Source organism: Wenyingzhuangia aestuarii, assembly GCF_011927765.1.
Taxonomy (GTDB): Bacteria; Bacteroidota; Bacteroidia; order Flavobacteriales; family Flavobacteriaceae; genus Wenyingzhuangia; species Wenyingzhuangia aestuarii.
In genome coordinates this window covers 1-115,343 of the sequence record NZ_JAATJG010000007.1, presented here as the reverse complement: position 1 = coordinate 115,343, position 115,343 = coordinate 1, and the positions used below count along the sequence as shown (strand labels likewise).

Annotated in this window: 107 protein-coding genes and 1 tRNA gene (1 of these 108 running past the window's edge); 60 read left to right on the top strand and 48 right to left on the bottom strand. The window is 30.8% G+C overall.

The window, feature by feature from the left end:
* Nucleotides 1-738, top strand: the 3' portion of a protein-coding gene (gene carA / locus GGR97_RS08400) for a glutamine-hydrolyzing carbamoyl-phosphate synthase small subunit (protein WP_167898081.1). It extends 360 nt beyond the left edge of the window; 738 of the gene's 1,098 nt are visible here — the last part of the coding sequence; its start codon lies beyond the left edge, outside the window; the stop codon is at nucleotides 736-738.
* Between the two features lie 56 nt (nucleotides 739-794).
* On the opposite strand, the gene GGR97_RS08395 is transcribed toward carA, so the two are convergent.
* Nucleotides 795-1,352 (bottom strand): acyl-CoA thioesterase, encoded by a 558-nt coding sequence (locus GGR97_RS08395; RefSeq protein ID WP_167898080.1) that lies wholly within the window; start codon nucleotides 1,350-1,352, stop codon nucleotides 795-797.
* Nucleotides 1,353-1,477: 125 nt separating this feature from the next.
* Here GGR97_RS08395 and GGR97_RS08390 point away from each other — a divergent pair, with 125 nt between their 5' ends.
* Nucleotides 1,478-2,383, top strand: coding sequence for a glycosyl transferase family 90 (locus GGR97_RS08390; RefSeq protein WP_167898079.1), 906 nt, complete (start codon nucleotides 1,478-1,480; stop codon nucleotides 2,381-2,383).
* A gap of 1 nt (nucleotide 2,384) precedes the next feature.
* Here the strand turns inward: GGR97_RS08390 and mazG are convergent, their stop codons facing one another.
* From mazG to ruvX, 9 genes are all read right to left on the bottom strand, one after another.
* Nucleotides 2,385-3,164 (bottom strand): nucleoside triphosphate pyrophosphohydrolase, encoded by a 780-nt coding sequence (gene mazG / locus GGR97_RS08385; protein ID WP_167898078.1) that lies wholly within the window; start codon nucleotides 3,162-3,164, stop codon nucleotides 2,385-2,387.
* Between the two features lie 144 nt (nucleotides 3,165-3,308).
* Nucleotides 3,309-3,743 carry a DUF5606 family protein gene (locus tag GGR97_RS08380; RefSeq protein WP_167898077.1) on the bottom strand — a complete coding sequence of 145 codons (435 nt, stop codon included), beginning with the start codon at nucleotides 3,741-3,743 and terminating at the stop codon, nucleotides 3,309-3,311.
* Nucleotides 3,744-3,760: 17 nt separating this feature from the next.
* A complete protein-coding gene (def, locus tag GGR97_RS08375; RefSeq protein ID WP_167898076.1) occupies nucleotides 3,761-4,348 on the bottom strand; it encodes a peptide deformylase in 588 nt (195 codons plus the stop codon).
* A 108-nt stretch (nucleotides 4,349-4,456) separates the two neighbouring features.
* Nucleotides 4,457-5,470, bottom strand: coding sequence for a dTDP-glucose 4,6-dehydratase (gene rfbB / locus GGR97_RS08370; protein WP_167898075.1), 1,014 nt, complete (start codon nucleotides 5,468-5,470; stop codon nucleotides 4,457-4,459).
* Entirely contained in the window at nucleotides 5,471-6,328 is an 858-nt protein-coding gene (gene rfbD / locus GGR97_RS08365; protein WP_167898074.1) for a dTDP-4-dehydrorhamnose reductase, read from the bottom strand.
* Entirely contained in the window at nucleotides 6,321-6,893 is a 573-nt protein-coding gene (rfbC, locus tag GGR97_RS08360) for a dTDP-4-dehydrorhamnose 3,5-epimerase (protein WP_167898073.1), read from the bottom strand. The genes rfbD and rfbC overlap by 8 nt, the downstream gene beginning before the upstream one ends.
* A 1-nt stretch (nucleotide 6,894) precedes the next feature.
* Nucleotides 6,895-7,770, bottom strand: coding sequence for a glucose-1-phosphate thymidylyltransferase RfbA (gene rfbA / locus GGR97_RS08355; protein WP_167898072.1), 876 nt, complete (start codon nucleotides 7,768-7,770; stop codon nucleotides 6,895-6,897).
* Nucleotides 7,767-8,834 (bottom strand): hypothetical protein, encoded by a 1,068-nt coding sequence (locus GGR97_RS08350; protein ID WP_167898071.1) that lies wholly within the window; start codon nucleotides 8,832-8,834, stop codon nucleotides 7,767-7,769. Before GGR97_RS08350 ends, rfbA begins: the two co-directional genes overlap by 4 nt.
* Nucleotides 8,835-8,844: 10 nt before the next feature.
* Nucleotides 8,845-9,252 (bottom strand): Holliday junction resolvase RuvX, encoded by a 408-nt coding sequence (gene ruvX, locus GGR97_RS08345; RefSeq protein WP_167898070.1) that lies wholly within the window; start codon nucleotides 9,250-9,252, stop codon nucleotides 8,845-8,847.
* Between the two features lie 194 nt (nucleotides 9,253-9,446).
* Between ruvX and GGR97_RS08340 the strand changes: the two genes are divergently transcribed.
* The 5 genes from GGR97_RS08340 to GGR97_RS08320 all read left to right on the top strand — a co-directional run bounded on the left by GGR97_RS08340 (nucleotide 9,447) and on the right by GGR97_RS08320 (nucleotide 15,396).
* A complete protein-coding gene (locus GGR97_RS08340) occupies nucleotides 9,447-10,478 on the top strand; it encodes a hypothetical protein (RefSeq protein ID WP_167898069.1) in 1,032 nt (343 codons plus the stop codon).
* Nucleotides 10,479-10,651: 173 nt separating this feature from the next.
* Nucleotides 10,652-11,761, top strand: coding sequence for a glycosyltransferase family 4 protein (locus GGR97_RS08335; RefSeq protein WP_167898068.1), 1,110 nt, complete (start codon nucleotides 10,652-10,654; stop codon nucleotides 11,759-11,761).
* Nucleotide 11,762: 1 nt separating this feature from the next.
* The gene (locus GGR97_RS08330; RefSeq protein ID WP_167898067.1) at nucleotides 11,763-12,839 is read left to right on the top strand and encodes a glycosyltransferase; all 1,077 of its coding nucleotides are present in this window, start codon (nucleotides 11,763-11,765) and stop codon (nucleotides 12,837-12,839) included.
* Nucleotides 12,840-13,023: 184 nt separating this feature from the next.
* Entirely contained in the window at nucleotides 13,024-14,157 is a 1,134-nt protein-coding gene (locus GGR97_RS08325; protein WP_167898066.1) for a glycosyltransferase family 4 protein, read from the top strand.
* Nucleotides 14,158-14,241: 84 nt separating this feature from the next.
* Entirely contained in the window at nucleotides 14,242-15,396 is a 1,155-nt protein-coding gene (locus GGR97_RS08320) for a glycosyltransferase (RefSeq protein ID WP_167898065.1), read from the top strand.
* Between the two features lie 18 nt (nucleotides 15,397-15,414).
* On the opposite strand, the gene GGR97_RS08315 is transcribed toward GGR97_RS08320, so the two are convergent.
* The gene (locus GGR97_RS08315; RefSeq protein WP_167898064.1) at nucleotides 15,415-16,578 is read right to left on the bottom strand and encodes a hypothetical protein; all 1,164 of its coding nucleotides are present in this window, start codon (nucleotides 16,576-16,578) and stop codon (nucleotides 15,415-15,417) included.
* 224 nt (nucleotides 16,579-16,802) lie between these two features.
* Between GGR97_RS08315 and GGR97_RS08310 the strand changes: the two genes are divergently transcribed.
* The 15 genes from GGR97_RS08310 (at nucleotide 16,803) to GGR97_RS08240 (ending at nucleotide 37,404) form a co-directional block, all read left to right on the top strand.
* Entirely contained in the window at nucleotides 16,803-18,641 is a 1,839-nt protein-coding gene (locus GGR97_RS08310) for an ABC transporter ATP-binding protein (protein WP_167898063.1), read from the top strand.
* 37 nt (nucleotides 18,642-18,678) lie between these two features.
* A complete protein-coding gene (locus GGR97_RS08305; RefSeq protein WP_167898062.1) occupies nucleotides 18,679-19,212 on the top strand; it encodes an L-threonylcarbamoyladenylate synthase in 534 nt (177 codons plus the stop codon).
* Nucleotides 19,212-20,639 (top strand): CCA tRNA nucleotidyltransferase, encoded by a 1,428-nt coding sequence (locus GGR97_RS08300; RefSeq protein WP_167898061.1) that lies wholly within the window; start codon nucleotides 19,212-19,214, stop codon nucleotides 20,637-20,639. The genes GGR97_RS08305 and GGR97_RS08300 overlap by 1 nt, the downstream gene beginning before the upstream one ends.
* Before the next feature lie 182 nt (nucleotides 20,640-20,821).
* On the top strand, nucleotides 20,822-23,146 hold the full coding sequence (locus tag GGR97_RS08295) for a polysaccharide lyase 6 family protein (protein ID WP_167898060.1): 2,325 nt from the start codon (nucleotides 20,822-20,824) through the stop codon (nucleotides 23,144-23,146).
* Between the two features lie 21 nt (nucleotides 23,147-23,167).
* The gene (locus GGR97_RS08290; RefSeq protein WP_167898059.1) at nucleotides 23,168-25,417 is read left to right on the top strand and encodes a heparinase II/III domain-containing protein; all 2,250 of its coding nucleotides are present in this window, start codon (nucleotides 23,168-23,170) and stop codon (nucleotides 25,415-25,417) included.
* 10 nt (nucleotides 25,418-25,427) lie between these two features.
* Nucleotides 25,428-25,805: a cupin domain-containing protein gene (locus tag GGR97_RS08285; protein ID WP_167898058.1), complete on the top strand. Its 378-nt coding sequence runs from the start codon at nucleotides 25,428-25,430 to the stop codon at nucleotides 25,803-25,805.
* Between the two features lie 491 nt (nucleotides 25,806-26,296).
* Nucleotides 26,297-29,350 carry a SusC/RagA family TonB-linked outer membrane protein gene (locus tag GGR97_RS08280; RefSeq protein WP_167898057.1) on the top strand — a complete coding sequence of 1,018 codons (3,054 nt, stop codon included), beginning with the start codon at nucleotides 26,297-26,299 and terminating at the stop codon, nucleotides 29,348-29,350.
* 22 nt (nucleotides 29,351-29,372) lie between these two features.
* Nucleotides 29,373-30,788, top strand: a complete 1,416-nt coding sequence (locus GGR97_RS08275; RefSeq protein WP_167898056.1) for a RagB/SusD family nutrient uptake outer membrane protein — start codon at nucleotides 29,373-29,375, stop codon at nucleotides 30,786-30,788.
* A gap of 31 nt (nucleotides 30,789-30,819) precedes the next feature.
* On the top strand, nucleotides 30,820-31,710 hold the full coding sequence (locus GGR97_RS08270; protein WP_209272344.1) for a PKD domain-containing protein: 891 nt from the start codon (nucleotides 30,820-30,822) through the stop codon (nucleotides 31,708-31,710).
* 1 nt (nucleotide 31,711) lies between these two features.
* Nucleotides 31,712-32,635 (top strand): polysaccharide lyase family 7 protein, encoded by a 924-nt coding sequence (locus GGR97_RS08265; protein WP_167898055.1) that lies wholly within the window; start codon nucleotides 31,712-31,714, stop codon nucleotides 32,633-32,635.
* A gap of 68 nt (nucleotides 32,636-32,703) precedes the next feature.
* Nucleotides 32,704-33,585 carry a polysaccharide lyase family 7 protein gene (locus GGR97_RS08260; protein ID WP_167898054.1) on the top strand — a complete coding sequence of 294 codons (882 nt, stop codon included), beginning with the start codon at nucleotides 32,704-32,706 and terminating at the stop codon, nucleotides 33,583-33,585.
* Between the two features lie 77 nt (nucleotides 33,586-33,662).
* Nucleotides 33,663-34,370 carry a FadR/GntR family transcriptional regulator gene (locus GGR97_RS08255; RefSeq protein WP_167898053.1) on the top strand — a complete coding sequence of 236 codons (708 nt, stop codon included), beginning with the start codon at nucleotides 33,663-33,665 and terminating at the stop codon, nucleotides 34,368-34,370.
* Nucleotides 34,371-34,586: 216 nt separating this feature from the next.
* The gene (locus tag GGR97_RS08250) at nucleotides 34,587-35,861 is read left to right on the top strand and encodes an MFS transporter (protein ID WP_167898052.1); all 1,275 of its coding nucleotides are present in this window, start codon (nucleotides 34,587-34,589) and stop codon (nucleotides 35,859-35,861) included.
* A 12-nt stretch (nucleotides 35,862-35,873) separates the two neighbouring features.
* A complete protein-coding gene (locus tag GGR97_RS08245; protein WP_167898051.1) occupies nucleotides 35,874-36,635 on the top strand; it encodes an SDR family NAD(P)-dependent oxidoreductase in 762 nt (253 codons plus the stop codon).
* A 16-nt stretch (nucleotides 36,636-36,651) separates the two neighbouring features.
* On the top strand, nucleotides 36,652-37,404 hold the full coding sequence (locus GGR97_RS08240) for an SDR family NAD(P)-dependent oxidoreductase (protein WP_167898050.1): 753 nt from the start codon (nucleotides 36,652-36,654) through the stop codon (nucleotides 37,402-37,404).
* Nucleotides 37,405-37,488: 84 nt separating this feature from the next.
* Here GGR97_RS08240 and fbp read toward each other — a convergent pair whose 3' ends face one another.
* Both fbp and GGR97_RS08230 read right to left on the bottom strand, forming a co-directional pair.
* Nucleotides 37,489-38,496 carry a class 1 fructose-bisphosphatase gene (gene fbp / locus GGR97_RS08235; RefSeq protein WP_167898049.1) on the bottom strand — a complete coding sequence of 336 codons (1,008 nt, stop codon included), beginning with the start codon at nucleotides 38,494-38,496 and terminating at the stop codon, nucleotides 37,489-37,491.
* 167 nt (nucleotides 38,497-38,663) lie between these two features.
* Nucleotides 38,664-39,773, bottom strand: coding sequence for a M42 family metallopeptidase (locus GGR97_RS08230; protein WP_167898048.1), 1,110 nt, complete (start codon nucleotides 39,771-39,773; stop codon nucleotides 38,664-38,666).
* Nucleotides 39,774-39,883: 110 nt separating this feature from the next.
* On the opposite strand from GGR97_RS08230, the gene GGR97_RS08225 reads away from it, so the two are divergent.
* From GGR97_RS08225 to GGR97_RS08215, 3 genes are all read left to right on the top strand, one after another.
* Complete coding sequence (locus GGR97_RS08225; RefSeq protein ID WP_167898047.1) at nucleotides 39,884-40,561, top strand: DUF4294 domain-containing protein; 678 nt, start codon at nucleotides 39,884-39,886, stop codon at nucleotides 40,559-40,561.
* Between the two features lie 71 nt (nucleotides 40,562-40,632).
* A complete protein-coding gene (locus GGR97_RS08220; RefSeq protein WP_209272343.1) occupies nucleotides 40,633-41,013 on the top strand; it encodes an START-like domain-containing protein in 381 nt (126 codons plus the stop codon).
* Nucleotides 41,014-41,095: 82 nt separating this feature from the next.
* Entirely contained in the window at nucleotides 41,096-41,914 is an 819-nt protein-coding gene (locus GGR97_RS08215) for an aminotransferase class IV (RefSeq protein ID WP_167898146.1), read from the top strand.
* Here GGR97_RS08215 and GGR97_RS08210 read toward each other — a convergent pair.
* From GGR97_RS08210 to GGR97_RS08190, 5 genes are all read right to left on the bottom strand, one after another.
* Entirely contained in the window at nucleotides 41,901-42,458 is a 558-nt protein-coding gene (locus tag GGR97_RS08210) for a YqgE/AlgH family protein (RefSeq protein ID WP_167898046.1), read from the bottom strand. The genes GGR97_RS08215 and GGR97_RS08210 overlap by 14 nt on opposite strands.
* Before the next feature lie 91 nt (nucleotides 42,459-42,549).
* Nucleotides 42,550-42,822 (bottom strand): HU family DNA-binding protein, encoded by a 273-nt coding sequence (locus GGR97_RS08205; RefSeq protein ID WP_167188437.1) that lies wholly within the window; start codon nucleotides 42,820-42,822, stop codon nucleotides 42,550-42,552.
* 163 nt (nucleotides 42,823-42,985) lie between these two features.
* The gene (fmt, locus tag GGR97_RS08200; RefSeq protein WP_167898045.1) at nucleotides 42,986-43,930 is read right to left on the bottom strand and encodes a methionyl-tRNA formyltransferase; all 945 of its coding nucleotides are present in this window, start codon (nucleotides 43,928-43,930) and stop codon (nucleotides 42,986-42,988) included.
* On the bottom strand, nucleotides 43,927-45,819 hold the full coding sequence (locus GGR97_RS08195) for a RecQ family ATP-dependent DNA helicase (RefSeq protein ID WP_167898044.1): 1,893 nt from the start codon (nucleotides 45,817-45,819) through the stop codon (nucleotides 43,927-43,929). Before GGR97_RS08195 ends, fmt begins: the two co-directional genes overlap by 4 nt.
* Nucleotides 45,812-46,348, bottom strand: a complete 537-nt coding sequence (locus GGR97_RS08190; RefSeq protein WP_167898043.1) for an AAA family ATPase — start codon at nucleotides 46,346-46,348, stop codon at nucleotides 45,812-45,814. The genes GGR97_RS08195 and GGR97_RS08190 overlap by 8 nt, the downstream gene beginning before the upstream one ends.
* Before the next feature lie 86 nt (nucleotides 46,349-46,434).
* On the opposite strand from GGR97_RS08190, the gene GGR97_RS08185 reads away from it, so the two are divergent.
* Genes GGR97_RS08185 through GGR97_RS08165 form a run of 5 tightly spaced genes read left to right on the top strand, consistent with a single transcriptional unit; the run spans nucleotide 46,435 to nucleotide 51,472 of the window.
* Nucleotides 46,435-46,716: a DUF493 family protein gene (locus GGR97_RS08185; protein WP_167898042.1), complete on the top strand. Its 282-nt coding sequence runs from the start codon at nucleotides 46,435-46,437 to the stop codon at nucleotides 46,714-46,716.
* 13 nt (nucleotides 46,717-46,729) lie between these two features.
* Nucleotides 46,730-48,322 (top strand): peptidylprolyl isomerase, encoded by a 1,593-nt coding sequence (locus GGR97_RS08180; RefSeq protein ID WP_167898041.1) that lies wholly within the window; start codon nucleotides 46,730-46,732, stop codon nucleotides 48,320-48,322.
* Between the two features lies 1 nt (nucleotide 48,323).
* Nucleotides 48,324-49,166, top strand: coding sequence for a hypothetical protein (locus tag GGR97_RS08175; RefSeq protein ID WP_167898040.1), 843 nt, complete (start codon nucleotides 48,324-48,326; stop codon nucleotides 49,164-49,166).
* Nucleotides 49,153-50,505, top strand: a complete 1,353-nt coding sequence (locus tag GGR97_RS08170) for a peptidylprolyl isomerase (protein WP_167898039.1) — start codon at nucleotides 49,153-49,155, stop codon at nucleotides 50,503-50,505. Before GGR97_RS08175 ends, GGR97_RS08170 begins: the two co-directional genes overlap by 14 nt.
* Before the next feature lie 52 nt (nucleotides 50,506-50,557).
* Nucleotides 50,558-51,472 (top strand): ion channel, encoded by a 915-nt coding sequence (locus GGR97_RS08165; RefSeq protein ID WP_167898038.1) that lies wholly within the window; start codon nucleotides 50,558-50,560, stop codon nucleotides 51,470-51,472.
* Here GGR97_RS08165 and GGR97_RS08160 read toward each other — a convergent pair whose 3' ends face one another.
* Complete coding sequence (locus GGR97_RS08160) at nucleotides 51,473-51,661, bottom strand: hypothetical protein (RefSeq protein ID WP_167898037.1); 189 nt, start codon at nucleotides 51,659-51,661, stop codon at nucleotides 51,473-51,475.
* Between the two features lie 32 nt (nucleotides 51,662-51,693).
* Between GGR97_RS08160 and GGR97_RS08155 the strand changes: the two genes are divergently transcribed.
* The 5 genes from GGR97_RS08155 to GGR97_RS08135 are packed head-to-tail and all read left to right on the top strand — an operon-like array spanning nucleotide 51,694 to nucleotide 55,960.
* Nucleotides 51,694-52,080: a pyrophosphohydrolase domain-containing protein gene (locus GGR97_RS08155; protein ID WP_167898036.1), complete on the top strand. Its 387-nt coding sequence runs from the start codon at nucleotides 51,694-51,696 to the stop codon at nucleotides 52,078-52,080.
* A gap of 34 nt (nucleotides 52,081-52,114) precedes the next feature.
* Complete coding sequence (locus tag GGR97_RS08150) at nucleotides 52,115-53,428, top strand: D-arabinono-1,4-lactone oxidase (protein ID WP_245229480.1); 1,314 nt, start codon at nucleotides 52,115-52,117, stop codon at nucleotides 53,426-53,428.
* A gap of 48 nt (nucleotides 53,429-53,476) precedes the next feature.
* Nucleotides 53,477-54,142 carry an HAD family hydrolase gene (locus GGR97_RS08145; protein WP_167898035.1) on the top strand — a complete coding sequence of 222 codons (666 nt, stop codon included), beginning with the start codon at nucleotides 53,477-53,479 and terminating at the stop codon, nucleotides 54,140-54,142.
* Nucleotides 54,143-54,145: 3 nt separating this feature from the next.
* On the top strand, nucleotides 54,146-55,378 hold the full coding sequence (locus GGR97_RS08140) for a BaiN/RdsA family NAD(P)/FAD-dependent oxidoreductase (protein WP_167898034.1): 1,233 nt from the start codon (nucleotides 54,146-54,148) through the stop codon (nucleotides 55,376-55,378).
* Nucleotides 55,379-55,381: 3 nt separating this feature from the next.
* The gene (locus tag GGR97_RS08135; protein ID WP_167898033.1) at nucleotides 55,382-55,960 is read left to right on the top strand and encodes a pentapeptide repeat-containing protein; all 579 of its coding nucleotides are present in this window, start codon (nucleotides 55,382-55,384) and stop codon (nucleotides 55,958-55,960) included.
* A 37-nt stretch (nucleotides 55,961-55,997) separates the two neighbouring features.
* Here GGR97_RS08135 and GGR97_RS08130 read toward each other — a convergent pair whose 3' ends face one another.
* The 4 genes from GGR97_RS08130 to GGR97_RS08115 all read right to left on the bottom strand — a co-directional run bounded on the left by GGR97_RS08130 (nucleotide 55,998) and on the right by GGR97_RS08115 (nucleotide 57,955).
* Nucleotides 55,998-56,972: a permease gene (locus GGR97_RS08130; protein ID WP_167898032.1), complete on the bottom strand. Its 975-nt coding sequence runs from the start codon at nucleotides 56,970-56,972 to the stop codon at nucleotides 55,998-56,000.
* Nucleotides 56,965-57,372, bottom strand: a complete 408-nt coding sequence (locus GGR97_RS08125) for an OsmC family protein (protein ID WP_167898031.1) — start codon at nucleotides 57,370-57,372, stop codon at nucleotides 56,965-56,967. The genes GGR97_RS08130 and GGR97_RS08125 overlap by 8 nt, the downstream gene beginning before the upstream one ends.
* Before the next feature lie 13 nt (nucleotides 57,373-57,385).
* A complete protein-coding gene (locus tag GGR97_RS08120; protein WP_167898030.1) occupies nucleotides 57,386-57,622 on the bottom strand; it encodes a thioredoxin family protein in 237 nt (78 codons plus the stop codon).
* A gap of 99 nt (nucleotides 57,623-57,721) precedes the next feature.
* Nucleotides 57,722-57,955, bottom strand: coding sequence for a hypothetical protein (locus tag GGR97_RS08115; RefSeq protein ID WP_167898029.1), 234 nt, complete (start codon nucleotides 57,953-57,955; stop codon nucleotides 57,722-57,724).
* A 105-nt stretch (nucleotides 57,956-58,060) separates the two neighbouring features.
* Between GGR97_RS08115 and GGR97_RS08110 the strand changes: the two genes are divergently transcribed.
* From GGR97_RS08110 to GGR97_RS08095, 4 genes are read left to right on the top strand one after another with little or no spacing between them, the layout of a single operon-like run.
* Nucleotides 58,061-59,143 (top strand): diphosphomevalonate/mevalonate 3,5-bisphosphate decarboxylase family protein, encoded by a 1,083-nt coding sequence (locus tag GGR97_RS08110; protein ID WP_167898028.1) that lies wholly within the window; start codon nucleotides 58,061-58,063, stop codon nucleotides 59,141-59,143.
* A gap of 42 nt (nucleotides 59,144-59,185) precedes the next feature.
* Nucleotides 59,186-60,112, top strand: coding sequence for a mevalonate kinase family protein (locus GGR97_RS08105; protein WP_167898027.1), 927 nt, complete (start codon nucleotides 59,186-59,188; stop codon nucleotides 60,110-60,112).
* Between the two features lie 14 nt (nucleotides 60,113-60,126).
* Complete coding sequence (locus GGR97_RS08100; protein ID WP_167898026.1) at nucleotides 60,127-61,041, top strand: geranylgeranylglycerol-phosphate geranylgeranyltransferase; 915 nt, start codon at nucleotides 60,127-60,129, stop codon at nucleotides 61,039-61,041.
* Nucleotides 61,042-61,093: 52 nt separating this feature from the next.
* Nucleotides 61,094-62,029, top strand: coding sequence for a pseudouridine synthase (locus GGR97_RS08095; RefSeq protein WP_167898025.1), 936 nt, complete (start codon nucleotides 61,094-61,096; stop codon nucleotides 62,027-62,029).
* A 40-nt stretch (nucleotides 62,030-62,069) separates the two neighbouring features.
* Here GGR97_RS08095 and GGR97_RS08090 read toward each other — a convergent pair whose 3' ends face one another.
* On the bottom strand, nucleotides 62,070-62,837 hold the full coding sequence (locus GGR97_RS08090; RefSeq protein WP_245229479.1) for a tyrosine-protein phosphatase: 768 nt from the start codon (nucleotides 62,835-62,837) through the stop codon (nucleotides 62,070-62,072).
* A 122-nt stretch (nucleotides 62,838-62,959) separates the two neighbouring features.
* Between GGR97_RS08090 and GGR97_RS08085 the strand changes: the two genes are divergently transcribed.
* Nucleotides 62,960-63,916: an acetyl-CoA carboxylase carboxyltransferase subunit alpha gene (locus tag GGR97_RS08085; protein WP_167898024.1), complete on the top strand. Its 957-nt coding sequence runs from the start codon at nucleotides 62,960-62,962 to the stop codon at nucleotides 63,914-63,916.
* Nucleotides 63,917-63,953: 37 nt separating this feature from the next.
* On the opposite strand, the gene GGR97_RS08080 is transcribed toward GGR97_RS08085, so the two are convergent.
* Both GGR97_RS08080 and GGR97_RS08075 read right to left on the bottom strand, forming a co-directional pair.
* Nucleotides 63,954-64,364 carry a DoxX family membrane protein gene (locus tag GGR97_RS08080; RefSeq protein WP_167898023.1) on the bottom strand — a complete coding sequence of 137 codons (411 nt, stop codon included), beginning with the start codon at nucleotides 64,362-64,364 and terminating at the stop codon, nucleotides 63,954-63,956.
* Nucleotides 64,365-64,411: 47 nt separating this feature from the next.
* Nucleotides 64,412-64,975 carry a uracil-DNA glycosylase family protein gene (locus GGR97_RS08075; RefSeq protein WP_167898022.1) on the bottom strand — a complete coding sequence of 188 codons (564 nt, stop codon included), beginning with the start codon at nucleotides 64,973-64,975 and terminating at the stop codon, nucleotides 64,412-64,414.
* Between the two features lie 277 nt (nucleotides 64,976-65,252).
* On the opposite strand from GGR97_RS08075, the gene GGR97_RS08070 reads away from it, so the two are divergent.
* A complete protein-coding gene (locus GGR97_RS08070; protein WP_167898021.1) occupies nucleotides 65,253-67,736 on the top strand; it encodes a T9SS type A sorting domain-containing protein in 2,484 nt (827 codons plus the stop codon).
* Between the two features lie 167 nt (nucleotides 67,737-67,903).
* Nucleotides 67,904-68,944 (top strand): GMP reductase, encoded by a 1,041-nt coding sequence (locus GGR97_RS08065; RefSeq protein ID WP_167898020.1) that lies wholly within the window; start codon nucleotides 67,904-67,906, stop codon nucleotides 68,942-68,944.
* 35 nt (nucleotides 68,945-68,979) lie between these two features.
* Here the strand turns inward: GGR97_RS08065 and GGR97_RS08060 are convergent, their stop codons facing one another.
* The 7 genes from GGR97_RS08060 to GGR97_RS08030 all read right to left on the bottom strand — a co-directional run bounded on the left by GGR97_RS08060 (nucleotide 68,980) and on the right by GGR97_RS08030 (nucleotide 79,389).
* Nucleotides 68,980-69,606, bottom strand: a complete 627-nt coding sequence (locus GGR97_RS08060) for a 2OG-Fe(II) oxygenase (protein WP_167898019.1) — start codon at nucleotides 69,604-69,606, stop codon at nucleotides 68,980-68,982.
* Nucleotides 69,607-69,747: 141 nt separating this feature from the next.
* Entirely contained in the window at nucleotides 69,748-70,935 is a 1,188-nt protein-coding gene (locus GGR97_RS08055) for an efflux RND transporter periplasmic adaptor subunit (protein WP_167898018.1), read from the bottom strand.
* 4 nt (nucleotides 70,936-70,939) lie between these two features.
* On the bottom strand, nucleotides 70,940-75,247 hold the full coding sequence (locus GGR97_RS08050) for a CusA/CzcA family heavy metal efflux RND transporter (RefSeq protein WP_167898017.1): 4,308 nt from the start codon (nucleotides 75,245-75,247) through the stop codon (nucleotides 70,940-70,942).
* A gap of 60 nt (nucleotides 75,248-75,307) precedes the next feature.
* Nucleotides 75,308-75,628: a DUF6660 family protein gene (locus GGR97_RS08045; protein ID WP_167898016.1), complete on the bottom strand. Its 321-nt coding sequence runs from the start codon at nucleotides 75,626-75,628 to the stop codon at nucleotides 75,308-75,310.
* A 25-nt stretch (nucleotides 75,629-75,653) separates the two neighbouring features.
* Nucleotides 75,654-77,237 carry an L-aspartate oxidase gene (gene nadB / locus GGR97_RS08040; RefSeq protein WP_167898015.1) on the bottom strand — a complete coding sequence of 528 codons (1,584 nt, stop codon included), beginning with the start codon at nucleotides 77,235-77,237 and terminating at the stop codon, nucleotides 75,654-75,656.
* A gap of 4 nt (nucleotides 77,238-77,241) precedes the next feature.
* A complete protein-coding gene (gene nadA, locus GGR97_RS08035; protein ID WP_167898014.1) occupies nucleotides 77,242-78,240 on the bottom strand; it encodes a quinolinate synthase NadA in 999 nt (332 codons plus the stop codon).
* A 75-nt stretch (nucleotides 78,241-78,315) separates the two neighbouring features.
* Entirely contained in the window at nucleotides 78,316-79,389 is a 1,074-nt protein-coding gene (locus GGR97_RS08030) for a branched-chain amino acid aminotransferase (RefSeq protein WP_167898013.1), read from the bottom strand.
* Between the two features lie 127 nt (nucleotides 79,390-79,516).
* Between GGR97_RS08030 and mnmD the strand changes: the two genes are divergently transcribed.
* The gene (mnmD, locus tag GGR97_RS08025; RefSeq protein ID WP_167898012.1) at nucleotides 79,517-80,182 is read left to right on the top strand and encodes a tRNA (5-methylaminomethyl-2-thiouridine)(34)-methyltransferase MnmD; all 666 of its coding nucleotides are present in this window, start codon (nucleotides 79,517-79,519) and stop codon (nucleotides 80,180-80,182) included.
* A 152-nt stretch (nucleotides 80,183-80,334) separates the two neighbouring features.
* Here the strand turns inward: mnmD and GGR97_RS08020 are convergent, their stop codons facing one another.
* Genes GGR97_RS08020 through GGR97_RS08010 form a run of 3 tightly spaced genes read right to left on the bottom strand, consistent with a single transcriptional unit; the run spans nucleotide 80,335 to nucleotide 82,697 of the window.
* A complete protein-coding gene (locus tag GGR97_RS08020) occupies nucleotides 80,335-80,685 on the bottom strand; it encodes an SdpI family protein (protein ID WP_167898011.1) in 351 nt (116 codons plus the stop codon).
* Between the two features lie 36 nt (nucleotides 80,686-80,721).
* Nucleotides 80,722-81,807 (bottom strand): glycosyltransferase, encoded by a 1,086-nt coding sequence (locus GGR97_RS08015; RefSeq protein ID WP_167898010.1) that lies wholly within the window; start codon nucleotides 81,805-81,807, stop codon nucleotides 80,722-80,724.
* A complete protein-coding gene (locus GGR97_RS08010) occupies nucleotides 81,807-82,697 on the bottom strand; it encodes a hypothetical protein (RefSeq protein ID WP_167898009.1) in 891 nt (296 codons plus the stop codon). The genes GGR97_RS08015 and GGR97_RS08010 overlap by 1 nt, the downstream gene beginning before the upstream one ends.
* A 56-nt stretch (nucleotides 82,698-82,753) precedes the next feature.
* On the opposite strand from GGR97_RS08010, the gene ruvC reads away from it, so the two are divergent.
* Complete coding sequence (gene ruvC, locus GGR97_RS08005; protein ID WP_167898008.1) at nucleotides 82,754-83,308, top strand: crossover junction endodeoxyribonuclease RuvC; 555 nt, start codon at nucleotides 82,754-82,756, stop codon at nucleotides 83,306-83,308.
* Between the two features lies 1 nt (nucleotide 83,309).
* Complete coding sequence (gene hemW / locus GGR97_RS08000; RefSeq protein WP_167898007.1) at nucleotides 83,310-84,434, top strand: radical SAM family heme chaperone HemW; 1,125 nt, start codon at nucleotides 83,310-83,312, stop codon at nucleotides 84,432-84,434.
* Here hemW and GGR97_RS07995 read toward each other — a convergent pair.
* Nucleotides 84,431-85,771, bottom strand: coding sequence for an aldehyde dehydrogenase family protein (locus GGR97_RS07995; RefSeq protein ID WP_167898006.1), 1,341 nt, complete (start codon nucleotides 85,769-85,771; stop codon nucleotides 84,431-84,433). The genes hemW and GGR97_RS07995 overlap by 4 nt on opposite strands.
* 84 nt (nucleotides 85,772-85,855) lie before the next feature.
* Here GGR97_RS07995 and GGR97_RS07990 point away from each other — a divergent pair, with 84 nt between their 5' ends.
* The 3 genes from GGR97_RS07990 (at nucleotide 85,856) to GGR97_RS07980 (ending at nucleotide 87,644) form a co-directional block, all read left to right on the top strand.
* Entirely contained in the window at nucleotides 85,856-86,215 is a 360-nt protein-coding gene (locus GGR97_RS07990) for an MmcQ/YjbR family DNA-binding protein (protein WP_167898005.1), read from the top strand.
* A 73-nt stretch (nucleotides 86,216-86,288) separates the two neighbouring features.
* The gene (locus tag GGR97_RS07985) at nucleotides 86,289-86,897 is read left to right on the top strand and encodes a GDSL-type esterase/lipase family protein (protein WP_167898004.1); all 609 of its coding nucleotides are present in this window, start codon (nucleotides 86,289-86,291) and stop codon (nucleotides 86,895-86,897) included.
* Between the two features lie 18 nt (nucleotides 86,898-86,915).
* Nucleotides 86,916-87,644 (top strand): esterase family protein, encoded by a 729-nt coding sequence (locus GGR97_RS07980; RefSeq protein ID WP_167898003.1) that lies wholly within the window; start codon nucleotides 86,916-86,918, stop codon nucleotides 87,642-87,644.
* On the opposite strand, the gene GGR97_RS07975 is transcribed toward GGR97_RS07980, so the two are convergent.
* Nucleotides 87,641-88,096 (bottom strand): OsmC family protein, encoded by a 456-nt coding sequence (locus tag GGR97_RS07975; RefSeq protein WP_167898002.1) that lies wholly within the window; start codon nucleotides 88,094-88,096, stop codon nucleotides 87,641-87,643. The two genes, GGR97_RS07980 and GGR97_RS07975, sit on opposite strands and share 4 nt — an antisense overlap.
* Complete coding sequence (locus GGR97_RS07970) at nucleotides 88,089-89,486, bottom strand: dipeptidase (protein ID WP_167898001.1); 1,398 nt, start codon at nucleotides 89,484-89,486, stop codon at nucleotides 88,089-88,091. The genes GGR97_RS07975 and GGR97_RS07970 overlap by 8 nt, the downstream gene beginning before the upstream one ends.
* Before the next feature lie 90 nt (nucleotides 89,487-89,576).
* Here GGR97_RS07970 and GGR97_RS07965 point away from each other — a divergent pair.
* The 11 genes from GGR97_RS07965 to GGR97_RS07915 all read left to right on the top strand — a co-directional run bounded on the left by GGR97_RS07965 (nucleotide 89,577) and on the right by GGR97_RS07915 (nucleotide 106,706).
* Nucleotides 89,577-89,658: transfer RNA gene (locus GGR97_RS07965), tRNA-Leu, on the top strand.
* A gap of 455 nt (nucleotides 89,659-90,113) precedes the next feature.
* Entirely contained in the window at nucleotides 90,114-91,676 is a 1,563-nt protein-coding gene (locus GGR97_RS07960; protein ID WP_167898000.1) for a type I restriction-modification system subunit M, read from the top strand.
* 1 nt (nucleotide 91,677) lies between these two features.
* Complete coding sequence (locus GGR97_RS07955; protein ID WP_167897999.1) at nucleotides 91,678-92,817, top strand: restriction endonuclease subunit S; 1,140 nt, start codon at nucleotides 91,678-91,680, stop codon at nucleotides 92,815-92,817.
* Nucleotides 92,818-92,826: 9 nt separating this feature from the next.
* A complete protein-coding gene (locus GGR97_RS07950) occupies nucleotides 92,827-94,089 on the top strand; it encodes a hypothetical protein (RefSeq protein WP_167897998.1) in 1,263 nt (420 codons plus the stop codon).
* Nucleotides 94,090-94,299: 210 nt separating this feature from the next.
* Nucleotides 94,300-95,211: an Abi family protein gene (locus GGR97_RS07945; RefSeq protein ID WP_167897997.1), complete on the top strand. Its 912-nt coding sequence runs from the start codon at nucleotides 94,300-94,302 to the stop codon at nucleotides 95,209-95,211.
* Between the two features lie 60 nt (nucleotides 95,212-95,271).
* Nucleotides 95,272-98,118, top strand: coding sequence for a type I restriction endonuclease subunit R (locus GGR97_RS07940; RefSeq protein WP_167897996.1), 2,847 nt, complete (start codon nucleotides 95,272-95,274; stop codon nucleotides 98,116-98,118).
* A gap of 266 nt (nucleotides 98,119-98,384) precedes the next feature.
* Complete coding sequence (locus tag GGR97_RS07935) at nucleotides 98,385-98,678, top strand: hypothetical protein (RefSeq protein WP_167897995.1); 294 nt, start codon at nucleotides 98,385-98,387, stop codon at nucleotides 98,676-98,678.
* 6 nt (nucleotides 98,679-98,684) lie between these two features.
* A complete protein-coding gene (locus tag GGR97_RS07930) occupies nucleotides 98,685-99,155 on the top strand; it encodes a beta-barrel fold lipoprotein (protein WP_167897994.1) in 471 nt (156 codons plus the stop codon).
* 18 nt (nucleotides 99,156-99,173) lie between these two features.
* On the top strand, nucleotides 99,174-99,725 hold the full coding sequence (locus GGR97_RS07925) for a hypothetical protein (protein WP_167897993.1): 552 nt from the start codon (nucleotides 99,174-99,176) through the stop codon (nucleotides 99,723-99,725).
* A 224-nt stretch (nucleotides 99,726-99,949) separates the two neighbouring features.
* The gene (locus GGR97_RS07920) at nucleotides 99,950-100,177 is read left to right on the top strand and encodes a hypothetical protein (RefSeq protein ID WP_167897992.1); all 228 of its coding nucleotides are present in this window, start codon (nucleotides 99,950-99,952) and stop codon (nucleotides 100,175-100,177) included.
* Nucleotides 100,178-100,628: 451 nt separating this feature from the next.
* The gene (locus GGR97_RS07915) at nucleotides 100,629-106,706 is read left to right on the top strand and encodes an NACHT domain-containing protein (protein WP_167897991.1); all 6,078 of its coding nucleotides are present in this window, start codon (nucleotides 100,629-100,631) and stop codon (nucleotides 106,704-106,706) included.
* Nucleotides 106,707-106,831: 125 nt separating this feature from the next.
* Here the strand turns inward: GGR97_RS07915 and GGR97_RS07910 are convergent, their stop codons facing one another.
* The 9 genes from GGR97_RS07910 to GGR97_RS07870 all read right to left on the bottom strand — a co-directional run bounded on the left by GGR97_RS07910 (nucleotide 106,832) and on the right by GGR97_RS07870 (nucleotide 114,600).
* The gene (locus GGR97_RS07910; RefSeq protein ID WP_167897990.1) at nucleotides 106,832-107,584 is read right to left on the bottom strand and encodes a relaxase/mobilization nuclease domain-containing protein; all 753 of its coding nucleotides are present in this window, start codon (nucleotides 107,582-107,584) and stop codon (nucleotides 106,832-106,834) included.
* Nucleotides 107,574-108,188: a hypothetical protein gene (locus tag GGR97_RS07905; RefSeq protein WP_167897989.1), complete on the bottom strand. Its 615-nt coding sequence runs from the start codon at nucleotides 108,186-108,188 to the stop codon at nucleotides 107,574-107,576. Before GGR97_RS07905 ends, GGR97_RS07910 begins: the two co-directional genes overlap by 11 nt.
* 9 nt (nucleotides 108,189-108,197) lie before the next feature.
* Entirely contained in the window at nucleotides 108,198-108,539 is a 342-nt protein-coding gene (locus GGR97_RS07900) for a plasmid mobilization protein (protein WP_167897988.1), read from the bottom strand.
* A 124-nt stretch (nucleotides 108,540-108,663) separates the two neighbouring features.
* The gene (locus GGR97_RS07895; protein WP_167897987.1) at nucleotides 108,664-109,518 is read right to left on the bottom strand and encodes a toprim domain-containing protein; all 855 of its coding nucleotides are present in this window, start codon (nucleotides 109,516-109,518) and stop codon (nucleotides 108,664-108,666) included.
* 88 nt (nucleotides 109,519-109,606) lie between these two features.
* The gene (locus tag GGR97_RS07890; protein WP_167897986.1) at nucleotides 109,607-110,767 is read right to left on the bottom strand and encodes a VapE domain-containing protein; all 1,161 of its coding nucleotides are present in this window, start codon (nucleotides 110,765-110,767) and stop codon (nucleotides 109,607-109,609) included.
* A gap of 108 nt (nucleotides 110,768-110,875) precedes the next feature.
* Nucleotides 110,876-111,166, bottom strand: coding sequence for a DUF3853 family protein (locus tag GGR97_RS07885; protein ID WP_209272342.1), 291 nt, complete (start codon nucleotides 111,164-111,166; stop codon nucleotides 110,876-110,878).
* A 250-nt stretch (nucleotides 111,167-111,416) separates the two neighbouring features.
* Complete coding sequence (locus GGR97_RS07880; RefSeq protein WP_167897985.1) at nucleotides 111,417-112,406, bottom strand: hypothetical protein; 990 nt, start codon at nucleotides 112,404-112,406, stop codon at nucleotides 111,417-111,419.
* A 26-nt stretch (nucleotides 112,407-112,432) separates the two neighbouring features.
* Nucleotides 112,433-113,689 (bottom strand): site-specific integrase, encoded by a 1,257-nt coding sequence (locus GGR97_RS07875; protein WP_167897984.1) that lies wholly within the window; start codon nucleotides 113,687-113,689, stop codon nucleotides 112,433-112,435.
* Nucleotides 113,690-113,964: 275 nt separating this feature from the next.
* Nucleotides 113,965-114,600 (bottom strand): low molecular weight phosphatase family protein, encoded by a 636-nt coding sequence (locus GGR97_RS07870; RefSeq protein WP_167897983.1) that lies wholly within the window; start codon nucleotides 114,598-114,600, stop codon nucleotides 113,965-113,967.
* Between the two features lie 77 nt (nucleotides 114,601-114,677).
* Here GGR97_RS07870 and GGR97_RS07865 point away from each other — a divergent pair, with 77 nt between their 5' ends.
* Complete coding sequence (locus tag GGR97_RS07865) at nucleotides 114,678-115,217, top strand: Smr/MutS family protein (protein ID WP_167897982.1); 540 nt, start codon at nucleotides 114,678-114,680, stop codon at nucleotides 115,215-115,217.
* The last annotated feature ends 126 nt before the right edge of the window (nucleotides 115,218-115,343 follow it).

The following is a 115,343-nucleotide window of genomic DNA, read 5'->3' as shown; positions in this document are numbered from 1 at the left end:
GCTGTTGTAAGCTACATTAGAAAGCACGGAGCAATGAATGCCGTTGTATCTACAGAAGTAGATAATATTGAAGGATTAAAAGCCAAATTAGCTGAAGCTCCTAGTATGGTTGGATTAGATTTAGCATCTGTAGTATCTACTAAAGAACCTTATTTTTATGGTGATGAAAATGCTACTTATAAAGTTTCTGCTTTAGATTTAGGTATTAAAAAGAACATTTTAAGAAACTTAGCTCAAAGAGATTGTTATGTAAAGGTTTTTCCTTGTACTGCTACTTTTGAGGAAATGGCTGCATTTAATCCTGATGGATACTTTTTATCTAACGGACCTGGAGATCCAGAACCATTAGAATCTGCTCAGCAAGTTGCTAAGACTATTATAGAAAAAGATTTACCATTATTTGGAATTTGTTTAGGACACCAAACAATTGCTTTATCTCAAGGTATATCAACTTACAAAATGCATAACGGACACAGAGGTATTAATCACCCAATTAAAAACCTAATTACAGGTAAAGGTGAAATTACTTCTCAAAATCATGGATTTAACGTTAATAGAGAAGATGTTGAAGCTACTGATAACGTTGAAATTACGCATGTACACTTAAATGATAATACAGTAGCTGGAATTGCTATTAAGAATAAAAAAGTATTCTCTGTACAATATCACCCAGAAGCTGGACCTGGACCACATGATGCTTCTTACTTATTTGATCAATTTATTGAAAACTTAAAATAAGTATTGAAATTTATAGTATTAAAAAAGCCTTAGTCAACGACTAAGGCTTTTTTAATTTAATCTAATAAAGATGGGTCTATAAATACATTAAACTCTTTTAACTCCTCTAGATGTTCTTTATAGTTAAAAGATTGCTTGCTAAAAGCTTGTTTTCTTAGTTTGTTAGTTTCTAATCTACTTTTAGAACGAATAAAACGTCTAACATCTTCTGAATTTCTTAATTTAAGTTTAGGAACTTTTGCGTTTTTACCTTCTTTGGTTTTAGCAACCATTACAAAATAAGATGAATTACAGTGTTTTTTTTCTCCAGTTTGTATGTTTTCAGAAATAACTCTAATTCCAACAGTCATAGAGGTGTTTCCTACATAGTTAACTCTTGCTTTTAATGTTAAAAATTCACCAACACTAACGGGGTTTTTAAAGTCTACTGTATTTACAGATGCTGTTACACAATATTGTCCTGAATATTTAGAGGCACAAGCAAACGCTATTTGATCCATTAAGTTTAAAATGTAACCTCCGTGTATTTTTCCACTAAAATTGGAATTCATAGGCTTCATTAACTCGGTTATTTCAACAGCAGAATCTTGCGGGCTTTTAATATTTTCTGGCATAGTTTCTAATTTTAGTTTCTACTACAAATATACGTATTATTTACGTAAATATACTTAGTTTTTAGTTTCTTGATTTCTACAATTTATGTTGTAGTTTTGATGTGGTAAAGATAAGATTTGTATTTATGAGATTCACTAAATTAAGGTACTATGTTAAAAACACAATTTTAGACATCATACCTCGTGTTTTGTTTCAAAATAAAAAAAATACATCAGCAGTAATAATTCAGGATAGGCTAGATTATTATAATAAGTTAAAATCAACTTATGTATTAAGTTTAGGGACTTCTATTGATGAATTTAGAAAACCTAAAAAATTAAAAACCTACTATTTTGATTTGATTGAAACTTTACGATTCTATCCTAAAGAAAATAAAATCAATTATGAATTTGGAGATGTTGTAACCATACCATCAGAACCAACTTTTGTAAAAAGTAGACCTATACACGGAGCTAATGAAAATTCTGTGTTGCTAAAGTTAAATAAAGTAAGGCACTTTAAATTTGTTAAAGACCGTCTTAAGTTTGATGATAAGAAAGATCTGTTAATTGGAAGAGCAAAAATATTTGCGTACCATCCGCATAGAATAGATTTTTACGAAAAGTATTTTCATCATCCTATGTGTAATTTAGGAGCCGTTAATTCTCCTAAAGTAACTCAAGAGTGGGATCGTCCTAAATTATCTATTAAAGAACACTTAAAATATAAGTTTATATTATCATTAGAAGGGAATGATGTGGCTACCAATTTAAAATGGATTATGTCTTCCAATTCTATTGCGGTAATGCCTATGCCTAAATATGAAACTTGGTTTATGGAAGGAACACTACTTCCAAATTATCATTTTATTTGTATTAAGGATGATTATTCTGATTTAGAAGAACAACTTACTTACTATATAAATAACAAGAAAGAAGCTTTAAAAATAATTGAAAATGCAAACAAGTATGTTAAGCAATTTAGAAATCGAAAATTAGAGAAAGCCATTGCTTTTGGAGTTGCTGATAAATATTTTGATTTGCAAAAATAGATCAATCAAACTTTTTAGATTCTTCCCAATAGACATCCATTTCTTCTAAAGATAAATCGGTTAGTTGAATTCCTTTTTTCATGGTATTCGCTTCTAAATACTCAAAGCGTTTTTTAAACTTGATATTTGTACGTTCTAAAGCGTTTTCTGGGTTAATTCCTAATAGTCTAGCATAATTTACCATAGAGAATAAAACGTCTCCAAATTCAGCTTCCATTTTCTTTTTATCGGCTACTTTTATTTCATCATTAAATTCCTGTAGTTCTTCTTGTACTTTTTCCCAAACTTGTTCTGGATGTTCCCAATCGAACCCTACAGCAGAAACTTTTTCTTGAATTCTATTTGCTTTTACCATGGCAGGTAATGAATTTGGAACTCCTTGTAAAAGTGATGTGTTTCCTTTTTCTTTTAATTTAAGTTGTTCCCAATTTCGTTTTACGTCTTCTTCATTTTCTACATGAACATCTCCATAAATATGAGGATGTCTGTGAATTAATTTTTCTGAAATACTAGTTGCTACATCACCAATGTCAAACGTATTAGATTCACTTCCTATTTTTGCGTAAAAAGCAATGTGTAATAACAAATCTCCTAACTCTTTTTTAATTTCATTTAAATCATTAGCTAGAATAGCATCAGCTAATTCGTAAGTTTCTTCTATGGTTAAATGACGTAAGCTTTCTAAGGTTTGTTTTTTATCCCAAGGACATTGTTCCCTTAACTCATCCATAATGGTTAACAAACGATCTATAGCGACTAGTTGTTCTTTTCTTGTGTTCATTTTATCAGTAAAAAAGTATAGAGTACAAAGTACAAAGTTATGAGTGAAGCGTAAAAAGTTTAAGGTATAAATAAAAATATAAAAGCTGTTAACTAGATCAAGTGAGAAATAGTTAACAGCTTTTATAAAAAGTATGTTTTAAAATTATTCAGCAGCGTTTTCAGCTTCTTCTAATTTTTTAAAGTCTTCTTTAATTGTTTCAAAATCAAAACCAGAAGTCACTAAAAGATTGTACCATTGTACAACTTTTTTGATGTTAGAAACATAAACTCTTTCCTCATCATAATCTGGTAATACTTCGCTAAACATAGCTGCCAATTCATTATTAGGAGCTTTGTGACTAATTGCTTCTTTTCCTTCGTATTTTTCGTTAATAGCTAAGAAAACTTGACCTAAAGGCACTTCAGTTTCATAAGTATATATTCCAATATCACTTAAAACACTTACATTTTGAGTGTTTTTAACAGGAGCTTTTTTACCATCTATTAAAGAAGTTGTAATAAAACCACCTTTTGTTTGTCCTAAAATTTCATACAATCCTGGTTTACCAGCAATTGCAATTACTTTTGTTAAACTCATTTCTAATTATGTTTAATTTATTTTCTTTTTGCGTTAAAGTATCGCATTCTATAATCAGCTCCAATTTTTCCTTTAGAGATGTTTTCTAGTTTCTTTTTTAACAATCTCTTTTTTAAAGATGATAATTTGTCTGTAAACAAGACTCCATCAATATGATCGTATTCGTGTTGAAATACTCTAGCTGCTAGTCCGCTGTAAGTAGCTTTGTGTGTTTTAAAGTTTTCATCTTGATAGGTAACGTGAATAGTTTCGTTTCTCCAAACTTCTTCTCTAATTTCTGGAATACTTAAGCATCCTTCTTCAAAAGCCCATTCGTCACCTTCTTCACTTTCTATTTTAGCATTGATGAATACTTTTCTAAAAGAAGATAATACTTCTATTTCTTCTGGAGTAGCTTCTTCATCATCAGCAAAAGGAGTAGCATCAATCACAAATAATCTGATAGATTTACCAATTTGAGGAGCTGCCAAACCTACACCATTTGCGTTTTCCATGGTTTCCCACATGTTGGCAATTAAGGTAGAAAGTTCAGGGTAATCTTTGTCTATTTCTTTACCTACTTTTCTTAAGACAGGGTCTCCATAGGCAACAACTGGTAATATCATAATAGTTTGCTAAAATTCGAATGCAAAAGTACAAAGAATTGCTTGATACTTTTGCATTACAATAGTAAAAAAGCCAAAGTGATGAACTTTGACTTTTGAATTTCTTTGTTAAGATGAGTATTTATCTAAATACCATTGGATGGTTTTTAAAATTCCAGATTCAAAATTCTCATCGGCTTTCCAACCTAAATTAGTTTCAATTTTTGTGGCATCAATAGCATAACGTCTATCGTGACCTGCTCTATCTTCTACATAATTGATTAAATCTTTGTAGCTCCCCGATTTTTTGGGTTGTAGCTGATCTAAAATTTCACAGATTTTATCGGCAATGTAATTGTTGTTTCTTTCGTTACGACCTCCAATATTGTAAACCTCTCCAAAAATTCCTTTGTGGTAAGCTAAATCTATTCCTTTACAATGATCTAAGACATATAACCAATCACGAATGTTTTTTCCATCACCATAAATAGGGATAATTTCTTCGTTTAAGGCTTTTCTAATTACAGTTGGAATTAGTTTTTCATTGTGTTGTTGGGGTCCGTAATTGTTAGAACAGTTGGTAATAATAGTGTTCATTCCATAAGTATGATGGTAACTACGCACCAGCATATCGCTACTCGCTTTGGAAGCACTGTAAGGTGAGTTAGGAGCATAAGAGGTGGTTTCTGTAAACAAACCTGTTTCTCCTAAAGTTCCATACACCTCGTCTGTAGAAACGTGTAAAAATTTACAATCTTGATATCCGTTTTTAAAAGTAAATGGTTTCTCCATCCAGTGTTTGTAAGCAACATCAATTAAGGTAAAAGTACCATTTACATTGGTTTCTATAAAAACTCCAGGATTGCTAATAGAATTATCTACATGAGATTCTGCTGCAAAATGAATAACTCCTTGTACATCATTTTCTGTAAATATTTTCTCAATTAGCGGTCTATCACAAATATCACCTTTTATAAATGTGTGTCTTTCGTGATTTTCAACTTTATTTAAATTTTCTAAACTTCCTGCATAGGTTAATTTATCTAAGCTGATTAATTTATAATCTGGATAAGATTCAATAAAATGATAGATAAAGTTAGAGCCAATAAACCCTGCTGTTCCTGTGACTAATATTGTTTTCATTTATAGTTTTTTTAAACAGTTTGATAAAGATGTTTTCCAGTGAGGAATTTCTATTTGAAACGTGTTTTTAATTTTTGATTTATTCATTAAGCTAAACAAAGGTCTTTCTGCTGCTGTAGGATAATCTTTGGTTTCTATAGGTAAAACTTTACAATTGGTGTTTGTTTGACTAAAAATTTCGAAAGCAAAATCGTACCAACTACAAACTCCTTCGTTAGCATAATGATAAGTTTCTACGTTGCTGTTTTTAATTTTAGGTAAAATATCTAAGATTGTTTTAGCCAAGTCATAAGCATAGGTAGGAGTTCCTATTTGATCTGCTATAATGGTTAACAACTCTCTAGTTTCTGCCAATTTTAACATGGTTTTTACAAAGTTGTTCCCAAAGGTAGAATACACCCAAGAGGTTCTAATAATAATAGAATTGATTGGGTTTATTTTTTTCATGGCTTCTTCTCCTAACCATTTTGTTTTTCCGTAAACATTGATAGGATTAGGAGTATCATTTTCTTTAAACCCTACGTGATTTACTCCGTTAAAAACATAATCAGTAGAAGTATGTACTAATTGTATGTTTTGAGCTTTGGCAACAGTAGCCAAGTTAAAGGTAGCTGTATGGTTAACTGCATTACAAATATCCGATTGTTCTTCAGCTCTGTCTACAGCAGTATAAGCTGCACAGTTTAATATAATGTTGATTTTGTTTGTGCTACAAAATTCTTCTACTTTTTTTAAATCGGTAATATCTAAATTAGTAACATCTGTAAAAAAGAAATTGTACTGAGTATATGCCGGTGCTAAAGATTGAATTTCGGAACCTAACTGACCATTGGCTCCTGTTACTAATATATTAATCATAGTAGTTGGTATTGTAGTCCAGTAATTCAGCTTTGCTTAAAGTAGGATTTTGTGTGTCTTTTTCTGACAAAACAAATTCACTAGAATTTAATTTCCAATCAATTTGTAAAGTAGGGTCATCAAAAGCAAGTCCTCTTTCGTTTTCAAAACTATAAGGAGCATCTACTTTGTAACTAAAAATAGCCGTATCGCTTAACACAATAAATCCGTGAGCAAACCCTTTAGGAATTAATATTTGTTTTTTGTTTTCTGCGGATAATTCAATAGCAACATGTTGTCCAAAAGTAGGAGATCCTTTACGGATGTCTACAGCAACATCAATAACACTTCCTTGAATAACTCTTACCAATTTGGTTTGTTCAAAACCATTAATTTGATAATGTAAACCTCTTAAAACTCCTTTGCTAGAACTGGATTCGTTGTCCTGTGAAAAGTTAATTGTATATCCTAAAAAATCTGCAAGCATATCTGCTTTAAAAGATTCCATAAAGTAACCTCTATGATCTCCAAAAACTTTGGGTTCGCAAACTATTATATCTGGAATTTCTGTACGTGTATATTTCATGTTATTTTGTAGCTCTTCTTATTAAATACTGACCGTATTCATTCTTTTTCATTTCGTGCCCCAAAGCTAGTAATTGCTTTTTGTTGATGTAGCCTTTTTCGTATGCAATTTCTTCTATACAGGCTACTTTTAAGCCTTGCCTTTTTTCTATGGTATGTATAAAGTTAGAAGCTTCTAACATAGATTCGTGTGTTCCAGTGTCTAGCCATGCATAGCCACGTCCCATTAACTGCACATTTAGTTCTTTATTTTTTAAATAAACTTGATTTACAGAAGTAATTTCTAATTCTCCTCTTTCGCTTGGTTTTACATTTTGTGCAATACCAATTACGTTGTTAGGATAAAAATACAATCCAGAAACCGCATAATCACTTTTAGGAAGTTTTGGTTTTTCTTCTATGCTTAAAGCGTTTTTATTTTCATCAAATTCTACAACTCCATAACGTTCTGGATCACTTACGTAATATCCAAAAATGGTGGCTTTTTTATCTTCTTTACAACTTTTAATGGCATTGGTTAATAAAGTAGGGAATCCTTGTCCGTAGAAAATGTTATCTCCTAAAATTAAGGCAACATCATCATTACCTATAAATTCTTTACCTATAATAAATGCTTGAGCCAAGCCTTCTGGATTAGGTTGTACTTCGTAAGAAAGTTTTATTCCTAATTGGCTACCATCTCCTAATAAATTTACAAAACGCTCTTGATCTTCAGGAGTAGTAATAATTAAAATATCTTTAATACCTGCAAGCATTAAGACAGACAAAGGATAGTAAATCATTGGTTTGTCGTAAATGGCTAACAGTTGTTTTGATGTAGCTTTTGTTAAAGGGTACAATCTTGTTCCAGATCCACCAGCTAGTATGATTCCTTTCATAAAGTTTGTGTTATAAAGTTAAGATACTTGTTTTTTTGACTTGCTAATTTCCATTTTTCAGGACAATATTGTTTTGTTGGATTTTCCAATATATTAAAAAAGAGCTGAGGCTCTAAGTAATTGTAAAAATAACTAGTCTCATTAAATTCTTTATTTTGTGAGAAATGTTGCTCCAATAACATTGTTTTTTGAAAAGCATAAGCCCAATTATAAGTTGCTGTAATTTTATATTTAATATATTTTTTAAATAATTTATTGTTTGGGTGTACTAAAGGAAGTACATAATTAGCTTGAGCAATGTATTGTTGAAAATCGGTATCAGGCACATGTTTGTTAAAAAAAACAAATTGCTTAGCGTAACTTTTTTTTGAAATTTCTTTTTGAAACATTAATCCTTCTGGGGTGTTTATATTACCCAAAATGATAAACTTAATATTTTCAGGAATGTTTTTAAATTGTAATAAAAAGGAATAATCTCTTCTATTGAATTCAACTCTACCAGGAATTAGAATCCACTTTTCATCAATAGGTTTGATGATTGTTGATGTTGGAATTTTTTTCTTATCAAAAAAAATAAGATAAGTACTTTCTATATGTGTAGTTGTAAGTTTTTCGGTAAGAATGTTTTTTTTGATAAAATCACTTAAAACAAAATAACCTTTTAGTTTTTTACTAATAATTTTTTGTTTTAAGCTACTTTTTAATCGGTTAGGATTGTGAAGTATGCCCCAAAAAGAAATTGTGCTATTAAATAAGAATAAAAGTAAAAATTTAAAAATTTTTCTTTCAGCAGAATTAAAAATAACCTTGTGAATATTATTATTAATTAATTGCTTTTTTAAAAATTTGGATGTTCTTTTTATTTCTTTTGAATTACCTAAACTAAGTGGTATTATAGTAAGGTAGGGCAGATTGGGAATACTAGAAATACTTTTAGAGTTTAAAAACAGTGTAATGTCATAAGTGTCTTTTAAAAATAAAATTTGACTATAAATACACTCAGCATGAGAGGTGTCAAATTCAATAATTGCAATTTTAGGTTTTGGAGATGTAGCGAAACTCATGTATTTCTTATTACTGAATATTTAAAAATTCTTGCAAAATAATAGTTGCACTAATTTTGTCTACCAATCCTTTATTTTGTCTTTTCTTTTTTCCAATACCACTAGCAATCATGGTGTCAAAAGCCATTTTAGAGGTAAAACGCTCATCAAATCTTTTGATGGGAATATGATAGGTGTTTTCTAGTTTTTTGATAAATTCTTTTATGTAAACCTCACTTTCACTATGAGTACCATTCATCTGTTTAGGTTCTCCAATTACAAATAAATCTACAGTATTGTTTTTTAGGTATTGATTTAGATAGCTAAAAATTTCTTTAGTAGGAACGGTATCCAAACCAAAAGCCATCATTTTTAAGTCATCGGTTTCAGCCAATCCGGTCCTTACAGTTCCGTAATCAAAAGCAAGTATTTTAGACATAGTTTTATTAAATATAAGTTTTGGATTACTAGAATTCTGTTTTATAAACTTAAGTTAGTAAAGATATTATATTAATAATTTTCTTTTAAAGTTAAAAACAAGATTGACCTTTAGTTTAATTTAAAGTTAACATTGTTCAAATATACAAAGGTTTATTTTGTTTTATGTTTAGATCTTTTTTTAAAAGATGTAAAATGAATATTGTTCTAGTTGAGTTTAACGCTCATCATGATGAGTGTATTTTTTCTCAAGTAGCATTTTTAAAGACCTTACCTAATCTAAAGTTGTATTTAATATCTAACTATAGATTAAAAGGTAGAATAGCTTATTTAGATGAATTTAAAGAAACTTTATTTGTGAGAAGTAATCAGTGGGGGATTGGACATTTAAAAGTTTTGCAGTTTTTAAATAAAAACAAAATTGATAAAGTTATTTTTAATACGGTTCCTAATAAATCAGCTCATAATTTACTTAAGGTTTGTTCTAAAAAAAAGAGAGAATATTATGGTGTTTTACATAATTTAAAAGATCTTAAGAATACTAAGTACTTACATACCTATAAAACAATTAACGGTTTTTATTTGTTAAATGATTATTTATTAGATAATACTAAAACCAATAACTTATTAAAAGCAAAGTTTGGATCTTTTTACCCTATTTTTTTTAAAGAATGTAGTGAAGTTAAACTGAAGAAAGGGAAAGATGAAATATGGGTAACTATACCTGGTAAGATGGAGTTAAAACGTAGAAACTATATACAGTTATTTGAGTTTTTTAAAGCAGGAAATTTAAATAAAAACATTAAACTTATTTTTCTAGGAAAAAGTGACCCAAATCTTTCTAAAGAATTTAAAAAGTACGATTTGAATAATAATTGTATGTTTTGGGACGGTTTTATAGACAACAATCTTTTCCACTCATATTTACAAAAAAGCGATTATATTTTACCTATAATACACAATAAACATATTTTGTCTAACGCATATCAATATAAAATTTCAGGATCTTTTAACCTAGCGTTTTCTTATCATGTACCTATGATATTAGACTCGTTTTTTAATCAATTTGATGATTTTAAAACAACAGCGTTATTTTATAAAAAAGAAGATAATTTAATAGCTGTTTTAAATAAACTGGAAAAACCAATTTGCAAGTTTAATAATGAAAAATGGAGTTTTGAATTTCAACAAAATAAATTTGTTAACCTTTTAAAGTGTAATAAATAAACAAATATTTTTAGATAATTCTTGTTGTAAAGCTTTTTACCACGCTTAATTTATTTGATAAATACTTAGTTCTTAAAGTTTATTTAAGTAAAAAAGATTCAATATATTGAACGCTTTCTTATGTGCTATACTTTAGCGGTAATTTATAAGTTGAATTTTTAAAGGAAATATTAATGAGAGTAGGTTTTGATGCTAAACGAATTTTTCATAATACCACAGGTCTTGGTAATTATAGTAGAGACACGGTTAGAATTTTAGCTAGTTATTTTTCTGAGAATTCTTATTTTTTATACAATCCAAAACCTGGTAAAGTAGATAGGTTAAACTTAAATAACAACATGAAAGTTTGTTTACCTAAGAGCAAAGTTTGGCAAAAACTAAGTTCTTTGTGGAGACAAAAAGCGATTGTAAAAGACTTAGTAGCAGATAAAGTTACCATATATCATGGATTGACAAATGAGTTACCTATTGGTATTGAAAACACAACTATTAAAACCGTAGTAACCATTCACGATTTAATTTTTGTTCGCTATCCGGAACTGTATTCGTATATTGATGGTAAAATACATTTTAAAAAATTTAAAAGAGCAGCTCAAGTTGCAGATAGGGTTATTGCTATTAGCGAACAAACCAAAAGAGATATTGTTGATTTTTTAGGAGTTTCTCCAAATAAAATTGAGGTAGTATACCAAGGATGTCATTCAGCATTTTTAGAAAATTATAGTTTAAGTGAGAAAAACGAAGTAGCTAAAAAATATACGTTGCCTAGTAAGTTTCTTTTAAATGTTGGGACCATTCAGGAACGTAAAAATTTATTGACTATTGTAAAAGCTATTAAAAACACCAATCATTCTTTGGTAGTAGTTGGTAAAGAAACTGTTTATGCAGAAAAGGTTAAAAAATATATTGATGAAAATAATATGACAGATCGTGTTCTCTTTTTAAAAGGAGTAAGCATGCAAGAATTGGCTATTATTTATCAAATGGCCTCTATATTTATTTATCCAAGTATTTTTGAAGGTTTTGGCATACCTATTGTTGAAGCATTGTATTCTAAAACACCTGTAATATCATCCGTAGGGAGTTGTTTTTCGGAAGCAGGTGGTCCTAATTCGATATATATAGAACCACATGATGAAGTTGCTTTACAACAAGCAATTTTTAACATTGAGAATGATACCGTTTTACAAAAGGAAATGAAAGAAAAAGGATGGCAATATGCTCAGCAATTTTTAGATGAGCAAATTGCTAAAAACTTAATAAACGTATATAAGAAGTTGTAAAATGAAAACAATCTGTTTGTTTAATTCTGAGTTGGCTTGGGGAGGTGGAGAAAAATGGCACCTAGAAACATCATCTTATTTACATCATAAAAAGTATAGGGTAATTGTATATTGCCATAAAGATGGAGAGCTCCGAAAAAAACTAGAGCAAGAAGGAATAGAAACCAGGTTAATATCTATAGGTAATTTAAGCTTTTTAAATCCTTTTAAAATTTTACAACTCATGTTGTTGTTTTTAAAAGATAAACCCAATGCAGTTATTTACAATATATCAAAAGATATAAAAGTAGGAGCATTAGCAGCAAAATGGGCAGGTGTTAAAACCATTATTTATAGAAGAGGAAGTGCTATTCCTATTAAAAACAACTTTTTAAACAGATGGTATTTTAAAAACATAATTTCACAAATACTGGTAAATTCTTTTGAAACAAAAAAGACCATCAACCAGAAAAATGCAAATATGTTTCCTAAAGAAAAAATAAAAGTAATTTATAATGGATTGCATTTAGAAAGATATCAGTTAGAAAAAAATAAAACTCAACATATATTTACTATTGGTAATTTAGGAAGATTAGAATATCAAAAAAACCAAACAGCTCTTTTAGATTTGGCTTTAATTCTAAAACAAAAAATAACAGACTTTAAAATTGTTATAGGTGGTGATGGAAGATTGCTAAACGAATTAAAACAAAAAGCAGAAAATATAGGAGTTGCAGATGTTGTTGAATTTAAAGGATATGTAGACAATGTAAACAACTTTATGTCTCAAATAGATGTTTTTGTGCTAAGTTCTCATTGGGAGGGATTTGGATATGTAGTTGCCGAAGCATCTTATCTTAAGAAACCTGTAATTGCTTATAATGTAAGTAGTAATCCAGAAGTGGTTGTAAATAATAAAACTGGATTTTTAGTAGAAAAAGATGATTTAGAAGAGGTTTCTAAACGCCTTATAGAATTAAAAGAGAATGCCGATTTAGTAGAGCAAATGGGATTGGCAGGAAATACGTTTGTAAAAGAGAATTTTGATGCTGAAGTTAATCAGCAAAAAGTAGAAGATTATCTTCTATCTTTTATTTAATTGTGTTTGTAGAAGAATATATCTTTTTTGTGAGGTGTTTAATATGTAGTATCTTTGCACTTTTAGGTTAGGGGTATAAATCTCTAAAGAAATACATTTAAAAAAATATAAACTTTTAAAGAAAATAAATTAGATAGCATGTTCTCATGTTTATCTTAGTTCTAAAAAAAGAAGCGAAAATTTAATGAAGAAGAAAGGAACAAGAGTTTTAGTTGATCTAGAAAGATTAAGATATAGTAATTCTGGGATTGCTAATGTTTTTAAAAATCTTGCTATAGGACTTTCAGAGTTAATGACTAATGACCATATAAATACAATAGATTTATATGGTCCTTCTACTCCTTTAGAGAACTTAAATACAAAGTTTTCTCTTATTAAAAGAGAATCATATCACAAGTTTGTGCCTTTTTATAGTTTTAATTACGATGTATTACACACTAGTCATCAGTTATCTTCTTACTTTCATTTTAAAAGGTTTTGCCAAAAAAAGATAGTAACTTTACATGATTTAAATTTTTTACACGAAAATATTTCTGAAAAAAAATATAAAAAAGAGTTAAATAAAGTTCGAAAAAATATAAAAAATGCAAATATTATTGTTTGTATATCTGAATTTGTAAAAAGAGATTTTTTAGAGAATAAAAAATTATTTACTTTCGATAAAACACCTGAAGTTAGAGTTGTTTATAATGGTATTTTATTCCCTAAGACTGATGTAGATTATAATTTAGGAGAATTTTCTTTTTTAAAAAAGAAAAAATATATTTTAAACATTGGAGTTTTATTTGCTAAAAAAAACCAATTAGCATTAGTAAAAATGCTTCCTTTTATAGAAGAGGATTTGGTATTTGTTGTCTCGGGTGAAAATCAATTTTATGCAAAAGAGATTCAAACAGAAATATTAAGACTCAACCTAGTTGATAGAGTTCATTTTTGTTATCATGTATCCGATGAACAAAAATGGGGATTGATACAGAATTCGAGAGCTATGTGTCATCCATCTACGGCAGAAGGTTTTGGGATTCCTCCAATAGAAGCTATGTGTTTTGGTAAGCCTGTTTTTTTGAGTAACCTCACAAGCTTACCTGAAATAGGGGGAGATGTAGCATTCTATTTTGATTGTTTTGAAACAGACAGTATGGTAGCTACTTATAAAAAGGGGATGGAGTTGTTTGATAACAATACAGAGGAAATAACTAAACAATTAGTGAGTAGATCTAAACAGTTTAGTTACAAGTTTATGGCTAAGTCTTATTTAGCTATATATAATAGTTTTCTGGAAAACAGAGATTATGTTTTCGGGGGGAAGCTAACTTAGTTATAAAGGTTGTTTAAATTATTTATGATTAACTTTGAGTTTTGTTATTAAAATAAATTGCTACGAATTATTTCTTTAATTTTCATGAAAAACTTAGGTGTAAATTATATTGGTTATTTTAATGAACCATGTGGGTTGACAGAGGCTTCAATCTCTAATGTAAAAGCTTTAGAAAGTGTAGGTGTTGATGTAAATGTTGTTAGTTATCTTTTTAATCACAAAAGAGATATTTACGATCATCAAAAGAAAGAAGATTCTAAAAAATATGGTATTAATATTTTTCATATTAATTTAGGAACTATTAAACAGTTTGTCAGAAAAACTGGAAAAAAGCAATTCAAAAATAAATACAATGTTGCTTTTTGGGTATGGGAATTTAAAGAAATACCAGAAGATATAATTCCTTATATGAGCTTGTTTGATGAAATATGGACGGCTAGTGACTTTTGTGTAGAAATTTTTTCAAAAAAATCTCCTTGTCCTGTTGTAAATATTCCCCATCCTATTCAAATACAGTCTTCAGGCTTTACTAGAGCTCATTTTGGATTAGATGAGGATAAATTTACTTTCTTAACAATCTTTGATTCACACAGTGCTATTTTAAGAAAAAATCCTTATGCCGTAATAGAGGCTTTTCAGAAAACCTTTGGTAAAGAAAACAAAGATGTTGTTCTTTTAGTGAAAAGTATAGGTTTGGATGATTTTCCTGAGGATAAGAAAAAAATGGAATTTTTTCTTAAGGGTAGTTCTAATATTAAAATAATAAATAAGAGAGTTTCTAGACAAGAATTAACAGGCTTGATAGAGAATAGTGATTCTTTAGTTTCGCTTCATCGATCTGAAGGATTTGGATTAACAATGGCAGAGGCTATGTATTTTAAGAAACCCGTAATTGCGACAGGATATTCTGGAAATATGGTTTTTATGAATATGAAAAATAGTTTTCCTGTTCAATATTTATTAAAACCCTTAGAAGATAGTCATGGGATGTTAAAAAAAGGTTTTATTGCTGCAGATGCAGATATACAAGATGCATCTTTAAAAATGAGAAAAGTTTTTGAAAATAGTCAGAGCGTTATTGATATTGTCGCTAACGGACAAAAAACAATTAAGAAAGATTTTTCATATATTGCTATTGGAAATAAGATGAAAGAAAGATTGTTGAATGCTAAAGTACCTATTAGAAAAAGACTATTTCAAGACATAAAACAATTTTTTATGAATTCTACAAACGAATGAACAACTAAAATAAAGGTTTTACTTGAAAAACTTTCTAAATAGAATTTTAAAAATGTTTTTTTTAGGTGTTGCTAGTGCTTTATATTGTTCTTCTAAAATCATATTTTTTTTGTGTAGTTGATTATAAGATACCAGAAGTTCTGTTTGTTTTTTCTCAAATTTTGTATTTAACTCTTGTAAGTTATGCATTGTAGATTCTAATTCTAAAATACATTTATATCCCCAATAGGTGTTTCTAATTGGTCTAATGTCTATAGAATCAATCACTAGTTTTTTAATTAAATTCTCGTTAGTAGTTTCTAATAAATAGTTCCAAAAGTTGTCATCCATTGTGTAGGGAATGTTTTGACAGCTATCAGATATATATAAACTAGAAAATTGAGTTACTTTTTTGTTAAAGAATTTAGCTTCTTTAGCAACACTAGAAGATACAGTAACAACATGTTCTATAGCATCAGAACTAAGCAATCTATAAATTTCAATATCGGTATTAATTATATTTGTTGCATTTACAATTCTATCGTTGTTTTTTTTAGAAAATGGATGAGGTTTGTAATAAATAGTATCGTAGTCAGAAGCTAGTTTCATTATTTCATCATAATAATCATCTAGGTTTGTATATTTTTTTCCATTCCAAACAGATAAATCGGCTTCCACTTGTCCTATTAGCAAAATACTTTTTGGCTTAAGATTTACATTGGGTTGTTTATTATTAACAAGGTGTTTAACGTAATTGGCTTGTTGTTGGTAATAGCTAATACCTAAATTACTTACGTTAATTATTTTTTGTTGAATTTGATTATTATTAGAGCTTAAAGTAAAGGTTTGTCTGTTGCTGTATCTTAATGGACTAAAGTAGATGTAAATAATTTTAGGATGTAGTTTTTCTAAAATTTCTCGAGTTTCATGACAACATTCAAAAGCTATTATATAATCAAAAGAGGAAACTGTTTTTTTTAGATAATCAGATATTTTAGTAATGCTAGACTTTTTTAGCACAGAAGTGTAGGGTTCTACGGGGAGTTCTATTCCTATGCTAGCATCGTTTGGTTTTAATATTTCGTTTATTTTGGTAACCTTATATTTAATATTACTAAACCATAAATCAGCTAACCAATCATGATTTGTAGGTAAATAATCTACAGGGTGCTTAAAAATATCAGTTAAAAATAAAATTATCATCAGATTATTTATGTGGTTTAGAACGAAATTCTAACGCAAAAATAATGTAAAATAGAGTGTTTATTGTACTATAATACCTGCTTTTTCTATAAGTTAGATTTTCTAATGCTAAATTAATGGATATATTTGAAGCTATTACTTTATAGTTTTAAATTTATTAAGCTAGGATTATTCCTAGTAACAATAATAAAATATATAAATTTGCGTCAACTAATTTTTTATAAATGAAAAATCTAAAACACTTTTTTAAATATCTGGCTCCATACAAGCTGAATTTTTTCTCAAGTATTTTCTTTAACTTTTTGTATTCTTTTTTTTCGGCATTATCAATGTTATCTTTAATGCCAGTGATGAATGTTTTGTTTAAAGAAGGAGAAAAAGTATATAAAAAACCAGTTTTTGAAGGGTTTGGAAGTTTGAACAAAGAGACACTAGAAGGTTTTCTTAATTATTTTATTACAACTAATACCAATGAGAAAGGTGCTTTTAGTACTTTAATATGGATGATGGTTTTTATGATTATAGCATTCTTTTTAAAGAACTTATTTGCTTATTTGTCAATGGTATATATGACGTATTTAAATAATGGTGTTTTAAAAGATTTAAGAAATGATGTTTATAATAAAGTTACTTCTTTAAATGTTTCGTTTTTTTCGGGAGAAAAAAAAGGAGATTTAATTTCAAGAATGACTGCTGATATTACTACTATCAAATCATCGTTTATGAATGCTATAATGATGATCGGTAGAGAACCCTTAACCTTGTTATTTACTTTAGCAGCAATGTTATGGATTAGTTGGAAGTTAACCATTTTTGTATTAGTGTTTTTACCAGTAGCAGGTTTTTTAATATCAAGACTGGGAAGAACAATTAAAAGTATATCTGGAGATATTTTTGCGATGGAAGGAAATTTACTTTCTAAGATTGAAGAAACTTTAGGAGGTATAAAAATTATTAAAAACTTTACAGCAGAATCTTTTTTTAAAAATAAATTCAAAAGTCAGTCAGAGGAAATTAATTACATGAACAATGTCATTGGAGCTAGAATGGCTATGGCTGGTCCTCTTAGTGAATTTCTAGGAGTATTTACCATTTCAATTCTCTTTGTTTATGGAGGGACCTTGGTGTTATTAGAGCAAAGTTTAACAGGAGGTGCATTTATTACTTACATGGGATTAGCTTATCAAATTTTAACACCAGCTAAAGCAATGGCAAAAGCAAGTCATGCTATCCAAGGAGGGAATGCAGCCTCTGAAAGAGTACGCTTTATTTTAGATGCATTAAACCCTTTAAAAGATAGTGAAGGTGCACAAGTAATTAAAGGTTTTGAGAAAGAAATTAAATTTGAAAATGTATCATTTAAGTATGAGAATGAATATGTGTTAAAAGACTTTAGTTTAACGGTTCCTAAAGGTAAAACAGTGGCTTTAGTTGGAGAGTCAGGTAGTGGAAAATCAACATTAGCAAACTTAGTTACTAGGTTTTACGATGTGAATGAAGGTCGTATTACTTTTGATGGACTAGACATTAAAGATGTAACCACAAAGTCTTTACGTAGTCAAATGGGAATTGTTGCTCAAGATTCAATTTTATTTAATGATACAATTGCAAATAATATTTCTCTAGGTGTTGATAACGCATCCGAAGAAGATATTATACATGCAGCAAAAATTGCAAATGCTCATAATTTTATTACTGAATTTGAAAATGGATATCAAAGCAATGTTGGAGACGGTGGAAATTCATTATCGGGTGGACAACGACAAAGAGTTGCCATTGCTAGAGCAGTTTTAAAAAATCCTCCAATTATGATTTTAGACGAAGCAACTTCTGCTTTAGATACGGAATCTGAAAAAGTAGTACAGGATGCTTTGGAGAATATGATGGTCAATAAAACGTCTATTGTAATTGCTCATAGACTATCTACCGTTAAAAATGCAGATTTAATTGTAGTTATGAAAAAAGGTAGAATTGTTGAGCAAGGAACGCACAAAGATTTAATAGCGCAAGGAGGTATGTATTCAAAGCTTGTTAGTTTACAGTCTTTAGATGTTTTAAATTAAATACAGGCAACAACAATTTTTAAATAAATAAGCGGAAATGTTGTCGGAACATAATAAAACCATTTTGTACCCTACAGATACTGTGTGGGGAATAGGTTGTGATGCCACAAGTGAAGATCAAGTAGCTAAAATTTATAAAATAAAACAAAGGGAAGAAACTAAGAGTTTGGTTGTTTTGGTAAGTTCTTTAGAAATGTTAAAAGAATATGTGGTTGAGATTCCTACCAAAGCTTTAGAAATCTTACAAACAGCAACAAGACCCACAACTATAGTTTACGATTGTCCTGTTGGAATTGCTAAAAATGCTATAGGAAAAGACAACACCATTGCGATCAGAATTGCTTCTGATGAATTTTGTAAAAAAATGATTCAAAATTATGGAAAACCCATTGTATCTACTTCTGCAAATATCAGTGGAGATCCTACTCCAAAACAGTTTTCGGAAATAAACCCAGCTATTTTGAATGCAGTAGATTATGTAGTAGATTTGCACCACGATAAAATTTGTGAAAAATCCTCGACAATCATCAAGGTCACAAATCAAAATCAGGTAACCGTAATAAGACCTTAATGCGAATTTTAGAGAACTACAGCCCAGCAATACAACATCCCGTTTTTGAATATATTACCCAAGCAGCCAAAGAACTAGAAGTAGATGCTTATGTAATTGGTGGTTTTGTGCGTGATTTTATTTTGGAACGTGGAACTGCAAAAGATATTGATGTTGTTGCTATTGGTAGTGGAATAGACTTGGCTTTAAAAGTAGCAGATTTGTTACCAAGCAAACCCAAAGTTCAGGTTTTTAAAACCTATGGAACGGCTATGTTAAGATATCAAGACATAGAAATTGAGTTTGTAGGAGCTAGAAAAGAGTCGTATTCAGAAGATAGTAGAAATCCACAAGTAGAAGAAGGGACACTAAAAGACGATCAAAACAGAAGAGATTTTACCATTAATGCTTTGGCAATTTCTTTAAATCAAAATTCTTTAGGAGCATTGTTAGATCCTTTTAACGGTGTTGATGATTTACAAGCTAAAATAATTAGAACTCCTTTAGATCCAGATATTACTTATTCTGATGATCCTTTAAGAATGATGAGAGCTATCCGTTTTGCTACGCAGTTAAATTTTCAAATAGAAAAAGAATCCTTAGAGGCTATTTCTAAAAATGCAGAACGCTTAAAAATTATTACTCGTGAAAGAGTAATGGTAGAGGTTAATAAAATATTAGAAGCTCCAGTTCCATCTATTGGTTTTTTACATTTAGAGCGTACAAGTTTGTTACAACAAATTTTACCAGAGTTAACCGACTTAAAAGGAGTACAAGAAGTAGAAGGACAAAAACATAAAGATAATTTTTATCACACGTTAGAGGTGGTAGATAATATTTCTAAAAATACAGATGATGTTTGGTTGCGTTGGGCAGCTTTGTTACACGATATAGGAAAAGCACCTACCAAACGTTTTTCTAAAAAAGTAGGATGGACGTTTCATAATCATGAATTTGTAGGCTCTAAAATGGCTTACAAATTATTTAAAAGATTAAAACTACCGTTGAACAATAAAATGAAGTTTGTTCAAAAAATGGTATTGTTAAGTTCTAGACCTATTGTGTTGGCATCAGAAGTTACAGATTCTGCCATTCGTAGATTGGTGTTTGATGCTGGTGATGATATTGAAAGTTTAATGACTTTGTGTGAAGCTGATATTACTACTAAAAATCCTAACAAATTTAAACGTTATCACAACAACTTTAAATTGGTTAGAAACAAAATTAAAGAAGTAGAGGAAAGAGATAAGGTTCGTAATTTTGAACCTCCAATTAGTGGAGAAATTATTATGAATACGTTTGACTTAAAACCGTGTAGAGAAATTGGTCAAATAAAAGACTATATTAAAGAAGCTATATTGGATGGAGTTATTCCAAATGATTACGATCAAGCTTTTCAACTAATGCTAAAAAGAGGAGAAAAATTAGGCTTACAAGCTAAAGTGTAACGTTTAATTTTTAGGATCATACAACTAGGCCGAAGATTTTTCTTCGGCCTTTTTATTGCTTATTATTCAATGTTTTGTTTGTATTGTTATCACTTTCGTATAAAATGTAATAGAATATTTTTTTTAATCAATGTAAATAGATATATTTGGTAAACCAATTTGGTAAACCAATTTATCTCATTATGTATAAAATTAAATATTTTTTAGTATTAGCTAGTATAATGTTGCTGGCATGTAAGTCAGGAAAATCAGACAATTTAAATATCATAAAAACGGTGGAAGCCTTTCATCAAAAAGTTTCGGAAGCAAAACCAGGTGATGAAATTGTATTAGCAAATGGAGTTTGGGAAAATGCAGAACTTTTGTTTGAAGCAAACGGAACTGCAGAAAATCCAATTGTATTAAGAGCAGAAGAAAGCGGAAAAGTAACTTTAGAAGGAAATTCCAATTTAAGAATTGCGGGTAGTCATTTAGTGATTAAAGGATTGGTTTTTAAAAACGGATTTACACCAACTACAGAAGTAATTTCTTTTAGAAAAGACAGCAAAACATTAGCAAACAACTGTAGATTAACAGAATGTGTAATTGATAGCTACAACAATCCAGAAAGACATGATACTGAAACTTGGTTGGCATTGTATGGAAAAAATAACCGTGTAGATCATAACCATTTACAAGGAAAGAATACCAAAGGTGTTACCATGATTGTTCGTTTAAATAGCAAAGAAAGTCAAGAAAATAATCATAGAATAGATCATAATTATTTTGGACCAAGAGCTGTTTTAGGAGCTAATGGAGGAGAAACTTTACGTATCGGTACAAGTCACTATTCTTTAACAAATTCTAAAACAATAGTAGAAAACAACTTTTTTGACAGATGTAATGGTGAGCATGAAAATATTTCTAACAAATCATGTCAAAATGTATATAAAAACAATGTTTTTTATGAGTGTAGAGGTACCTTAACCATGAGACATGGTAATGAAACTTGGGTAGAAGGAAATGTATTTATTGGAAATCAAAAAGCATGTACAGGTGGAATTAGAGTTATTAACGGACAACAAACTGTTGTAAATAATTATGCTATTGGTTTAACAGGAAATAGATTTAGAGGAGCTTTTGTAATTATGAACGGAGTACCTAATTCAAAAATCAATCGTTATCACCAAGTAAAAGATGCTAAGGTTGTAAACAACACATTTATTAACTGTGACAACGTACAGTTATGTGCAGGTAGCGATGCTGAAAGAAGTGCAACTCCAGAAAGTTCTATTGTACAAAATAATATTTTTTACAACGAGAATAAAGACAATGTTTTTACAGCTTACGATGATATTAGTGGAATTGCTTTTACCAACAATATTATTAGCCCAAATATAAAGCCTTTAACCAATGATGGTTTTAGAAAAGAAAAGTTAGTGTTGGTTAAAAATAAATTAGGACTATTAGTTCCTAAAGACGAATCTTTAAATGTTGGAGCAACAATTAAAGAAATGGTTTCAAAAGCAGAAACAGGAGTTTCTTGGTATCCTAAAAAAGATAAAGATGTTGCTTTTGCCTCTGGGAATACAATCAAAGTAAAGGCAGGATTAAATACATTAATAGAGGCTGCTATAAACAGTCAGGCTGGAGATGTATTAGAGTTAGATGAAAATGAAACTTATATAGTTAATAAAACAGTAGCTGTAACACATCCGTTAACCGTAAAATCTTCTGGAGCTAAAAAGCCATTAGTTCTTTTCGAAAAAAAGGTGTTGTTTCAAATTCAAAACAATGGAGCATTACAGTTAGAAGGTTTACAAATTGATGGTAAAAATTCACCAGATGATACTGGGAATTCAGTAATATCAACAAGTAAATATTCTATGAATACAAACTATAAATTATTAGTAGATAATTGTGATTTTCTAAATCTAGATATCAATTATGCTTTTGATGCTGTTAAAGTGTATAAAAACACATTTGCAGATACTATTAGCATTACCAATTCTAAGTTTAACGATGTAACTGGATCTATTATGGCTTTAGATAAAGAAACAGATGATATTGGAATTTACAACGCAGAATATGTAATTTTAAAGAACAATATTTATAAAAATGTAGGAGGTACAGTTCTTAACTTATACAGAGGGGGAACAGATGAAAGTACTTATGGACCTTTCTTAGAATTAGAAAATTCAGTTTTTGATAATGTAGGTAACAACAAAAGAAACAAAGCTAAATCTGCCATTACATTATACGGAGTTCAAAAAGCTCAAATTAAAAACAATATTTTTAAGAATAGTAAAGGTGTAAACATGCATTTGGTAGTTGGAGAGCCTGTCGTAGAAGTTTACAATAATAATTTTTACAAATCTGGAGATTTAAATATTACAGGAGACGAAAAGTACGATGTTAAAAATGTATGGAAATTAGATCCAAAATTAACAGAAAACTATACATTGTCTGCTACATCTCCTTTAAAAAATAAAGGAACAGATCGTCAAGATTTAGGAGTTAAACAATAATAACAGATAAAATTAACAAGTATGAAATTGAAGTACAACATAGTTTTAGTGCTAGTTTTTATAGGATGTTTAACATCTGTAAAACTAAATGCTCAAGAGCATCCTAGTTTAATATTAACAAAATCAGGTGTTCAAAAAATTAGGCAAGAACTAGGAAATGTACCTCTTTTTGATAAAAGTTTAGCTTTGGTAAAGGCTGAGGTAGATGCAGAAATTGAGTTGGGTATTGAAACTCCAATCCCTAAAGATTATTCTGGTGGATACACGCACGAGAGACATAAAAGAAACTTTTTAATGTTGCAAAAAGCTGGAGTGTTATTTCAGATTTTACAAGACGAAAAGTATGCTGTTTACGTAAGAGATATGTTATTTCAATACGAAAAAATGTATAAAGGTTTGCCTGCACATCCACAAACAAGATCTTACGCTAGAGGAAAATTATTTTGGCAATGCTTAAACGATTCTAATTGGTTGGTTTACGTAAGTCAAGCATACGATTGTGTGTATGATTGGTTGTCTAAAAAAGAACGAAAAAAACTAGAAAAGAATTTATTCAGACCTTTTGCAGATTATATTTCTGTAGACAATCCACAATTTTTTAACAGAGTGCACAACCATAGTACATGGGGTAATGCAGCTGTTGGTATGATTGGTTTGGTGATGAATGATGAAGAATTAATAGAAAGAGCTTTATACGGAATAAAAGATGATGGATTGGAAGTTGGAGCCAAAGACAACGATGGTGGATTTATAAAAACAGAAGGTCAAAAGGCTGGTTTTTTAGCCAATATAGATGAGCCTTTTTCTCCGGACGGATATTATACAGAAGGTCCTTATTACCAACGCTACGCTATGTATCCTTTTTTAGTATTTGCAGAAGCTTTAGAAAATGTAAAACCAGATTTAAAAATATTTGAATTTAAAGAGGGAGTATTGTTAAAATCTGTAAGTGCACTTTTAAATTTAACGGATGCAAACGGAGATTTTTTTCCCTTAAATGATGGGCAAAAAGGAATGTCTTATTACTCTAGAGAATTAGTTACAGCAGTAGATGTTGCATATTACTATGGAGGGTTAAATCCACAATTGTTAAGCATTGTACAAAAACAAGATAGAGTTTTGTTAGATGATTCAGGTTTGTCTGCAGCCGTAGCTATCCGCGATCAAAAAGCAAAACCATTCCAAAAAAAATCTATCAATTTATCAGATGGACCTAATGGGAAACAAGGAGGAGTAGGAGTATTGCGTTATGGAAACGAAGATTTAACTCTGGTATTTAAATACGCAGCACAAGGTTCTAGCCACGGACATTATGATAAGCTTTCTTATTCATTATACGAAAAAGGAACTGAAATTATTCAAGATTACGGATTGGCAAGATTTGTAAACATAGAACAAAAAGGAGGTGGTAACTATTTAAAAGAAAATAAAACATGGGCAAAGCAAACTATTGCTCATAATACCATTACTCAAAATCAGCAATCTCATTTTAAAGGTAAATATGAAATTGGAAGTCAACACCATTCAGATTTGTTTTTTTATGATGATAGTCATCAAAATATACAGATAGTTAGCTCAAAAGAAACGAATGCATATTCAAATACGTTATTGCATAGAACTATGGCAATTATTAAAGTTCCTAGTTTGGCTAAACCTTTTGTGTTAGATCTAATGAAAGTAAGTTCTAAAGAACAGAATCAATATGATTTACCAGTTTATTTTAAAGGACAAATTATCAGTACAAATTTTATATACAGCCTACCCCAGGTATTAAATCCTTTAGGAGAGGAAAATGGATATCAGCACCTATGGTTAGAAGGAAAAGGAGCTTCTAAAGAAGCTATTAGTAAAGTGTCCTTTTTAAACAAAAACAATTTTTACACAATTACTTCTACAGTTCAAGCTAATGATGAGTTGTTGTTTACAAGAATTGGTGCCAACGATTCTGAGTTTAATTTAAGAAGAGATGCTGGTTTTATGATCAGAAGAAATAATGAATCTAATACGGTTTTTGCATCTATTATAGAGCCTCACGGATCTTATAGTTATGTATCAGAATTTTCGGTAGATTCTAAAAGCCATATAGAAAATTTAGAAGTGGTGTATGATAGTGATGATTATACAGCAGTAACTTTTAAAACCACAGAAGGAGTTGTAGATGTGCTTATTATTGCAAACAATACATCAGATAAAACAAAACAACATACATTAAAAATTAAAGATAAAGAGTTCAATTGGAAAGGAGCTTATCATTATCAACAAACAAAATAAATTTTAAAAAATGAAACGATTTAGCGAAAAGTACGTCATTACAAAAGAAATGGAGTGGGAAGAACTTGGTGGAGGAGTATCAAGAAAATTCTTGGGATATGATAATCAAATTATGATGGTAAAAGTCAAGTTTGAAAAAGGTGCATTAGGATCTCCACATCAGCATTTTCATACACAAGCTACTTATTGTGTTTCAGGTAAATTTGAATTTGAAATTGATGGAGAAAAGAAAATAGTAGAAGCTGGAGATGGGGTGTATATTGAACCTAATTTATTGCATAGTGCAGTTTGTTTAGAAGAAGGTATGCTTATAGATACCTTTAGCCCAGTAAGAGAAGATTTTTTAAGTGGAGATGGAGTTTCTTATTTTGGAGATAAAGAATCTTAATACACTTGTTTATTTTATTAGAAAAAATAAAACTCTTGTTTTTTATTAAAAAAATAACCATTTACACTAACACATGCTCATTAGCATGTGTTTTTTTTTGGGTTTTTATCAATAAAAAACATTATTAGTTGCTAATAATGTTTTTATTATATATATTTGGTAAACCAAACTGGTAAACCAATTTAAAACTAAACGCTTTTATAATCTTAAAATCAATGACTTACTATCTAACTTAAAAATTTTGAATCAAAAAAAAAGAGATGGGTGCACGCCCATCCCTTTAAAGGAAAATTACTTCATTCTGAAGGGAAGTAATATCTAAAGCATGCAAACTGAAAGTTAACATACTAATCGCAAAAGTAATCAATTTTATCTATGTGAAGTGTGTTAAGAGGTGTAGAAGCTAAGAAAAGACATAAATGTTAATTCTACTTGCAAATCTCACCAGGGGATAATCCCAATTATTATTAATTAATTTAATACTAACACAAATGGAACTAAAGAAAATTTTAACACTAACAACGCTATTGTTTTTTAATATGGTTGTGTTTGCTCAGGAACAATATAGCCTGACGGGGCTTGTGTTGTCTAGCACAGATAACTCACCAATACCTGGAGCAAACATTATAGTGAAGGGGACTTCAAAAGGAACAATATCTGATTTTGATGGAAACTATCAAATCTCAGTACAAAAGGGAGACATTATTGTTTTATCTTATTTAGGATTTAAGAATAAAGAAGTTGTTATAACCGATCAAAAAAAATTAGCAATTACATTAGATCAAGATTCTGACGAGTTAGATGAGGTTATTATTGTTGGATATGGTACTCAAAAGAAATCACATTTAACAGGAGCTATTTCTAAGGTTAAGAATGAAGATTTAGATCAAATTGCTGTAGCCCGTGTAGATGATGCCTTAGTAGGTCAAGTATCTGGGGTAAATATTCAGGCAACAGATGGAGGTGCAGGTGCAGCTCCTACTATTAGAGTGCGTGGAGTAGGGTCTATTTCAGGAGGAGTATCTCCGTTAATTGTAGTAGATGGATTACCTGTAGATGAAGATTATTTAGGGTCTTTAGATATGAACGATATTGCTTCTTTTGAAGTCTTAAAAGATGCTGCTTCAACAGCTATTTACGGATCAAGAGGTAGTAAAGGGGTAATTATGATAACTACTAAAAATGGTAAAGAAGGAGAGACTAAGTTTAGTTACAATACTTACACAGGTATTAAGGAAGCTAGACAAAGTGATGCTTATTACTCTACAGTAGCAGAAACTGCAGCAGCTGAATTAGCGGCTACAGGAAGCTTATCTGCAAGAACAAGATACAAGCAGCAAATAGGGGTAGATACTAACTGGCAAGATATTATTTTTGATGGAGGAGTTATTACAAGTCATTCTTTAAGTGCAAGAGGAGGTAGTAAGAAAACAAAGTTTAGTACTGCATTAAGTTATTTACATGATGAAGGTGTAATGCTTACAGATGATTTTAAGAAATATAACTTTAAAGCAAAAATAGACACTCAAGTAAACAAAAAATTTAAGTTTGGAGTTAACTTATCACCATCTTATACAGAAACAAGAAGATTTGATGGGTCTACACACGATATTTTAAGACAACCATCTTGGTTACCAATTTATCACGATGAAAATACAATTCAGTATGTAGATAGAGATGTATATCCAGATGTAAAAGTTGGAGAATATGCTTTACAACGTCATTTTGATAATTATGATTTAGATGCTGATGGTACTTTAATAGATATCAGTAATACATCTAACACAAACCCTGCTGCCAAAGTATTAGAAAGAGAAAGAGTAGATGAAAAATTTAAAGTATACGGAAGTGTATATGGTCAATATGACATTTTAAAAGGATTAAGTTTTAAAACTACTATTGGAGGAGATGTTCAATATACTAAGAGAAAAAGATGGCAAGGTGTGTTATCTAACAGAAACGGTGCATCAGCAGCTCAGTTAGATTTAACAAACGAACAACAAATTCACTTAGCTAACGAAAACTACTTTATTTATTCAAAAAGTATTGGTAAACATGATATTGATGCTGTATTAGGAACTTCTGTAGAAACATGGAAGCATTCATACGAAACACAACAAGGAGTAGGATATACCTCTGATTTGTTAAAAACAATTACAGCGGCTACCACAATTTCTAATTATGAATCATACGATTATAAAAGAGCATTATTATCTTATTTTGGTAGAGTTAACTATGCTTTTGATAATAAGTATTTGTTTTCTGCAAGTTTAAGACGTGATGGAGTATCTGTATTTGGAACAAATGAAAAGTATGGTAACTTCCCTGCAGCATCATTCGGATGGAACATTGCCAAAGAAGACTTCTTAAAAGATGTAGATAACTTAAGTAACTTAAAGTTTAGAGTTAGTTATGGTATTACAGGAAACCCGTTAGTAGATACCGGAGACGATATTATAGATAACTATCCCTCTTTAGCTTTATTAAATCCTTCATCAGCTGTAGTAAATGATGCTCTTGTAAATAGCTATAATCCAATTAATATTGCAAACCCAGATTTACAATGGGAACGTTCAGTAGAAATTAATCCAGGAGTAGATTTTGGATTCTTTAAAAACAGAATTTCTGGATCTATAGATTACTACAAACGTAATAGTGATCAATTATTATTAGACAATCCAATTTCTTCTACTACAGGATTTAGTTCTGCATTGGTAAACTTAGGAGAAGTACAAAACGAAGGTTTTGAATTTGAATTAAAGACCAGAAACATTGGTTTAGAAAAATTTAAGTGGACAACTACATTTATTGGTTCTTATAACAAAAATACATTAGTAAATTTTGCAGACTCAAACGGTCAAATTCAGAATGTAGATACAAAAAGAGCAGCAGAATGGATTAACATTGAAGGACAGCCAATATCATCTTTTTATGGATGGGTTGTAGATACTGAAATTCCATTAGAATACATTAACAATCCATATCACCCAATTGGAGCAGAAGCACAAGATGTATATGTAAAAGATTTAAATGGTGATGGTATTATTGATGATGAGGATAAAGCAAAGTTAGGAGATCCTTATCCAGATTTTGTATGGAGTTTAACTAACGATTTTAAAATAGGAAATGTAGATGTTAGTTTTATGATTCAAGGAAGTCATGGTGCTAAAGTTAGAAACATGGGAGATCAATATATTTTTAACCACTTTAACAGTGCACAAGATTTTGACCCAGCAACAACTCCAAATCAACAATTTATTAAAGAGAAAATTTTTACAAATTCTATTGTACAAGATGCTTCTTACTTAGCATTAAGAAATGTAAATATTGGGTATAACTTTAAAAAAGATGTTTTATCAAAATTAGGATTGTCTAAAGCAAGAATTTATGCATCAGGACAGAACTTAATTTATTTAACAGCTAGTGATTATACAGGATTTAACCCTGAGTCTATTGATAACACAACTTCAACGACATATGGATACCAAAGAGCTGGTTCTCCAATTTATAGCACAATATCAGCTGGGTTAAACCTAGAATTTTAATAACAGATAAAAGACAGACATTATGAAAAATACAAAAATTATAATCGCAGTTTTTTTAACCATACTTACCGTATCGTGTAATGATGACCTATTGTCTCCAGTACCAACTTCTGCAGTTTCTGCAGATGGGTTCTACACAAACGATGAAGAGCTAGAGGCAGGTGTGCTTAATATGTACGACGGTTTACAAGGTGTAAATGATACCAGATCAGATTCAAACCATGGGACTCAAGTTGAGTTTTATTTAACGGAAATGAGAAGTGATAACACTCGTACTAAAAGTGGAGAAGGAGAAGCAGCTCAGTTTGAAACTTATACTGTACAATCAACAAATGGTATTGTAGCAGATTATTACAGAAGTATGTACAATGTAATTTACAGAGCAAATACTGTATTACAATATTTAGATGCTGCCACTACTAAAAGAGATCAATTTGAAGGTGAAGCTAAATTTGTAAGAGCTTATGCATACTTTAATTTGGTAAGATTATTTGGAGATGTGCCATTGGTAGATAAAGTAATTGCCCCTTTAGATACAGATATAGCATTTACTAGAGTAGATAAAGCAGATGTGTATAGTTTAATTGTTAGTGATTTAGTTACAGCGGTAGCTAACCTAGATGATTCTCATAAAAACAGAGCATCCAAAGCTGCTGCAGAAGCATTGTTAGCAAAAGTATACTTAACAACAGGTAATTATTCTGGAGCTCAAACTTTATGTGAATCAATTATGAATCCTGCTAGAGGTTTTGAATTGTTAGATAATTACAAAGATATCTTTTATAGTGAAGGAAATGATGAGGTTATTTTTGCTATTGGATACAAAAATGATCTTACAAATGATAGCCAAAACTTTTCTGCAGAATGGTTAAATGGAGTGGGGAGAACAAGTGGAGTAAATTATGTAACAGAAGATGTAAGAAATGCATTTGCAACTTATGGAGGTGTAGAAAGAACTAAATATGCTTTTAGAAATGATGCTACACAAACTACTCAATATCAAGTGGTAAAATATTTGCCTAATGGAGACTCTGCTTTAGGAATTGATGCTACTTCATCAGACCCAACATTGGCAGGAAACGATTGGATAGTATTACGTTATGCAGATGTTGTTTTAATGCATGTAGAAGCTATTTTGGCTGGAGGAGCATCAACATCAAGTTCTAATGCTATTGCTTCTTTTAAATTAATTAGAGATAGAGCTGGGTTAACTACTCCAGCAGTAATAACTAAAGAAGATTTATTAAACGAACGTAGAGTTGAATTGGCTTTTGAAAACCAAAGATTTTATGACCTAGTTCGTTTTGGAGAAGCAGTAAGTGTATTATCTGCTTATTCAACTACAATGGGATATAGCTTTACAGCAACAGACTTATTATTACCATTTCCAAATGTGGAAATAGGTTTAAGTAATGGAGTGTTAGTACAAAATCCTTAGTATCAATCATAATATTAAAAAATAGAATAAGATGAAAAAATCACTTTATTATATAGAAAATTTTAGCATAAAAAGATGGACTAGAGTGTTGGCATTCCTATTAGTGTCACTAGTAGTAAGTTCTTGTGAAGAAGATTTGCCAGAGGCAGGTTCTAAAGCAGATACAACACCGCCAACAAGTAACTTTAGTGCAGAAGAACAAAGTGGAGATTATTTAACCTACTTATTTACCAATTTATCCAACAGTGCAACAGATTATGTTTGGGATTTTGGAGATGTAGCTTCAGGGGTCAATAATAGTTCTACAGAAGAGAACCCATCACACACTTATCCAGCAGAAGGAACATACACAATTACGTTAACCGCTTCAGATAAACTAGGAGTAGAAAGTACATTTACGAGTTCTATTGAGGTTGTTGAGCCAGATGCACCAACAGTGTTTGTACCAACAATATTAGAAGCTGGTTTTGAGGATTTAAGTTTGCCTGATGGTACAGGAGATGGACGTGATTCATGGAGGATATCTGGAGGTAAAATATTTGGAATTACAAGTAGTCCTGTACGTACAGGTTCTCAAGGAGCCAAATTTGATGCAGGTGATCCACGTGTAGCTTATCAAGAGTTAACTGTAACTCCAAATGCAGATTATATTGTAACAATTCATTACACAATGAAAACATCTCCAGAAGGAGGAGCGTTAAGATTGGCAATCTTGGGAGAGGCAATTTCAGAAGCATCTGAGGCAGAGGCAGCTATTATTGCATCTACAACAGGAACAGATCAAACTAGTGCTAGTGATTATGTAGAAATGTCATTAGAGTTTAATTCAGGAAATACAAGTACAATTGCTATTTGGATGGATAGTAACAATATTGCAGAAGCACGAGTTGATGATGTGTCAATTATAGCTAAGCCAGAATAATATGAATTATTTAAGAATATATACACTAACAATAGTGGTTACCTTCTTAGTATCTGTAAATGCTACTTGCCAAAATAAGGCAAGTAGTGTTGCAGACACTAAAACAGAAAAGGTGGATAAAAAAAAGAAAAAGAGAAAAAAGAGGAAAAAAGTAAAATTATCAAAAATAGATTTAAGCCATTGGAGCGTAACCACTCCGGAATTAAATCATAAAGGAAGAGCAACTAACGTTGAGCCACCAGAAATTCTAAAATATGCTACAGATAAAAGGTTAATTCCTTATATGTATAATGATTCTATTAAAGGAGGACTTGTTTTTTATGCCTATCCTAGTAATGCTACTACAGCAAATACAAAATATTCAAGATCTGAACTTAGAGAACAAATGGTTCCAGGAAACAATAACGTAAACTGGACCTTTAAGCAAGGAGCTAGGATGAAAGGAGAATTAGAAATTGAAGATATTTCAAAAGACTCAGAAGGTAAATACCACAAAGTAATCATCATGCAAATTCACGGACGTTTAACCAACGAACAACGTGATTTAATAGGACAAAAAGATAATAATGCACCACCAATATTAAAAATATATTGGCACAAAGGTAAAATTAGAGTAAAAACAAAAGTGCTTAAAAATATAGAAGCAACTGGAGAAGAACTTTTACATGAAGATTCTTGGGGAGATGATGAAGGCTTTAATTTTGAGCAAGAAGTTGGATTTAAAAAATTCACATTAGAGGTGAAAGTTTCAGAAGGTAAAATGGTCATTGTTTTAAATGATTATGAGTATAAAGTTTACGAAGATATTCACATGGAAAAATGGGGAGTTTTTGAAAACTATTTTAAAGCAGGAAATTATTTTCAATCAAGAGACGAAGGAGCTTTTGCAAAAGTTAAATATTACAAGTTAAAAGTGACTCATTAAATTACAAAATGGTAACAGTTAAAATTACATATAATCAATTAAAGGCGGTTTTGCTATTGCTCCTTTTTATGAGTTTTACAAATTGTAAAAATACAAGTTCAGATATTCAAAAAGAAGCTGAGGTTGTTGTTGATAATCAAGAAGATAAAGCGGAAAAAGAAGAAGAAAACAATGAGTCTGAAGAAAATATTGATTATAAATTACCTGTTATTAATTTGTCTAACTGGAAAGTAACACTACCTATAGGAAAACCAATTGAGGTTGAACCTCCAGAAATTTTACAGTATGCAACCAATAGTACATTACAACCATTTATGTTTAATGATTCTATTAAAGGATCTTTAGTTTTTTATACCTACCCTGGTAGTACAACAAACAATACATCTTATTCTAGAACAGAACTAAGAGAGCAAATGACACCTGGTAGTAATAATGATAATTGGACGTTTAAACAAGGAGGAATTTTAAAAGGAGAATTAGCGGTTACAGAAATTAGTAAAGATAGTGATGGTAAATACCATAGAACAATCATTATGCAAATTCACGGTAGATTAACCAATGCACAAAGAGATTTAATAGGTCAAAAAGATAACAATGCTCCACCCATTTTAAAAATATATTGGCACAATGGTTATGTTAGGGTAAAAACCAAAGTATTAAAAGATTTAAACGCATCTGATGTAGAAATTTTAGAAACAGATGCTTGGGGAGATGACGATGGATATAACTTTCCTGAATATGTAGGTTTTAACAAATTTACATTAGAAGTACACGTTACAGAGGGAAGAATGGAAGTTGTTCTAAACGGAAAATCTAAAGTTTACAACGATATTCATATGCAAAAATGGGGTATTTTTGAAAACTATTTTAAAGCAGGTAACTACTTAGCTACAATAGATAGCGGAGCAAGTGCAAAAGTTGAATATTATAAGCTAAATGTTGAGCATTAAATAGTTTTTTATCAATTAATATTTTATATATTTATAGTGTTCAAATTGGTTAACCAATTATTTTAAAAAGTGTATCTATGAAGTTAGAACTATTGTCAAAGGGAGATCACCAAACAACTCAGAATCAGATTATTTCTAAGTTAAGAGATGTAATTAATGCTAAAAATCTAGAACCAGGGGATAAGTTACCATCAGAAAGAATGTTATCTGAAAAGTTTGAAGTAAGTAGAAGTAATGTAAGAGAAGCTATTCAATTATTAGAATTTTACGGATTGTTAAAGTCAAAACCACAAAGTGGAACTTTTGTTGCAGACATTGGCCAAATAGCAATGAATGGAATGATTGACGATATTTTAGCTTTAGGAGATCCGGATTTTAGATCGCTGGTAGAAACTAGAATTTTGTTTGAGTTAAAAACAGTTCGTTTGGCAGCTCAAAGAAGATCACAAGAAGATTTAGATAGTATTGAAGCAGCTTTAGAAGCTTATAAAGAAAAGGTACTAAACTGTGAGAATGCAGTTCAAGAAGATTTACTTTTTCATTTAGCAATTGCCAAAGCAAGTGGAAATTCTACAATGAATACTTTTATGTTAATGATTACTCCAAAGATTATTACAAATTTTGAAAAGTATCATGTCTGTGATAAAGGGCAAGCACAAAAAGGAATAAAAGAACATCAAGATATATTTGAAGCAATCAAAAAGCAAGACATCCAATTAGCTAAAGAAATGATGAAAGTTCATTTTGGAGTTTTGTACCAGTATTGCTACAATGTAAAAGGGTAAAAATATATACGAATGCACGATCGTATTTAAAGAGTTAAATTTTGAAGGGAATACTAGTAAAGCATAGTTCTTAAGACAAGAACAGTTTATCAACGTTGTTATTTTTAAGTCCGTTTTAAATCAATAAAAAAAAATAAACATTTTTATTGAAAAGGGAATTCTTTGTCAAAAAAATAAAATGAATAAATTAAATAGAATACTAATAATCATGTAATTATGAAAGTTAAAGGACTAAGATGGTGGGTAATTATGCTAATTTGTTTAGCAACGGTTATCAATTATATAGACAGGACAGCATTTGGAGTAATGTGGCCTGAAATGGGAAAAGATTTAGGTTTAGATGAATCTGACTACGCAGTAATGTTAAACATTTTTATGATTACATATGCGGGAGGTAAATTTTTATCAGGAAAGTTATACGATGAAATTGGAACAAGACTTGGTTTTGTAGTTTCTATTGTAGTATGGTCATTATCATCTGTTTTTCATGCATTTGCTGGTGGATTGGCAAGTTTAACTATTGTAAGAGCCTTTTTAGGGTTTGGAGAAGCAGGAAACTGGCCTGGAGCAGTAAAGAGTAACGGAGAGTGGTTTCCGGTAAAACAACGTGCCATTGCGCAAGGAATTTTTAATGCAGGAGCTTCTTTAGGAAGTGTAATTGCACCAGTGTTAATTGCGTATTTATATGGACATTTTGGATGGAGATCTACCTTTATTATTATTGGAGCAATTGGATTGTTGTGGGTAATTCCTTGGTTAATAGTAAACAAGGCAACACCAGAATTACATCCGTGGATTACCGATGAGGAAAAAGAATTAATTCTAAAAGATAGAATAGAAGTAGTTGCAACACCAGAAAAGAAACAAAAAAGTTTATCTGTTGTAAAAATATTAAGTCACAAAGAAGCATGGGGAGTTTTGGCAGCAAGATTCTTTATAGAACCAATATGGTGGTTGTTTGTAGGATGGATGCCATTGTATTTAAACTCTGAATTTGGATTTAGTATTGAAGAAATTGGAGCAACCATTTGGATATCTTATTTAGGAGGTATGGCAGGTAGTATTGTTGGAGGTTGGTATTCTGGTAAATTAATGGAAACCAAATCTGTGGACGTTGCAAGAAAAACAACCATATCTATTGGTGGAGCTTTAATCTTCTTAGGATTATTAGGAATTATCTTTTTAGTAAACGAGAACAACCCAATGACGTTTATCTACATAGTAGCAATTGTACTTTTCGGATTTCAATTTGCAATTGGTAACATTCAAACCATTTCAAGTGATTTGTTTAGTGGACCATCTGTAGGAACTTTAGCCGGATTGGCCGGAACCATTGCAGCAGTGTCGGTAATTATTATGAACACATTAATACCGTTAATAGCAGCAGTATCATACACACCAGCATTTATTGTAATTGCAATATTAGCTCCACTAGCAGTAGGATCTATATATGTATTGATTAAAAAAATAGAACCCGTAAAATTAACATAAAATTATATAAACATGAGTATACAAGGAAAAATAGCAGTAGTAACAGGAGCTACAGGAGGAATAGGATTTGAAGTAGCAAAAAAATTAGGTAAAGACGGATATACTGTAGTTCTAAACGGTATTGATGATGAAGCCGGAGCAAGAAGAGTTAAAGAACTTACAGCAGAAGGAATTTCAGCTGAGTATGTAGGGTTTGATGTTACCGATGATAACGCTGTAACTACAAACATTACCGCTATTGGAAACAAGTATGGAAAAATAGATGTACTTGTAAACAATGCAGGTGGACTAGGTGGAAGATCTAGATTTGAAGAAATGACTACTGAATTTTACAGATTTGTAATGGCTTTAAACTTAGATTCAACATTTTTTGCATCAAGAGCAGCGATTCCTTTTCTTAAAAAAGGAGAAAACGCATCAATTATAAACTATACTTCTAATGCAGGTTGGAATGCAGGTGGACCAGGTGCTGGTATTTATGGAACTTCTAAAGCAGGAGTACATGCAATAACTAGAGCATTGGCAAAAGATTTAGCAGAATATGGAATAAGAGTAAATGCAGTGTCTCCAGGTACTATTGATACTCCTTTTCATGCACAAATTAAATCAACAAAACCAGAAGTATTTGCTTCTTGGAAAAATAACATCATGTTAGGAAGATTGGGGCAACCAGAAGAAGTAGCTTCAGTTGTATCATTTTTAGCGAGCGATGCAGCTTCTTTTATAACAGCAGAAACTATCCAGATTGGTGGTGGACAAGCTTTAGGAATCTAAAAAGAAATTAAAGAGAATGAGTTTAAAGGGGAAAATAGCCGTTGTGACTGGTGGATCAAGAGATATTGGTAGGGCAGTATCTTTAAAATTAGCCAAAGAGGGGGCTAAAGTAGTTGTAAATTATTTAAACAATTATGAGGATGCGGTTACAACGGCAAAGTTGATTCAAAAAATGAATGGTGAGGTAATTATTGTTCAAGGTGATGTTACCAAATTAGATGATATTAAAAATTTAGCAGCTAAAACTGTTGCTGCTTTTGGTAATAAAGTTGACATTTTAGTAAATGTAGCCGGTGGACTTTTTGCAAGAAAATCTATTGAAGATGTTGACGAGAACTTTTATGACTTGTTGATGAATGTAAACTTTAAATCTTGTGTTTTTATGACACAAGTGTTTAAACCTTATTTAATAAATGGAGGTACCATTATTAATTTTGCTTCTCAAGCAAGTAGAGATGGAGGAGGGCCAGGAGCATCCCTTTATGCTGCTTCTAAAGGAGCAGTGTCTACTTTTACCCGTGCTATGGCTAAAGAATTAGGACCACAGGGAATTAGAGTAAATGCTTTAAATCCAGGAATGATTGCAACTAAATTTCACGATGACTTTACAAATGATGAAGTACGTGCAAAAGTTGCAACAAGCACTCCATTAAGGAGAGAAGGTGAGGCAGAAGAAGTAGCAGATTTGGTTGCTTATTTAGCATCAGAACAAGCTTCTTTTGTAACAGGTAATAATATTGATATTAACGGAGGCTTGGCTTTTAGTTAATAGTATTTATAGAGAGTTGTTTAAGACTAAATAGCCTAAGATTAATTTCTTAGGCTATTTATTATTTTATAGAAGTAAGTAAATTTATGAATGTGCTTTCATAAATTCCTCTGCTTTATTTACCATGTTGGTGCTTCCGCAAATAAACGGAACTCTTTGGTGTAGTTCAGTAGGTTTAATATCTAAAATTCTAGTGTAACCATCACTTGCTTTTCCATTTGCCTGTTCTGCTAAAAATGCCATGGGATTACATTCGTACAACAAACGTAACTTTCCTTTAGGGTTTCTTGTGCTTTTAGGATATAAATAAATTCCTCCCTTAATCATGTTTCTATGAAAATCTGAGGCTAAAGATCCAATGTATCTACTTGTATAAGGTCTATCGTCTTCTATTTGTTGACAATATTTAATGTACTTTTTAATTCCATCAGGAAATTCAAGGTAGTTCCCTTCGTTTACAGAATAAATGTTTCCATCTTCTGGAAATTCCATATTTGGATGAGATAAGTAAAAAGATCCAATAGCAGGGTTTAAAGTAAAACCATTTACACCATGTCCTGTTGAGTAGACCAACATAGTAGACGTTCCATAAATTATATATCCTGCGGCTACTTGGTGTTTACCTTCTTGTAAAAAATCTTCCATAGTTACTGGAGTTCCAATAGGAGTAACTCTTCTATAAATAGAAAAAATAGTTCCTACAGATACGTTTACATCAATATTAGAAGATCCGTCTAAAGGGTCTATTAATACAACATACTTGTTTTGATGATCGTTATTAATACTGTTAATAGAAATAAAATCATCTTCTTCTTCACTAGCAATACCACAAACAATATTTCTATTAATTAAAGATTGAATAAAAACATCGTTGGCATATACATCTAATTTTTGTTGATCTTCTCCTTGAATGTTTGTATCTCCTGCTGCTCCAATTATATCTACGAGTCCAGCCTTGTTAACTTCATGATTTACAACTTTTGCAGCCAATCTAATAGAATTTAATAAACTAGATAGTTCTCCGCTTGAGTATTTAAATGAATGTTGGTTTTCAATAATAAATTCTCCTAATGTTTGGTTTTTATTTGACATTTGTATGGTTAGTTATTAGTAGAATAAATATCGTGATTTTTTAGTTTACTACAACGATTTCGTAACTATTTTTTGGCAGGTTTTTAGAGTTTTATAATTGGTTTTAATAAGCATAAAAAAGGCTCAGAACTAATTCTGAGCCTTTTTAAATTTATAAGATATGGAAATTAAATAGTGTAGCTGTTTTTTTCAAAATAACTATACTTATCTCCAGCTTTCATTTGTTTTACAGTTTCAAAAATTAATTTGATAACGTTTTCAACATCACTTCTGTGAACCATTTCTACAGTAGTGTGCATGTAGCGTAATGGTAAAGAAATTAAAGCAGAAGGAACTCCTCCGTTGCTATAAGCAAAGGCATCCGTATCTGTACCCGTTGCTCTTGATGAAGCATGTCTTTGGAATGGAATTTCGTTTTTCTCAGCTGTATCAATAATTAACTCACGTACATTGTGTTGAATTGCAGGAGCGTAAGAAATTACAGGTCCATTTCCAATTTTACTATCTCCTTCCTCAGATTTTTTAATCATTGGAGTTGTTGTATCATGACAAACATCTGTAATAATAGCAACGTTAGGTTTAATAGTTTGGGTAATCATTTCAGCACCACGTAATCCAATTTCTTCTTGTACAGAGTTGGTAACGTATAAACCAAAAGGTAATTCTATCTTGTTTTCTTTTAACAAACGAGCAACTTCGGCAATCATAAAACCACCCATTCTGTTGTCTAATGCTCTACAAACAAATTTGTTACCGTTTAAAATTTCAAAAGTATCAGGATAAGTAATTACACAACCTACATGTACACCTAAAGCTAAAACTTCTGCCTTAGTGTCGCATCCTACATCAATAGTAATGTTTTCTATTTTAGGAGTATCTTCTTCTTTTCCTTTTAAACGTGTGTGAATGGCAGGCCATCCAAAAACACCTTTTACAATTCCTTTTTTAGTGTGAATATTTACACGTTTAGACGGTGCAATAATATGATCACTTCCTCCGTTTCTAATTACATGAATTAATCCGTTGTCTGTAATATAGTTTACATACCAAGAAATTTCATCAGAATGCCCTTCTATAACAACTTTATATTCAGCTTTTGGGTTAATTACTCCAACAGCAGTTCCGTATGCATCGGTTATAAATTCATCAACATATGGTTTTAAATAATCCATCCATATTTCTTGACCTTTGCTTTCGTATCCTGTAGGCGAAGCATTGTTTAAGTATTGTTCTAAAAAGTCTAATGACTTTTGATTTAAAATTGTAGGTTCACTCATCATGTTTCGTTTTTATAGAACTCAAAAATACTATTTTGATTTTAGATGGAATGCATGTGAATTGTTGTTTTTAAGTAAGTTATTTATGTATTTTTGAATTCATGAATTTTATGAAACAGAATAAGATATTAGTAATTTTACTCTTGTTGTTTTTTGTTGGAAATGCTCAGCAAAAAGATTTAGAAGAGTTAAAAGAACAGTATGACGATTATTATTTAATAACCGAGCTTAATCAAGAAATTGAACTGGATACCTTGGTTTTGTTTCCACGTCCAAGATTTAAAACTTTTTACGACAAAAGATATTATTTATGGTTTAAAAAGAAAACTTATAGAGCTTATCCGTATGCTGTTTTGGCCAAAGAAAAAATTAATTTTTTAAACGATACCATTCAAAAAATAAGTTCTAATCGTAAAAAGAAAAGATACATTAAAGAAAAACAAAAGTTTTTTGAAGAGCAGTTTACAGACAATGTTAAAAAACTAACTAAGACAGAGGGTAGAATTTTAATTAAGTTAATACATAGATTAACGGGATTAACAGTTAATGAGCATGTGCAAGATAAACGAGGAAAGTTTAAGGCTTTTTGGTACAGGTTTTCGGCTAGTTTTTTTAAAATTGATTTAGATGCCGAGTACCATCCTGAAGAAATAATGGAAGATTATATGATAGAATCTATTCTGCAACAAGCTTTTACCAAAGGAGATTTAAAAAGAGAACCCTCTGTTTTAAAGAGTGCGAATAGGTTGTACCCCAGTAGAATAATAGAGATTGAAAAAAAGAAATAACTTTAAACCGCAAACTTTTTTTAATAAATAAAAAAATGCTACTTTGCCGGTCATCAAAAATGAAGACGATCATGACTAAAGAAAAATTTCAGTTAGAGTTTCCTATACACGCATCACCATCAATGTTATATCAATATTTTGCCACACCTTCTGGTTTAGGAGAATGGTTTGCGGATAATGTAAATTCTAGAGGAGAATTATTTACGTTTATTTGGGATGATAGCGAAGAACAAGCAAAATTGTTAGCTTCTAAAAATGATGATCGTGCTAAGTTTCATTGGTTAGAAGATGAGGATGATGATGCTTATTTTGAATTTAAAATTCAAGTAGATGCTATTACTAAAGATGTTTCTTTAATTATTACCGACTTTGCTGAAGAAGATGAAATGGACGAAGCTAAAATGCTTTGGGAAAACCAAATTGCAGAATTAAAACATACTATTGGAGCCTAACCAATAACTAAACATACTTTACAAAGCTTTGATGAAAATCAAGGCTTTTTTTATTGTAAATTTGCCACAAATTTTTAGAAAGATGATCAATTACAACGGACAAATTGTTTCGGAAAACAACAATCAAATTAATTATAACAACAGAGGTTTTAAGTACGGAGATGCTTTGTTTGAAACAATTAAAATTAAGGATGAAGCTGTTGTGTTTTGTGAAGATCATTATTTTAGATTAATGGCTTCTATGCGTATGTTGCGTATGGAAATACCTATGGAGTTTACTTTAGAGTTTTTTGAATCAGAAATTTTAAAAACGATTAATGCAAATAACGGAGATGAAAACAGAGTAAAGTTTACGGTGTTTAGAGATGCCGAAGGTTTGTATGCTCCAGAAAGTCATAAAGTGTCTTATGTTGTTGAGGTTAAAAAAGTGGCAATAGAGGTTAAAAGTTCTTACAAAGTAGATTTGTATAAAGATTTTATGATCAATCCTAATCTACTATCTACCGTAAAAACAAATAACAAAATTACCAATGTATTAGCTGGTATTTATGCTAAAGAAAACGAATTAGATAATTGTGTATTGTTAAATTCTAACAAAAACGTTGTTGAGTTTACCAACGGAAATATTTTTTTACTAAAAGGCAACACAATAACAACTCCACCCTTGTCTGATGGTTGTGTAAAAGGTGTAATGCGTAAAAATATTTTAGATGTGCTAGAAAAAAGTACAGAGTATACAGTAGAAGAGTCGTCTATTTCTCCCTTTGCTATTCAAAAAGCAGACGAAGTATTTTTAACCAATGTAATTGTAGGTGTACAACCTATTAGCAACTACAGAAAGAAAACCTTTGGTTCAGAAATTACAAACAAAATTAAAGGTTTGGTGGCTAATTTAAGCTAGGATTACCAGGGGCATTTGCCCATATTTGATATTTACCACCGAGCTTCATTAAATGGTCTTTCCATAAGCTTTTGGGGGCTGTGTTAAATATGTTCTTGTGTTTGTTTTCGGTTACAAACCAAGACTCACTTTCTAGTTCATAGTTTAGCTGTCCTTGTCCCCAACCAGAATATCCAAGAAAGAATCTAATATCATCACTTTTTACCAGACCTTCGTTTAGTAAATTAGAGAGTTGACTAAAATCTCCTCCCCAATAAATTCCATCAGTAACTTCTATACTGTTGTGCAATAGGTTAGGTATTTTGTGTATAAAATATAAGTTGTCTTGTTCTACAGGTCCTCCCTGATAAACTTTAAAGTCGCAATTTACTTCTGGAATTAAATCTTTTAAACTATAGCCCAAGGGCTTGTTCATTATAAATCCAATAGAGCTATCATGAGAGTGCTCTGTAAGTAAAATGATAGAACGATTAAAAGATACATCACCCAAAATAGAGGGTTCTGCAATCAATAATCTTCCTTTAGATGGTTTTAAGCAGTCCATGTTGATTAGCATTTTGAATAAATCTAAGAAAAAAAAAGCATAAAAAAAACTCCTTTTTGCAAAGGAGTTTTTAAACAAAATAAATTTGTTATTAGTTTACTGCATCTGATAAACCAGCACCTGGCTTAAATTTAACAATATTTTTTTCTGCAATCTGGATAGTAGCTCCAGTTTGAGGGTTTCTTCCTTCTCTTGCAGGTCTTTTAGACACTGACCAAGTTCCCCATCCAATTAAAGAAACTTTTCCTCCACTTTGTAAAGTAGAAGTAACATTGTTAGTAACTGACTCTAATGCAGCTTTAGCAGCAGTTTTAGAAATTCCTGCATCTGCAGCGATAGCATCGATTAAATCTGATTTGTTCATAACGGGTATTTTATTAAATTAAATAAGTTTATTTGAAAACAAATATATAAGGAATCTTGGCTTATGCAAGTCATGAACCCTTAAAAACACTGAATTGTTAATAACTTTTACAATTTGTTAACAAACGAGGCTAGAAAAGATTGTTTTTTAAGACTGTTAGCGTTTACTGCATGTTTGAGCCTTCTGCAATTGGGTATCCATTTAGTAGGCTTGTGCTGTCCATTAATTTCTTTCCTGCCAGTTTGATTTGATTGATTTTGATAAAACCATCTTCAGTGGCTGTTTTTATTGTCTTTTTATCTGCAACAACAGTACCAGGTTTGTAGTTGTGAGCCTCATTTATAATTTCGGCTCCATAAATTTTTGCATTTACTTCCTCATCACCATTAATAAGAGTTGTCCAAGCAGCAGGATATGGGTTTAATCCTCTTATTAAGTTAAAAATAGTTTGACTAGATTGGTTCCAGTCAATTTTACACGTATCAGTGTGTATTTTATATGCTAATTTGTTGCTATGAGCAGCTTGTTTTTGTGTAGTTACCTTATCATCTTCTATAAGTTGTAGGGTTTCTATAACCAAATCGCTTCCCAAATGCATTAACTTATCATGCAATTCTCCTACAGTTTCGTTAGCACCAATAGCTGTTTTATTTTGTAGTATAATTTCTCCGGTATCTATTTTATCATCTAAAAAGAACGTAGAAGTTCCTGTTTCTGTTTCACCATTAATAATAGCCCAATTAATAGGTGCAGCACCTCTATAGTCTGGTAGTAAAGAAGCGTGTAGGTTAAATGTTCCGTATTCTGGTAAACTCCAAACGGTAGCGGGTAACATTCTAAAAGCAACTACAATTTGTAAGTTGGGGTTTAATGCTTCTAATTCTGCTTGAAATTCTGGAGATTTTAAATTAGTGGGTTGTAAAACCGTTAATCCTTTTTCTACAGCATATTTTTTAACAGCAGATTGCTGAATTTTTCTACCTCTACCTGCTTGTTTGTCTGGTGCAGTAATTACACCAACTACTTGGTAGTTGTTTTGGATTACTTTATCTAAAATGGTTACCGCAAAATCTGGGGTTCCCATAAATACAATTCTTAATTTACTCATGTTAATTGATAAAATTGTTGGTTTTGTAGAATCTTGTTTTCGTTTATTAACGCTGCTAAAAGATGTTTTAAAACTTGAGAATTTACTTTTATTAGAATTAACAATTCGTTAAAAGTACAAGCTTTGGTTTTTAGCGTAGTTAGTATTTTATGGTTTAGCTCATGTGCAGATGAGCTATTGTTTTTCTGAATGCAAATATCGCAAATACCACAGTCTTTTACGTGGGGTTGGTCAAAGTAATTTAAAATGATTTGGTTTCTGCAAGTATCCTGATTCTTAAAATAAGAAATACTGCTTTGGTGTTTGATCAGTTCAATATCGTGTAAAGCTGTAATGTCTTTTTCAATCGGGTTGATTGTTTTTTTATCTTCTCTAGGTACTAAAAAGGTAATACTATGATTGTTTTGTTTTACTTTAAGTTCTATTAAATTAATTTGATGTAGGTAAGCCAATTTTTTAAGGATTAACTCTGCAGAAAAATCTGTTCTAGAGGATAATCTAGGTAAATTTAGTTTTTTAGAAACCTCAAACAATCCCGAGTAGTTTCTTAAAATAGCATCAATAAGTTCTTTATAACTTTGATGTTCGTTACAAAAATGCATTAATTGATGATTGCTACATGTTATTTTAATATGTGTGTCGCTTTTGTGTTGCTCCTTATAGTTTAGGATATTGTAGTTGTCTAATCGTCTTAAGGCTTTTTCTGTATTGTTAATGTTTAATTGATATCGCTGACAAAAAGCTTGTAAATCAAAATCTAATTCTTCTTCATTAAAATCTCCATAAGCAATTTGAAAATGCTGATTCAGTTTTAAATACACATCATACACACTTTTAAAGGTAATGTTGGTTTGTATTTGAGTTGCGAATTTTTTGTAATCGTTTGCTGATAAAATAACACATGAAAAAGATTTTTGTCCATCTCTACCTGCTCTACCAGCTTCTTGCAAATAGTTTTCTAGCGTAGCAGGAATTTCTAAATGAATAACCAAACGCACATTACTTTTGTCTATTCCCATTCCAAAAGCATTGGTGGCTACCATAATGTGTTTTTCTTCGCTATTCCAAGCGTTAAAACTTTTGTCTTTTTCTGTTTTAGACAAACCAGCATGATAGTAAGTTGTAGCCAACCCTAAACTATTTAATCGATCAGAAAGTTCTTTAACAGCCAGTCTGTTTTGCAAATAAATAATACTAACTACTTTTCTTTTGCTTAAAACCTTGGTAAGCAAATCAAATTTTTGAGGAGTCTCAAACAATTGATAAGCTAAATTATCTCTAGAAAAAGAACCTATGTGCAGTTTAGGATTTTTTAATTGTAACAAACTAATAATTTGTTCTTGTGTTTTTGGAGTAGCTGTTGCTGTTACGGCCAAAAACGGAATATTTGGCAGCAAATCCCTAATCAACCCTACTTTAATATAAGAAGGTCTAAAATCATGACCCCATTGAGAAATACAGTGAGCCTCATCTACAGCAAAAAAAGAAATGTTTAATTGCTGTAATTTTTCTTGTAAAATAGGTTGTGATAATCTTTCGGGAGATAGGTATAAAAGTTTTATTTTTTTGATTCTAATATTGTCAAACAATCTAACAATATCATCAATAGAACTATTAGTAGGAATAGACATAGCTTCTACTCCTTTTTGTTTTAGTTGATGAATTTGATCGTTAATTAAGGCGGTTAACGGAGAAACGACCACACAAGTTCCATCCATGTATAAAGCTGGAATTTGGTAACAAATAGATTTTCCTCCTCCGGTTGGCAAAATAGCCAGGGAGTCGTTTCCGTTAATAATGTCGTTAATAATAGATTCCTGTAAAGGTCTAAAGGAAGAGTGGTTCCAATGTTTTTGGAGAATTTCCTTAAGTTTTACAGCGTTAGGCATGACATTTTTTTAAAATAAAATTTAATCTTTCTTGTGGACTTCCAAAAGGAACCACAATAATATTTTGATGTGTTTTTTTGTATTCCTCTACAATAGCAAAATGTAATTCTTTAGCTTCTTCAAAAGTTTCAAATCGTTCACTATCTGTTGTGTAAATTTGTTCCCAAGGCGGAAATACAAAAATGGTGTCGTAGGTGTATTTTTTGGTAGATTGCTTAAAGGTTTCCTCGTAGGGAATTCTGTTTTTGTTTAAATACGCAGTAATATCAGGTATTCCTCTGTCAAAAAAACAAGGCTCTTTGGTATTGTTGTTCGCTTGTTGGTATTGTATAATTCGCTTTCCTAAAACAACTTTACTAAATAAGATAGGTTGAGATAAGAATAGTTTTTTAGACCCCATTCGCTCTGCTTCTTTAATAATCTCTCTAGAAATTTCTTCCTGACAAAAGTATCCTTTGCTACGAAGTAAATTAATAATGGTAGATTTTCCGGTACCAGGAGCTCCTGTAAGTACTATTTTTTGTGGCATAGATGAAAATAAATATTAGTACGAAGAAGTAAAAATAAGAAATAATTATAGTTTTGTAGCTCGATATACAAAGTAGAAACGATAATATGGATAAAAAAGAAAAATTTTATAAAGATTTAAAGATAAAATTAGAAGATAATACTAAATTTCCTTCTGATTATCTTTACAAGTTTATTGTACCTACAACCAAAAATCAGGTAGAGGAAGTTGAATCTTTTTTTAAAGATAAAAAAGCAAAAATATCAACTAGAGCCTCTAAAACAGGGAAATATGTAAGTGTTTCGGTTTTAATAAAGGTAAAAAATGCCGATGAGGTTATTGCTTATTATCATTTGGTAGAAGGAATAGAAGGTTTAATATCGTTATAGTAATTTAAAAAATATGAAAAAGTACGTTTTAGGAATTTTATGTTTAGTAGGGCAATTAGCCCTTGTTGCTCAAAAAAAAGACAAAGTTTTATTTAAAATAGATAAAGAACCCACTTATGTTTCGGAGTTTGAAACTCTTTTTAACAAAGAAAATCCATCAATAGGAGCTAGTGAATTTGAAGATAATTTACAGCTAATGGTAGATTATAAGTTAAAATTAAAACAAGCTAAACTTGAAGGAATTGACACTACGGCTGCTTTGCAAAAGGAATTAAAAAAGTACAAATCGGACTTAGCTTCTCCTTTTTTTACAGATGATGAAACTTTAGAAGAACTGTTGCAAGAGGCTTATAAAAGAAGTTTAGAACAGGTAAAAGCAAGTCATATTTTAATTATGGCTAAGGGGAATGATACTTTAAAAGCTTATAAAAAAATAACAGATATTAAAAATCAGCTAGATAACGGAGCTAGTTTTGAAGATTTGGCTGTAAAATATTCTGAAGATAAAAGTGCCGTAACTAATAAAGGAGATTTAGGTTATTTTAGTGGATTTAGAATGGTATATCCTTTTGAAACCGCTGCTTTTACAACTCCTGTTGGACAAGTTTCTAAAATAACAAAAACACGTTTTGGGTATCACTTGCTAAAAGTTTACGACAAAATTAAATTAGACGGAAAACTAAAAGTGGCTCACATAATGGTGGCAGGTTTAGAAGCTGCTAAAAAACAAAAAATAGATAGTATTTATGAATTGTTAAAAGGTGGAGAAAAGTTTGAAGTTTTAACTAAGAAATTTTCGGACGATAAAAGATCTGCAAACAATGGAGGTGCATTAAAGCCTTTTACCAAAGGTAGTTTGCCTCCTTCTTTTGAAAAAGTAGCTTTTTCTTTAAGTACTCCAGAAGAATATTCAGCTCCTTTTAAAACTCCATACGGCTGGCATATTGTAAAATATTTAGGTAAAGAAGCAATACCAACTTTTGAAGAGTCTAAAGAAGACTTAAAAAAGAAAATTTTAAACGATGAAAGAGGTACAAAGCCTAAAGAAGTTGCTTTTAATAAAATAAAAGAAAAACACAATATTGTAGTTAATAAAGAGGCTTTAACAATTTTTAAAACAGATAGCGTTTATAATGTGTCGGCAGATAGTTTACAAGAAGTGTTAATTAGTATTAGAGACAAAAAAATCTATCAAAAAGATTTTGCCAAGTACATTAAAAATAGAAAAGCTAAAGATCCATCAGTATATTTTGACAAGTTTAAAACAGAACAAACAAAAGACTATATTGTAGACCATTTAGAAGAAGAAAATAATCAATTTAAAGAAACCATAAGCACTTATAGAAATGGACTTGTTATTTTTGAATTAATGAAAAATCACGTTTGGGATGTTCCTGCTCAACAACCCGAAAAAGTTGAAGCTTATTATGAAAAGAATATAGAGAAGTACAAAGAAAAAGGAGAGCAGTTTGAAGATGTAAAAGGATACGTAGAAAGTGATTATCAAGATAAAATTCAAGAAGAATGGTTGGCAGAATTAAGAGCTAACAGTAAAATTAAATTCTCTAGAAGACAAGTTAAAAAGCTAAAGAAAGCTTATCAATAAAATGAAAAAAGTACTCGCAGTCATAGCCTTATTTTTGACGATTACAAGTTGTAATCAAACCAAAAGCACCCCCAGTAATGTGGTGGCAAAAGTGTATGATTATGTGTTAACCAAAGAGGAGCTAAAAGCAAATATTCCTAAAACCACTACTATAGTAGATAGTTTAAAAGTAACACAAGAGTATATTCAGCGTTGGTCTAGACAAAAATTATTATACAGAAATGCTTTAATAAACCTAGACGATACCAAAGATTTAGATGCTTTGGTTAAAAAGTATAAAGAAGAACTGTATGTGTCTTATTACAAAAATGCATTGGTCAATAAAAAACTAGATACCTTGGTTTTTGAAAACGAGATTGATAGTTTTTATGTAAAAAACCACACAAACTTCAAATTAAACGAAGACTTAGTTCAGTTTAAATACATTCACGTAGACCAAAACAATAGAAAACGTTACAATATTAGAAAGTTGTTTGAATCTGATGATATAGATGATAAGCAAGAAATTTTAACCGATTATGAAGGTTATGATGATTTTTATTTTAACGATTCTACCTGGGTATCTTTAAGAGATGTATACGTGCAAAAGCCAGACTTTCCAATGTTAAGTACTTTGGATTTGGCTAGAACTAATAGATTGATAGAAAAACAAGGTGTAGACAGAAGTTTGTATTATATCTACATAAAAGAAACCTTAAGTAAAGGAGACATTGCCCCATTGGCATATGTTAGACCTACCATTAAGAATATATTATTACATAAAAATAAGATTAAGTTCTTTGATCAAATGGAACAAATTTTGATTGATGATGCTGTAAAACAAAAAAAGTATGAAGTTTATTAAGAGAAGCCACGTATTGATGATGATGCTTTTGAGTGTTGGTTTTGTAAACGCTCAAGACAGAATTAAGATTGATGGTGTTGCGGCTGTGGTGGGTGATAAAATTATTTTAGAATCAGATATTGTAAAATATAAGCAAGAAATAGAATCAAGATCAGAAGGAAATGTAGATTTTGATAACTGTGATGTGATGGAAGATATTATGACACAAAAATTACTAGCACATCAAGCAGTAATAGACAGTGTTTTAGTTTCTGATGTTGAAGTTGCAGCAGGGGTACAACGTACTTTAGATCACTTTAAATCTCAAATGGGAGATATGGACAAAGTGGTTTCTTTATATGGTTTTGACGATTTAGATGACTTAACAAGTGAGTTAACAAGAATTGAAAAAGAAAACATGTTAATTCAAAGAGAAAGACAAAGCGTGGTTAGCGAAGTAGTTGTTACTCCAGATGAAATTCGTTTCTTTTATAACGATTTAAAAGCAAAAGGAGATTTACCAAGTTTTGGTATTGAGGTAGAATTATCACAAATTACTATTGAAGCTCAACCAACAGAAGAAGCCGTTCAAGAAGTTTTAGATAAGTTGAATAAAATTAAAGAAGATGTAGAAAACGGATATAGTTTACGTTTAAAAGCCATTTTATATTCAGAAGATCCAGGAGTAGCACAAAACGGAGGATTGTATACAATTACAAGACAAAGTCAATTTGTAAAAGAATTTAAAGAAGCTGCCTTTAGTATGGAAGAAGGAGAGGTGTCAGAGCCTTTTAAATCCCAATTTGGATATCATATATTACAGGTAGAAAAAATTAAAGGTCAACAAAGAGATGTAAGACATTTATTAATTCAGCCAAAAATTGAAGAAGCTAAATTAACCGCTGCTAAAGAAAAATTAGAAGCTGTTAGAGCAGAGATTTTAGCAGGTGATATTACTTTTGAAGAAGCCGTTGTAAAATATTCTCACGATAAAGCTACCCGTTTAAACAAAGGTAAATTGGTAAATACTTATACAAACGATGCTAAGTTTGAATTAAACAAAATGGATCCTAAACTATTTGCTCAGGTAGATAAGTTAAAAGAAAATGACATTACCGCTCCTTTTTACGAAGAAACTAGAGAGGGAGAAAAAATGTATAAAATAATTAAAGTAACTAACAGAATAGATGCTCACGAAGCAGATTTTGCAAAAGATTACGTTAAAATTCAGCAATTAGCTTTACAGAAAAAAGAGCAAGAAACCTTAGACAAGTGGTATACTTCTCGCATAAAAGATACCTATGTAAAACTAAGCGAAGAGCAAAAAACATGTAACTTTAAATACAAATGGTTACACTAAAATAGCAGAGCAGCCTTGATAAACATCAAGGCTGTTTTTTTACACACTTTCTATGGCAAGAATTTTAAAAGATCCGGGTGTGGGCTACAAGTCCAATAGAAATGCACAAAGAGTTATTGTAGAAGGGCAGTCTAATGTAAAACACATTAATAGACCTAGAACTATAGATGATTTGTACACCTATTTGATTACCATTTCTTGGCCTTTGTTCTTTGGCTACGTGCTTTGTGGTTATATTTTGATAAATTTATTATTTGCCTTTATTTATTTTTTTATTGGGATTGATGAATTTAGAAATTCATCAGGAAACATTTGGGAAGACTTTAGTACACTGTTCTTTTTTAGTGCGCAAACCATCACAACTGTGGGTTATGGAGCCATTGCTCCCGAAGGTGTTTTAGCAGGTGTATTGTCTTCTTTTGAAGCCCTAATAGGTTTAATGTCTTTCTCTTTTATTACCGGATTACTATATGGTCGTTTTTCTAAACCCAAAGCCAAAATTAAATTCTCTAAAGAAATTTTAGTGAGGGAGTTTGAAGGAGAAAGGGCTTTAATGTTTAGGGTAATGAACAGCAGAACCAATTTAATGATAGAACCAGAGTTAAATGCTGTTATCAACATTACCGAAAAAGATGTAAATGGAGAATTTAGCAGGCAGTTTTATCAGCTAAATTTAGAAACTAATAAAATTATGTACTTACCTACCATGTGGACTTTAGTGCATAAAATTAATGAAGATAGCCCTTTGTATAAATTTTCTGATGAGGAATTAAAAGAGCTAGAAGTAGAAATTTATATTTTATTTAAATATCACGAAGAAGCTTTTAATCAACATTTATATCAATTACATTCTTACGACTTTAATCAACTAAAAATTGGCTACAAGTTTGCTGCATCCTACACTTTTGATGAGCATGGACATACGCTTATAAATCACGATGATTTAAATAAAATAATTAAAATGTAACTATTTTAAAGCAATCCTAATTAGTACAAAAGCAATAGTAATTAAAATACCACCTAAAAATACTTTGATTGCTGTATTTTTGTAGTGAATTCTATGACGTTGTAAATCTTTTCTATAACTCCAAATCATGGCAGCAGTAAAAGCAATTACAAAAAAGATGGCAAAGTATATTTGACCTGTAGAAAACATAAAGAATAATTTTCATCAAAATTAACAAACTAATGAAGAATAAAATCAAAGCTGTTCAAGAATTTCACACTGCATACAAATTAGGTTACAAAAACGAGCCTATTGCAGCTATTGGAGACGATAAAATTAAATTGAGATACAATTTAATGGATGAAGAGAACAAAGAATATTTAGAAGCTGCGGAAAATAATGATTTAGTAGAGGTGGCAGATGCTTTAGGAGATATGTTATATATTTTGTGTGGTACCATTATAGAACACGGAATGCAGCATAAAATAGAAGAAGTTTTTAATGAAATTCAGAGAAGTAACATGAGTAAATTAGGAGAAGATGGAGAGCCTATTTACAGAGAAGACGGAAAAGTTTTAAAAGGACCTAACTATTTTAAACCAAATATCGAAAAGATATTGAATAGTTAACGACCAATTATACAAATCAACAAAGAATACAATTTTGGAGCAACCAACCGAAAATAAAAACAAAGACCAATGGATTAGTTGGAACGAGAATGTAAAGCACTCTTATTCTAATATGATTAAAATTGGTCATGAAAAAGAATTACAAAAAGCGGTTCAAGAAAATTCATCTATCCGAGTTTTTGGAAATCGTTTTTCTTCGGCAGATATTAGTGCAGGAACTCAAACGTTAATTGATATTACAGCTTACGATAAAATTGTAAGTATAGATAGAGAAGCTAAAGAGGTTACGGTACAGTCTGGAGCTAGTTTAGAAAAAGTAATCAATATTATTCAGTCTTGTGGTTGGTGTATTCCTTGTTTGCCAGATATCAATAAAGTAACTATTGGAGGAGCATTAGCAACAGGAACTCACGGAACCAACGGTTATATACTGTCAAAATATGTATCTAAATTTAGAATGATTTTGGCCGATGGAACCATTAAAGAATTTACCGATGCTGATATAGAAACCGATGCAGTTCGCGTTTCTTTAGGATTGTTAGGAGTCTTTTCTGAAATTACCTTTAAGTGTGAAGATAATTACATTTTACATCTAAAAGAAGAACCTATGCGAGATTCTGCATGGTTAAGTCAATTAGATGATTATTTAGCTACATATGATTTTGTTAGAATTCTTTGGTTACCACACACAGATCACGGATATGTAATTTTAGGAACTAAGGTGAACAAAGATTTTGAATTTGAAAGAAAAGACACTCCAGGTTATATAAAACACCGAAGAAAAACGTCTAAGTTTTTATATCAATACACACATAAATATCCAAAGTTTACAGCTACGGCTAACAAAATTTTGTATCGATTGTTTTTTACTCCTAAAAAAGAACACGCAGGTAGTTTGTATGATGCTACAGTTACAAAATCTAGAGGAGCTACTATGGAATTGGCAGAATGGACTGTAGGTTACTCAAAATTTAAAGAATTGTTTGTAGAGTTAAAACAAATTTTAGACGATAAATCTAACAATGCTTTTGTACACGTTCCTATGGATGTACGTTTCTTAAAAAAAGACAATGCTTGGTTAAGCTACGCTTCTGATGAAGATGTAGTAACTATGGGGTGTGTTTGTAGAGATTCTCCAGCTGCGGATGATTATGAAGCTTTTGATAGGGTAGAAGAAGTCTTCTTAAAATACGGAGGAAAACCACATTGGGCAAAAAGATTTAAAGCCAAGCACGATGAGTTGGCAAAATTATATCCTAAATGGGAAGAGTTTAAAACTTTAAGAGAAAAGCTAGATCCTACCAATAAGTTTCTAAACCCATATTTAACAAAAATTTTTACCAAATAATAGATACCCTGAACTTGTTTCAGGGTATTTTTGCTTAAAAATACAACCATGACTAAATTACCTTTTCCAAAAGCTGTATTGTTTGATTTTGATGGTGTTGTTGTAGACAGTGCCAATTGTCATAATGATGCATGGGCTTCGGCTTTTAGAGAAATTTTTAACAAAGAAATTTGTCCATATCCTAGCAATACTCATGCAGGTAAAGCTCCTTATTTAATTGCAGAATATTTTGCAGAATATGGAGGAGATGTAAATAAAGGGGCTCAATTAAATAGTTTAAAACAAGAACATATTCTAAAAACAACAGTACCACCTACGTTGTTACCTGGTGCTATGGAAATTCAACAATTTTTAGAACAAAACAAAATTCCTCACGGAATTGCGAGTAATGCATATACAGGTTTTGTTCAAAATTCGGTAAACCAAACAGGAATTGGCTTTAAAGTATGTATGGGGGTAGATCTATTTAAAGAACCTAAGCCAAGTCCTGTTCCTTATTTAACATTGGCAGAAAAGCTAGGAGTAAAAAAAGAAGACTATGCACAAACCATTATTTTTGAAGATAGTTTAACCGGAATTAAAGCAGCTGCTCAAACAGGAATGGTGGCAGTAGGAGTATTAACTCAATATTCAGAAGAAGAATTGCTGGCAAATGGGGCTGTAAAAGTTTTTCCAACTTTATTAGAAGCTTATCAAGAGATTGTATCTTTGTAAACTATGGCAACAAAACATTATAACGTACTTATTGTAGGAGGTGGAGCAGCAGGATTCTTTACAGCAATCAATACAAAAGAGAAAAATCAAGATTTGTCTGTTTGTATTTTAGAAAAAGGAAAAGACGTACTGCAAAAAGTGAAAATTTCTGGAGGAGGACGTTGTAACGTTACACATGCTTGTTTTGATCCTAAAGAATTAACAGAGTTTTACCCTAGAGGAAAACGCGAATTATTAGGGCCTTTCCATCAGTTTATGACAGGAGATACCATGGAATGGTTTGAACAAAAAGGGGTGCCTTTAAAAATAGAAGCAGATAATCGAATTTTTCCAGAATCTAATTCATCACAATCTATTATAGATTGTTTTTTAAACCTAACCAATACTTTAGGAATAGAAATACGTACTTCCGAAGGGGTTAAAGAAATCATCAAACTAGAAGATGAAAAACTTTGGAAAATTAGTACCAATACAGCAGAATACACTTGTGATCATTTAGTAATAACAGCAGGTAGTAGCAAACCTGTTTGGAAATTATTAACCGACTTAGGACATTCGGTAATAGCACCTGTACCATCTTTGTTTACCTTTAATATTAAGGATCCTTTATTAACCGATTTACCAGGAGTTGCCGTTCAAAATGTTGAGGTTTCTATAAAAGATACCAAATTAATAAGCAACGGACCTTTGTTAATTACACATTGGGGAACCAGTGGACCAGCGGTTTTAAAACTCTCTGCTTTTGGAGCTATTTTATTGGCAGAAAAAGATTATCAATACCAAGTAAAAGTAAATTGGTTAAGTGTTAGCAAGCAACAAGCTTTAGATGTTTTGTTTAAAGCTAAAAAGACCGATGTAAAATCCATATTAGAAAAGCGTAGTCCGTTTGAAACGATTAGCAAGCGTTTGTGGTCTCGTTTTTTAGAAATTTGTACTATTGATGGACAAACCAAATGGGCAGATGTTTCTAATAAAAGTTTAGAGTTGTTGGCAGATAAATTAACTAGTACCATGTTTCATGCCCAAGGAAAAAGTACTTTTAAAGATGAATTTGTAACGGCGGGAGGAATTAAATTAAAAGAAATAAACTTTAAAAAGTTCGAAAGTAAAATTCACCCTAATTTGTTTTTTGCTGGAGAAATTTTAAATATTGATGCAGTCACTGGTGGGTTTAATTTTCAGAATGCTTGGACTGGCGGATGGGTAGTTTCTGAAGCCATTGCTTACAATTCTTAAAAGATGGAAGATTATTTTGATGAAGTGGTTTTTACCCACAAAGATTTTTTATACAAAGAATTTCCAAAAGGAGAATATGAACAATGTACGTTTCAGAACGTAGATTTTTTAAATGCTAATTTAACAAAGTGCACTTTTATAGATTGTGACTTTGTAGATTGTAATTTTAGCAATGCCAAATTAAGAGATGTAACTTTTATAAACGCAAACTTTAGCAATTGTAAAATGTTAGGAATGCATTTTAATGAATGCAATTCTTTTGGTTTTTCTATGAGTTTTGAAAATTGTCAATTAAACGATTCTTCTTTTTACCAAGTTCAGCTAAAAGGAACCAAGTTTGTCAATTCTAAGTTGGTAAGTGTTGATTTCTCAAAAGCCGATTTAACAAATGCAATCCTTAGTCAGTGCGATTTGTTAAACGCTACGTTTGAACAAACACTATTGGTTCATACAGATTTTAGAACGTCTGTACATTATAATATCAACCCTGAAAAAAACAACATCAAAGGAGCAAAGTTTTCATTAAGCTCCGTAGCAGGTTTGTTAAATGTTTATAAAATTGCAATAGATGAGACTAGTTAAATCAACACTAAAAAGTCTTTACAAAAAGAGAATAATTTTATAAAAGGATATTAAATAAGTATCCGGAGATAAGAATAGCAAAGGTAACCACTCCAAAAAAGATAGCAATTAATTTTAAAGACATTACCTTTTTTAATAAGGTAGCTTCAGGAATTGATAAGCCTACGGTTGCCATCATAAAAGCAATAGCCGTACCTAGTGGTACACCTTTGGCAACAAATACTTGAATGATAGGAACAATTCCTGCTGCGTTGGCATACATTGGAACTGCAAAAATTACAGCAAGTGGTACTGTCCACCATTGTCCACCTCCAAGGTATTGATTAAAAAAGTTTTCAGGAACGTAGCTATGCATAGTTGCACCAATAGCTATTCCAATAATTACATAAATAAGTACACTTTTTACAATGTCCCAAGCAGCACGAGTAATTTCGGGTAAGCGTTGGTAAAATGTTCGTTCTTTTTCCTTATATATTTCTTGATGTTTTTTAGTGTCAATAAGTTTTTTTACCCAATCAGAAAGTAAAGGCTGTAAGTTTAATTTTCCCAGAATCCAACCGCCAATGGTACCCAATAAAACTCCTGAAATAACATAGATTAAAGTGGCTTTTATTCCAAACATTCCTAAAAATAAGGCAATAGCAGCTTCGTTTACTAAAGGGGAGGTAATTAAAAATGAAAAAGTGACCCCTAGGGGAATTCCTCCCTGTACAAAACCAATAAATAATGGTACAGAAGAGCAAGAACAAAAAGGAGTAATGGCTCCAAAAATAGAAGAGAAAAAATACTCTAAACCGTAAAGTTTTTTTCGGTTCAAATAATTTTTTAATTTCTCAATAGGGAAGTAACCATTTACAATTCCCATAAGAAACACAATAAAAAATAAGAGAATAAGAATTTTTAAAGTGTCGTATACAAAGAAATTGAAAGCACTACCTAATTTTGTGTTTGCTCCCCATCCAACAACCTCATAAATCAGCCAATCAGAAAAATTTTGTAACCAATTAAACATTGTTTCTTGTGTTTATAGTTCCAGTTATTGAACAAGCTAATTTTACGGTATTATAAATGGTTCCAAACTTTTCTATATTTTTCTTTAATAGGGCAGTGTTTAGTTTTTTATCGTTACTGTAAAAAGTTAATTTATAGATAATGTTTTCTATTCTTGGAGAGTTTTCAAGTCGTGTTGCTTTAATTTCAAGAGTTGCTTTGGTATAGGAGAATTTCATCAAACTAGAGAATCGTTCTACATTTTTTAACATACAAGATGCAAAAGATCCTAAGAAAAATTCAGCAGGGTTTGGTAACTTTTCAGAAGTGTTTTTAGTTGTGCCAAAATCAATAGTAGATTCTTTAATTGTTATGATAGCATCTTTATTTGAAACAGAAGAGGCCTTGATTTGATATTGCATTTTAGACATTTTTTTAGTTTAAAAGTGCTAATACTTCGTCTTTAGAGGGGACTCGTCCTTTTATGGTTATTACTTCATCAATAACCAATGTAGGTGTGGTCATTACGCTGTATTTCATAATTTCCATAATGTCATCCACCTTTTCAATCGTAGCATCTATTTTGTTTTTTAAGACAACTTCTTTAACTACTCCTATCATTGCTTGATATTTAGGACAACCTGTTCCTAAAACTTTAATTACTTTACTCATCACTTTTTTATTTATCTATCGTAAATTTACGATAGACGTTTAGAGTAAAAGTTGATAAAAATCACGTTTATGTTTTTTTTTTGAGAGGATTACAAAGTTTTAGTTGGCAACTTCACCTCTATGAGGTTTTAAAGCATCTCTGTAGGTTTTCATATCAGCTTCATCAACAACAATAAAAGCGGTAGCCCACATTTCGTTTACTTCTGTATGATTGATTTCATGAAAATTAAGTTTTTCTGCCTCAGCAAATTCTTTTAAATGAATGCAATGATGTTTGGCTGTTCCCAAACCAGACATTCCTCTAAAATCCCAAATCAGTTTTATTTTTCTCATGCGAGCAAAGATAGTTTATCATCATTTAAAATAGGAATAGGACTTCTTTAAATTTTTAAGCTAAGCAACTTAAAACTATATTTGCTCAAAATTTAGAACAGCATTATGGAGCAAATTTTTATTCCCAAAACAGTAGGAACCGTAAAAGAATCTGGAACCGTAACTTGGCAAACTCCAAGTAATATTGCCTTGGTTAAGTATTGGGGAAAAAGAAATCCTCAGCTGCCAGAAAACACATCGGTAAGTTTTACGTTATCTAACTGTCATACAAAAACAACATTAAGCTATAATAAAAAGCAACAATCAAATGATAATTTTGATTTTGATGTAGTTTTTGAAGGGAAAATAAATGAAGCTTTTAAACCTAAAATTGAAACTTTTTTTAAAAGAATAGAAGCTTATGTTCCATTTTTAAAGGAATATACGTTTGTTATAGAATCACAAAATTCATTTCCACACAGTAGCGGAATTGCATCTTCTGCTAGTGGTATGAGTGCTATTGCCATGTGTTTAATGAGCATGGAAAAAGAAATGAATCCTACTTTAACAGAAGAAGAGTTTTATCATAAAGCTTCTTTTTTAGCTCGTTTAGGATCGGGGAGTGCGTGTAGAAGTGTAAAAGGAGAAATTGTTGTTTGGGGAGCGCATCCAGAAATTAATGGCAGTTCAGATTTGTACGGAGTGGAGTTTAAAGATGCTGTAGCTCCTATTTTTCAAAATTATCAGGATACTATTTTGTTGGTAGATAAAGGAGAAAAGCAAGTAAGTAGTACCGTTGGTCACGATTTAATGCACGGACATCCTTTTTCGCAACAACGTTTTGCACAGGCTCAAGAAAATATTAGTAAAATAAAAGACATTTTTGCTAAAGGAGCTATTGATGATTTTATTGCTTTAGTAGAAAGTGAAGCTTTAACGTTACATGCCATGATGATGACAAGTCACCCTTATTTTATTTTGATGAAACCTAACACACTAGAGGTAATTAATAAAGTTTGGGATTACAGAAAAGAAACAGGAAGCAAATTGTGCTTTACTTTAGATGCAGGTGCCAACGTACATTTGCTATATCCTAAAAGCGAAAAAGAAACGGTACAGTTGTTTATAAAACAAGACTTGGCTGTTTTTTGTAAAAATGGTGAGTATATCCACGATCAGGTGGGAATGGGAGCAAATAAATTAACATAGAACAATTTTAAAGTTATATATTTGCCCTATAATTAGGTAGTTATGAAAGGACCTTTGTTTTACGCTAAAATATTATTATTTGGAGAATATGGAATTATTAAAGATTCCAAAGGCCTAGCCATTCCTTATAATTCCTACAACGGAGCTTTTAAAAAAGCAGCTGTTTTAGAAGGAAAAGCCTTAAAGTCTAATGGTTATTTAATTGACTATTACAATTACTTAAAAAATCTAAAAACAGATTTGGTCTCGTTTGACTTGGTTCAGTTAGAACAAGATATTGCTAACGGAATGTATTTTGATTCTAGTATTCCACAAGGATACGGAGTAGGAAGTTCTGGAGCTATTGTTGCGGCTATTTACGAAAAATACGCAGCAGATAAAATTACGGTGTTAGAAAACTTAACCAAAGACAAACTATTAAAACTAAAAGCTATTTTTGGTTTAATGGAATCTTACTTTCACGGAACTAGTTCTGGGTTAGATCCTTTAAATAGTTATTTAAGTTTACCTATTTTAATTCAATCAAAAGATAATATAGAGTCCGTAGGAATTCCTTACCAACAAAATGGAAAAGGAGCTGTATTCCTATTAGATTCTAAAATGATTGGAGAAACACAACCTATGGTAAATATTTTTATGGAAAAAATGAAGAACGAAGGTTTCCGTAAAATGTTATCTGATGAGTTTGTTGCTCATACAGATGCTTGTGTAGAAAACTTTTTACATGGCGATGCAAAATCTTTGTTCGGAAATGTTAAAAAATTATCTAAAGTTGTGTTAGATAACTTTAAACCTATGATTCCTACAAAATTCCATGCTTTGTGGAAAAAAGGAATTGATTCTAACGATTACTATTTAAAACTTTGTGGTTCTGGTGGTGGTGGTTATATTTTAGGATTTGCTCCAGATTTTGAAAAAGCAAAAACATCTTTAATAGGTCATGATTTAGAATTGGTATATAGATTCTAAAAACAACTTTGGCTATGGAACAAGCAACAACAAAAAAGCATAAATTTTTAGGGTTGTTTTCGGTAATACGCGGTTACAATGTTGCGTTGTTAACGTTGGCTCAGTATTTAGCGGCTATTTTTGTGTTTGCTGTAGACAAAACATTAAAAGAAGTTTTACTAGATGTTGATTTGCATATTGTTGTTTTGGCAACCATTTTTGTAGTTTCAGCAGGTTATATTATCAATGATTTTTATGATGCTACGCTAGATGCAATTAACAAACCCATAAAAACTCACATTGGAAACTGGGTAAGCAAAAACACCAAGTTGCAAGTATACTTTTTGTTCAATTTTATAGCTTTTGTTTTAGGTTTTATTATTTCTTGGAGAGCTGCTGCTTTTTTTGCTGTTTACATTTTTTTAATATGGCTGTATTCTCATAAGTTGCAAAAATATCCTGTTGTAAGAGTCTTATCTGTATCTGTTTTAGATGTGTTGCCCTTTTTTGTGGTTTTTGTTTATTTTAAAAACATATCAGAAATTATATTAATGCACGGTGCTTTTTTGTACGGATTGATATTGGTTAAAGAAATTGTAAAAGATTTTGAAAAAACCAAAGGGGCTTTACTAGTAAATAGAGCAACATTAATAACCAAATACGGAAAAGCTAGAGTAAACACTTATGTGTATATTATATTAGCAGGAGTTGTACTTCAGGCATATTATCTACTTTGTTTTCCAGAAATAGGGAACATGCAATATTATTTTTATGGAGTTATTTTATGGATTCCTTTCTTTTTATTTTTATTGATAAAAGCAAAAAGCTTTAAACATTATTTAATGTTACACAACATGTTAAAAGTAGTGTTGGTGGTTGGAGTTTTTAGTTTGGCTTTAATAGATACTTCTGTATTGTTAATCAGGATATTAAATCAAGTAAAAATATAGTTATATATTCTAGATTGTTTCGTATTTTTGCAGACCAATATATTATATACTAATGAATACAAATAAAAACTCGTCGGGAAGACGACAACAAGCTCAAAAAGGTAAAGGACAATCTTTTGGTGAATTTAAATCAGCAGAAAAGAATTTAGCTAAAAAAGCAAAACAAGAATCTAAAGTAAAAGGAGATAACGCTTTTACAAGAAAAAAGAAATCTCTTAGTACTACAAAAAAAACGACTGATCCTGCAAAAAGAGTAAAAACAGTTGCTTCTACACAAACAGGAATTCGTTTAAATAAATACATTTCTAATGCAGGAATTTGTTCTCGTAGAGATGCAGATTTATACATAGAAACAGGAAGTGCTACCGTAAACGGTAAAGTAATTACTGAAATGGGATACAGAGTACAACCTACTGATGAAGTTCGTTTTGACAATGTATTAATTAACCCAGAAACAAAAAGATACGTTTTATTAAACAAGCCTAAGAATTATATTACGACCATGGAAGATGAGCGTGGTAGAAAAACAGTAATGGAAATTGTTGATAAAGCTTGTAAAGAACGTATTTATCCGGTAGGAAGACTAGATAGAGATACTACAGGATTATTGTTGTTTACCAATGATGGTGAATTGGCAAAAACGTTAACACACCCTAAGCACAACAAACGTAAATTGTATCATGCAACCTTAGATAAAAAAGTATCATTAAAGGACTTACAAGCCATTGCTGATGGTCCTGTAGTTGATGAGAAAAAAGTTTTTGTAGATGATGTAGCTTATGTACAAGGACAATCTAAGAACGAAGTGGGAATAGAAATTCACTCAGGTCGTAACCGTATTGTTCGTAAAATATTTGCTCATTTTGGTTATACAGTTGTAAAACTAGATAGAGTCGTATTTGCAGGATTAACAAAAAAAGATTTACCAAGAGGTCATTATAGACACTTAACAGCTCAAGAGGTTATTAACCTTAAGAACGGAATCTAAAAAATAAAAGCCCAACTAATTTAGTTGGGCTTTTTTATGTTTAAAAAGAAAACTCTTTAATGTTGTTTTGAAATAATGGAGTTAATAATTTTTTGGTTTTTTGATTGGCCAATGTTTCCATTAGTTTAATGTGTCTCTTGTGATGAGTATCTGATCCCACAAAGGTGTACATTCCTTCTTTTAAGAGCTTTTGCGCTATTTTAGTAACTTCTTTACCGTATTGTGTACTTAGCGATAAAATGTTCAATTGGAACAAGCAACCAGCATCAATTAGTTTTTTGTATTCAGAAAAATCGTTGTGATAAAACCCATAACGTTCTGGGTGTGCTAAAACTGGAATATAACCTTTGTACTGAATTTGAAATAAAATTTCATCAAGGTTAAAAGGAGGGTTAAAAAAAGACATTTCTACCAAAACATACTTGTCTTTAATGGTTAAAATATCATCAGCAGCCAATAAATCACTAAAATTATTGTCCATCATATACTCTGCAGAGGCACTAATTTTAATGTCGTGATACCCTCTTTTGGTTAATTCAGCCTGAACCAAAGCTTCTTTTTCTTTAATAGTAGTAGTACTGTTCTCCCAAACATCACCTAAAACATGTGGAGTGGTTCTAAATTGTTTAATTCCAAAAGCATACAATCTTTCAATTAACGTAATAGAATCGTCTAAGTTTTTAGCTCCATCATCTATTCCTGGTAACAAGTGTGAATGGATATCCACATAGTTATCAGGGTATAATTCGTTCTTGTTAATCTTTTTATTAAATAATCCCATTCTTACGTTTTGTTCTATTGTATACAAAAGTAATTGTTTTTTAAGACAACTAATGTATTGACCTATGTTAATGTTAATTAAAAATTAAATAAAAGAGAAGCATAATTGTTTGAACTTAGTATATTTGTCCCTAGCCAAAATTTATAATGATGGAATATTTAGACTTTGAATTACCTATTAAGGAATTAGAAGAGCAATTACAAAAATGCGCTATTATTGGTGAAGAAAGCGATGTTGATGTAACCAATACCTGTAAAGAGATTGAGGAAAAAATCATTAATCTTAAAAAAGATATTTACGAGAATTTAAGTCCTTGGCAAAGAGTACAGCTGTCAAGACACCCAAATAGACCTTATACACTAGATTATATTAAAGCTTTAGCTGGAGATACTTTCATGGAATTACATGGAGATAGAACCGTAAAAGATGATAAAGCTATTGTTGGGGGATTAGGGAAGATTGGAGATCAGAGTTTTATGTTTATTGGACAGCAAAAAGGTATTAATACCAAAATGCGACAGTACAGAAACTTTGGAATGGCCAATCCAGAAGGATATCGTAAAGCTTTACGTTTAATGCGTATGGCAGAAAAATTTGGAATTCCTGTAGTTACTTTTGTAGATACTCCAGGGGCATATCCAGGTTTAGAAGCCGAAGAGCGTGGACAAGGTGAAGCAATTGCTCGTAATATTTTTGAAATGTGTGTGTTAAAAACACCAATTATTACAATTATTATTGGAGAAGGAGCTTCGGGTGGAGCTTTAGGAATAGGTGTTGGAGATAGAGTGTTAATGATGGAAAACTCATGGTACTCTGTAATATCACCAGAAAACTGTTCTTCTATTTTATGGAGATCTTGGGAGTTTAAAGAAAAAGCAGCAGCAGCTTTAAAATTAACTTCTAAAGATATGAGTGCTTTAAAATTGGTAGATGGAGTAATTCCTGAACCTTTAGGAGGGGCACATTCTGATAGAGAAACTACTTTTGCAACGGTAAAAGAAACTATTGAAAGATTGTTAAAAGAATTACAAGCTAAAGAAACAGCTACTATGGTAAATGAACGTATTGAAAAATACGCGAACATGGGAGTTTACGAAGAAAACTAGAGAATTAATTTCTTTTTATAAAACAAAAAAACCGAGTTTATACTCGGTTTTTTTTGTGGTCTATAGCAAAATAATTTTGCTCTACATAACTTATTAAAAAGAAAAAAAAGAGTGCGTATAGCATTTGGGTTGCTGCCCAGTCCCAATTTTCTATCATACAAGAACCAAAAATTAAGGTAATAATAACTAAGGCTCCAGCAATAGTTGTTTGGTAGGTTTTGTAGCCTACAATAAGTAATAATCCAATAATAAGTTCTAAAAAAGGAAGTACACTTCCCCAAGCGTATACACTCCAACTAGGTAAAATACTATTCTCAAATGTTGTTAGCATCCAAGTTCTAAAGCCACTTAGTTTGGGAATTCTTACCAAACCATGTGCTAAAAAATTAACTCCCATAGTAATGCGTAACAAAGCATAGGCAGTTTGTTTTGGTGTATGTGTGTTCATAAGTATGTTTAATTGTGTATAGAGTTACTTATCAATATTTATTCCTTTTAGCTGTTGTTGTATAAAATTTTGCAAAAAAGAACAATCTCTTTTTCAAACCATGGATTTTTCTTTAACCAAATGTTGTTTCTAGGTGATGGATGTGGTAAAACTAAAAATTTAGGCAAATATTCATGGTAATTTTTAACGGTATCAGTTAGAGTTCTTTTAGTGGTTTCTAAATAATAATTCTGAGCATAACTTCCAATTAAAATAATCAATTCAAGTTCTTTTAACTGATCAAATAAAGAAGGATGCCATTGTGGAGCACATTCTTTTCTAGGTGGTAAATCTCCTGTTTTTCCTTTTCCAGGATAACAAAATCCCATAGGAATAATGGCAAATATTTCTTTGTTGTAAAAAGTAGCTTCATCAACATTTAACCAACTTCTTAAGCGTTCACCACTTTTATCGTTCCACGGAATACTTGTGTTGTGTACTATAATTCCGGGAGCTTGCCCAATAATGGCAATTTTACTTTTAGGATGGGCAGTTAAAACAGGATTTACTCCGTTACTTAAATAAGGTAAGCAGATAGTACATTGTTTAATTTCTTTTAAAAGCTTTTCCATATATATAAAACTATTAAAATTTATTGTTAATAAGTCATGTGGTAAAGCACATATGGTTTTTAGAGAAAAGTAGTTTTTTTATTTGATTTAAAAGATTAGATAAAACCATATGTGGTCTATAAAAAATCTAAAAAAATAACTATTTAAGATGTATATGGATAATTTGTGACTGACTAAAGTGTTGAATTTGTATTAAATATTTGTTTTTAAGATGAATATGATAATTGTGTTAATGCTTTAAAACTAAAACTATTATTAATAACAAAACCAAACGATTATGAAAAATTTTTTCAAAATCAAACTACTCTTATGTAGTTTATTATTAATGAGTATTTATACATATGCTCAAAATTTTTATCCTAAAGCTCCAATTTTAATTACACCAGAAGAAGATTGGAATGTAACAAAAGAGGCATTGTCTTTTAGATTTGTTGCACCTAATAATCAAAAGTTTTTAGACACTATAAAAAATAATTTTAGTGTTAATAAGTCTGGTAGTAGTGTAAATTTATTGACTCATAATAAACAAAAAGCAGTGTATAGAGTACAAATTTCTAAAAGCACAAGCTTTGGAGGGACCAATAAAGTTTATAATAAGCATATAAAATTATGGTCTAGACAGCACGGTACTACACAACATATACCTAATGTAAATTTAGCAGCAGGGACTTATTATTGGAGAATGCGTTGTGAAACTCTAGATGCTGGAACGGTTAACGTAGGGCCTTGGTCGGTAAAAAGAAAGTTAATCTTGGTAAATACTCCTGTAAGTTCTAATCAGCGATACAACATAACCAATAAAAACCCTCTTTTTGTAATCGCAGATGCAGATCCAAATAGAATTGTTAGTAATGACACAAATTTATTTAGTGATTTTGGTAAAAATGCTTTTTCAAAAAATGATTTTTCAAGCGGAAAAAGAAAGCATGTTGCTGTTATAGTTGATGATAGAACTAAAACACCAGATAGATTTGCAAATGCTGATAATTACTCAATAAACGCTATTAAAAATAACTTAGATAAAATTAAAAATTGGGGATATAAAACAATGGTTTTTCATCAGTATTCCCTTGCAGAACAAGATTGGATCTATCAAAATTATGAAAATTGTATAGGTACTTTTACAGGCGAAACGGAAGATTTAGTAAGAAGATATCAAAACGGTGGAAATGATGGATTTAATGACGAAACATTTCTTTATTTAAAAAAATCATTAAAGCTTGCTAGAATTCATGGAGGTTATTTTATGAATGCCACACATTATGCAAATAATGCATTAATAGCCAAAGACCATGAACCGTATTTTCATTCTAATACTGTAAATAATTTATTAGAAAACGAGGGAAGTAGGCTCATATTAGGAACAAAAAACAATAGTGCTAAAGCAAAACATATTTTAGATTCATATCACTTAGGTTTATGGTTAGATGATAAAATAGGAAATATATGCATATGGATGGAAAATTACTACAACAGGTCGTTGTCAAGTAAATACCCATCTTTATGGAAAAAAATCAACAATTCAGATTCTGATACTTATACTCCAGTTACACAAATGGCTAAAGAAATGTTGTATGGTGCTGCAAATGGAGGTACTGTGTTTGTTATTAGAGATAATGATAATTCAACAGATATTAATGGAACAAGATCCGTTCTTAGAGATCATTTATTTAAGTTGTTTGAAAAGATAATAGATGAAGATATGATTCCAAGTAAAAATAAAATTAGAGCTAAAAACAATAAGTCTGTTGAGTTTGTAACTATTAACAAAAATGGAGGAAGAGATACCGATAATGAAGCCACTTTTTATCAAAAATACGAAGCTTTGTATGATCAATTATTTGGTATAAAAAACTTTAATAATGAGAAAATAGTCTCAGATGTAATTCCAGATAATGGTGGACGTTATGGAATGTTTCCAATAACATCAAAAAACACAACAGGAACAACATGGACAGGTGTAACAAGATATCTAATAAATAGTGTAGACACCGCTGCAGAAGTAAGTGCAATATTTACAAATACAGCACCTCATTCTGGTAACGCTTGGGTAAGTAAAACCGATGATAAATATATTATTTTAAATTCGTTAGAAACAGATTTAAGAAAAGATGATTCAGGAAATTTAATAACAAACAAGCAAAATTTTAAACTGTCTTTTGAAGACACAAACTTTATTAAAAAATTTGATGGCGAGGTAAACATATCAACATATATAGGTGCAAAGCTTTTAGAGGGTGGGAATAAACTTAGGTTTTTTGTAAATTCTCATAGATACAACCAATACATTATTTCAAAAAATAAAAAAACTGTTGATCTAGCTGTTGAAAATACTGTTGTATCTGTTTTTGCAAATCAAAAACCCAATATAACTGTTGTTCCTGCTCAGGCCTTGGTAGGAACTCCTGTTTGGAATGCTGCAAAAAAGAAATTTACAGTTACATTAAAACACCTAAAAAGTTTTGATGATATTGTAACAGTTGAAATCAATAAGCCAACCACCACTAGTGTTGCTAGTGAGTCTGAACATTTTCTAAGTGTTGATTTTGATGCTAAAAATAATGAAATTGGAATTTTTCCTAATCCAGTTAAAGGACAAGTAAATTTTTCTGGTTCTTTTCAAAAATGGAAAATAAAAAACATAGCAGGTCAACTTATAAAAACAGGAATAATTAATACTGTAAATACATCAGAATTTGTTCCAGGTTTATATTTTGTCATTTTTGATGATAAAGTTGTAGAGAAACTAATTGTTCAATAAAACCAAATTTACTACAATGTATAAAATAGCTAAATAATGTGTTTATATTATTTAGCTATTTTGTTTTAAGTATAAAATGTTGATAATTTAAGATTTTATTATAGATATGTAAAGCTGAATTATTTAAAGAAATCTTACATTTAGATATCAATATAAAATAAAAGCTTATGCGTATTGAATACGATATCAAACTAGGGTTTAAAGATGTAATGATTAGACCTAAAAGATCTACGCTAAAAAGTAGAGCTCAAGTAGATTTAGACAGAGAATTTACTTTTTTAAATAGTAAAGCTACTTGGAAAGGTGTTCCTATTATGGCTGCAAATATGGATACTGTGGGAACTTTTGAAATGGCATTGGCTTTATCTCAGCACCATGTTTTTACTGCTATTCATAAACATTATACCATAGAGCAATGGAATCATTTTTTAAGCACTGCTCCTAAGAATATAACAGATTATATTGCTATTAGTACAGGTACTGGAGAAAAAGATGCCGATAAATTAACTCAAGTTTTACAGCAAAATCCTTCATTAAAATTTATTTGTATTGATGTAGCCAATGGTTATTCAGAACATTTTGTAAACTATGTTCAGAACACTAGAAATTTATATCCAGATAAAGTAATTATTGCAGGAAATGTAGTAACCGGAGAAATGGTAGAAGAGTTACTGTTATCTGGTGCAGATATTATTAAAGTAGGTATTGGACCAGGTTCGGTGTGTACAACAAGAGTTAAAACAGGAGTTGGTTATCCTCAATTATCGGCGATTATAGAATGTGCAGATGCAGCTCATGGTTTAGGAGGACAAATTATTAGTGATGGAGGTTGTTCTATTCCTGGTGATGTGGCTAAAGCTTTTGGTGCAGGTGCCGATTTTGTAATGTTAGGGGGAATGTTAGCTGGCCACGATGAAAGTGGAGGAGAGCTGATTGAAAAAAACGGAGAAAAATTCAAACAATTTTACGGAATGAGTTCGGCAACAGCCATGGAAAAGCATGTAGGAGGTGTTGCAGAGTATCGTGCGAGTGAAGGTAAGACAGTTGAGGTTACTTATAGAGGAAAAGTGGCTACTACCCTTAAAGATATTTTAGGAGGGATTAGAAGTACTTGTACTTATGTAGGAGCTCAAAGATTAAAAGAGTTAACCAAGAGAACTACTTTTATTAGAGTTGCAGAACAAGAAAATAGAGTATATACCAAATAATAAAAAAAGGAACCTAATCAGGTTCCTTTTTTTATTTAAATATTTTTTAACCAACCCGCAATACTTATTCTGTTTCGGGTGAATGATGGATGAACTTCATGCTCTAATTCATCACTTTTAAAAAATACAGTTCTTCCTTCTAGAGGGTAGGTTTCATCAATTTTATTTGCGTTTACATACAAAGAAAGTTTACCACCATCGGCAGTAATCCAGTTTTCATTTAAGTAAATAATAAAAGAAAACTGTCTTCCTTTTTCACTTTTAAACTGATCTAAATGACGTTTGTAAAAACTGTTTACTTCGTAATTAGCGTAATGAAATTCATAATCGTTAATAGACGTGTAGCATGTTCTATTTAAATACTTAATAAAACGTTTAATTTTATCTAAAAGCACTCGTTCAAAAACATCTTGACTCTCGTTATCTATCCACTTAATTAAATCTCCTCTAACTAAAGTATTTTTTTGATAATCAAACTTTTTACCAATCCCGGCAGGATGCATTTCACCATTTTCTCTGTGTTTAAAAAGGTTGTCTCTTAATCCAGAAATAATATGGGTGTCCATAAAACTTTCGCACAAACCGTATTGGTTGTTTAAAAGCCCATCAATCAAAGCTTCAAACTGAAGCTCTTCTTGTTCCATTAAAATTTGTTCGTTCATAACCGCCCAAATTAGTTGATTTTAACCTTGTTTGGCTTGTTTTGAATTTTTTTAACAATAAATATTTTAATAGATCTGTATTTCTATTGATTGTTTGAATTTATTACAACTTGTTTTAAATTAACTAGATAGCTAGAACTATTAATGTTCGTGACTTAATTCTCCATTTTTAGATTGTGCATATACATAGTAAGCACCCTCTGTTACAATTTTTGTATTTTTAGGAATTTCATCAATAGGAGTTACTTGTGTAAAACCATTATTAGTTGCTCCTTTTTTTACGTTAATTTTCAAAAATTCTACTTCATCAGTCTTTGTGTTTTTAGAGACATATATATAAGTATGATTTCCTTCGTGAATAATAGCATTTTCGGGTAATGCTTGTACTGTATCGTCATTCAGCCAAATCTTAGCATTGATAAACAAGTCTTTTAAAAAGATGGGTTGCTTACCTTTTAAATGTCCATGAACTCTTACTGTTTTTGCAGTTCCGTTAAATTCTTTACCAATAACACTAACCTCTCCTTGGTATAAAACACTGTTTACAGCAGGTGTGGTATAGCTAATTTTTTGTCCTACTTTAATTTTTTCAATGTCTTTTTCAAAAACATCTAATTCCAAATGTACATGATCATTAGCTACAATTTCCATTAAAGAAACATTAGGTTGTACATACAGTCCGTTAAACATATTTATTTTGGTAATAAATCCACTCATAGGAGCTATAATAGGAATTTGTTTGGTAATGTTATTGGCAGATAGAGATTTACTTGCTATACCTAAATAAGATAATTGCTTAGACAATCCCATATAGTCTGCTTCTAACATATCCAACTCAGCTTTGGCAGTCTGTAAGTTTTTAGAAACTCCAGCATTAGCAGCTATTAATTCTTGCTGTCTACTGAATTCAATTTTTTGCAATTCTAACTTTGCTTTTGCTTTTAAAAACTCCTGTTGTTTTATAATAAAATTAGGATGCTCCAAATAGGCAATAATCTCTCCTTTCTGAATAGCATTTCCTTCTATAAATTTTTTATGACCTGTTATAATTCCTTCTGCTTTTGCATTTACAGATGAATATGCGTTAGGAGGTAAGCCTGTAACTCCTGTTGTTTTTATAAATTGATTTACTTTAATGTTAGAAAAATCACCAAATTTTAAACCAATGTTTGCAATTTGTTTTTGGTTTAAATGAGTGTTTTCATCATGATGTTCTTCATGTTTCTCTTCTTCTTCATGATGATGTTTGTCTTCTGATTTTTCTTTACAAGATGTTAAGGTGCTTACAATAAGCACTGCGCTAAAAATATATGTTATAAATGTTTTCATTTGATTATTGTTGATTGGTGATGAATTGATAATAAGCCACAGCATTGTTGTAAGCCAGGAGTTGTTCCCAGTATTTTTGCTGATTGCTAGCTACCATTTGCAAAGTGTTTAACAATTCTAAGTAAGGAATTTCTCCAGCTTTATAGTTTAGGTTTGCAATTCTAAGCATTTCCGGATGTACTTTATTCACTTGTATTTCGTAAAACTCAACCCCTTGTCTATAAACAAGTACTTGATTTTTTGCCTTGTTTATTTCCTGTTTCAATGTCAAAGCATCACTTTGGAACTTGCTGTTGGCAATTTCTACTTCTATTTTTTGAGATTTTACTTTTCTCTTGGCTTGGCTATTAAATAGCGGAATGCTAATTCCTCCAGAAACACCACTTAGCCAACCTCCTTGCACATAATTTTGTGCAGCATAGCCTAAGCTAATACTCGGGTTTAATTGGCTTTTGGCTAGTTTCATTTTTGCCTGCGCAATGGCAATATTTTGTTTGCTATTTGCCAACCAAATATTGTGAGTACTATCTTTAAGATTTACAGTACTTTTCTGAAAAACAGAATTAGTTGTAAAAGAGGAATTACTATTTAAAAGCGATTGCATTTTTTGTTCCAAATTCTGAATTTGTAAATCCGTTTGCTGGCTTAACAATCTGTATTCATTTAATTTAGATTGCAAAGTGTATTTTTCAATAGTATTTGTAGTTCCTGTTTTTAATCTACTACTAGCAATACTTAGATAATCCGTATAGGTTTGTGTTAATTGCTCGTATAAATCTTTTAGTTTTTGATGATATTGTAGCTTGTAATAAGCTTGTTTTACTTCATAAGAAACTTGATTAATAGTAAGGGTTTGTTCCAAAGAACTTTTTTGAGTAATCTCATTTTGTAAACGATTACTAGCTTTTGAAATTCCAATATTATTAAACTTTTGAGAGACTGTAATTTGATTTACTTGCTGATTATTTTTAACAAACAAACCATCTCCTTTGTAACCAATAGCGGTATTTCCTAAATTATAAATAGCATTTTGCAACGATTCATTTTTTTCTTTTTCTAAAGAAGCTGCTTTTATTTTAGGATTATTTTCTAATGCTATTTGTATGGCTTTTTCTAATGTGATAGCTTTTTTTTGTGCCTGTGATGTAATTCCTAAACTCAATAATAAAAGAACCATCAGACTTGTTTTTGTTGGTGTTTTTATTTTTTTAGGTTGCCAATTTTCTATCCATTGATACAGAATTGGTAAAATTACTAAGGTTAAAAAAGTAGCAGATATCAATCCTCCAATGACCACTGTTGCTAACGGACGTTGTACTTCAGCTCCTCCAGAAGATGAAATAGCCATTGGTAAAAATCCTAATGAAGCTACGGAGGCTGTTAATATTACAGGTCTTAAACGAACTTTGGTTCCTTTTAAAATTCTATCATATACATTTTCCATTCCTTCTTTTTTAAGTTGATTTAAATAACCAATTAATACAATACCATTTAATACGGCTACACCAAATAAGGCAATAAATCCAATTCCAGCAGAAATACTAAAAGGCATATCTCTTAATTGCAAAGCCCAAACACCACCAATAGCAGATAATGGAATAGCTGTAAAAATTAAAGCGGCTTGTTTAAAAGAACCAAACGTAAAGTAGAGTAAAATAAAAATTAATGCTAAAGCAATTGGTAGAGCGACAGACAAACGTGCATTGGCAGCTTTTAGGTTTTCAAATTGTCCTCCATAGGTAAAGTAATACCCTGATGGTAGATTTAATTTGCTATCTAATTCTGTTTGAATTTTACCTACTAAAGTTTCTACATCAGTATTTCCAACGTTCACACCAATTACAATTCGCCTATTGGTATTTTCTCTAGAAACCTGCATAGGAGCATTTTTGAAAGCAATGTTGGCAACGCTACTTAAAGGAATTTGACTTCCATCATCTAAAGAAATAAATAGACTTTGAAGATCATCAATTTCAGCTCTATGGCTTTGGTCTAAGCGAACCACCAAGTCAAATCTTTTTTCTCCTTCGTAAATAACTCCAGCTTTTTCACCTGCAAAAGCGGTTCTAATTATTTTGTTTACATCTTGTACATGTAAACCATATTGGGCCAGTTTGGCATAATCATAATCTATCATAATTTGTGGCATTCCTACAGTTTGCTCCACATTTACAGTACCTACACCAGCTAATTGTTTAATTATTTTTTCTGCATCTTTGGCTTTGTTGTATAAGATGTCTAAATCATCACCAAACAATTTAATAGCAATATCAGCTTTGGTTCCTGTCATCAACTCGTTAAAACGTAATTGTATAGGTTGAGAAAATTCATAACCAACTCCAGGAATATCGTGTAAAGAAGTTTCTATTTTTTCAAATAAATCTTGTCTGTTTTCTGCAGAAGTCCATTCTTTTTTAGGTTTCATCACCAAAGTATAATCAGCAACTTCTACAGGCATTGGATCGGTTGGAATTTCAGCAGATCCTATATTGGCAACAATATCCTGAATTTCAGGAAACTCTTTCATCAACTTGTTTTGAATCCTTTTGGCTGTTTCTATACTCTGAGTTAAAGAACTTCCCGGAGGTAAAATTTGTTGCATGGCCAAATCTCCTTCTTCTAACGTAGGAATAAATTCACCTCCCATTTTGGTAAAGGCAAGTAGTGTAATTAAGAATACAGCAACTGTTCCTCCAATAAAAGCTTTCTGATGTTTTAAGGCTTTTTCTAAAACAGGTTGGTATTTTTTCTGAATGGCTTCTATCAATTTATCTGCAAATGTTTTTTTTGTACTGATGTGCTTGTTTAAAAACAAAGCTGCCATCATGGGAACATATGTCAATGATAAAATTAAAGCCCCTGTAATAGCTAACATAACAGTTTGTGCCATAGGTTTAAACATTTTTCCTTCAATACCAACCAAAGCCAAAATAGGAATGTAAACCATTAAAATAATGATTTCTCCAAAAGCAGCAGAACTTCTAATTTTTTGAGAAGATGAAATCACTTCTTTGTTCATCATCTTTTTAGTTAATTGTTTCCCTGCATGTTTTAGCTGTAATCTGTGCACAATGGCTTCTACAATAATTACGGCACCATCTACAATTAATCCAAAATCAATGGCTCCTAAACTCATTAAGTTGGCCGAAATTCCTAGTAAGTTCATCATAGAAATGGCAAACAACATAGCAAAAGGAATAACAGAGGCTACAATTAATCCTGCTCTCCAGTTTCCTAATAATAAGACCAAAATAAAAATGACGATTAACCCCCCTTCAATTAGATTTTTTTCTACCGTTCCTATGGCGGTTTGAATTAATTTATCTCTTACCAAATAAGGTTCTACAACTACACCTTCTGGTAAAGATTTCTGAATTTGAAGGACTCTTTCTTTCACTAATTCGGTTACTTGGGCAGAGTTAGCTCCTTTAAACATCATTACTTTTCCACCTACAACTTCTTCACCATCACGAACCAAAGCTCCGTATCTAGGTGCTTTTCCATAATGCACTTTTGCTACATCTTTTATTAAAACTGGTGTGTTGTTTTGGTTGTGAATTACAATGTTTCCGATGTCTTCTAAAGATTTTGCAATCCCTTCTGCACGGATATAATAAGTGTTTGGATTTTTTTCTATATAAGCACCTCCAGTATTTTCGTTGCTTTTTTCTAAGGCATCAAAAACATCTGTAATGTTTAAGCTCATGGCTTTTAAAACCATAGGGTCAATAGCAACTTCGTATTGTTTTAAATACCCTCCCATGGAATTAATTTCGGCAACTCCCTCAATTCCTAACAGTTGTCTTTTTACAATCCAATCTTGAATAGTTCGTAATTGGGTTGCATTGTATTGCTTTTCGTACCCTTTTTTAGGACGAACCACATATTGATAGATTTCTCCCAATCCTGTAGAAATAGGAGCCATTTCTGGAGTTCCTAATCCGTTAGGAATATTGTTTTGGGCTTCTTTTAAACGTTCGCTTACCAGTTGACGAGCTAAATAAATGTCGTAATCTTCTTGAAAAACGACTGTAATTACAGACAATCCAAAACGAGAAATAGATCTAATTTCTTCTGTTTTTTGAAGACTCTGTAAAGACAATTCAATAGGTGTTGTAATAAATTGTTCTACTTCTTGAGTAGCCAATGTGGGAGTAACGGTTATAATTTGTACCTGATTATTGGTGATGTCAGGAACGGCATCAATAGGAATTTGTCTTAAAGAGTAGACACCCCAAATGGTTAGAGCCATCATAAATAGCCCAATGATAAACTTATTCTTAACCGAATAAGCTATGATTTTATCAAACATGTTTGTTGTTTTTAGTTAAACTTTATGTGATGACAAGGCGGACTTATCCTAATAAATAGTTTAACTAATGTTTGGTGGATGCCAAAGACCTTTGGCAAATTTGTAGTGATAATTGTAGGTGTAAAAAAAACGATTGGTGTCGTAAATTTTAATAGTTCTTTCTTTAAATGTGATTAATAAAGGAATGGTAATAGAAGTACCACAACAATTACAAGTACAAAGTGGTGTACATTCATCATGAGTTTCATGAGAATGTTCTTGGTGAGTTTGATGAAGTTCTACGGTATTGTTTTCATTTGTACATTTAAACATACTGTCTGTACACGGTAAAGCTACCATGGTAAAAAGTATCAAAGAAAGTACAAATGCAATCAACTTCATAAAAGCAAAGATATTGTTTTTAAGGTTACAAACAATCTTTGCTAAAAAAACCACCTTTGTTTTCTTTACGTTCCATAGAGGATTGTGTAATTAAGTAAGCATTGGTAATCATGTTTCTTAATTCACAAATAGGTACAGATAACTTAGCTTTTTTGTACAATTCTTTGTTTTCTTGGTACAACATTTCTATACGATTGGCAGCACGTAACAAACGCTCATCAGAACGAACAATACCTACGTAATTACTCATTATTTTCTGAATATCTTTTCTATCGTGGGTAATTAAAATGTTTTCTTTATTTTGAGATGTATCTGTATCATCCCATGCAGGAATGTCGTCTCTAAATTTTAAAGTATCTAGTTTCGCAACGGCATGTTCATAACTTTTATGAGCATATACTACGGCTTCAATTAAAGAGTTTGAAGCTAATCTATTGGCTCCGTGCAATCCTGTTCTAGAACATTCACCACAAGCGTATAGGTTTTCTAAAGAAGTTTCTCCATTTGTATTAACAGCAACACCTCCACAAATATAGTGTGCAGCGGGAGTTACAGGAATGTAATCTTTGTGAACATTAATACCTAAAGATTTACATTTTTCGGTAATGTTAGGAAAGTGATTTACAAAATGTTCAGGATCTATGTGTTTACAATCTAAATACACATAATCTTCACCTGTTAATTTTAATTCGGTATCTATAGCTCTAGCTACAATATCTCTTGGAGCTAATTCTAAACGATCATCGTATTTTTCCATGAAACGTTCTCCATGAATATTACGTAAAATTCCACCTTCTCCACGAACGGCTTCTGTAATTAAAAAAGCTGGAGATTGTGCCGGTTCTTGATGTAATGCTGTTGGATGAAACTGAATAAATTCAATATCTTGAATTTTTGCTTTGGCTCTGTAGGCCATTGCAATTCCATCACCTGTAGCTATTTTAGGATTGGTGGTTGTTCTGTAAACTTGTCCACTTCCTCCAGCAGCTAAAAGTGTAATTTTGGCGGTTATTGTTTTTATTTCTTGAGTATGTTCATCTAAAACATAGGCACCATAACAAGTAATTTCATCTCTATGAGTTACTGTTTTCTCGTGGCCTTGAGCTCTAAGAATATGATGGTCTGTAATAAAATCTACAGTAAAATGATCTTCTAGTAAGGTAATGTTAGGAGTGTTTTCTACTTCTTGTAACAAAGCACGAGCAATTTCGGAACCTGTAACATCTTTATGATGTAAAATTCTGTTTTGAGAATGTCCACCTTCACGACCTAAACTATAGTCACCTTTGTTGGTTTTATCAAACTGAGTTCCCCAAGCAATTAATTCTTCTAATCTTTTTGGAGCTTCTTCTACAACCATTCGCACTACCTTTTCATCACACAAACCATCACCTGCAATTAGGGTGTCTTGTATGTGTTCTTCAAAAGAATCCGTATCTGTGTTGGTAACGGTTGCAATACCTCCTTGTGCATATTTAGTATTACTTTCTTCTTTGGCAGCTTTGGTAACTATGGTAACCGAACCGTTTTTATAATGTTTGGCTACTTTTAAAGCGTAAGAGAGTCCTGCAATTCCAGAACCAATTACTAAAAAATCAGTTTTAATCATAAGATTATTTAGAAAGGGCTAACATTTTTTGAATAGGAATTAAAGCATCTTTTGCCAATGCTTCTTCTACCTCTATAGCCGGTAATTCGTGTTCTAAACATAAAAATAATTTTTTCATGGTATTCATACGCATGTAAAAACATTCGCTACAAGCACAAGAGTTATCTTCTTCTGATGGAGCTGCAATTAAAGTTTTGTTTGGAACTTGTTGTATCATTTGGTGTAGGATCCCTGCTTCGGTAGCTACAATAAATTTCTCGTTTTTACTTTCTCTAGCATATTTTAACAATCCTGCAGTAGAACCAATGTAACTAGCTGTTTTTAAAATATGAGAAGGAGATTCTGGATGTGCAATAATTTCAGCATCAGGATGTTCTGCTGCTAATGTTAATAGTTTTTCAATAGAAAAAGCTTCGTGTACCATACAAGCACCATCCCAAAGAACCATGTTTCTACCAGTTTCTTTGTTTAAATAATCACCTAAGTTTTTATCTGGAGCAAAGATTATTTTTTGATCTTTTGGAAAAGAGTTAATAATTTTAACGGCATTAGAAGAAGTACAAACAATATCACTCATTGTTTTAATTTCTGCAGAACAGTTAATATAAGTAACTACTTTATGATCTGGATATTTGGCTTTAAAAGCTTTAAAGTCTTCTGGTGGACAAGAATCTGCTAGAGAACAACCTGCATTTAAATCGGGTAATAAAACCTTCTTTTTAGGGTTTAATATTTTGGCAGTTTCGGCCATAAAATGCACTCCACAGAATACAATAATATCAGCATCTGTTTTGGCAGCTTCTTGTGCTAATTGTAAACTATCACCTACAAAATCTGCAATATCTTGAATAGCTTCTTCTTGATAATAGTGAGCTAGTATTACAGCGTTCTTTTCTTTTTTTAGTCGATTGATTTCAGCAACATAATCTGTAGTGCTTTTAGTATCGATGTCTAAAAATCCTTTATTGTTTAAGTTTTCTTTTGCTTGAGCTAAAGTGTCCATTAAAAATAGTTTTGAAGTACAAATTTACAAAAAAAGAGCCTATAAAAGGCTCTTTTAATTATATGTCGGTCTTATTTAGATTGATCTTACAGCATATCTCCAACCAAATGGATCTTCTGTTTTTCCTGTTTGAATATCAGTAATTGCTTTTTTAAATAAAGAAGCATAACTGTTTTCTAGTTTAGGTAAGTTGTAATCGTTTCCTTTAAAGTTAAAGCTAACAATAGGATTAATTACAGCAGCAGTACCTGCACCAAACATTTCTTGTAAGGTTCCGTTTTTAGCAGCTTCTTCAATTTCGAATACAGAAACGTCTCTAATTTCAACTTTTAATCCTTCTTTTTCTGCAATAGCAATTACACTTTTACGAGTAATACCATCTAGAATTCTGTCAGATGTTGGAGCTGTAATTAAAGTATCACCTACTCTAAAGAATACGTTCATTGTTCCCGCTTCTTCTAAGTTTTCGTGTGTACTAGAATCTGTCCAAACTACTTGTTGGTATCCTGCTTCGTTTGCTAATTTAGTAGGATAAAATTGTCCTGCGTAGTTACCAGCACATTTTGCAAATCCAACACCTCCACTAGCAGAACGGCTAAATTTATCAGCAAATAATACGCTTACTTCTCCGCTGTAATACGATTGCGCAGGAGATAATATAAACATAAATTTATATTGTTTAGCAGGCGATGCCGACACACCAGGTTCTGTAGCAATGATAAATGGACGAATGTACATAGAACTACCTTCTGTAGTCTGAATCCAGTCTTTATCTATATTTAATAACATTTCCATTCCGTCAAAGAATAAATCTTTAGGAAATTCTGGAATAGCTAATCTTTCAGAAGATTTGTTTAATCTTTCAAAGTTTTGTTCAGGTCTAAATAACCAGACGACGTTATCTAACGATTTGTAGGCTTTCATTCCTTCAAATACAGCTTGTCCGTAGTGGAAAACTTTAGCAGATGGGTCCAAAGAAATTGGTCCGTAAGGTCTAATTTTTGCATTAGTCCATTTCCCATCAATATAATCACACTCAAACATGTGATCTGTAAAGTTTTCTCCAAACGATAAGTTGTTAAAATCTACCTCATTAATCTTTGTGGTTGCAGATTTTGTAATCGTGATGTTCTGGTTGTTTATTCCCATGATTTCGTTTGTAAAAAAATATATTTATGAAGAACAAAAGTAAATATAAAAATTGTAATGTGTGCAATAAAAACACTTTTTAACAAAGTATATTAATACCTATATTTGCAACAACAATTTAACTGTTTTGAAAAGAAAAATCATAGTTACATCTGATGGATCGACCACGATTCATTTACCTGCATGGAATGAGAGTTATCATTCTACCCATGGAGCTATACAAGAAGCTTATCATGTGTTCATAGAGATGGGCTACAGAGCTATGGAAAAAGATGATTTTTCTATTTTAGAAATAGGTTTTGGTACTGGACTAAACGCGTTTATTACTTTATTAGAAACTGCTAAAGATACTCGTACTATTAATTATGTGGGAGTAGAAGCGTATCCTGTTAGAGAAGATGAGTTGTTAGCTTTAAATTATGTGTCTGAATTAGATACCAGAAATTTATCACATAAGTTTGAGGAGATGCACTTGACTCCTTGGAACAAACCACAGCAAGTAAGTCCAAATTTTACGTTAACAAAAAGACAAATGTTTTTTCATAACATTACGGATGTAGCTGCTTTTGATTTGATTTACTTTGATGCTTTTGGAGCAAAAGTACAACCAGAGTTATGGTCCGAAGAAATTTTTGAAATCATGTTTAAAGCTTTAAGACCCGGAGGTAAAATTGTAACCTATGCTGCCAAAGGGAGTGTGCGTAGAGCAATGCAAACTGTTGGTTTTGTTGTAGAAAGATTGCCTGGTCCTCCAGGAAAAAGAGAAATGTTAAGAGGAACCAAAAACGAATAGAATGACTGAGTTTTCAAGATTAAAAAGAAAAAAGCCCAACCGACTAAGAGTAATTTTATTAGTAGTTGTGTTGTTTGTTGTATTGTACTTACTGAAGAATGCAGATACTTTAGTTTCTCAGTTTTTTGGGAAGTAACAATTAAAAAAACGTTTTAGAGTTTCTGTTTTAATTTTTGTTCTGTAATAAAAATAACAGAAATTATGGAGAGCACTGCTACTATAATTCCTGTAATAACAAGTATAGGATATGCTTTTTGAGGAATTTTAAAAGCAGCAATTATAAAGCTAGCTATTAAAAGAAGAATTCCTGTTTGTATCATTTTTTTTGCAGAAAACTTCTGAGAAAAATCCCAAAGTTGTTGGTTGGACATAGATCTTTTAGTTCTATAACCATAGAGTGCATTTATTTCTTTAGGAGGAAACATTAACATTAAAAGACCTGTAATAATAGAGATAGCCCCCAAGAGAATAGGTGTAATGAGTAATTGAAGTTGAGTCCACATAAAATGTGATTTTAGGTTACTTAAATATAATAAAACTTATCTGTTAAAACTTCTGTCTTTCCAAGTATAACCACCAAACAAAGCTTTAATTCCTATATAAGTATTTAGAAAAGGGTAGATTATAGCTATTGGAATGTATTTCCAATAATTGATGTTTTGGTTTAGTTTTTCTGCGGTTATAAATAATAAAATTCCATCAACTCCAATTTTTACCATCCATAGAAATACAGCTAGTATGGGTTGATAAACAAGACTTATTAATAGAGTTAGTTGAGTAATTAAAACAAGTAATCCTACCAGTTTGGTAAAGTTGTTTTTATAATGTGTGCTTTTAGCAGCCCAACGTATACGTTGCTGAAAAACAGCTTTCCAGTTTGTTTCTGATTTTGTGCGGACAATAGCTTCTGTGGTATTTAAATAGTGAACCTTGTTTGAATTGTTTTTAACAAAACTTTCTAAAGTAAAAATATCATCACCACTAGCAATGTTAAAACTATTGTTGTTATGTATTTGTAAATAGCTGTTTTTATCAAAGCCCATATTGGCAGCATTACACATCATAGGTTTTTGCAGTCCAAAACTTCCCATAGTAGTTCCTATTAAGCTCAAAGAATCAAATAGCTGATATTGATGTACAAATCCTTTTTTGATAGCTAAGGTAATAGGACCCGCTATAAACAAACTCTTTTTTTTATGAATAGTAGTATTGTAGCAGTGCAACCAATTTATGGGTAACTGGCAATCTGCATCGGTAGTAAGAATCCAGGAATGTTTAGCGACCTTAATTCCTACTTGTAGGGCATCTTTTTTAGGAGAATTGCTAGTTCTTCTGTTTTCTAATAAGAGTAGATTAGGTATTTTTTCTTGCCAATTTTTAATGATGGATACAGATTTATCTGAAGAAGCATCATTAATTAAAATAACTTCAAAATCATTAGGAGCATAATTTAGTTGTTCAATACTTTTTAAAAGTGTCTCTAAGTTATCGGCTTCGTTTCTAAAAGGGATTAGAATGCTAAATTTTTGTTTGGGAATAGCAAGGTCAATTTTTGATTTGGGTAAAAAAATCAATCCAAAAACAAAACTTAAAATCAGACAACTATAAAGAAATATAACAATCATTAGTGTTCTTTAGATTTATAAAATTGTAAAATACTTCCTAAAATAGATGGACTTGCGTGGTTACAAATCCACAATACAAAATAGGCAATTAATATATTTTGTTGACTATACCCTAGAGGAGATAATACCCACAAAGCTACGCTTCCTTTAATAGCAAAATCTAAAATATTTAAAATAGGCAATAAGGAACTCAGCAAATAAACGGCACAAATTCCTGCATATAGTTTTAATAAAGGTAAATTTTCTTGATGTAATAAAACCATCAATACAAAAGAGAAACAAACGAATTTTATAACAGAATACAAAAACAATTGTAGATGAACTTTTATAGAAAGACTTTTAACAAGCTGTAAAATTTTAACTCTGTAAATAATAAGAGCAATAACTCCAACACAACTTGTAAGTATAAAAAATAGTTGCTGATTGTAAAGTTCAAAATTTATTTCGTTCATTAATACAAAAACTCCCCATACTCCAAAAAAAATGGTGGTAAGCATTTGATAAATTCCTTTAGATAGATTTAGAAACACAATTCTTTTTCCTTGTTCTTTAGGGTAAAAGAATATTTTTTTAGCATAATTTCCAGAGTTAAACGGGGTAATCATTCCGTAAGTGTAGGCAACCAATGTTTGATAAGTTGCGGTTTTAAAAGAAATGTTCTTAAAAGTATTAATGACAACTTTCCATTTTAAAATTTCAAAAATCCAATTCCCAATGGTAAGGAAACCAACCACGATTAAAAGTGTAGGATTAAAAAACTCATAGAGATGCTGAGGGCTAAAAGAAGTAGTTGCAATTCTATAACCAATATAAACCAATGCCAAAATACTAACCGTATATTTTAACAGGGTGTTTAAGGGCGATAAAAATTTACGAATAGAGCTAAGCATGCACAAAGGTAGCCTTCATTTTAGTTACCTTTGCTAAAATAGTTAAATACACTGTATTGGCCTTAGAAAAAATTATATTAGGAATAGATCCTGGAACTACTATTATGGGGTTTGGGGTGATAAAAGTTGTTGGAAAAAAGATGGAATTTGTTCAAATGAACGAATTGTTGTTAAGTAAATACAGCGATCCTTATGTGAAATTAAAATTGATTTTTGAAAGAACTATTGAATTGATAGAAACCTATCATCCTGATGAGTTGGCTATTGAAGCTCCGTTTTTTGGAAAAAATGTACAATCTATGTTAAAGTTGGGTAGAGCTCAAGGAGTAGCAATGGCAGCAGGTTTGTCTAGAGATATTCCTGTAACAGAATATTTACCTAAAAAAATTAAAATGGCCATTACAGGTAGTGGAAATGCCAGTAAAGAGCAAGTTGCTTTGATGTTAAAAAGTTTGTTAGATTTAAAAACTTTACCCAAAAACTTAGATGCTACCGATGGTTTGGCAGCAGCAGTTTGTCATCATTTTAACAGTGGTGTAAAAGTAGGAGGAAAGAACTATAGCGGATGGGCTAGTTTTGTAAGTCAGAACGATCATAAAGTAAGAAAATAAGATGGCAGGAATTTATGTACACATTCCGTTTTGTAAAAAAGCATGTCATTATTGCGATTTTCACTTTTCTACTTCTTTAAAACAAAAACAAACTTTTTTAGAGGCTTTAGAAAAAGAAATCATTCTTAGGGTTGATGAGTTTAAAAACGAAATAGTAGAAACTATTTATTTTGGAGGAGGAACTCCCAGTATTTTGGAGGCAGCAGAACTTCAAAAAATTATAGAGATTATTAGGGCTAACTATCAGGTAATTGCTGTTCCAGAAATTACATTAGAAGCCAATCCGGATGATTTATCGGATGCAAAAATAATAGCATTCGCAAATACAGAAATTAACAGACTAAGTATTGGGGTACAATCTTTTGGTGATAAGGAATTGCAAATGATGAACCGAGCGCACAACGCTAAAGAAGTGCTACAGTGTTTGCAAACAGCTACACAATATTTTAAGAATATTACCATTGATTTGATGTATGGAATTCCAGGTTTGTCTAATAAGGAATGGAAACAAAATATAAAACAAGCTTTGAGTTTTGGTGTTCAGCATATTTCATCTTATGCACTTACGGTAGAAGAAGGAACGGCTTTGCATCATTTTATTAAAAACAAAAAATATCCTGAGTTGGATGAAAATTTGGCAGCGGCTCATTTTGATCTTCTAGTATCTGAATTAGCGCAAGCAGGTTTTGATCATTATGAAATCTCCAATTTTGGAAAACCTAATTTCTATTCCAAACACAATACTTCTTATTGGTTAGGAAAACCGTATTTGGGTTTGGGTCCGTCAGCACATTCTTTTATTGGAAATACTAGAAGTTGGAATGTAGCAAACAATGCAAAATATATCAAATCTCTGGCAGAAGGTAAATTGCCATTAATTCAAGAAATATTGAGTGAAAAAGACAGGTATAACGAATATATAATGACCGGTTTAAGAACTATTTGGGGAGTGTCTTTACCTAAAATCATCAAAGATTTTGGTGAAGCTACTTGTGTGTTTTTAGAAAAACAAATTCAGCCTTACATAAAAAATGGAACATTGCAACTAGAAGAAAATCAACTAAAAACTACCCAAAAAGGAAAGTTTTTAGCTGATGGAATTGCTAGTGATTTGTTTTGGGTTTAAGCCACAGTATTGGTTTTAGCATTTAAAAAAGTTTTTAAACCATGTTCTCCCAATTCTTTTCCATAACCAGATTTTTTTACGCCTCCAAAAGGAAACTTAGGATCTGAGGTTACTTTAAAATTGATAGATACATAACCTGCTTGAACTTGTGCGGCTATTTTTTGTGCTTTTTTAATATCTGTAGACCAAATAGCGGTTCCCAATCCGTAATCAGAATTATTTACATCATCAATAGTTGTTTCTAAATTATCGTAAGGAATTACACAAATTACGGGACCAAAAATCTCTTCTTTTAGCATTGGATTCTCTTTGTTAACAACTAACAAAGTGGTTTCGTAAAAAGGTTTGTTAATTTTTCCTCCTACAATTAATTCTGCTCCATTTTTTATAGTTTCGTCTACCTGATTTTGTAGTGTAGGTAAAAAATCAGCCTTAGAAATAGGACCTATTTTTGTGTTTTTGTTCAAAGGATCACCAGGAGTTAATCTGGCTATTTTTTCTTTAAAAAATTCAAGTGTATACTCTAATTTATTTTTGGGTACAAAAATCCTTTTAGCAGCAATACAAACTTGTCCTGAGTTGGCTGTTCTAGACTCAAATGCAGAGGTTAATGCTGTGTCAAAATCAGCATCTTCTAAAATAAGAGAAGCATCTGTACCTCCTAATTCTAAGACCGATTTTTTTAAGTGTTTACCTGCTAAGGCAGCTACAGAACTACCTGCTTTTGCACTTCCTGTTAAACAAACTCCTTGTACAATTGGGTGAGCTACAATTTGTTCAACTTGCGAGGTTTCTATTATTAACGTATTAAAAACAGCTTCTGGATAACCAGCATCTGTAAATAGTTTTTCTATCGCGATAGCAGCTCCAGTTACATTACTTGCATGCTTTAACAAGCAAACGTTTCCTGCCATAATATTAGGAAACACGTATCGGAAAACTTGCCAAAAAGGAAAATTCCATGGCATAATTCCAAAAACAGCTCCAGTACTATGGTAACTTATATACGTGTTTTCATTTAAAGATCTATTTTCTAAAAAAGCAGCGCTTTGGTTGGTAAAATATTCAACAAGTGTACTTGTTTTTTCAATTTCAGCCAAAGCTTGTGTAATGGGTTTCCCCATTTCTGTACTTATCAACGTAGCAAATTCCTGCTTGCGTTTTAATAATAATTCTTTTAGTTTTTTACCCAACTCTTCTTTATCTTTAAAAGAAAATTTTTTCCAATTATTGTAAGATTCTTGAGCAGCATTTAGTTTTAAATTTAACTCATGGTCTGTTAAATAATCATATTGGTGAATTTCTTTTTGTGTATATGGATTGATGGTTGTAATCATTGTAAAGTAGACTAAGTTTTATTTACAAACTTACAAAATGTATCTTAGTAGATAAGTTGTTCTATATCAAGTAAAATAGTTAAAATGAACATAGAAGATTTAAGGAATTATTGTATAAACAAAGCTCATGTAACAGAAAGTTTTCCTTTTGATGAATCTACCTTGGTTTTTAAAGTGGCCGACAAAATGTTTGCATTAACAGGTTTAGAAAGATTGCCTTATGGTGTTAATTTAAAATGTGATCCTGATGAAGCCATTCTTTTAAGAGAGAATTATGAGGCAGTGAGTCCTGCATTTCATATGAATAAAAAACATTGGAATACCATCCTGTTAGAAGCTGATATGACTACTGATGAAATAAAAAAATGGATAGATCATTCCTATAGCTTGGTGGTAAATAGTTTAACAAAAAAGAAACAGAAAGAATTGGGCTTTATAAAATAGTTAAATCATTTAGAATTAGTTGGTAAGAAAAATATTTGGTTAACTTTACAAATCGAACAAAAGAGTAAGGAAGATGTTTTGGTATCAAGAAGAGTTAGATAGGTTAGATAAAGAAAAAAAAGAGTTAGAATACGTGCCAGATATGGTGTTTTATGGGAGTTCGTCATTTAATTTATGGAATGATATTCCTGAATTGTTTAAAGAATACAAACCTATAAATTTAGCCTTTGGAGGATCTACACTAGCGGCTTGTTCATGGTTTTACAAACAAAATTTTAAAGGTTTACATCCCAAAGCAATTATGATTTATGCAGGGGATAATGATTTAGGTGATGGTAGACATCCAGAAGAAATTGTACTGTTTTTTAAGACTTTGTTAACACAAATAAGAGAAGATTACGGAGGAATTCCTGTTACTTTCGTTTCTATAAAACCAAGTCCAAGTAGATGGTACTTAGAAGGAAGTATTAGATACACAAATAGCAATATAGAAGAAATTACGGAGCTAGATGAAAATTTTCATTTTATAGATATTTACAAAGCTACTTTAGATATTTCTGGAAAACCAAATTCAGATTATTTTTTAGAAGATGGTTTGCATTTAAATAAAAAGGGATATAAAGTTTGGTTTGATGTTATTTCTAAACATTCAGAAAGTTTTCCTCAATTACAAGTTCACTAACCATGCATACATAATCCTATGAAAAGAGAGTACCATAAGTGGTATAGCCCAAATTTAGAAAGAGATATGGAGTTGTTAATTTTTGGACACTCCGGAGCAAAAGTTTTGTTTTTTCCTCCTAGAATGGGACGTTTCTATGATTATGAAAATTGGAGAGTAATACAATCTCTTGAAGAAAAAGTAAACAATGGCGATATTCAAATTTATTGTCTAGACAGTATAGATTCCGAAACTTTTTACAATAACTATGATCATCCTGGTCATAGAATTTATAGACACAATCAATACGAAAATTACATTTTAAGCGAAGTACTTCCTTTAATGGATGTGCTAAATAGCAATCCCAATATTATTTCTGCAGGGTGTAGTTTAGGAGCTTATCATGCAGTTAATATTGCCATGAGACATCCTGAACTTTTTTGCAAAGTAGTGGGAATGAGTGGTCGTTATGATTTAACGGTCTCTAAAGGTTATTTTGATGATTTACTATGTGGTTACCACAATGAGTATGTTTATTTTAATATGCCAAATCAATATCTTAAAAATATAGATTGTAAGAAATTGATTCAGGATATTAAAAAACTAGATATTGTTTTAGCTATTGGTAAAGAAGATTTGTTTTTAGAAAGCAATTACAAGTTAAGAGCAATTTTTGACGAAAAAGAAATTCCTTATCAATTTTACGAATGGGATGGAGAAGCTCACAAAGCCAGATATTGGAGAAAAATGGTTCAGATTTACATTTAGTTAATGGTGGGATTGTGTTTAATAATAAAATTACAAGACCTAGCAATAAAACAATAGTCGTTTGCTTGAGAAAATAATTCTTCTACAACCAGCATGTCTTTATGTGTTGTAGTAATTACAGGTTGTAAAGTTACAATTTCAAACTGCCCACTTCCATTTGGATTTACTTTTACTTTGCCAACAGGATTATCTATATAACTATCTATTACAATTTGATACTGACTACATAAATAGAAAAAAGACATCATATAACAAGAAGCCAGTGCAGATAATAGCATTTCTTCTGGATTGTATAAAGTTTTATCACCATGAAAAGTAGCATCAGCAGAACCCGTTAAATTGGGCTTGTTTTTAAAACTCAACTCATAAGTTTTGTCGTACCTGTAGTTTTTAGCAATGTTAATACTTCCTTTCCAGGTTAAACTAATATGATATTCGTGTAGGTTACGCATCTTGTTTGTATAAATCTGTAAAATGTTTGTAGAAATAAGGAATGGTTTCTATACCCTTGTAAAAGTTAAACAATCCGTAATGTTCGTTAGGGGAATGTATAGCATCACTGTTTAAACCAAATCCCATTAAAATGGTGTGACTTTTAAACACATCACTAAATAAAGAAACAATAGGAATACTTCCTCCAGAAGGTTGTGGAATAGGAGTGTTGGTAAATGTTTCTGAATAAGCTTTGTGTGCAGCTTTATAACCTATAGAATCCATTGGAGTTCTGTAAGCTTTTCCTCCGTGATGAGGTTTTACGGTTACTTTTACAGATTTTGGAGCAATGCTTACAAAGTAATCTGTAAATAACTGGGTAATGGTATCTGGATCTTGACCAGGAACTAATCGCATAGAAATTTTAGCATACGCTTTAGAGGGTAAAACTGTTTTGGCACCTTCTCCAATATAGCCTCCCCAAATTCCATTTACATCCAATGTTGGTCTTACAGAACTTCTTTCTAAGGTAGTATATCCTTTTTCTCCAAGTTCTTCATCAATATTTAAAGCTTTGTTATACTCTGATTGATGAAACGGAGCTTTTGCCATTTCTGTTCTTTCTTTTTCGGATAATTCATAAACATGATCGTAAAAACCAGGAATGGTAATTTTATTGTTATCATCGTGAAGTTGAGTTATCATTTTTGATAAAATATTGATAGGATTGGCAACTGCACCTCCGTAAAATCCGGAATGTAAATCTCTATTAGGTCCTGTAACTTCCACTTCTACATAACTCAATCCACGTAAACCTGTGGTAATAGAGGGTTGGGTGTTAGAAATCATTCCGGTATCCGAAATTAAAATCACATCATTTTTAAACAATTCTGCGTGTTCTTTAATAAAAGAAGCAAGACTAGGAGATCCTATTTCTTCTTCTCCTTCTATCATAAATTTAACGTTACAAGGTAATTGGTTTGTAGCAATTAAATATTCAATGGCTTTAATATGCATAAACATTTGTCCTTTGTCGTCACAAGCACCTCTGGCAAAAATAGCTCCATCAGGATGGATATCTGTTTTTTTAACGGTAGGCTCAAAAGGAGGAGTGTCCCATAAATCTATTGGATCTGCTGGTTGTACGTCGTAATGGCCATAAACTAACACGGTGGGTAAGCTAGTATCTATTATTTTATCTGCATAGACTACCGGGTTTCCATTGCTAGGAATTTGTTGTACGTTTTTACATCCTGCTTTTTCTAATGCCTTAGCTACTTCCTTTGCTGTTTGTAATAGTTGAGGTTTGTAGCTAGAATCAGCACTTATAGATGGGATTTTTAACAAATCACATAGTTCATTTAAAAATCGTTCTTTGTTAATATGGATGTATTCTTGTAGCTGATTCATGTTAAAAATTTAAAGTTCTACTAAAATATAATATTTCTCTTTGCAAATTGTAACTATTGTTTATATTTGCACTCGTTAAAGATTTTAACTGCAGGCGTGGTGGAATTGGTAGACACGCTAGACTTAGGATCTAGTGCCGCGAGGTGTGAGAGTTCGAGTCTCTCCGCCTGTACAATATAAGAAAGCTGACTTTTTAAGTCAGCTTTCTTTGTTTTTGGGTAGCACATAGGTAACACATTTGTGTTGTTTTGTGATAATTAATGTATGTAAAGTATCATAGACTCTCTTTTCTCTATTTTTTAAAATTTGCCTAGATTTAATAACATTTGATGTTTGTATTAATTTATAACCTTACCCTGAGTATGAATTCATAATTTATTGAAGGGAGAGAGTTTTATGTATAGTACTTGTTGTTTTTTATACCATGTGCTTACTTTACTCTAAAGTTTAATTGTCTGTGTTCCGTTAATTCTATCGTAAAAATATCGCATATCTCGATACGCAATAATTCTAAAGACAAAAACGCAGTTCCATTGCACAGCTTCTTTTTAAATTTGTAAAAAGATATTTACTCCTTTGCTTAAAAGGAGTAAAGTATTCTATATTTATAAAAAATCAGAAAAGTTCATGTCAGAAGACCAGAAGAAAGTTTTAGAAACCCAACTGTGGGCAATAGCGAATGAATTAAGAGGAAAAATGGATGCTGATGAATTCCGTGATTATATTTTAGGATTCATCTTTTACAAATACTTATCAGAAAAACAACATTTGTATGCTAACGAGTTGTTAGAAACAGAAGATGTTAAAGAATATACGTTGGTGACAGATGTTGAAACTTTAGAAGCTATACAAGAAGAATCTATTTTAAAGTTAGGATATTACTTAGCACCTGCCCAATTGTTTAGTGCGGTAGCTAAAAAAGGTAATGCAAATATAGAGGATGAGAGTGATTTTATCTTAGAAGATTTAACAGCAATTTTAAATGGTATTGAGCAAAGTACCATGGGGAATGAATCGGAGGATGATTTTAACAAATTGTTTGAAGATTTAGACCTAAACTCTACCAAATTGGGTAGAAAAGTAGAAGATAGAAATACCTTAATCGCCAAAATATTACAACACCTAGACAAAATAGATTTTGATTTAAAAAATTTAGAATCTGATGTATTAGGTGATGCTTACGAATATTTAATTGGGCAGTTTGCCTCTGGTGCGGGTAAAAAAGCGGGAGAGTTTTATACACCACAACAAGTATCTAAAATATTGGCAAAGTTAGTAACTACTAATAAAAGCAAACTAAAATCTGTGTACGACCCTACTTGTGGGTCTGGTTCTTTGTTGTTACGTGTGGCTAAAGAAGTAAAAGTAGATGAGTTTTACGGACAAGAACTAAACCGTACTACCTACAACTTGGCACGTATGAACATGATTTTGCACGATGTACACTACCGTAATTTTGACATTAAACAAGAAGACACCCTAGTAGACCCTCAGCATTTAGACCAACGTTTTGAAGCCATTGTAGCCAATCCACCATTTTCTGCCAAATGGAAAGGAAAAGACAACCCTATAAATGAAACCGATGAGCGTTTTGCACAGTACGGAAAATTAGCTCCTACTAGTAAAGCAGATTTTGCTTTTGTACAACACATGTTGTATCAGTTGGCAGAAAACGGAACCATGGCAGTAGTATTGCCACATGGAGTATTGTTTAGAGGTAGTGCCGAAGGAACCATTAGAGAATATTTAATAAAAGAACTTAACTGTTTAGATGCCGTTATAGGTTTGCCAGCCAATATATTTTACGGAACCAGCATTCCTACCTGTATTTTGGTGTTGAGTAAATGTAGAACAAACCCAGAAAACGTGTTGTTTATAGATGCTAGTAACGAGTTTGATAAAGTAAAAACTCAAAACGTACTTACAGCAACCCACATACAACACATTGTAGACACGTACAGAAACCGAACCGAAGAAGAAAAATATAGCCACGTTGCCACGTTAACAGAAATTGCAGAAAACGACTACAACCTAAACATACCCCGTTATGTAGATACGTTTGAAGAAGAAGAACCTATAGATTTAGAAGCAGTTTGTACAGAACTACAACAAGTGGCAAAAGGAATAGAAAGCACCGACCAACAAATTGCTTCTTTTTGTGCAGAACTAGGTATTAAAACTCCTTTTTAATATGGAAGCAACAACAAAAAAACAATTAGTTCCCAAACTAAGGTTTAATGAGTTTGATGGGGAGTGGAGAAAAGGAAAGTTAGGAGATATTGGAAAAGTTAAAATGTGTAAAAGAATTTTCAGTAATGAAACTTCTGAAGCTGGAGATATTCCTTTTTATAAAATAGGAACTTTTGGAAAGAAACCAGATGCCTTTATAACGAAAGAACATTACTTAGATTATAAAAAAAAATTCTCCTTCCCAAGGAGAGGGGAAATATTAATTTCTGCATCAGGTACAATAGGAAGGACTGTTGTTTATGATGGAGAATCAGCATATTACCAAGATTCTAATATTGTTTGGCTTGACAATGATGAGTTATTAGTAAAGAATAAGTTATTGTATTATTTATATCAGATTGTAAGATATGAGTCAGAAGGAGGTACAATTCAAAGGTTATATAATAGTATAATATTAGGAACAAAAATTTATTTCCCAACCCTTCCAGAACAAGAAAAAATAGCGAGTTTTTTAGGTTCGGTAGATCAAAAAATAGCCTTGTTGCAACAAAAAAAGAAAGCTTTGGAGTTGTATAAAAAAGGAGTCATGCAGCAGTTGTTTTCTCAACAACTTTGTTTTAAAGACCCAAACGGAAATCACTATCCAGATTGGGAAACTAAGAAGTTGGGGGAGGTTTGTGAGAGTATAAAATCGGGAAAGAGTAAATTGTCTGATGATGGAATAATACCACTTTATGGTTCGACAGGAATAATTGGTAAATGCTTAGAGTCTTCTCATCAAGGAGAATTTATTTTAATAGCAAGGGTAGGTGCAAATGCGGGTACAATAAATTTAATTGATGACTGTTTTGGTGTGTCAGATAATACTTTAATAGTTGTTTGTAAACCAATTTTAGAAATTGGATATGCTTACTATTTTTTAAGTGGTTATAATTTGAAACGTTTAATGTTTGGTTCAGGTCAACCATTAATTACAGGTAGTCAATTAAAAGCATTAAAACTAAAACTACCATCTCTAGAAGAACAACAAAAAATTGCTAATTTTTTAAGTGCCATAGATGTAAAAATAGAGGCTTGTGCTAGTCAACTCCAAAAAACACAAACGTTTAAAAAAGGTTTGTTACAGCAAATGTTTGTGTAGGATATGGAGATGAAAGTAATTAAAAATGAAATTGATTTAATTCAAGAAAGTTATGTTGAATTTGCAAAGTCAAAAGGCTCTTGTTTTGTGTGTTTTGATAACTTGTTAATAGATTTTGAATTAACATTAATAGATAAAATGCTTCATGGAAAATTATTTAAACAACCTTATTTATCTGAATTATTTAGTGAAGAATATGGTGAGGCTATTGTTGATTTTGAATTAGGTAGAAGGACTTTTGATATTTTAGATGAAATTGATGGTTTTCATTTCAAAAATTGTGATTTCACACATAAATTAATTTTCAGAAATAGTAGTTCAAATTTTAAGTTTCATTGTTGTTCATTTCAAGAACTCTATTTAAAAGATGTTGTTTTGGAGGGGAAAATTAGATTTTATGAATCTATTTTTGAAAAATCTTTTAATTTAGAAAATACTACTTTTAAAAATCTTATAGATTTCTGGAAATCTACCTTTAATGAATCCATAAATTTTTATAAAACAGATTTTATTAAAACGGTAGTACTTGCAGGGTGTACGTTTGAAAACAATGTACTGTTTACTTATACCAAAGTGGCTGACATTGCTATATTTAGAGGTGCATATTTTAAGAAAGGGTTAGATTTATCATTAGCATTAGTATCAGGTAATCTAAACTTATTTGATATTCAAATTGACAATAAAAAATTTGAATCTCATAATGAAAAAGATGAAAAGGATTATTTTAATATGGTAGATAATTTAAATGAAATACCATTAAAAAATAAAAGAGAAACATATAGAATTATTAAACAATATTTTGCAGATAATGGAGACGATTTGCATGCAGTAGAGTTTTCTAAATATGAAAAGGAAACTATAAAAGAGATCTTAAAATATAAAAGAAGAATTTCAGATGATAATCCTAATTATAATCTACTAAATTACATTAGGTGGGGTATGGAGCAATTGTCTTTATGGCTTAATAATGTGTCAAATGATTATAGAAACTCTTATTTAAGTGGATTGTTTTTTACAATAATAGTAGGGCTTTTATTTTTTACACTATCAGTACTTTCTTTACCTAATTATTGTTTTGAATGGAATCCATTTAAATGGTCAATGCCAGAGTTTGGTAAGTATTATATGACTTTTATGAACCCAACTCATGATGTAGATTTATTTAATGAATTAACACCTAATGGATGGACTTATTTTTGGCAAACATGGGGTAGAATTTTTATAGGTTATGGTATTTATCAAACAGTACAAGCCTTTAGAAAATTGAAATAAGAAGTACTTTGGTTTTTATATATCAGTAGTTTTTATAAGTATAGAAGATTTCAAGAAAATAAAAAATGTAAAAAACAGATGGCTAGATTAGCAAAAAATTGTAATTTTGCAGTAACAGTACACACCACGCTACCCATTAGAACAGCGTACCAGGGTGTGTCTTTTGCTTTTATAGCCTTTGGTTTTCTTAACTTTACTTACATTTAGGCTATGTTTAAAAAAGAAGCACTTACCGTAGAACAACAGGTTCAGAAACTACAAAAACGAGGTTTAATAATTAAACAACCTAAAATTGCGGAAAAATATCTTTTAAATATTAGCTATTATAGGTTAGGTGAATATTGGCATGTAATGCAAAAAGACAAAGTCAATCATATTTTTAAGCCTAATAGTGTTTTTGAGGACGTAATAGCCTTGTACAATTTTGATGCAAAATTAAGACTCTTACTATTTGATGTAATAGAAAAAATAGAAATTAGTTTTAGAACTAAGTTAATTTATTATTTATCTCATGAATTTAATCCCTATTGGTTTGAAAATTCAAGCTGTTTTAAAAATACATTTCAATTTGAAAAAACATTAGAGATCATTCGTAAAGAAATTAATAGGAGTAATGATGTAACTATAAAAAAGCATTTTGAAAAATATGGAGCAGAAAAGTCACCACCTTCATGGAAGGCGTTAGAGCAAGTAAGTCTTGGTGTTTTGTCTAAGCTTTATGGTAATTTAAAACCAAGTATAAAATCTAAGAAAATAATTGCTAGAGAGTTTGGAGCAGTAAATCATATATATCTACCAAGTTGGTTGCAATCAATAACACAAATTCGTAATCATTGTGCACATCACTCTAGGTTATGGAATAGAAATTTACCAAGTAAAGTGAAATTACTTTCAAACCCACCTAATGCTTGGATTGTAGATGCTAAAAACGTACCTAAAGAACATGAGTTCCATAAGCTATACGTACATATGTGTTTAATGAAGTACCTTTTAAATACAATTATACCCAATAATGATTTTACAAAAAGATTGTGTAGTTTGCTACAAGAATATCCTAATGTAGATCCCAATGCATTAGGGTTGAAAATTAATTGGCAAAACGAACCTCTTTGGAAATATTAAAATAGCTTAAAACTACGATATTTACAGAGAATCTAGGAGTTTTTAAAAGAAAAAGAAAGAATGACCACACAGCCAGAATCCATTTTAGAAGAAAACTTAATCCACCAATTGGTTGGTTTAGGGTACGAGCGAGTTGTTATAAAAGACGAAGCAGATTTAATCATCAACCTAAAACAGCAGTTAGAAAAACACAATAACACACAGTATTCAGATAAAGAATTTGCTCAGTTGTTAAATCAGCTAACCAAAGGGAATATTGTACAAAAAGCACATACGTTAAGAGATAAATTGACCTATACCAAAGACAATGGAGATGTGGGTTATGTAGAGCTCATCAATCAACTGCATTGGTGTCAAAATCAATACCAAGTCACCCACCAAATTACCATCAAAGGAAAGTACGAAAATCGTTACGATGTAACTATTTTAGTAAATGGTTTGCCTTTGGTACAAATAGAACTAAAAAAACGAGGTTTAGAGCTAAAAGAAGCTTTTAATCAAACCCACCGTTACCAAGCACATACTTTTGCGTCTGGTAAAGGCTTGTTTCAGTTTATACAATTGTTTGTGATTAGTAACGGAGTAAATACCAAATATTACGCTAACAATCCCATCAAACTAAGGTCGTTTAAACAAACTTTTTTTTGGGCAGATAAAAGCAATAAAATCATTTCACAGTTATCAGACTTTGCGGAAGTGTTTTTAGAGCCTTGTCATCTGTCTAAAATGATTACCAAATATATTGTGATTAATACCAATGGAGTGTTAATGGTGTTAAGACCTTATCAATATTATGCTACAGAAGCTATTGTAGAGCGTGTTAAGACTACTAGTAAGTTTGGTTATATATGGCATACAACGGGGTCTGGTAAAACGTTAACATCGTTTAAAACCAGTCAAATTCTAACCAATTTACCAGAGGTAGACAAAGTAGTGTTTGTGGTAGACCGTAAAGATTTAGATTATCAAACCATTAAAGAATTTAATAGTTTTAAAGAAGGTTCTGTAGATGCTACTAATAATACAAAATCATTAATTCATCAATTTAATGATGATACCAAGTTAATTGTCACTACACTTCAAAAATTAAACAATGCTGTTTGGTCTGATAAGTACAAGACACAAATGCAAGGTCAAAAAGACAAAAAGATAGTTTTTATTTTTGATGAGTGCCATAGAACTCAATTTGGAGATACACATAACCGAATTAAAGAGTTTTTTACCAACGCACAAATGTTTGGTTTTACAGGTACTCCTATTTTAGCAGAAAATGCATCTTCAAATCATTTAGGGAAACGTACTACCAAAGATTTGTTTACAGATTGTTTACATAAATATGTAATTACAGATGCTATTAGAGATCAAAATGTATTAAAGTTTTCTATAGACTATGTAAGTAGATTTAAAAGCAAAGACGACGTACAAGAAGATGCTGTAGAAAACATAGACACTCAAGAAGTTTTAGAAGCAGAAGAAGGATTAGAAAAAGTGGTGGATTACATTATTGCCAATCACGATAAAAAAACACATAGCAAAAAGTTTACAGCTATTATGTGTGTGTCTTCTAAAGAACTTTTAATTAAGTATTACGAGTTGTTTAAAGCTAAAAGACAAGATGGCTTACATAATTTAAAAATAGCAACTATTTATTCTTACGGAGCCAATGAAGAAAATGAAGATGTTGCCGATGGTTTTTATGAAGATGAAGCCAATGTTGCTAATGAAGATGCAAGCGAATATAAATCAACTCACTCCAGAGATAAGTTAGAAGAGTTTATTAAGGATTTTAACAAAGAGTTTAAAACCAACCATTCTACCAACGATTTTTACATGTATTACAAAGATGTAGGTAAAAAAGTAAAAGAAAGAAAGGTAGATATTCTGTTGGTGGTTAATATGTTTTTAACAGGGTTTGATAGTAAAACCTTAAACACTATTTATGTAGATAAAAACTTACAATACCACGGATTAATTCAAGCTTTTTCTAGAACCAATAGAATTTTAGACGAAGTAAAGTCACAAGGACAAGTAGTTTGTTTTAGAAACTTAAAGCAAAAAACAGATGAGGCTATTACTTTGTTCTCTAACAAAGATGCTATTGATGAAATTGTACTAGCTCCTTATGACCACTACATACATGATTTTGAAAAAGCATTAAGAGATTTAATAAAAGTAGCTCCAACAGTTGAAAGTGTTGATGAATTACCTAGTGAACATGAGCAATTAGCTTTTGTAAAAGCATTCCGTAGCTTAATGCGTATTAAAAATGTGTTAAGCACTTTTGCAGATTTTGATTTTGAAGATATGCCTATCTCAGAACAAGATTTTGCAGACTATCAAAGTAAATATCTTGATATAAGAGACCGTGTTAAAAAAGAAAGCGAGGCTCAAAAAACCTCTATTTTAAATGACATTGATTTTGAGGTAGAATTGATTAGAAGAGATGAAATTAATGTTGCTTATATATTGGGGTTATTAGCTCAATTAAATGAAGATGAACAAACAGGAGTTTCAAAAGAAGAGCTAGAGAAAAAGAAAAAAGCAATTAAAGAAATGCTGACCAATGAGGTTGAGTTAAGAAGTAAAAAAGAATTGATTGAGAAGTTTATAGAACAGCATTTACCTAATATAAAGGAGGTAGATGAAGTTGTTAACGAATTTGAGAATTACCTAAATATAGAACGTAAAGAAGCTGTTGTAAAGATTAGTAAAGAAGAGGGATTAGATCTTAATAAGCTAGATATTACGATTCAAAATTACTTGTTTACTCAAAAAACACCTCTACCCGATGAAGTGATTAATACGATGTTAGAACGTCCTAAATTAAAAGAACGTAAAACCAAAGTAACAAGAGTGGTGGGGAGAATAAAAGACTATGTAGAAACTTTTGTGAACGGGTTGAGTTAAAGACATTCTAAACTTTATAATTTCTCAGAAATATTTAGGTCTATTATTCTATAAATACCTAATTTTACAAACAGAAAAAGAAAATATTAAAATATAAAGCGTTTTGCTTTTGATTTGGTTCTATAAACTCGCCAGGTTTAAATTACTCACCACAATCAAAGTTAAGTGCCCACGTTTTGCGTGGGCTATCTTGCTTGGTGAGTTCGTTTCTGGCGAGACGATTAGAACAGGTATCAGGTAGTTCCACGCTTTTTTTACGTAAAAAAATGCAAAATAATCGCCAGTTTAACCTCCAAGAAGTCCTGACTACTCAGTTTGGATTTACATCAATAGACATAGACAGATATCAAACTCTTTTAAATGATCAATCTAAGATTGAAACATTAAAAAGTTCTGTTTCCTACGTGCTTTCCAAACCTCAATTTTTTAAAACACAAGAACACAAGCGTAATACTCTACTAAAAAAATGTAAAGAATTGGCTTATGAAGTCAATACGCACAACACAACTTCTATTGGTGACTTTATTCAAAAAAAATTCAATAAATATCAACCAAAATAAATAAATATGAAAAAGAGAGTTTTAAGTATGCTATTCATAGCCATGACCATGATAGCTTGTTCAAGTGATGATTCTTCAAATATTGAAGATGAAAGTATTTCAACATCTGAGAAAAATAATTTTGAAGTTGTTTATACTCAGAAAGGAGATTTAGATGAATCAATCATTATTTTTAATATGATAGGAGTTAATGATGGTTTTGTAGCATCTAATATTATTGACAAAGAAGAGAATAAAGACTTAGGAGATAAACCTTTTCTAAGTATGCACGAAAAAACAGAAGGTACTTATGCCTATACAGTAAAAGATAAAGTTGAAAGTGTGATGATAACGTTTAGTAGCTCTGTTGATGAAGAAGCGAGTAAAGCTTTAGAAATCAACATCAAGGTTTTAAAAGATGATAAAGAAGTATATAATCAAGATGAAAAAATAGAAATAGGAAAAACACTTATTTCTAAATCATTTTCAGTAGAATAATAAAACAATAAAATAGCTATGAAAAAAATAATTTTAACTACAATATTAGCCTTTGCTTCAGTTTTGTGTTTTGCACAAGGAAAAACAATTGAAATAAACTCTATCAATGCTTTAACGTCAATTAAAAATGTTAACAATACTTTAGTTTTAAATGAAGAATATAAACTGACTATTGGAGACAGTATTTTGATTTATCTCCCTGCAAGTGAAGATTTTTTGTTTGTAAAGAAAAAGAAATCACTACTAAGTGCTAAGTTAGTAGGAAAAGTAGCAGGAGTCGTAGAATCTGGAGCTATGGTAGCTTTAGGAACAAGTACAACTAGTATAGAAGGATTAACAAAAACGCTTAAAGTGATTAATACTGCCCAAACAATACAATATGGAGCTGATGCATTAGAGAAAATTAACGATTTAGATATTTCTAAAAAAGCTAAAAAAATAGCAGGTAAAAAAGCAGAAGTATTAGGTTGGGATAGTACCAATAATATTATAGATGTTAAAGTTGGCAAGAAGAAATATGAAATACATTTACAAGAGGCTATTGTTACTAAAGAAATAAAATTAATTTGAAAATAGTATTCATATGAGATACTCACGGTAGGCATAAACAGGTAGAATTGCCTAAAGGAGATGTTCTTATTCATGCAGGTGATTTTACATCTAATGGAAATATTTTGAAGTAGCTGATTTCATATCCTGGTTAAAACCAAACAAACTATTTTTATAAACACAAGTGTTTTAAATGAAAAATATAGAAACGTTAATAATCTTGTAGTATTTAAATTATAGAAACCATGAGCAGATCGTATAGGAAAACAAAAATTCAAGGAAATACAGTTGCTAAATCAGAGAAAGAAGATAAACAAAAAGCCAATCGAAAATTCAGAAGAGTTGTGAAAGAAAAAGTAAATCAACTTGAAAATGAACTACCAGACCGTAGAGAAGTTTCTAATGTTTGGAATTTTGCAAAAGATGGAAAACGTTATATTTCTAGTATTAATGTAAAATATATGCGAAAATAAAACAAGCTCCTTTAAAAGATTGTCGATTTTATATCGATAATCTTTTAAAAGAAAACCAGGGATATCTAATGATTGTATGCTTACTTCAGAACCGATATGTTTGAAAATATAAATTATAATAATTCCTTTATCTCCATATATTTTTTTATACTTAATTGAATCAATATAAAGATTTATTTCGTTACCATTATATTCTAAAGGCTATTTTGGCCTTTTTTTAAAATTCAAATATGATTTTCCGTCACCGATTTCTTTAATTTTATCATATAAGTGACAATAAATAAGGTTAATAAAAATAAATAATATTATTGATTTCGTTCAAGTTTTCATTCTTGTAAAAGTGAGTCGTTAAGTTTTATTTTAGTCGTTTAGGTTATGTTTATAAGTAATATAGTTTAAAAAAAAATTGACTTATATTCACTTTTAAAATAATAAGAGTTAATAAAAAAGGATGTTTGAAGAAATCAAAAAAGTATCAGCAAGCGGAGAAAGAGCAGCAATGGGTGGTTATTTGCCTCAATTTGATGAGTTCGCTTGGTTCGTTTATTTGAATCTGGTAAATAAAAAACTTGAATGGATACGGATAGCAGACCCAAAAGCTGAAAAACTAGATGACATACAATATTCTACTTATTCAGAAATTCATGCATACCAAGTAAAATGGACTATCGCGGAAGCCAACATATCATTTGCTAATTTTTCTGACTTAATCCCACTTATAGCTGCTAGTTGGATAAAGTTAAAGACAGACAACCCTAGCAAAAAAATAATCCCTCACTTAATCACTAACAAATCATTTTCCTCTCATGACAGCTTGAAAGATGGTGATATGAAAATTGGATCATTTGCCGACTTTCTTTCCGATGTTTGGACAAAAATCAAATCTAATCAATCGATTGATGATAAATGGAAGCCTGTTCTTAAGGAACTTAAAATAAGTTCAAAACTCAAAGATTCTGAATTTGAGGAATTTATTACCTGTTTTGATTTTCACCCTGATTATAAACAAAAACAGTTTAGTGTTGGAAATATTAAATATTCCAAGGAAGACAAAGACCTTCAACAGATCAGTAGATTTATAGTTGAAAAGGTTGCCAGCCCAGAAAGAGTAGTTGAGTTTACTCGACAAGAAATTATTAAAGAATTAGGTTGGTCTGATAGATTTAAAACAATTTTTAATCACGAGTTAATAGTCGATAGACAAAGATACCAACCGATTCAATCAACGATTAACTTGTTAAATTCAAAGTTAGAAGAGCATAAAAATGGATACTTGTTTTTACTAGGAGGCCCAGGTTCTGGAAAATCAACTTTATTGAATCAGTGGTCGAAAGGTCTAAAAACACGAATAATAAGATACTACGCCTTTGATTTCGTTAATCCATCTTCACATTTAAACTTTTATGAAAGAGGAAATGCTACGCATCTTTTTTTCGATTTAGTTTTTCAATTAAAGGAAGCTGGAATATATAAAAGAGACATACTTCCGTATAAAGACTTACTTTTTCTAAAGGATGTATTCAATGAGCAGTTAAGAGCAATTGGAAAGGACTTCATTACAAACGGCCAACCAACCATAATATTGATTGATGGCCTAGATCATGTTCCTAGAGAATATAAATCAACGACAAATAGTTTCCTACGAGAACTTCCTTTACCATCTTCTCTCCCTGATGGAGTCTTCATTGTTTTAGGTAGTCAATCTTACGAACTTGAAGATATTCAACAGGAAATTAAAACTGAATTTCAGAATGGAAACAGAACTGTTCAAATTGATTCACTTAAAAAGGAGGAAGTATACAAGTATATTGATAATCTTGATTCTTCAATTCAACTTAATGGTTCTCAAAAGTTGCAAATATTTGAGAAATCACAAGGACACCCGTTATACCTATCTTACTTAATTGAAAAAATCAATAACGAAGATTCTATTAACGATACAATCGAATCTTTTGAAGTTATTGATGGTAGTATTGATAATTATTATAAAAAAATATGGGAGCCTATTCAGAAAGAAGATAGCCAAATTCAATTTTTAGGTTTAATTGCGAGAATTAATGGCTCAATCAATATTCCGTTCATACAGGAATGGGGTTTCCCACATAGTGTCTTAAAGTCCTTTCGTGAAAAGGCTAGGTTTCTGTTTAATGAAACCGAAAGAACTTTGTCCTTCTTTCATAATTCATTTAAGCAATTCCTTCTTCATCATACCTCTTTGAATTATTTAACAGGAGAGTTTGATCCAACAAGTAACATCGATTACCATAATCAACTCGCTGGTTATTATGTGAAGTCAGAGATTGAAAAATCATGGAAGCAGAATCATCATCTATTTCAAGCTCAGCAATATGATCGGTTTATTTCAGAAGTTACACCAGATAGTTTTACTGAACAGCTACTTAACTTCAGACCAGCAGAAGAAATAAAGCAAGATGCAAAATTAGGTATAGAAATAGCTAGACAAAATAAGGATATCAATACTCTTGTAAGATATCTGTTCTCATTAGCAGAAATCGAAAGAAGATTATTCAATATTGATCCTGCATTCTTTACAGAAGAACTTTTATTCTTAAATAAATACGACTTAGCAAGAGATTACTTAAGGAGTGGTAACACCCTACATTGTAGTGAATCTTATGCATTCAAAGCGTGTCGTTTGTTTATCGAATTTGGGCACAAATCAGAAGGAGCAACTTTATACAATTTAGCTTATCCAGAAATCATTACAGATTCGGGGATACACATTGATGATTCTCACAGATACGAAGAAATAAGGGACTCTTTGGAAGAATGGGTTTATACATCTCCTTATTTTGAAACGACTCAGAATATTTTCTCAATAATTGAGAAAATCCAATTTTCAGGTAACATACAAGAAAACAGGTTCGAAGAAAAAGAACCTGATTTACTATTAAGGTTACTCTCTAATCTTGGTTATAGTTTAGTGGATCAAAATAAGTGGGATGATTTAAATAAAGTTATAGAAAAAATAGATTCCACATCATCAGGAGGAAGAAATTCTCTTTTCCAGCTTATAAAGTACGCAATAGAGCAATGTCTTGATTCAAAAGATAGTAGTCGAGCGAATGAATATTTGTCATTATTAACCATTCATTTCACTAAAAAGAAGACAAAATCCATTGGCAAAATATTCATTGCTGATTTAGTTTATAAAGTTACTGGAGACCTAAGTGAAACATATAGTTGGATTAAAGACGTTGCACAACCATCAAGCGTAGGCAAAGACCAACTAGGCTATGATGATTCATTAGAAGCTTTTCTTCCATTAATCAAACTCAACAAGCTACTTAACTTATGCGGTAAAGGAATGTCTATTATTTCTGCAATTCCATCTGTTGAGAAAGGCACTGATGAAGAAGTTATAGTAGAATTTGAAAGAATGCTATGTCTTACAACTCAAATTCTAGTTGAAGGGATTTTGCAAAAACCAATATCTGGTGATATTACTAAGAGAGTATTTCCAATTGTCATATTTTACTATAAAGAAATATCTCACCGAAACAACTATTGGTACAAACTGAAACAGTATAAAGGTCAATATTTTCATTTTGTAATTTTTGCTGTATCAAAACTCGATGCTAAAAGTTTAGACAGCTTAGGAGATTATTTGTTTAATGAATTTCTAGAGAACTCAAAATATTGGAGTACAAGCATCCAACGAAAAATTATTAAATCATTACTAAATAATGGTTTTGACTCTGAAAAAGCAATAACACGCTTAAGACACATGGAAGAATCCATGTTGAAGGATCATGATATTGATGGTCGTATAACCGAGTGCTTGGCTCATTCAAAGGTATTTTTCATTTTAGGTAAGCTAGACGAAGGTGAAAAATGGATTAAACAAGCTATTCAAGAATCTATTGGAGTAGGTTATAGAAAAGATTATCAGTTTAGTACATGGATTGAATGGTTAAGGAAAATAAATCATAAAGACCCATCAAAAGCTTCTGAAAGAATAAAGTGGTTCTTATCTCATTTAAACTATATTAAAGAAACCACGGAGGGAGGGGCTTATTGGAATGCTTCTGAAGAATTATTAGAAGTCACATATGAACATAATCTGAATGATGGTCTTGAACAGACCATCTGGCAATTAGAAAATGATCTGATTGATTTTAAAGATACTATTACACTTTTTATCAAACATTTCGTCATACGAACAAAAAGTGAGAAAGAGTTCAAAAGTATTGTTCATCTATATTGTGATCTATATCTGCTTCTTGCTGAATCTGCCGATTCTTCCTTGCTCAAATCTATCCTAGAAAAAGGGTATGAAGTTTTAAAAGAAGATTTTTTAGTAGAGCATGTTCAATCCATTATTTCCGCAATAGAAATTAAAGCTTACGAAGAAACAAGATATTACTTATTATCTGAAATTGATGACTTCTATACATCAAAAGGACTAAAAGCAGAAGACTATTATTCACGGTTTAACATACCTGAAAAAAACGAAAGAGATAGTTCATCAACCTATTCTAACACATTGATTTTAAAGAAAGGATATGAAAGGATTGATGAAGGTGAAGTGCTAGAACGAGTTACTAATTTTGATGATTTCAAGAAAATCATTCAAGAAGAAGATCATGCAAATTCATTTTTTAATTGGTCAGAAATTATAGAAAAAATAACTCCATTATTGTCTTCAAGTCAAATTGAAGAAGTCGCTAAACTAGCTAGAATTGGAAGGAAAGAATCAGATTTCTATGCTAAACTAAGTGAAGCCGCCCTAGGGTTAGAAAATACTGAACTCGCAACTAGTTTAGCCAATAAAAGTATTGAGCTATCCAGCGAATCGGGCTGGGTCAAATATTATGATGGAGGAACAAGAGTCAATGCGTTTAGTGCACTAAAGCGCATCAATCCCACAATCTCATCTAATAAAGCATTTGAAGTATTCGCTCATGATATAGTAAGCGGTAATTACCCAAGTTCATACATTGAACATCTTGAAGATATCGTTCCACTCCTCACAGAAAATTATGTTGAAGAAGAACTTTGGCCTGAAATATATGGTTATCTACAAAGATTGATGTCGAATAGTAAACCAGTTGAGGATTTACCTGTTCTTATATCATTGAATCCACCAATCATGGAAACGTTAGTCGATTATTTGGTGTATCTATCCGAAAGCCCGGTGTCGTTAATAAAGGAACAATCCTTACTGTTATTGGCAAAATATATCAATCAAGATGATGATTATGCTTTAACCCACTTACACAATGGACGTTTAGATGATTATTCATGTATGGACGTGATAATGAAATTATCTGCTTTCAACTCTCCAAAAATTCATTCGCTTAAATCAACAATCAACAATTTAGCTTTATCAAATGACTATCAATTAAGAAAGAATGCAATACGCACACTTTCCTCAATAGGAGAAGAAATACCGACTCCTAAAAGCATCAAATTACCTAAAGTATATTCTTTACATATTCCAGAACCAAATAAACCTGACTTTAACAAAGAGATTAATTATAATCTTCCAGAGATTGATATTAATGATCCCCGAGATCTGATAAGACCTTTTGAGTTTTTAATCAAAATTTTATCAGAAGAGTCTGGAATTGATGAATCTAACCTTATTTATAGAGCCTACTCGATCATGAAAGAAATTGGTCGAGAAGAGGAATGGACAGTTGAATATGAAAAGAAGCTAAGAAATCATTTGGAAGAGATTTACCTAAAATATTCTTACCCTAGACCAAGAGTGATAACTTCTCGCAGAGCTATAATGCATATCACTAATGAATTAATAGATTCAGGAACAATTGATGATAAGAGAATTCAGAACGTTTTAATGTCACATGATTATGCCGTTCAGTTTTTTAATGAAATAGCCAAACCCGAATTCATTCAGACGATTAAAGAAAGAGAATTTGGAGGAGTTGGCAATGATTGGTTAGATCGAATAGGTGAATCAGAAAGATTAAACGAATCACTATTGGACTATGATAATAACTTTAAAATCATAGCAGAATACAGTCAAATCGTAAATTTAGATTGGGGTTCTCCTACTGAAGAATACATGTATCAGATTACGGTTAATGAGGGGGGGAATGAAGATGATGATTACATTTTTGGCTCTATTTTTCACCAATTAAGCAACGACTATCATGATTTGAAAGGTGGTGGATATTTTATTGTTGTAGTCAGGGATCATAGATTCGATCAATTTGATTTAAAATCTAAATGGATTGCTATTAACCCTGTTTTGGCAAGATATCTAGGATGGGAGCCTGAACCAACCAAGCAATTTGCATGGAAAAACTCTGAAGGTGAATTAATGGCAGAATCTATTTATTGGTCAAACGGAAATACTAGCATGACACCACGTAAGGATGGAGAGGTTGGAGAAGGATGGTTTGTTACGATTTCTGAATATGGATTAAAACAGATTAAATCGATCGAGAAGAACTTGTTTCTTCAAAAGAAATTAATGCGATCAAAATATGAAGATTCTATTTTAATGGATAATCAAGTATTTAATGTAATAGAATTGTAGAGTGTTAGTTTATTCAAATTCTATTTTTTTAATATAATAAAAAATAACCCATCAAACAGTTGTCGATTTGATATCGATAATTGTTTGATGGGAAACTTGGAGTAACGACTGATCAAGATACAAACTTATCTTTTGAGATTGGGGTTACCTCTCGTATTCATATGTTTTTCTTGCTGTTCGTAAGACAATAGTTTTTCAATCCCTTTTAGAGAATATTTTCTATCAATATCAGACCCCTTAAAATAGACTCCTTTTTCATCTGTAAATCCAATTCCTCTTCCTTTTTTTGTTTTAATTCCCATGTTTTTTAAATGAAATTCAAAATCCTCAAAAGAGTCAGATTGTTTAATAGCAGATGCTATTTTTTCTTCCAATGGAAGAATTCTTTTATCTCCTTTAACAAAGACCTCTTGATTTTTAACTGTCTCTAAAACACGCTTTACTTGTCTTAATTTATATGTTTTTTCAATTTCTCTACAAAAATCCATATTCTTATAATGGGTGTAACTGTCATTGACAGCTTTATTATTAGGTTTGATTCGTGATCCTATAATATGAATATGCTCTTTATCTGAATTTTCTTCATGGATATATGTAGCATAAGGATTGTTTTGAAAGCCAATTTTGTTAGCATACTTGTTAGAAATATCTATCCAGTCTTGAGTGTTCAATTTTCCCTTATCTTCAGGTGCAATTCTGATTTTTATATGGAAGGTGTTTTTTAAACATCTATCATTAAGAGCGTTGTTCCTCTCCATTTGAGAACTAATTTGAGAACTATTACCAATACATTTGTTTGTGGCAATTAATTCACCTCCTCGCTCACAATAAGCAAGACAATTCTTTAAATAGGCAACTGATTCTAGCTTAGCTATCATTGTTTTCTAAGGATATTAATTCTTCTTGTAATTGTTGTTTTCTTATCTCTTTTTCATAATTACTTAAAAGAACATGATACTCTTTTATGAGTATAGTATCTTTCTTTTTAATTGTTTCAAGAGTTTTACGAGCATTAGGTATTTCAGTGTTTTTTAATTGCTTTAAATAAACATAATTATAGAAGATTTGATATTCTTCTTTTTCTTTTTTTAAACTGCTTCTCTCAGTGAGATATGAGGGGATGTACTTTATAGAAGTCCATATAATTACTAAACTAAATATTATAACAATAGAGACCCATGGTTTATAACGAAATTGACTTCCTAGTATACTATATTCCGAATAATTGTTTGTAACAGGAGGTGTTTTGTTTTTTTCTATGGAGTTAATAATTTGTTTTGAAGTGTTTATACTAAAGTTATTTACTTTGGATTGATTAATCACTGAACCCATTATTAGTTTTTTAAGATCATTACTCTCTTTTATAATAATATTACTTAATTCAGTATCGATTTCTACATCTACTTTATTGGATATATGATCTAATTTATCTACTACTTTTTGCATTAGATTAAAAACTGCTTTACTTGTGTTTTCGTCCATAATAGAGATTTATAATTTAGAATTGATTTCTATAATATGATTATTAATGTCTTTAATTTCATCTAGAACTACTTGCTGATCTGCTATTAAAAACTGAGCATTTGAATTTAATTTTTTTGCTATCTGATTTAAATTATTTCCAATTCTAATTAGAGAAGTTTGATATTTTCTAGTATCTAAATCATGAGCAGTTTTTGTAAATATTGGCTTGCCTAACTTTTCTAAAATTGCATTTCTGATAAAAAATGAAGGCTTGATTTGTAATATTTCGCATTGATTTTTTACAAACTCTTTATCTTCTAAATTGAGATAGAAAACCACTTTTACTTTATTGTTTTTATTTGAATTCATCTTTATTTTTTTCTTATGAACAATTTTTGTTTGTGAATAAGCCAGGCGGTTTTAGTTTCTTTTAGGGCACGAAGTAGGCACTAAAAAGGAACTAAAGCCACGACTGGCAATGCAACAGACTACTTTAATTTTTATTCATTAAATAATCATTTAAATCATTGAAGTTTTTATAATGAATTCTGTTGTCTATAATTTTACCATTTACATTTTTTATTAAAAAATCGGTAGCCTCATTTCCTGCTTTATCGTTATCAAGGAACAATCTTATTTCTGTGTAATCATTTAATAAGTTAATCGCTTTTTTCACCAAAGAAGTAGAATTAAGTATGATGAAATTTTCTTTTGGAATTTCTTTTTTCAAACTGAAATAGCTTAACAGGTCTGATCCACTTTCAAATATTGAAACTACATTAGAATTATTATTTATAGTGGTAATTTCTTTTTTACCTAAACAAATTTTTCTGAAATTTTCACTGAAAATATTTATAACCTCAAATCCACCAACATTGTTCATAAATCCAATTCCATATAATTCTTTTCTATTGGAAAAAGAGTAATGTACCTGATAATAAAACTTTTTCGCAAAAATCAAATTGATTTTTCTTTTGCTTAAATAATCCAATAATTTATGATTTGTTAATTCGGTTACTTTTTTAATAGAGTAGGTTGGTGTTGGTTCAACCTTAATTTGTTTTGTTTGCTGGTGAATAGGAAAAGAACCTTCGGATAAAATGACTAAAGCTTCTTTAATTGAACAATCATTGTATTTCATTACAAAGTCAATGATTGTTCCTCCAATTCCTTCTCCAAAGTCATACCAGACGTTTTTAGTAATATCAATTTTAAAAGAAGGTGTTTTTTCGTTATTCCTAAAAGGAGAATAATACCAAACGTCTTTTTTAGTTTTTTTTCCAACCCTAAACCCTTGTTTGAATATATAAGTGTTTATATCTATCGTTTTTGCTATTTTACAATTCATTTTTTTTATTTTTTTGTGATTTTAATCTTACCCATCTTACCTTTTTTATGAAATAGGTAAGATGAGTAAGATAATTTGATGAAAACTTTTATTTTAATCTTAACTGAATTAAGTATCCTTTTACTCCTGTGGTTCTGCTGTTAACTCTCTTAAAATTTAACTTTCTTAAAATTTTACCAATCGTTATGTGACTTACGGATGAATACTCTTTCTTAATTATCATTGTAATTGTTGTGGTTGTCATAAAATCATCTCTATTATCTGATTTTTCAAAAAGTTGATTTATTAACTCTTCTTCCATAGTTGTGTGCTTATAGTTTTCATTCCTTTTTTCATTTTCTTTTATGTCATTTACGGTTAAATCACAATTAAAACTTTTGTCCTTGTAAGCTAGATGAAAAGCTTGCTCCCAAACTTTATTAATATCGATGTCTTTTGAGTAATTAAAATCAATTTGCCCTATGAGTTCTATGCAAACCCATCTAACGCTACCTGTTTCATCTCTTAAAAAATTCATGAGGTTAGTTGAGCCTATAAAGGAGCAATTTCGGGTCTGATGTGAATTGTTTTTTGCGTACGGTAGCCTAATGTTTATGTGTGTTTTTGAAAACATCGATTTATAAGCGTTTATGTATTTTATCGAAAGTTTATCTATTTCATCTAGATTGATTAAGAGGTTTTTACACAGTTGGATTAATCCATCTTTATCATCACTGATGTTCTCTGCGATATGTTTTTTTAATTCAGGTGGACAAAAAAACCTACATAGACTGCTCTTTCCTGAGTTTTGTTTTTCTTGAAGAAACACAAGACATTGCTTGTTGTAGAAGTTTTCTTCCAACGCAGTTTTTATGCTTCTTCCAAGCCATTTTTTTAAGTGATATTCAAAAAACACATTATCATCAGTTGGAATATATGAGGTTAGATTTTTAATATGATCTACTCCATCCCATTTATTAAGACTATTAAAGTATTGCTTTAATGGGTTAATTTGTTTTATATAATTAGAACCTAAATATGTTTCTAATTCAAATTTTTTAAATTTAATTTTCTTTTTGGTTAGTTCAATCATTAAAGATTTTTCATTGAGAACTTCCCATTCTTTAGAGCCTTTGTACCTAATTAGTAATTCGTGTGTTATTATATTGAGTACAATTTCATATCTACCGTTCACATATTTATGAATTGTATCATACACTGTAGTGTTCTTTATTAATTTATTATTTATGTATAGTTCTTCATTATCCATTTTTGTAAATAGAGTTTTAAACCGTATATTCGTCTTACATAATACGGTAGTTATTATTGTCTTTTTGAAAATATTATAAAGCAGTGAATTCGTACCTCGTTGCTTTTTTTATTTAGACTCCTTCATAAGTTCTAATGCTAGTTCAGCATCAACAATAATTTTACGTCCATTTTGGATAATGGCTTTATCAATTATTCCAGATTTTTTTAATCTGTTTGCTGAGGATTTACTACAGCCGAATAGATTAGCAATACCTAGTATACCGTATACAAGTTTTTCTCTTTTTTCAGGCTGAATCTTTTTTAAAGGTACTTCGTGGTTTAACTTGTTTTGAAGGAATATAAACTCTTCTCCTGTCATTTGGAAGAGTGGTTTTTCTTTTAATGTTTCTAAATTCATAATATCTAATTTGTTGTATTAAACTTAACCGTATACATCGGTTGTTGTATTCGAATACTGTAAAATTAGAATGAAATTTTGGTGGAAAATGGTGGGAGATTATTTAATTCGTAGTTTAAATAATTGATAATGAGTGAATTGTTTTGTTGGTGAAAATGTTTTTGGTGGAGATTTATTTATAATGTCAAATAGAGGTTCATAAACTTTAATTGGTGATTAAAACTTATTTCAAAATGTCTTCAACTATCTTTTAAATCATTTGAATGGCTTTTGATAATCTATATACAAAATGATTTTCTTTTACTTCTTTTGTAATATTCTTTTCATAGAACTCTTTTTCATAAGTCTTCTTTTTGTCATAAATATGTCTTTTCTTTTCGAAATAGTCTAATGAAGTATTGATCCATTTTTCTTCTTGAAGTTTATCTTTAATAGTATTTGCTAAAGAATCAATTAAAAAATATAGTTTAGTATCTGACATTTTATTCTTTTCTACCTTTAGTCCAGATAATTCAAAATTGTTAAAAAAATCTTTTGCAAAAGCAGCTGTAAGTGTAGGTCTAAAGTATTCGTTTATAATTTCTAATAAATCATTATTGAAATTCAAATTAAGTAATTCGATGTTTTCTAAATAATCTTCCTCTATAATTTCTTTTATAATTTCTAGTTTTAGTAAAACATTATAAAATTTGAAGCTTAAGTGATTATTATATTTTTCAATAAGTTGTTTTCGGTATTCATACCATTCTATATAAACATCTTTTAATTCTTTTTTTTCTTTCTCCAAGGTCTCTATATTTTTCCAAATAGCGATAGATTTAGGATGCTCCCAAGATAGCTTCCAACATGTGCTTTCATAATTTCCTTTTAATTCAGTTATAGACTTGTTAACTGGTAACATTTTATTGTATGCACGTTGTTCTTCTAGTAATATCGGTTTTAATAAAATATCTAATAAAAATGAAGTATTTATTGAATTCAAGCTTATTTGATTCTCGCTATAAAATTTTGAATAATCTTTAATTGTTGATGAAATCAACCTTAATTCCTGTCTTAAGTTTTCTTTTCCGTTAATATCTCTATATTCTCTAATGGATCTTCTAAATTCATCAATAGAAAACGTATCACAAAATTTTTGGTAACTCTCTAAATCAGTTATTCTAATAGTATTAATTTGCAGAACTTTTAAATTATCTTTTATAGCAAGAATGCAATCAGTAATTGTTTTAAAATACATCATAAATTTTTACATTTTTGTCGTTTCTTTTAAAAAGTTAAAATTGAATCTAAAGCATCATCTGCACTTTTATGAATAAAATTCCCTTGATAGCCAATTGTAGTGCTAAGATGTGTATGACGATATAGTTTTTGAAGCATTTGAGGTGAAATTTTATCACCTGCAATATTTCCAAAAGAATGACGAGCAATATGATTTGTGATTTTTTTGTCAATTTCAGCCATAATTCCAAGTTTTTTTAAATTTGCATTTAATTTTTTGGTTTGGGTTTTTGTAGCAGTATATATTTTCTTTGAAAGTTTCTTTGAATCCTTTTTTAAAACTTTCTTTAATTCTTTTTTAGATACGTACTTAAGGTGTGGGAAAATATAATCGGAGTTAGAAACTTTATCTTGTTCATAGCGTGATAAAATTTCAATTATTTGAGTAGGAGTTTTAAGAGATACGATTTTATTATTTTTTCCCATCTTATAATATATCCTGTCATCTACAATATCTTTCCATTCCATTTCTAAAACATCCCCAATTCTAATACCTGCTAAATAAAATGAGAACAAAAAAACATCTCTTGTTTTTGAAATTTCAGGATATTGTGATAAATCTAATTCTTTAATTTTACGAATTTCCATTTCATCAAGTCCAATCTTTATGGTTTCTGGGTATTTTATTTTTATTTTACCCTTGCCAAAAGGGTAGAACTTTTGGTCGACTAAGTTTTTTCTTATTGCATTGTTGTATAGTAATCGTATTAAGACGTAAATATTCATTATGGATCTTTCAGAAATAGTACCAGTACCTGCAAGGTAAATTTTCAGTTTTTTTAAGAAATTTTCATCAATTTCTTCAAAGGATAAATTTTCATTCTTTGCAAATTCTTTAATTCTATTAATTTTACTTTGATCGGAAATTGCTCTATTGTGTTTTTCTAGTTTAGTTAGGTCTTCTATATGTTCTTTTGCTAATTCAAAAAAAGTCTGTTTTTCCTTATGGTTTTTGATAGCATCCATTACTTGAATAGCTGTGTAGCTTTTGTTTTTGGACTCCATTTCTAAAATATAGTCCTCTATTTCTCCGTACTTTTTCCTAATTAATCGGTTAAGTTGTTTATGTTTTGGGTGTTTTGTGTTTAATTTTTCAGCATGAGCATCCCAATGTTCAGGGTTAATGTTTTGTAGTAATTGAAGGTAAGAACGTTTTCGTTTAACAGTAAGACGAAGAGTTAATCTGAAAATAGTATTTCCTTTGTTATCTTTTTTCGGATGTAAAACAGTTTTTAAAGTACTCATGGCTTGAATTTTTTTTCAAAGATAAGTAATTCAGGTAACACATAGGTAACACTTTTTTTGACATTCAGTGATTTTAAATGAATCTTTAAAACTCTGTAACTTATTAATTATATTAGTTTTAATAAGTTTTAATACTTTGATAATCTTTATGAAATTAAAAGACACTAGACTTAGGATCTAGTGCCGCGAGGTGTGAGAGTTCGAGTCTCTCCGCCTGTACAAAAAAAGCCTTCACAATTTGTGAAGGCTTTTTTATTTATACTTAGTTTTTGTTTCTAGAGCAGCTGCTCTTTTACTTTCTTAAAAATTAGACCTATTTCTCCAGCAATTAATTTAGATGTGTTTAGGTAGATTTCTTTGTTATAGTCCTCATCATCACTCTTTTTAGGGTCTAGATAAGGCAAATGAAAACGAGACAAAGCCTCTATAATAACAGGACAGTTTTTATTAGCACTTTCGCAAGTGGTAATGGCTATAAAAGGAGTTTTGTTTATAGGGTTTTCTATTAGTTTAGAAAATCCTACAATGTCTTTTGTACTTCCGTTATAGTTAATTATGTATTTAGGATTTTTGTGATTAAACTCTTCTAACATAAACTTAAATCCACAAGTTTCCAAGGCTTTTATAGTATTGCCATGAAAAGCTGTTTCGGTAGTTCCGCTAGAAAAACTGTATCCATTTTTAATTTTATAATATTCCATTGCGTAATAAGCCCAAGTTTGTGCAAGTTGACTACGTCTAGAATTATGTGTGCAAATAAAGTTAATATTTACAGTTCCTTTTTTGTGAATGACTTCAGCAATTTTGTTTGCAATATTTTGTAGTAATTTTTCCCTTTGAATATCTAACTTTGTATTGCGAATTGCTTTTTCAAAAACTTCTTTCACGCTTGTTTTTTGTAATAGAGACATTTGCACGTATGTATTTGTTGTAATCATCAAATATACGGGTAAGAATATAATCATATGTTAATATATAATTAAGTAAAATGAAATTTAAAATAGGAGATAAGGTTTTAATTAAAGACTCCGTAGTTAGAGGGATTGTTGCTAAATTATTGAAAAACAAAGTATTTGTTTTGGATGATGATGGGTTTGAATTGCCTTACGATGAGAGTCAGTTAATTCTAGTTAACATTGAACAATCTAAGCTGTCTAGATATAGTGATATTAATAATAAGATGCTTAGGCAGAAAGAAAATTTAGTAGAAGGAGCTAAAAGAAGCGTAAAAAAATCTAAGCAAGAAAAGTATGGTGTGGTAATGGAGGTAGATTTACACATAGAAAAATTAGTAAAATCTAAATCTGGAATGTCTAATACTGATATTTTAAATAAGCAGTTAGATACGGCCAATCACAAAGTAAATTTTGCCATTAAAAATAGAATTCCAAAAATTGTTTTTATCCACGGTGTTGGAGAGGGGGTTTTAAAAGAAGAGCTCTATAGGCTGTTTAATAGGTATTCTTTACGTTTTGAAGAAGCATCGTATCAACGATATGGTTTAGGGGCTACAGAGGTCAGCTTTTAAACAAAAAAAAGCCTAATCTACAGATTAGGCTTTTTATTTTTACAAAGAATTAATAAAGGTTGATTATATTGTTGTTTAATACAAATTATAATCGACTTGCATACGAGACGATTTGAGGCTAGATAA

Excerpts from the sequence above, each read along its gene's own strand:
- GGR97_RS08395 (WP_167898080.1), bottom strand. The coding sequence starts at position 1,352 with ATGCCAGAAAATATTAAAAGCCCGCAAGATTCTGCTGTTGAAATAACC.
- GGR97_RS08390 (WP_167898079.1), top strand. The coding sequence starts at position 1,478 with ATGAGATTCACTAAATTAAGGTACTATGTTAAAAACACAATTTTAGAC.
- mazG (WP_167898078.1), bottom strand. The coding sequence starts at position 3,164 with ATGAACACAAGAAAAGAACAACTAGTCGCTATAGATCGTTTGTTAACC.
- GGR97_RS08380 (WP_167898077.1), bottom strand. The coding sequence starts at position 3,743 with ATGAGTTTAACAAAAGTAATTGCAATTGCTGGTAAACCAGGATTGTAT.
- def (WP_167898076.1), bottom strand. The coding sequence starts at position 4,348 with ATGATATTACCAGTTGTTGCCTATGGAGACCCTGTCTTAAGAAAAGTA.
- rfbB (WP_167898075.1), bottom strand. The coding sequence starts at position 5,470 with ATGAAAACAATATTAGTCACAGGAACAGCAGGGTTTATTGGCTCTAAC.
- rfbD (WP_167898074.1), bottom strand. The coding sequence starts at position 6,328 with ATGATTAATATATTAGTAACAGGAGCCAATGGTCAGTTAGGTTCCGAA.
- rfbC (WP_167898073.1), bottom strand. The coding sequence starts at position 6,893 with ATGAAATATACACGTACAGAAATTCCAGATATAATAGTTTGCGAACCC.
- rfbA (WP_167898072.1), bottom strand. The coding sequence starts at position 7,770 with ATGAAAGGAATCATACTAGCTGGTGGATCTGGAACAAGATTGTACCCT.
- GGR97_RS08350 (WP_167898071.1), bottom strand. The coding sequence starts at position 8,834 with ATGAGTTTCGCTACATCTCCAAAACCTAAAATTGCAATTATTGAATTT.
- ruvX (WP_167898070.1), bottom strand. The coding sequence starts at position 9,252 with ATGTCTAAAATACTTGCTTTTGATTACGGAACTGTAAGGACCGGATTG.
- GGR97_RS08340 (WP_167898069.1), top strand. The coding sequence starts at position 9,447 with ATGAATATTGTTCTAGTTGAGTTTAACGCTCATCATGATGAGTGTATT.
- GGR97_RS08335 (WP_167898068.1), top strand. The coding sequence starts at position 10,652 with ATGAGAGTAGGTTTTGATGCTAAACGAATTTTTCATAATACCACAGGT.
- GGR97_RS08330 (WP_167898067.1), top strand. The coding sequence starts at position 11,763 with ATGAAAACAATCTGTTTGTTTAATTCTGAGTTGGCTTGGGGAGGTGGA.
- GGR97_RS08325 (WP_167898066.1), top strand. The coding sequence starts at position 13,024 with ATGAAGAAGAAAGGAACAAGAGTTTTAGTTGATCTAGAAAGATTAAGA.
- GGR97_RS08320 (WP_167898065.1), top strand. The coding sequence starts at position 14,242 with ATGAAAAACTTAGGTGTAAATTATATTGGTTATTTTAATGAACCATGT.
- GGR97_RS08315 (WP_167898064.1), bottom strand. The coding sequence starts at position 16,578 with ATGATAATTTTATTTTTAACTGATATTTTTAAGCACCCTGTAGATTAT.
- GGR97_RS08310 (WP_167898063.1), top strand. The coding sequence starts at position 16,803 with ATGAAAAATCTAAAACACTTTTTTAAATATCTGGCTCCATACAAGCTG.
- GGR97_RS08305 (WP_167898062.1), top strand. The coding sequence starts at position 18,679 with ATGTTGTCGGAACATAATAAAACCATTTTGTACCCTACAGATACTGTG.
- GGR97_RS08300 (WP_167898061.1), top strand. The coding sequence starts at position 19,212 with ATGCGAATTTTAGAGAACTACAGCCCAGCAATACAACATCCCGTTTTT.
- GGR97_RS08295 (WP_167898060.1), top strand. The coding sequence starts at position 20,822 with ATGTATAAAATTAAATATTTTTTAGTATTAGCTAGTATAATGTTGCTG.
- GGR97_RS08290 (WP_167898059.1), top strand. The coding sequence starts at position 23,168 with ATGAAATTGAAGTACAACATAGTTTTAGTGCTAGTTTTTATAGGATGT.
- GGR97_RS08285 (WP_167898058.1), top strand. The coding sequence starts at position 25,428 with ATGAAACGATTTAGCGAAAAGTACGTCATTACAAAAGAAATGGAGTGG.
- GGR97_RS08280 (WP_167898057.1), top strand. The coding sequence starts at position 26,297 with ATGGAACTAAAGAAAATTTTAACACTAACAACGCTATTGTTTTTTAAT.
- GGR97_RS08275 (WP_167898056.1), top strand. The coding sequence starts at position 29,373 with ATGAAAAATACAAAAATTATAATCGCAGTTTTTTTAACCATACTTACC.
- GGR97_RS08270 (WP_209272344.1), top strand. The coding sequence starts at position 30,820 with ATGAAAAAATCACTTTATTATATAGAAAATTTTAGCATAAAAAGATGG.
- GGR97_RS08265 (WP_167898055.1), top strand. The coding sequence starts at position 31,712 with ATGAATTATTTAAGAATATATACACTAACAATAGTGGTTACCTTCTTA.
- GGR97_RS08260 (WP_167898054.1), top strand. The coding sequence starts at position 32,704 with ATGAGTTTTACAAATTGTAAAAATACAAGTTCAGATATTCAAAAAGAA.
- GGR97_RS08255 (WP_167898053.1), top strand. The coding sequence starts at position 33,663 with ATGAAGTTAGAACTATTGTCAAAGGGAGATCACCAAACAACTCAGAAT.
- GGR97_RS08250 (WP_167898052.1), top strand. The coding sequence starts at position 34,587 with ATGAAAGTTAAAGGACTAAGATGGTGGGTAATTATGCTAATTTGTTTA.
- GGR97_RS08245 (WP_167898051.1), top strand. The coding sequence starts at position 35,874 with ATGAGTATACAAGGAAAAATAGCAGTAGTAACAGGAGCTACAGGAGGA.
- GGR97_RS08240 (WP_167898050.1), top strand. The coding sequence starts at position 36,652 with ATGAGTTTAAAGGGGAAAATAGCCGTTGTGACTGGTGGATCAAGAGAT.
- fbp (WP_167898049.1), bottom strand. The coding sequence starts at position 38,496 with ATGTCAAATAAAAACCAAACATTAGGAGAATTTATTATTGAAAACCAA.
- GGR97_RS08230 (WP_167898048.1), bottom strand. The coding sequence starts at position 39,773 with ATGAGTGAACCTACAATTTTAAATCAAAAGTCATTAGACTTTTTAGAA.
- GGR97_RS08225 (WP_167898047.1), top strand. The coding sequence starts at position 39,884 with ATGAAACAGAATAAGATATTAGTAATTTTACTCTTGTTGTTTTTTGTT.
- GGR97_RS08220 (WP_209272343.1), top strand. The coding sequence starts at position 40,633 with ATGACTAAAGAAAAATTTCAGTTAGAGTTTCCTATACACGCATCACCA.
- GGR97_RS08215 (WP_167898146.1), top strand. The coding sequence starts at position 41,096 with ATGATCAATTACAACGGACAAATTGTTTCGGAAAACAACAATCAAATT.
- GGR97_RS08210 (WP_167898046.1), bottom strand. The coding sequence starts at position 42,458 with ATGGACTGCTTAAAACCATCTAAAGGAAGATTATTGATTGCAGAACCC.
- GGR97_RS08205 (WP_167188437.1), bottom strand. The coding sequence starts at position 42,822 with ATGAACAAATCAGATTTAATCGATGCTATCGCTGCAGATGCAGGAATT.
- fmt (WP_167898045.1), bottom strand. The coding sequence starts at position 43,930 with ATGAGTAAATTAAGAATTGTATTTATGGGAACCCCAGATTTTGCGGTA.
- GGR97_RS08195 (WP_167898044.1), bottom strand. The coding sequence starts at position 45,819 with ATGCCTAACGCTGTAAAACTTAAGGAAATTCTCCAAAAACATTGGAAC.
- GGR97_RS08190 (WP_167898043.1), bottom strand. The coding sequence starts at position 46,348 with ATGCCACAAAAAATAGTACTTACAGGAGCTCCTGGTACCGGAAAATCT.
- GGR97_RS08185 (WP_167898042.1), top strand. The coding sequence starts at position 46,435 with ATGGATAAAAAAGAAAAATTTTATAAAGATTTAAAGATAAAATTAGAA.
- GGR97_RS08180 (WP_167898041.1), top strand. The coding sequence starts at position 46,730 with ATGAAAAAGTACGTTTTAGGAATTTTATGTTTAGTAGGGCAATTAGCC.
- GGR97_RS08175 (WP_167898040.1), top strand. The coding sequence starts at position 48,324 with ATGAAAAAAGTACTCGCAGTCATAGCCTTATTTTTGACGATTACAAGT.
- GGR97_RS08170 (WP_167898039.1), top strand. The coding sequence starts at position 49,153 with ATGAAGTTTATTAAGAGAAGCCACGTATTGATGATGATGCTTTTGAGT.
- GGR97_RS08165 (WP_167898038.1), top strand. The coding sequence starts at position 50,558 with ATGGCAAGAATTTTAAAAGATCCGGGTGTGGGCTACAAGTCCAATAGA.
- GGR97_RS08160 (WP_167898037.1), bottom strand. The coding sequence starts at position 51,661 with ATGTTTTCTACAGGTCAAATATACTTTGCCATCTTTTTTGTAATTGCT.
- GGR97_RS08155 (WP_167898036.1), top strand. The coding sequence starts at position 51,694 with ATGAAGAATAAAATCAAAGCTGTTCAAGAATTTCACACTGCATACAAA.
- GGR97_RS08145 (WP_167898035.1), top strand. The coding sequence starts at position 53,477 with ATGACTAAATTACCTTTTCCAAAAGCTGTATTGTTTGATTTTGATGGT.
- GGR97_RS08140 (WP_167898034.1), top strand. The coding sequence starts at position 54,146 with ATGGCAACAAAACATTATAACGTACTTATTGTAGGAGGTGGAGCAGCA.
- GGR97_RS08135 (WP_167898033.1), top strand. The coding sequence starts at position 55,382 with ATGGAAGATTATTTTGATGAAGTGGTTTTTACCCACAAAGATTTTTTA.
- GGR97_RS08130 (WP_167898032.1), bottom strand. The coding sequence starts at position 56,972 with ATGTTTAATTGGTTACAAAATTTTTCTGATTGGCTGATTTATGAGGTT.
- GGR97_RS08125 (WP_167898031.1), bottom strand. The coding sequence starts at position 57,372 with ATGCAATATCAAATCAAGGCCTCTTCTGTTTCAAATAAAGATGCTATC.
- GGR97_RS08120 (WP_167898030.1), bottom strand. The coding sequence starts at position 57,622 with ATGAGTAAAGTAATTAAAGTTTTAGGAACAGGTTGTCCTAAATATCAA.
- GGR97_RS08115 (WP_167898029.1), bottom strand. The coding sequence starts at position 57,955 with ATGAGAAAAATAAAACTGATTTGGGATTTTAGAGGAATGTCTGGTTTG.
- GGR97_RS08110 (WP_167898028.1), top strand. The coding sequence starts at position 58,061 with ATGGAGCAAATTTTTATTCCCAAAACAGTAGGAACCGTAAAAGAATCT.
- GGR97_RS08105 (WP_167898027.1), top strand. The coding sequence starts at position 59,186 with ATGAAAGGACCTTTGTTTTACGCTAAAATATTATTATTTGGAGAATAT.
- GGR97_RS08100 (WP_167898026.1), top strand. The coding sequence starts at position 60,127 with ATGGAACAAGCAACAACAAAAAAGCATAAATTTTTAGGGTTGTTTTCG.
- GGR97_RS08095 (WP_167898025.1), top strand. The coding sequence starts at position 61,094 with ATGAATACAAATAAAAACTCGTCGGGAAGACGACAACAAGCTCAAAAA.
- GGR97_RS08085 (WP_167898024.1), top strand. The coding sequence starts at position 62,960 with ATGGAATATTTAGACTTTGAATTACCTATTAAGGAATTAGAAGAGCAA.
- GGR97_RS08080 (WP_167898023.1), bottom strand. The coding sequence starts at position 64,364 with ATGAACACACATACACCAAAACAAACTGCCTATGCTTTGTTACGCATT.
- GGR97_RS08075 (WP_167898022.1), bottom strand. The coding sequence starts at position 64,975 with ATGGAAAAGCTTTTAAAAGAAATTAAACAATGTACTATCTGCTTACCT.
- GGR97_RS08070 (WP_167898021.1), top strand. The coding sequence starts at position 65,253 with ATGAAAAATTTTTTCAAAATCAAACTACTCTTATGTAGTTTATTATTA.
- GGR97_RS08065 (WP_167898020.1), top strand. The coding sequence starts at position 67,904 with ATGCGTATTGAATACGATATCAAACTAGGGTTTAAAGATGTAATGATT.
- GGR97_RS08060 (WP_167898019.1), bottom strand. The coding sequence starts at position 69,606 with ATGAACGAACAAATTTTAATGGAACAAGAAGAGCTTCAGTTTGAAGCT.
- GGR97_RS08055 (WP_167898018.1), bottom strand. The coding sequence starts at position 70,935 with ATGAAAACATTTATAACATATATTTTTAGCGCAGTGCTTATTGTAAGC.
- GGR97_RS08050 (WP_167898017.1), bottom strand. The coding sequence starts at position 75,247 with ATGTTTGATAAAATCATAGCTTATTCGGTTAAGAATAAGTTTATCATT.
- GGR97_RS08045 (WP_167898016.1), bottom strand. The coding sequence starts at position 75,628 with ATGAAGTTGATTGCATTTGTACTTTCTTTGATACTTTTTACCATGGTA.
- nadB (WP_167898015.1), bottom strand. The coding sequence starts at position 77,237 with ATGATTAAAACTGATTTTTTAGTAATTGGTTCTGGAATTGCAGGACTC.
- nadA (WP_167898014.1), bottom strand. The coding sequence starts at position 78,240 with ATGGACACTTTAGCTCAAGCAAAAGAAAACTTAAACAATAAAGGATTT.
- GGR97_RS08030 (WP_167898013.1), bottom strand. The coding sequence starts at position 79,389 with ATGGGAATAAACAACCAGAACATCACGATTACAAAATCTGCAACCACA.
- GGR97_RS08020 (WP_167898011.1), bottom strand. The coding sequence starts at position 80,685 with ATGTGGACTCAACTTCAATTACTCATTACACCTATTCTCTTGGGGGCT.
- GGR97_RS08015 (WP_167898010.1), bottom strand. The coding sequence starts at position 81,807 with ATGATTGTTATATTTCTTTATAGTTGTCTGATTTTAAGTTTTGTTTTT.
- GGR97_RS08010 (WP_167898009.1), bottom strand. The coding sequence starts at position 82,697 with ATGCTTAGCTCTATTCGTAAATTTTTATCGCCCTTAAACACCCTGTTA.
- hemW (WP_167898007.1), top strand. The coding sequence starts at position 83,310 with ATGGCAGGAATTTATGTACACATTCCGTTTTGTAAAAAAGCATGTCAT.
- GGR97_RS07995 (WP_167898006.1), bottom strand. The coding sequence starts at position 85,771 with ATGATTACAACCATCAATCCATATACACAAAAAGAAATTCACCAATAT.
- GGR97_RS07990 (WP_167898005.1), top strand. The coding sequence starts at position 85,856 with ATGAACATAGAAGATTTAAGGAATTATTGTATAAACAAAGCTCATGTA.
- GGR97_RS07985 (WP_167898004.1), top strand. The coding sequence starts at position 86,289 with ATGTTTTGGTATCAAGAAGAGTTAGATAGGTTAGATAAAGAAAAAAAA.
- GGR97_RS07980 (WP_167898003.1), top strand. The coding sequence starts at position 86,916 with ATGAAAAGAGAGTACCATAAGTGGTATAGCCCAAATTTAGAAAGAGAT.
- GGR97_RS07975 (WP_167898002.1), bottom strand. The coding sequence starts at position 88,096 with ATGCGTAACCTACACGAATATCATATTAGTTTAACCTGGAAAGGAAGT.
- GGR97_RS07970 (WP_167898001.1), bottom strand. The coding sequence starts at position 89,486 with ATGAATCAGCTACAAGAATACATCCATATTAACAAAGAACGATTTTTA.
- GGR97_RS07960 (WP_167898000.1), top strand. The coding sequence starts at position 90,114 with ATGTCAGAAGACCAGAAGAAAGTTTTAGAAACCCAACTGTGGGCAATA.
- GGR97_RS07955 (WP_167897999.1), top strand. The coding sequence starts at position 91,678 with ATGGAAGCAACAACAAAAAAACAATTAGTTCCCAAACTAAGGTTTAAT.
- GGR97_RS07950 (WP_167897998.1), top strand. The coding sequence starts at position 92,827 with ATGAAAGTAATTAAAAATGAAATTGATTTAATTCAAGAAAGTTATGTT.
- GGR97_RS07945 (WP_167897997.1), top strand. The coding sequence starts at position 94,300 with ATGTTTAAAAAAGAAGCACTTACCGTAGAACAACAGGTTCAGAAACTA.
- GGR97_RS07940 (WP_167897996.1), top strand. The coding sequence starts at position 95,272 with ATGACCACACAGCCAGAATCCATTTTAGAAGAAAACTTAATCCACCAA.
- GGR97_RS07935 (WP_167897995.1), top strand. The coding sequence starts at position 98,385 with ATGCAAAATAATCGCCAGTTTAACCTCCAAGAAGTCCTGACTACTCAG.
- GGR97_RS07930 (WP_167897994.1), top strand. The coding sequence starts at position 98,685 with ATGAAAAAGAGAGTTTTAAGTATGCTATTCATAGCCATGACCATGATA.
- GGR97_RS07925 (WP_167897993.1), top strand. The coding sequence starts at position 99,174 with ATGAAAAAAATAATTTTAACTACAATATTAGCCTTTGCTTCAGTTTTG.
- GGR97_RS07920 (WP_167897992.1), top strand. The coding sequence starts at position 99,950 with ATGAGCAGATCGTATAGGAAAACAAAAATTCAAGGAAATACAGTTGCT.
- GGR97_RS07915 (WP_167897991.1), top strand. The coding sequence starts at position 100,629 with ATGTTTGAAGAAATCAAAAAAGTATCAGCAAGCGGAGAAAGAGCAGCA.
- GGR97_RS07910 (WP_167897990.1), bottom strand. The coding sequence starts at position 107,584 with ATGATAGCTAAGCTAGAATCAGTTGCCTATTTAAAGAATTGTCTTGCT.
- GGR97_RS07905 (WP_167897989.1), bottom strand. The coding sequence starts at position 108,188 with ATGGACGAAAACACAAGTAAAGCAGTTTTTAATCTAATGCAAAAAGTA.
- GGR97_RS07900 (WP_167897988.1), bottom strand. The coding sequence starts at position 108,539 with ATGAATTCAAATAAAAACAATAAAGTAAAAGTGGTTTTCTATCTCAAT.
- GGR97_RS07895 (WP_167897987.1), bottom strand. The coding sequence starts at position 109,518 with ATGAATTGTAAAATAGCAAAAACGATAGATATAAACACTTATATATTC.
- GGR97_RS07890 (WP_167897986.1), bottom strand. The coding sequence starts at position 110,767 with ATGGATAATGAAGAACTATACATAAATAATAAATTAATAAAGAACACT.
- GGR97_RS07885 (WP_209272342.1), bottom strand. The coding sequence starts at position 111,166 with ATGAATTTAGAAACATTAAAAGAAAAACCACTCTTCCAAATGACAGGA.
- GGR97_RS07880 (WP_167897985.1), bottom strand. The coding sequence starts at position 112,406 with ATGATGTATTTTAAAACAATTACTGATTGCATTCTTGCTATAAAAGAT.
- GGR97_RS07875 (WP_167897984.1), bottom strand. The coding sequence starts at position 113,689 with ATGAGTACTTTAAAAACTGTTTTACATCCGAAAAAAGATAACAAAGGA.
- GGR97_RS07870 (WP_167897983.1), bottom strand. The coding sequence starts at position 114,600 with ATGTCTCTATTACAAAAAACAAGCGTGAAAGAAGTTTTTGAAAAAGCA.
- GGR97_RS07865 (WP_167897982.1), top strand. The coding sequence starts at position 114,678 with ATGAAATTTAAAATAGGAGATAAGGTTTTAATTAAAGACTCCGTAGTT.